Genomic DNA, 114,208 nt, shown 5'->3' on the forward strand with positions numbered 1-114,208 from the left:
TCAAAGAACTTGCAAAAAAGGATGACACTTTGAAACTGCCAGGATTTGGCACATTTAAGGTTGTAACAAGGAAAGCAAGAAATGCCAGAAACCCAAAAACAGGAGAGCTCGTAAAAGTGCCTCAGAAAAAATTACTACGATTTACACCTACTTTAGAGTTGCGCAATTTATAACACTTAAAAGAGGTAAGTGCAACCCTCCTTGGCAAGAGCTATCAAAAAAGCACAAAAAAGCACTTACCTCTTTTTTTTAAGCTTTACTACTGAGAAGTTTTCAACAAAGATATGAATGGTTACCTGCGATACTTATATAAGTAATAACAAAAAAGAAAGGAGAAATAAAATGTATAACAAGGCAATTCTACTTGGCAATCTTACAAAAAACCCTGAGACAAGACAAACTCAGTCTGGAACATTTGTTGTTGTTATGCCAATAGCCACTAATACAAAATACAAGCAAGGAGATGAAATCAAAGAAGAAACGCTTTTTATTGATGTTATTGTTTTTGGTAGTCAAGCTGAAACATGTGCACAGTATTTAAGTAAAGGCAAAACTGTATTGGTTGAAGGACGATTAAGGGAAAGAAAATGGGAATATGAAGGGCAAAAAAGAAGCAAATTTGAGATTATTGCAAACACTGTGAAGTTTGTGGGCGGCAATGGGAACCGAGAAGACAAAAAGGAAAAACATCTGTAAGCAATAATTCTTCTGCACAGAAACCGTCTTTTAATTATGATGATCTTGAATACGAACCATTTTAATGGAGGAGAAACTTATGTCTTTAAGGCTTTCTGAAAAAGAAAAGAAAAGGCGTGCTGCGATAGCAACAGAAAAGTTTGAAAAGGATGAGATTAAGAAAAAGAAATACAGTTGTATTTACTGTGGTACAAAAACTTACAATTCTAAAAAAATTTGCGCATTATGCGAAAAAGGCATAACAGCGATTTATAATGCTATCAAAAAAGAGGGCAGTAAATGATAAAGCTGTTTGTTTTATCTATTGCTATTGTTTTAGTTTTCATTGATTTGGCAAATACAGATGTTTCAGATTCAGATCACACAGACATTAACCAATGCTTTATAGATGCAGGCAATAGATATGGAGTGCATCCAAATCTTCTCTGGGCTATCGCAAAGGTAGAGTCAAGGTTCAATCCTTATGCTATTAATAAAAACGCTAACGGTTCTTATGATATAGGGATTATGCAGATTAATTCATCATGGATACCTGTATTAAAAGCATATGGCTTAACGGACCCAAGGCATCTTTGGAATCCTTGCTATAACATTCATGTAGGAGCTTGGGTTCTTAGCCAGTGCATTAAAAAATTTGGATATACATGGGACGCAGTGGGTTGTTACAATGCAAGTTCAAAAGTAAAGAGGGTTAGATACAGTCAAAAGGTGTGGAAGGAGTTGCAGCCTTATCAGTCTTATATCAAAAAAGAATAAAAAGAAAGGGGTGGATTATGTTTCAAAGTGAAGATTTTAAAAAATGTTTTCAGTGGGAAATAACAATTTTAAAAGAAGATGGGGGACAAGAAAGTTTTTTTGTTTGGGCGGACAACTGGCAGGATGCAATTGAAGAAGGAGTGCATATGCTTATACAACAAGAACAAGCAACAGGGTGCAAAATTGTTAATGTAAAAAGAAGATATAGAGATGAAATGGATTAACCATAAGGTAGCAACTTTTTCGGTTGTTTATTTTATAACACACGATGTGATTTCTTCCGTTTTTGCTATGGTAGGCAGTATTTTTCCTGATGCCATTGAGGGGCATAATTATGCAAGTGAAAGATGGAAGAGAAATCATAGAAGATTAAGCCACTGGTTTTTAGGATACTTTATTGTTGCCTCTATTTTATGGTTTATGGTGAAAGCAAAGACAGGTATTAGTATAGAGACTGTATCTTTTTCTCAGTTTCTTTCTGTTTTTAAGGTAATTAACTCTGAAACTCTGATTTATTTTATGTTTTATATTGGTTTTTTTCTTTTGTTTTGGCTGTATTTTACATATTCTTGAAGATTCGTTAAGCTCCAGTGTTCCATTGCTGCATCCGACAAAAAGAGTATTTGGGTTAGGATTAATTCCGACAGGATCATTAGTAGAGTATTTGATAAGTTTTGGTTTGGCAGCTTTCACATTTTTTTGTTGTTTTTAATAGTTTTGAGGTTACTTTTTAGTCATATTTTATATGACACTTTTTCTTACAGATAAAATTCAAGAAGCTATTGATTTTTTAAAAGCCAATGAACCTGCTGAGGGCTATACGGTAAAGTTTTCAGGTGGTAAAGACAGCATTGTTACATATGATTTGGTAAGAAAAGCAGAGGTAAAGCATCGGGTATATTACAATTTCACCACAATTGATCCACCAGAACTAACGAGGTTTATCTTGAAGTATTATCCAGAAGTAAAATGGTTGCGTCCGTTAAGAAGTTTCTTTGAGTATGTTAAAAGAGTAGGACCACCAACAAAACAAAAAAGATGGTGTTGTTCAAAGCTTAAACATAGAGTACTTAAAGGTTCAAAGCATATAGTTTTAGGAGTGCGTGCGGAAGAGTCATATAAGCGTGCAAGAAGAGAGAAAATAAATTTAAACACTGAAACAAAGACGATTGATTATTATCCGATTTTTTTCTGGACAGAGGCAGATATATGGGACTATATTGAAATGCATAAACTGCCATATCCATCTCTTTATGATGAAGGCTTTTCAAGGCTTGGCTGCGTAGTATGCCCATTTATTTGCAGAAAGGGGGTTTTAGAGTTACACAAAAAGAGATGGCATAAAATATATGTTTTATTTGAGAAAGCAGTAGCAGAGTATTATGAAAATAAAAAAGAGTGGTATATAGAGCATGGAGTGTATTCTGCAGAACAACTATTGGATGCCTGGTATAACAACAAAAAGTCAATAATTAAGAATAAAAAGAAAGATCTGGAGGTGATAATAATTGAGCTTGAAATTTATACAAATGGAAATACCAGACATTATAAAACATTTCAGAAGGTTTCGTGAGAAAGACATTAAGTTTTTCATAAAAAATAAAATAATAGAATTTCCATTAACTGAGGAAGATTTTATAAAGCTTTCTGCGATTCATAGCGTTTGGAGAAGAGAGTCTTTTATTAAACTACAACTTTCAGGGTATAAAAAAACTACAATTAAAAAAATAGTTGAACAATCAAGAGTAAATTGCAACAATAAGCTTTCCTCATGGCTTTACACAAGACTAAAGGAAGCAAAAGACGCTAACAAAAAAATACACGCAAAAACTTTAATTAGAGAAGCCATAAGAAGATTTAATTTAAATAACACATATTTTGTTAAAAAAAACATAGCCCTTGAAATTAAGAGGATAAGAATACAATTAAGAAAGCAATTTTCAAAATGTGACAAATCGGGTGCTTGTATATAGAAAATGTGACAAATCGGGTGCTTGTAATTAAACATTATTTAAAGGTAACCAATTTCATTTAGGTAAACAAGGTAATTTTTTTTACTTAGGTAAACAAGGTAGCCAATTTCATTTAGGTAAACAAGGTAACTTTTTTACTTAGGTTACTTGAGTTACTTGAGTTACTTTGGTGACATAAGTTACTTAAATAGTTTTATTTAAACTTTTAAAAAAAGGGGGGGTAGAAAAATGGAGAAAGAATCTAAAATTAAAAAAGCAAAGGTTTTAGGGATAGACATTGGTTTTGGTCATACTAAGGTTTATTCTGATGGGGTAAAGTATAAGATACCAACGCAGATTGCTTATGTGTCTGAAGATGCAAATATGGAAGTAGAAAAAGTAAATATAGCAGGCAGAGAGTATGTGTTAGGCAGAGATACGAAGTATTCTTCTTTTAGAATAGAGATTGCGACAGTTGAGGAACTGATAAGGTATGCACCTGCTTTTTTAAAGCATATTCTGGACAAGTTTGGTGGGTTTGACATTATTGTATCTGGTTTACCACCTAATTGTAAGTTTTATGCTTTAAAGTTTCAAGAAAGCCTTAAAAGCGTTGCAATGAGTTCTGAAGTAATTGTTTTACCTCAAGGACTTGGAATTCTATATGATGTAGTAAGCACAGAAAAAATAAGTGGAGATACTATGGTAATAGATGCTGGATATAATACTGTTGACTGTCTTGTGGCAGAGAGAGTTGATAATACATGGAAAAAGAAGATAGCTATAACGCTTGAAGGGTATGGAGTAATAAAAGCTGTTGAGTTTATGAGAGCAATTTTACCTGAAAGGTTTGCTATAGTGAAGAACTGGTCTGCAGCAAGATTACTTGAAGTTTTTGAAAAGGGATATATGCATTTTGAGACAGAAAAGATAGATTTAAAAAATTATAAAACTGAGGCAATTTTAAATTACTCTGAGATTTTATTTTCAAAGATAAAGCAGGAGTTAAAAGATTTTTATAAAGATGTTGAGTTTATTATTCTTGCTGGCGGTGGGGCATATTATTTAGAGAGTAAAGTTTTAGGAAGCAAAGTATATATACCCAACGAGCCAGAGTTTTCTCAAGCAAGAGGCTATTATGTTGCAGGGCAAAGATAGAAAAATAATAGTATCAATTAAAAATGAAGAAATTTACAGAGCATATTCTCTTCTTAAAGGAATTAATAGAATTGTTATAGAGACTTTATTTGGATTACTTCTTCAAAAAGTGTCTCCTGTGGAACTTCAACAGGTATATATAAAAAGTGGAGAAGATGCACTTGTAAGATTTATCAAAGAAAAACTTGAAGAGACAGAGAGGGTTAATGAAAGCTTTAAAGTTCAAAAACTTCAAAACAACAATGATATAAAAATAGATGCGTCTGGCTTTTGGGAATAATTTGGTTACTATGATATCTCTTATTATAAGAGGAGGAAAATGAATATTGTAGATTTTTTTGATGTATCAAAATATTTTGGTGGAAGCTATGTAAATTTTTTTAGTGTTCTATTTAACACTTTTTTAAATGGGTGGCTTGCAAGAGCGTTAGGATTTATTTGTCTTGGTTTTTCTTTGTGGTTCTGGATAAGAAGAGATCAACTTTTAGCAGGAATATGGTTTTATTTGTTTGCATTTCTTTTTGCTTATGGATGGATATTTGCCAGGCTTTTTGGTTTTTTTGGGGGTAAGTAATGAGCCATAAAGATTCACCAATATATGTGACAAATCAGGCAACAGAAAAAGTTACGAATCTTTTTGAAGCGATAAGCAACATTGAATATACTGCTGCAAGTGAATCGTCAGGTCAAACAATAGATTCTGAGTTTTTTACGACAAAGCAATGGGTAAAATTTGTTGAAGTAGGGATTAAAGCATCTTTAGTGTCTGGGTTATTTACTGCGCTAATGAGCCCTATTATGATGGGGGTTTTTGAGAAGATCATTCCTGTTTTTGGCAGTTATTCTACAAGCATTGTGGATGAAATATATATTTTTTTTCTATCTATAGGCTTTTCAATTGGTTATGCAATTTTTATTAGCAAAGTAGGGAAATTTTGGAGAAAAAAATATTCAATAACAAGAAGTAAAATTAAGAGTTTATTGTTTAGCTTAACAGTTGGGTCCTTCATAAAAGCGTTTCTTATTTTTTTGTTGTTTCATTATATTTATGTAAAGCTTACACCAGAAACAATTGACAAAATTGCATTTTTTTTTGATAAAGGGCAAATAATTAAAGCAATAGTGCATATTGATTCAAGCGATTCTGTAAGAACATTTTTAACTGAATTTAGAAAGGTGTTTATTCCTGCATCATATTTTGTTGTTTTTACGAGCTTTCTCTTTGTAGTTATTTCATGGAGAAGGGTAATAAAAAACATTCTTATTGAGTGGCTTTATGGCGAAGAAGAACTTGAAGACTAAAAAACAAGAAAGGGGGTAAAAAAACATGGCAGAAGACAGAACGCAAAGGATTGTGGAAAGAAAAGTAAGCCTTGCAAAAGAGGCAACTTCATGGGTAGTTCGTGCTACGACTGTTGACACAAAAGTTGCATTAAGAATTGCAAGGAATGCAGACAGGGGCATTAGAATTCTCAGGCAGGGCTTGTTATTTAGGTTTAATGCTGATGAAGTTTCGGAACTTCTACAAGAGTATTTTGAGGCAGTAAGAAGGCTAAATGACGCTGCGCAGAAAATTTGTGAAAAAGCAGGGATTCCTTATGTTCCACCGAGAGAGCTTATGCCAAAACAAGAGATGGATAAGGACACAAAAGTTGACAAAAAGATGGAACTTGCTTATGGTAGTGATGGCGATGAAGACGACATAAAAGTGTAAGACAAACTAAATGACACACAAGAGGGTAAATCCTCTTGTGTGTCAAAATTTAGCACTTGACAAACTTTTAGAAGTTTTATAACTTTAGAATATAATTTCTCACCAATAGGTGACTCTCTTTTGGAGAGGTATGGCAATCCTGCCATAAATACTACCACAAACACAAATAATCATTGTTAAATCCATTAATTTTAATTAAATCCAAAAATAAAAAAAGGGGGTGTTTTATGTATTTAACTGCAACTGCATTAAAAACCTATTTAAGTTGTCCTTACAAATTTTATTTATCGCACATTAAAAAGTTAAGGAGAAAAGTTCCGAAGGCAAGCATTGCTTTTGGAACAACAATTCATGCCAGCATTGAGAAATTTTTTATTGAAGGGATTTCACCTGAGACAACATTTAGAAACATATGGCAAGCTGAACAGGAAACAGAGTATGAGTACTCTAATGGAGACACACATACCATATTACTGAAGATGGGTGAAGAAATTCTTAAAAAATGGAAAAATCATCCTGATACTCCAAGAGAGTATATCTCTGTTGAAGAACAGAGGTATATTGAAATTGAGGGAAAGGTTCCTTTTTGGAGCACGATTGATTTTGTGGGAAAGGATATGTTACTTGACTGGAAAACTGCTAACGCAAGATATTCAGAACACAAGGTAAAGTTGGATTTGCAATTAACAGCTTATGCTTATGTTCTTGCAGAAACCGAGAAGACTCCAGAGCGTGTAGGTTTTGGAGTATTTATCAAAAAGAAAAGTCCTGAGATTCAGTATTTATTTGCAACAAGAACAGTTGAAGATTTAGAAAACTTTAAAAAAATTGTGTTAAAGGTTTGGAAAGACATTGAAGAAGAACATTTTTACAAAAATCCAGGAGTATCATGTGCGTGGTGTGATTATTTGCCTATTTGTATTGGTGAAGATGCAGATGTAGAAGAAAAGTTCATAGTAGTTTCTGATAGGTATTCTGATAAGCATATTGAAGAGTAAATTAATCTCGCCATTTAATCTTATCTCTTAAATTCAAACCAAAACCACTTCTTTTATCTTTTATTTAACTTAAAAAAAACAATTATAAGGAGGGATATTATGACAACATTAATTAGTGAGTTATTTGTTGATGATGTTTTTATTGATGGTGGAGTAATCACAGAAAACACATATGAATGTCCTAATGAATGTCCTAATGAATGTCCTAATTGTGGAATAGTAATCACAGAAAACACATATGAATGTCCTAATTGTGGAATAGTAATTAAAGTTGCGCCTAACAGAGGATACAATTCACAGAGGACAATTTTAACTGTGGTAGAGAGCCAAAATTATAATGGTAAATACACAATTTATGGTCTTTCTGATGGCTCTCTGGGTTGCAATTGTTTATCTTTCCTGTTTCAAAGAGGAGTTAAGTTAGACAGAGGAATCGTAACTTGCAAACATATTAGGTCTTACATCAATTCATCATCATTTAGGGAAGCAACATTAAAGACAAACTTTAAGAAAATAACGGAGTGGCAAAAGGTGCTGATGAAAAAACTTGGTATCACTCCTCATGAGCAACTTAGCAAGGAACAAGCATATTGGATTATTAATGATATTTTAAGCAAGATAGGTGTTAAATACAAAGATTTTGTTTCTCTTATTAAGGAAAACCCTAAGTATGAATTATTGCCTTTGTATTCATTCGGTGTAGAGCTGGAAGGGTTGGTTAAAAGTAGAACAGAGCTTAATGAAAAGCTTAAAGAGAAAGGGTTTAAGACCCTGCTTACAGGGTATAACCATGAAATGGGCAATGAGCTTTGGAAGCTTGGTGACGATGGCTCAGTAAGGAGGAATATGAGCAATGAAGAACAAAGAGAATATCAAAGCGTTGAGGTCACGAGCCCAAAACTGTTTGGTAATGAAGGATTTAATGCAATCAAAGAAGTATTATCTACGTGGAATAAGATAGGTGGTGCTGTTAATAGTTCGTGTGGCTTTCATGTTCATGTGGATGCGTGGAATTACACTCTTGATGATTTAAAAAGGCTGTTACTGGTGTGGACAAAAATTGAGCCAGTAGTTTTTTATTTTGTTGCTCCAAGTAGAAGAGAAAACCGATATTGCATTTCATTAAGAAAAAGTCAGCATTTTGTCGGGAAAGTGCTTGCAGGTTTTGCAGATTTGGGAATAAACAGAGATCAAAGATATTATGCTCTTAACCTGAGGGCATTTCAGGAGTACAAAACAGTTGAGTTTAGATTACATCATGGCACTCTGAACTCAACAAAAGTTATAAACTGGGTGATCTTTTGTTTAAAATTAATTCAAAAAGTAAAAGAAGGGTTGAAATATTCAGACTTTTCTGAAAACCCTACAGTAGAAGAAGTTCTTGATAAGTTAGGAATTACCAAAAATGCAATTCCACTGGTTGCTCAGGCAAGACAGTTCCTTTTAGAGAGATATAACCTTTTCTCAACAGATCAGGAATTTTCACTACCTCAGCTTGATGTTGATCTTATAAAGCGATACAGAAACGAGAAATTAGAGAGTATTTATTATAATCCTGAACTGGCTCTTAGCGAAAGAGATTCTGCATTACCTACAAATCATATCAACAATCTTGCATCAATTCTAAGAACCACAAATGGCATTCTGAGAAGAAAAATAATTGCATGGGAAAATATTGTTCAGGAGTCTGAAAATACTTATACTGTTACTGTTCCTTCTCCGAGAGAGTATATCTCTGTCTCTGTTGATGACTCATCTTGCTCTGAACAAAGGTATAAGTGTACGGTTAAAGATAATGGAGAGATTTGGTGCAACTGCAGAAGTTTTTTAAGAAATGGTCACAAATGTATTCATTCTATATCTCTTGCGAGAAAATTGATTATTACAAAAGAAGTTGAAAGAGAATTGTTTTCGTATTAACAAAAAGGCACACCATTTTGGTGTGCCTAATTCTTTAAAAGGAGGGTTTTATGTGTAGATTGTTTGGCTTTATAGGCAATGTTAATGAGGAAATTATAAGAATTTTAAGAGGGCTAATATTATCAGAAGAAGCCAGCAACCCTCATGGAACAGGGATTTTGGTTGCAGATAAAAGAGGATTTAAAATTCAAAAGAAAGGATTAAGAGGGTTGCATTACATTGCACAAGGTTTTGCAGATTTTTTGTGGAACGAAAAAGGGCATAAAATTATCATGGGGCATGTTAGATACAAAACTACAGGAGAGCAAAGTGACAGAAACGCTCATCCTTTTGGATCACAAGCTAACAATACATGGTATTGGCTGGCACATAATGGAGTTCTTGGTGGCAAAATGAAAGAAATTGCACAGCAGTTTGGAGCTAATAAACTCTCTGATGCCAAGGTTGATTCAGAGCTTTTTTTGAGAAGTATCACAGCTTTATTAAGGCAAGGAGTATCACTTGAAGATGCTATTGAGAAAGTAACTTATGAGGTCTCATCGGATGGAGATTTTGCCTTTACGCTTTTGTCTCCTGATGGTTTATATTTATGGAGAAATGATGCAAGACCGTTAAATTTAATTTTTTACCGAAATTCTATTTTTTATGCATCTACTTTGGAAATGTTCAAGAAAGCAAGTCATATTGCAGGTTTGAAGACAGAAAAGATTCAATATCATGAGGTTCAGGTTTTTAAATTATACAAAATTACTTTCAAAGGAAAAGAAAAGAAAGTTTGCTATGAAGTAGTTAGGGAGCTCAAAAGTAAACCAAAGAAGACAAAGAAGAAAATTTCTGGTTCGTATGCAGACTGGGTATGGGATGGAACATATTGGAGACAAATACCTAATAATAAACACAATAAACAATATTCAATCATATCAAATAATTCTAAGTACAGGCACTTGCTTGAGCTTAATGTTGAAGAACTTACAACAAGACAATTACAGTCTGTGATGGAGCGACTTACAGATTTATATTACAATGAAAGAACAATTCCTGAGGAAGACAGAATTGAGATTGAATCTAAGCTGGTTGAACTTGAGTACGAGCTAAGTTTCAGAGAAAGGTTCTTCGGCAGTGATAACAGTGATAATGAAGATAATGGGGGAGTAAAAAATGGAATTAGAGATGAAGAGCCTTTCTAAAAATGAAATGATACTTTTTTTAAAAGACAACAATTATAGTAGCACATTACCAAACAAGATTAAGTGTTTTGGTTTCTATAATAACAACAATCTTATCGGTGTTGCTGGGCTATACAAAATAGCCTGGCACACCACAGAAATAAGAAGTATCTGTGTGAAACACAATGAAAGAGGAAAGGGGGTAGGGAAGATAATAATCAGGATGTTACTAAACATTATAGATACTCCTCTTGTATCTGCAACAGTGGTTAAAGAAAATGTGGCAAGCTTAAAGGTTTTTGAATTCAATGGGTTTAACACGGTTTGCAAATTTGTAAACCGTGTTACAAAACACGAACTTTTTTTGTTAATAAGGACTATAAACTTAAATAAGGAGGAGTAAATGGGGTATATAGTAATAAAGTCAAAAAAAGACAAAAAAATAACTATTAACAACAAATTTAGTTATTTCTTTCTAATCAGTGACAGTATATACAAAAAATTACCTGTAGAACAGCTTTTTGATGTTATTGAAAAAAATGGAACAGAAACCGATATTGAGGAGATAAAAAAACTGAGTTTTGGTTTTTCAAGGAATTAAAGAATCTAAAAGCCAGAAAAACAATATTGTTTTTCTGGCTTTTTTTATTGAAATGTTACTTCTTTGTTGTCATCTGTTAGCACTTTTGCATTTTTTATGATTTCTTTAGCCACATCTTCTGAGGCACCAGCCATCTGCAGAGCTCTTATTATATCTTTCTGCATTCTTATTAATTTTTCTTGTTCTTCTTTTGTAAGTTCTTTTACCATTGTTATCACTCCTTCCTTTTTTATAAAGATAATATAAAAATAACTTAGTGAACTTCATATTGTCAAGATGACTATCAAAATTTAGCACTTGACAAACTTTTAGAAGTTTTATAACTTTAGAATATAATTTCTCACCAATAGGTGACTCTCTTTTGGAGAGGTATGGCAATCCTGCCAAAGCCAAAAAATCTTTTTAAAGGAGGTTTATATGAAGATTTTTATTTCATATCAAGAGATGTTACAAAAAAACATTAACGTGTTTGATTTCATTAAGGTTGTAGAAATGATTGGATATGATGTTAGAGTTGCAAACAATGGATTAGTGGTAGCTACCACAGTAAAGAAATTTCAAAATAAGGAAATTGTCTTTTGGGAAATGAAGAATGATATTGAAACATTGATGAATTATTTTTGATTGTTTAATAGTTAATAGGACAACCTCACTTGTGAGGTTGTCCTATATCTTTTTTCCTACCTTTTTCTATCCATTCATTTCATTCCTTTAATTTTATTCAATATTCAATATTCAAATTTCAAATAATAGCACCTTTGGTGCATAAAATAATAATTTAAAGGAGGTTTTTTATGTTTTACACATTTTATTCAAAAAACTCAGGAATGGAAATTACAACTGCGGTACAGGGAGGTGAAGGAAAAATCTTTCTAAGGTTTTTTACTTTTGGAAATGGAAATGGAAATGAACAAGGAATTTTTATGGTTGATGTAAAGGAAGCATTTAATATTATGTTGATTTGTAACACAATGGTTAAGGGAAATCTTAATCAACACAAGTTGATTCACAAAACAGACAAAAATGGACAGGAAAGAATTGCTACTTTAATATTTGAAAAGTGGCAAAGAAATGAAAAAACAGGTTTTGCGATAGTCTTTAAAAGAGAAGAGAATGGATCAGAGAAAAAAATTAATGTTCCTTTTAACAAGGCAGATTTTTTATATTTCGCAGAGTTAATGAGACACATTAGTGTTGCTTTGCCATATTCACTTGAAAAACCAAGAAGACAAACACAACATCCACCTGCACCTGTAGAGAAAAGCGAAGATATTGATTACATAGTAGAATAAGGAAATAAAAAAAGCCTGAAGCAGTGATGGGTTTAAACCTGTCACTACTTCAGGCTTTTTTTATTTCAAAAAGCACGCTTACCATTTCATCATAACTTTTAAACCCAGCCATGTGAATGCATTGCTCTGTAATTGAATAAAGCGCTGGAGCTCCAGGAATACTAAGACTGCAAAGCTTTTTTACCAAACCAGCATTTATTAGGTTCTCAAGAACTTTTTCGCTGTCTATGCCACCTCTTGCACTGTCTATTTCCTGTTTTGTGCAAGGCTGTTTTGCACAAATTATTGCAAGCACTTCAAATGCTTGTGCGCTAAGTTGTTTTTTCTTTCTATATTCATCAGGAATGTTTTTTGCATAATCAGGCTTAATAATTAGCATAGCAGAGTTTTCTGTTATAGATATATCAAGACATGTAGGGTTTAAATACTCTTTAATTTCCTGGATATGAATAAGTAATTCTTCTTTTGTAATAGAAATTTTATTTGCAATTTCATTTAAATATAATTCTTTATCTGCTGATGCAATTATTGCAAGAATAAGATTACTCAGATGAGACAACATATTTTTTTCTTTTTTCATTGCTAAAGTTTCTTACAATAATTTCTGTTATTTTGTTTTCTATTGCTTGCTCTGTTATTTCTGTGTTTTCTATGATTAACTCATCAATTGCTTTCTTTTCATAAAGCTTCCTTTCATGTTGACTCATAGATGACTTTATTGCGTTTACTATCGCATGACCTTCTTGTGTAAGTTCATACTTTTTAGATACATCATTTCTATGTAAAGTTGACTTTACTACTTTCTGCGGGACACGCTGTACATTTGAAATTGGTGTTAAATTTTCAGGTATTTTAATGTTTAAAGCATATTCATTGGCAATTCTTGAATAATACGCTCCTACAATCTTTATATATCCATCTGCAAGCATCTCTTTTAACGCAGTTTTAATAGTCGTAAGAGAACACCCAGAAAGAAAAGCAAAATCAGAATAGCTTATTCTTGCAGATGCCTTGCCTTCAAGCACTGTCTTTGAAAAAATAATATCATACAAAACACACTTTACAGTATCTTTTAGTTGTGGATAGATATAATCAGTTTTGTAAACTGAAAGCGCAATTATTTCTTTTATATCAACCATCTTAATATCTAAGAAACACACAGTAACCACTTCCACCTTTCTCCTCTGATGTCTATTAATTTTAACTATACACACATGACTACTCATAAATACTTGTTTAAGGATATTTTTTAATATAATGAACATTATATTAAAGAGTTAAAGATAATATTTGTTAAAAATAAAATTTTTTCTCCTCTATGGTAAAACATGTAGAACCTATACATATTTTTTCATTACTTAGATTGCTTAGAATGGCTTTTAAGGCGTTTTTAGGTAAAGATAAATAGTAAAATATACCCTGATGAATTTAAGTGGCTAAAAAAGGCTTTTACAAAAACCACTTGTTTTTAGTAAATCACTTACTTTTTCTACTGCTTTTTTAAGATGTTCTTGCAATGCATGCAAATATCTTGCAGTTGTTTTTATTTGACTGTGACCCATAACTTCTTTAACTTCCATAATGCTTGCACCTGCAAGAAGTGCAGTTGTTGCAAAAGTATGTCTTATCATGTTTGGAGATACCCTTTTTTGTATGCCTGCTTTTTTTGCTGCAGCACGAAGAGATTTTTTTATTGAAATAACAGGCTTATCTGTGTTAGAAAAAACCCATTGTGATTTTCTATTTTTATAAAGCTCTTTCAAAATGTTTATAGCATCTTCACAAAGAGGAATAATTCGCTCTTCACTTGTTTTTGGTTTCCAACCAGCCTTGCCTTGCACTTTTACTGTTTTGGTATAAAAATCAACATCGTTCCATGCGAGATAAGCAAGCTCAGCAGGGCGCATCCCAGTAAGAACACCAAATAAAACTCTTTTTTTTGTTAAAGCACAAGTTATATTGTCTATCAACGCCTTAACTTCAGATGGAGTTAAAAAGGCATGTTGTTTTTTTGGCTCTTTAAGCATTGGATATTTTTTTATAGAAGACCGAACAATAATTCCTTTATCAACTGCAAAATTGATAATCTTTCTTACAATAGATATGTGAATATTTACAGTTCTGTTGCTTAATCCTTGATTTTTTTTTAAACCTTGATATTCAATTAAATCTTCCGTTGTTATGTCATTTATATATTTGTTTTGAAAAAAGGGAAGTATATGTTTATTTATACTAATTCTTTCAAGTTCGTTAGTTTTTTTTGCCTTAACTTTACTGCAATAATCCAGATACATCTCAGTCACAACCTCAAATGGTACAGGTTCATCTTTAATTTCACTTGCATGAAGTTTTTTTAGTCTCCATTTGGTTTTTAATTCTTCCTCTATACGCTTTGCTTCCGATTTTGTATCTGCAGCCTTTCTATGTATCCTTACTCCACCAATCCTTATGTCAATATACCATGATTTTCCTCTCTTATAAACTGCCATGCTTATTTACACCCTAACTTATTTTTTTGCCCACATTTTTACCACATTTTGTTTTAAAATGTCAACCTGAAAAGTGTCTGGAGAGTTGATATTATTGGCGGGGTGGACGGGACTTGAACCCGCGGCCTCTTGCGTGACAGGCAAGCGTTCTAACCGGGCTGAACTACCACCCCAATTACCCACATGGGCGGAACAGGTATCGAACCTGTGACCTCAGCCTTGTAAGGGCTGCGCTCTCCCATCTGAGCTATCCGCCCACTCTCTTTAAACTACTATAATTTTTAAGAATTTGTCAAGAAAACAGAGAAACCTATTCAGAACGAGAGAGTTCTTCTTTTGCCACTCTATCAAGAATTCCATTAATAAAAGAAGTGCTTTCTTTTGTTGAGTATTTTTTTGCAATCTCTACTGCTTCATTTATTGTGACCTGATAGGGGATATCCTGACGAAACAATATTTCATAAATTGAAAATCTCAAAATATTTTTATCAATTGGAATAATTCTTTCTAAATTCCATTTTTCAGTATATTTTTGAATTGTTTTATCAATAACATCAATATGTTCAATAGTTCCTTCTATTAACTGATTTGCAAAGGTTTTTATACTATTATCCTGCTCTTCATTATTTCTTTCCCAAAACTTTTCAATTTCTTCCTGTAATAGATTGTAATCACACATTTTCTTTGTATTTTCATTCATTTCACAGGCATAAAGAAATTGTAAAACATACTCCCTTGCTTTTCTTCTCTTCATTTTTGTCTGTTTTTAAAGCTATTTCAACTGTTCCATAACTTTTGCCATCTCAATGGCTACCATGGCTGCATCCCAGCCTTTATTCCCTGATTTTGAACCAGCTCTTTCTATTGCCTGTTCAATGGTATCTGCTGTAATTATTCCAAATGAAACTGGAATACCAGTTTCTAATCCAACAAGGGCAATTCCCTTTGAGACTTCAGCTGCAATGTAATCAAAATGAGGGGTTGCGCCTCTAATTAAACTGCCAAGGCAGATGATTGCATTGAATTTGCCTGATTGAGCTAATTTTTTTGTAATTATAGGAATTTCAAAAGAACCAGGCACTCTCACAATCTCAATGTCTGTCTCGCATGCTCCGTGCCTTATCAAAGCATCAATAGCACCTTCAAGAAGTCGTGAAGTAATAAATTCATTGAATCTGCTTACAACAATTCCAAATTTTAGCCCATGAGCATCAAGTTTTCCTTCAATAATTTTCATGACTAAACCTCCTATGGATAAAATAATTCAAATCTTCTCATTCTAACATTTATTACTAAAGCAATTCCTATAAAATTAGCAACCAGAGTTGTTCCACCATAACTCATAAATGGTAAAGGAATTCCTACTACTGGCATAATTCCAAGAGTCATGCCAACATTTATAAAAAAGTATAAGACAAAAATTGAAGTAAAACCTATTGAGAGAAGTTTCCCAAAGTTATCTTTGGCAATTATAGAGGTTTTCCAGCATCTGATAAAAACAGTAAAATAAAGTGCTAAAACTATAAAGCAACCTATAAATCCCCATTCTTCTGCAAAAATGGGGAAGATAAAGTCAGTATGTCTTTCTGGAAGAAATTTTAAAGGACCCTGTGTGCCTTCAAGAAATCCTTTGCCAAATAGTCCGCCAGAGCCTACTGTAATTACTGATTGCATGATATTGTAACCAATTCCTTTCGGATCTATACTCGGATCAATAAAAGCAATTAGTCTATTTTTTTGATATTCCTTCAGTCCTTCCCACAAAATTTCCCATAAAAAGAATATTGAAATAATAAATAAAGAAAGAAGTAGTATTAACAATCTTATAGGAAGCCCTTTATAAATAATCATTATAAATGTGATTGCAAAAAGCATCACAGCTGTTCCAAGGTCAGGCTGCTTAATAATAAGCAAAAACGGTATCATTCCAAAAATAAGTAATGTCTTCAGTGTATCCTTTACTGATAGAGGAGATTGTTTGTCTTCCAGAAAGGCTGAAATGCTTATAATAAAGATTATTTTAAATATTTCTGAAGGTTGAAATGAAAAAAAGCCAAGACTTATCCATCTTTTTGCACCCATTGCTGTTTTACCAGTAAAAAGAACAATAATAAGAAGTAAAATTCCAATTATGTAAAAGATTAGCCAGAAATTTTTTAGCTTTATATAGTCAAAGGTTACAAAGGCAATCAAAGTTAATATGGCTATTGCAAGCCATATTAATTGTTTTACATAAAAAGGAGGTTGTTCTCCTTCATCAAGAGGTGGCCTTGTAGCACTATAAATTGTTAGTATTCCAAGGATACATATGAAAACAACTACAGCAAAAGTAATCCAGTCAAAATAGCTAATCAGTCTTCTATCAATTTTTAACATTCAGTTGCCTCTTTTTAAGTATGTATCCTTCAAGTATATTTCTTGCCACAGGTGCTGCCACTGCTCCTCCGCTTCCTCCATGTTCAACAATTACAGAAAAAGCCATTTCAGGATTATCTACGGGAGCAAATCCAACAAACCATGCATGATGTTCAACATTTTTATATGATACCTTCTCTTTCAACTTTTTGCTAATTACCTGAACTGTTCCTGTTTTACCACCAAACTTTATAATATAAGAACGAGCGCCTGAAGCTGTGCCTGCTGGTTCATTTACTACTCCTGATAATGCCTCTTTAATTATCTCAAGATTTTTAGGATCAAGATTCAGATTTTCTTTTTTTGGCTCATCACCTCTCATTATATAGGGAGTAACTTTGATCCCTCCATTTGCTATTATAGCCATAACTCTTGCCATCTGTAAGGGGGTGACTTTTAGAAATCCCTGCCCAATAGCAGTGTTAAAGGTATCACCTAAAAACCAGGAAGCTTTCTTTACATTTTTTTTCCATTCATCATCAGGAACTAACCCTGATTTTTCATCTGAACTAAATCCTGTAGCAGTACCCAAGCCCAACAAAGTAGCATATTTATGTATTTTTTTTATCCCAAGAATTCTACCAACTTCATAAAAATAAACATCACAGGACTCAACAAGAGCTCTTCTAAGATTAACAGGTCCATGTCCTTCTTTTTTCCAGCAACCAAATGTCCATTGTCCAAGACTTATACCGCCAGTGCAGTTTACGAGTATTTTATCCGGGGTTATGACTCCTTCCTCAAGACCAGCCAGTGCAGTAATTATCTTAAATGTTGAGCCAGGTGCATACAATCCCTGAATTGCTCTATTAAGTAAAGGATTCTTCTGATTATTTATTAATTCATTCCAGTATTGTTCTGTAACACCTTCCACAAATTTATTGGGATCAAAGGATGGAGAGCTCAGTAATGCTAATATTTCTCCAGTATCAGGTTTTATCGCAACAAAAGCCCCTGTTAGAGTTTCAAAAGATTTGTAAGCTGCATCCTGCAGTAGAGCGTCAATTGTTAAATAAATATCTTCTCCTTTTACAGGCGGTGATTCCTTTATAAGCCTTAGTTCTCTACCAAGAGCATCCACTTCTACAATTTTTTCTCCAGGGATGCCCATCAGTCTTTCATCAAATAATTTTTCCAGTCCTGTCTGCCCAACCAGAAAATAAGATGGCAGAGTTTTATATTGGGGATTATTTTTTATTTGTTGGTCTGTAATTTTACCAAGATATCCTATTAAATGAGCTGTGGCAGGGCCAAATGGATAGTGTCTTTTTATCTCTGTTTCTATTATCAGTCCGGGTATTTCTGAACGTCTTGTTTCAAGCATAGCAATTTCTTTGAATGTGAGGTCATCTTTTATTTTTATGGGTATATAAATGCTTTCAGTTTTTGTTTTAAGCTTACTTTGTAGTTCATCCGGAGGAATGTTTAAAATTTTAGATAATAAGTTTACATCCACTTTATCTGCATATTCAGGAGAAATTAAAGCAGCAAAAGAAGGGATATTTTCAACCAGAGGAATGCCGTTTCTATCATAAATAATTCCTCGTGGAGCAGGAATTTTTATTATTCTGATTCTATTTTGTTCAGCAAGTTTTTTATATTTCTCTGTGTTAAGTATCTGAAGTTGCCAGAGTCTCAACAGAATTATAATGAATACTAAGAAAATTATAACAGCAAATATGTAATCCTTTTTTTTCATGGTTTTCTCCAGCTTAAAATCAAGCCAAGGGGAATATTAATAAGCCCTCTTATAAAAAAAATTTTAAAAAGTTGTGGATTCAAATTGAAATTAAAAAAATATACCACAATCAAACTGTAAATAATCTCGTCCATTATGGTGAAAATAAAGATAACCAAGGCTTTAAAAATTTCTGTCCAGTGAAAAAACAGTTGCCTAACCAGGATTATTAAAATAACACCAGTAATTGTTTTGGATATGATTGCAGGACCAATTATTCCCTGAAACATGTCCTCTATTACTCCAACAGTTACAAAAAATAAAACAGGTAAAATTTCTGAAGGTGCAATTTTTTTTTGTTCTATCTCAGGGAAAAAGTAATGTATAACAAAAAGATAAATCAGTAAAAATGAGAAATTAAAACTTATGCTGTCAATTGTAAAAGTTTGTTCAATAAAAAAAGTGAAAAATACGAATATGCCCCATTTAATTAAATCTTTCATATCAAGCTTTTAATTATCGCGACTTCTTCAATTTTTGAATCTGACTGATATGGAATAACTTCAATATGTTGAAAGAATCCTTTTTTTCTCTCTACTTTCTTTACAACTCCCACTTTAATTCCTTCAGGAAAAATGCCATCTGTTCCAGATGTAATTAATCTGTCTCCAACCATGATATCTTCTTCTAAGGGTATATATTTGAGAATACAAAGGTTTGTCCCTGTACCGCTTACTATACCTTCTGAGCGAGTTCTTTCAACTCTGACAGCAACAGAAAAGTCAGGGTCCGTTAATAAAAGTATTTCTGCGAAGTTTGAAGATGTAAAGATGACTTTTCCTGCTAATCCATTAAGTGTTATTGCTGGCATACCTGCTTTTATACCCTGAGCACTTCCTTTATCTATCCATAGAGTCTTAAGAAATCTATTAGAACCAGCACGAATTACCTTTGCTATGGTTACAACTTCTTTCTTTTTTTCTTTTAAGTTTAAAAGTTCCTTTAATCTTTTGTTTTCCTCTATAAGTTCATAGGAAGATTTCTGTTCTAAAATCATTTGATATAGCTGCTCTTTTAATTTTCTGTTTTCTTCTTTGAAATAGAAAACTTCGGAAAATAAGTTTTTTAAATATTGTAAAGGTAATACTAAAGGAGAAAGATCAAATTTATTAAAGCGTATCAATCCCTTGGATTGGTAGCTTATAAGAAAAAAAGAGACCAAACATATACCGGTTACAATTAAAACAGTGATTTTTTTTATCATAAATTAACATTAAGAGAAACTCTTCTGAGAAGGTCAAGCTTATCAAGCATTGCACCACATCCTTTAACAACTGCTCTCAGAGGATCATCAGGAATTATTACAGGCACTCCAGTATGTTCTTTTATAAGAATATCTAACCCTCTCAATAAAGCTCCTCCACCTGCCAGAACTATTCCTTTATCTGCTATATCAGAAGCAAGTTCAGGAGGTGTATTTTCCAGGGTAACTTTTATTGTATCAAGAATAATTGTGACTGGTTCTTGTAAAGCTTCTCTTATTTCTTCTTCAGTGACGGTTATTGCTTTTGGAATTCCTGTTATTAAGTCTCTTCCTTTGATCTCCATTGATTTGTCAGAATTCATAGGATAAGCACTGCCAATGTTTATTTTTATTAGCTCAGCAGTTCTTTCTCCTATCATCAGGTTATATTTTCTTTTAATGTAAGCAATTATTGCTTCATCCATTTTATCACCACCAACTTTTACTGCCTTTGAACATACAATTCCATCAAGAGAAATCACAGCAACATCTGTAGTCCCTCCACCAATGTCAACTATCATATTACCAGAAGGTTCTCCAACAGGAAGCCCAACTCCTATTGCAGCAGCCATAGGTTCTTCTATGAGATAAACTTCTCTGGCACCTGAAGCAATTGCAGCATCTTTAACAGCTCTCTGTTCAACCTGAGTTATTCCTGAAGGCACTCCAATAATAATTCTTGGAGAGATAAAACATTTTCTATTATGAGCTTTTGTAATGAAATACTTAAGCATCTCTCCTGTTGCATCAAAATCTGCTATAACACCATCTTTAAGAGGTTTTATTGCGATGATATTGGCTGGAGTTTTACCCATCATTTCTTTTGCCTCTGTGCCAACAGCAATAACTTTTTTATTGTCTCTTCTCACTACCACAACTGATGGTTCGTCACATACAATGCCCTTACCTTTTACATAAACCAGAGTATTTGCTGTTCCAAGGTCAATTGCCAGATCATTAGAAAATTTTCCCACTAATTTTTGAAGAAGCATTTGTCCTCCCTGCATTAGATTTTAAATTATTTTAAAATATTTCAGATTTATTCTTCTATGACTGAAGTTTTAGCAAGGTAATCACCCAATCTTCTGGAATCTGGATCTCCCACAATGAGAGTAAACTCAAAGGCAAACAATGCGATACAAATTAACCAGCCCAAAATTGGTATAAGTAAAAAAAATGCTGATAAAGCTACAGGTAAATTTCTAATTATAGAGTCTCTGAAATCTGCCTTGCTCTGTCTCTCTATGTTAATAACTCTCAGTCTTAAAAATTTTTTCCCAATGCTGCAACCTTTGAATAAACCATCACTTATTAACAAATAAAAAATCCCAATAAAAAATCCTCCTTCATGAAAAAATTTCCAGAGAACTATAATGAAGAGCAAATCAATTAATTTAGCAATTCCTCTAAAGAAAATATTGCCATATTTTAGTTGATTATTAACCATTCTTATTGTTCCATTATTATTTTAAATATTCTATAATATATTAGCACTTGCCTCTTTTTAATATAAACAATTATGATAGGATACAATAAAATTTGTTGATAAAGCAAAATGGGAAAAATAGAAATTACAGAGGAGGGTAAAATGGGTAATAAAATTTTAAGAGTAAGTTGTTGGTTGAATTTTATTGTTTTTTTATTGTTTTTCTACTCTATATCATTAATTCATGCAGAAATTATTGCTAAACCAGGAACTTTTGACCATTTTCAGATTGATGCCCCAGATGTATTTAAAGCTGGGAGTGAATATAAAATATTCATTGTAGCAGTTGATGCATTTGGTAATCATGTTACTATGCCTGCTGAAAGCCTTAAAGAGTATAAATTAACTGTCACAGGTTCAGCTGTGATATCGCCTTCTCAGTTTAAGTCAAATGAAATAACTCAATCAGGCTTGGCAATTAAGTTTAAGGATGAAAAAGCAGAAGAAGTTGTGCTCTCTCTTTATGAAATTAATAGCCCTTTTCCTGTCATTGAAAAAAAGATTAAGATTCTGCCAGCAGAGATATTTGAGCTTAATATAAAAGTTCCTCCTTCAGTAAAAACTGGTAGTGATTTTGAAGTGTGGATTTCAGGAAAAGATCGTTTTGGTAATGTTGTTTGTAAGGATTTTGAACCTAAGGATTTGAACTTATTTTTTAAAGGTGATGTTTCTCCTCAGATAAAAGAAGTTCAGTATATACCTGAAAGCTGTAATGTAAAACTAAAACTTTATTCAGAAAAAATTGGAACTTTCCACATTGAAGCAGATTTGTTAAATAGAAAAATTACAGGTAAAAGTGAAAAAATTAAAGTTTTAAATGGTCCGGTAAACTCCTTTATTGTTAATGCACCTGAAACTGCTGTTGTTGATGAACCTTTTGATATAACCATATTTGCCATTGACAAATTCAATAATTTTGTTCAAGACTTTGCCACCCAGAAGGAAAAAATAATAATAGAAGCACATGGTAAAGGTTATATCTTTCCTTCTGAGTTATCATCTTATGCCTTTTCAGATGGTAAGGCAAAAATAAGTCTTCGTTATGACAGGGCTGAGGATATAAAAATAGTAGTTAAAGTTGCTAATGATAATTCAATAAGAGGAGAAAGTGGTATTGTAAAAGTTGTGCCTCCGAAAGTAAAGAGATTTGAAGTAATCTCACCTGAGACAATTATTGCAGGACAGAGATTCAAAATAAAAATTGTAGCCTATAATCATCTTGACAAAGTTATGTCCAATTACAATTTGTATGGCAGTACAGTTATATTAAAATCATCAGGTTCAGGCACTATTACTCCTGATAGAGTTCCTCCTTCAGAATTTATTAATGGAGTTGCTACTGTAGAAGTGATGTATGATAAAGCAGAAAAATTTAATATTTTTGCAACAACAGAAGAAAAAGAAGTTCCTTCCAGAGAAATTAAAATTACTGAAGAAAAGAAAGTAGAAAAACCAAAGAAAAAAATAGTTGAAAAAAAAGAAAAAGCTAAAAAAAGAATTGTCACCAAAGGTCAGGTTTTAGAACTTAAAAATATTTCTCTTGTTGAAACAAAAAACAGTTCTACATTGACTCTTTTTATTCCAAATATGGATAAATACGGTGGATATTATCCAAAAACAAAAAAAGAAGGGAAATTGATGTCAGTTTCATTAGAAGTTTACCCTGTTAAAAATAAGTTGGAAGCTCCTGTAAAAATTGAGTCAGATTTTATAAAAGAAGTTACTGTATCTGAAAAAGATAATAAAATTATACTCAATATAACCCTTAAGAAGCCTCTCAAATATCGTCTTACAAAGAAAAAAAATGAGCTCCTTGTAGAGTTCAGGAGAGCTTAATGGGTTTATTTGATAAGCTCAAGGAAAAATTAAGCAAGACAAAGCAACATATTGTTGAAAAGATAGAAGCAGTAATCCCTGTAGGAGGAAAAATAGATGAATCAACTATAGAAGAGATTGAAGAAATTCTTATTTCCTCAGATGTGGGGGTTAAAGCAACGGAAGAGATAGCAGGTATATTGAGAAAAAAAGTTAAAGAAGGCAATATTAGAGATTTTTCTGATGTCAAAATAATTCTTAAAGAAGAGCTTGTAAATTTACTTAAAAACAATAATAAATTAGATTTGAAAAGCATTCCATCAGTTATTCTTGTTGTAGGAGTAAATGGAGTTGGGAAAACCACTACAATAGGAAAGCTCGGTTATAAATTTGTTCAGGAAGGTAAAACTGTTGTTTTTGCAGCTGCAGATACCTTTAGAGCTGCAGCCATAGAACAGCTTGAAATATGGGCAAAAAGGGTAGGAGCAGATATTATCAAACATAAAAGTGGCGCTGATCCGGCTGCTGTTGTTTTTGATGCAGTGGAGCATGCTAAGGCAAAAAAGAAAGATATAGTAATTATAGATACAGCAGGAAGAGTTCATACCAAGCAGCCATTAATGGAAGAGTTAAAGAAAATAAATAGAGTTATGAAAAAATCTATTCCAGAAGCTCCTCATGAAACTTTGCTTATTTTAGATGCCACCACTGGACAGAATGCTGTAAGACAGGCAGCTTTATTTAATGATGCTGTTGGATTAACAGGTGTTGTAGTTACAAAACTGGACGGAACAGCAAAGGGAGGAGTTATTTTTGCCATAAAAAAAGAAATAGGTATACCCATTAAGCTTATAGGTTTAGGCGAAGGAGTTGACGAGTTAAAAGAGTTTAATCCTAAAGATTTTGTAGATGCTTTATTTGATTAAATTGCGGGGAGAGGATTTGAACCTCTGACCTTCGGGTTATGAGCCCGACGAGCTACCAGACTGCTCCACCCCGCGATAAGTTTAATATACCCTAAGGAAATAGGATTTGTCAAATGCAGATTGTAATTGCTTCAAGAAACAAAAAAAAGATAGAAGAATTAAAAAGGATTCTTGAAGGACTTAGCATTGAAATACTTTCTGTCAATAATTTTCCCCACATTGAAGAAGTTGTGGAAGATGGTTTAACTTTTCAAGAAAATGCATTGAAAAAGGCAAGATATGTATGTAAGCAAATAGGAATGCCTGCTTTAGCTGATGATTCAGGTCTGGAAGTTGATGCATTAGGAGGTGCTCCAGGTGTAAGGTCAGCAAGATATGCAGGAGATAATGCCAGTGATGAGGATAATATAAAAAAACTTTTGAAAGAGTTAGAAGGAGTGCCCTTAGAGAAGAGAAGTGCAAGATTTGTATGTTGTATTGCATTGGTTTTTCCTGATGGCAGAGAATATTTATTCTGGGGCTATGTGAAAGGTAAAATAACAGAAACTCCAAAGGGAAGCTATGGTTTTGGATACGATCCTGTATTCATACCTGAGGGATTTTCAATAACTTTTGCTCAGATGCCACCAGATGAAAAGGATAGAATAAGTCATCGCAAAAAAGCACTTGACAAATTAAAAGAATTTTTGATAAATTTGCCGACAAATTTATAAGTAAAACTTATTACAAAATTATAAAATTTAAGTTGCTTTTTAAGCAATAATAGGTTAAATTATAAACCAAAAGTTAATTTTAACACCAAAAGGAGGAAAAGGTGAGATTAGTATTCTTAGGTGCTCCAGGAGCAGGAAAAGGAACTCAAGCAAAAAGATTGGTAGAAAAATATGGTATTCCTCAGATCTCCACAGGTGATCTCCTAAGAGCAGCAGTTGCAGCAGGAACTCCGCTTGGAAAAGAAGCAAAGTCATACATGGACAGGGGAGAACTTGTTCCTGACAGTGTAGTTCTCGGAATGGTAAAGGAAAGACTGTCTCAGGATGATTGTAAAAAAGGTTTTATTCTTGATGGTTTCCCAAGAAATGTTGCTCAGGCTGAGGCTCTTGATAAAATGCTTTTTGAGATGAATATGCCTTTAGACCTTGCACTTAATCTTGATGTTCCTTTTGAGGACCTGATGAAAAGACTTACAGGAAGAAGAACCTGTAAAGTCTGTGGTCAGATGTACAATATTTATTATTCTCCTTCAAAAGTAGAAGGTAAATGTGACAAATGTGGGGGTGAGCTTTTCCAGAGGGATGATGATAAGGAAGAAACAATAAGAAAAAGACTTGAAGTTTACAGGGCTCAAACAGAACCATTGATTGATTATTACTCAAAGAAAGGAATTCTTAAAAGCGTTTCAGGCACAGGTAGCATAGATGAGATATTTAACAGTATCTGTGCAATCTTAGAAAAAATCAAATAAGGAGGAAAAGGTATGCCAGATGTAAGAATTAAAACACTGCCACCGCCACATGGTGGGAAACTTGTTGAAAGGGTTGTTCGTGACCCTCAGATGGCAAGAAAATTAATGGAAAAATGTTCTGCTGTTTATGACATTAAACCAACCCTTTTTAAGGGTAATCCTGTAAGAAATGTTTACAGAGAAATCATGTCAGTATGTTATGGATTTTTTAGCCCTGTTGAAGGATCAATGACAAAGGCTGAGCTTGAGAGTGTTCTTGAAAAAAGAAGGCTTTTAAGTGGCTGGGTTTTCCCTTATCCAATTCTCTTTGACATCTCAGAAGAAGATTTTAAAAAGCTTAATGTAGGAGCAGGTGATTGGCTTCTTTTGAGACTTAAGGGTGAGCCTTTCGCAATTCTTGAGATTGAAGAAGTATATGAGATCGTGCCAGGTGATGTGGCAGTAAGAACCTTTGGAACACCAGAGAAAAACCCTGAGGTTGTTAAGGTTCCTTTTGATCAGAAACATACAGGATATAACATTTACTGCTCCTTGAATCCAATTATTCTTGCAGGAAAATATACAATTATTAACGAACCAAAAATCAGACCACCTTTTGACAGATTCTGGTATCCACCAAAAAGATCAAGAGAAGAATTTGAGAAAAGAGGATGGACTACTGTTATAGCACATCAGACAAGAAATGTTCCTCATACTGGGCATGAAGCATTAATGAAAAATGCAGCATATATAGGTGATATAGAGCCTTCTCATGGCATTGTTGTTAATGCTATAGTTGGTGCAAAAAGAATAGGAGACTTCCCTGATGAAGCAATAGTTGAAGGACATGAAATGCTTCATCTTGCAGGCTACATAAAGCCTGAGCGTCATCTTGTAACATTTACACTCTGGGATATGAGATATGGAAACCCAATTGAATCACTTATTCATGCAGTAATCAGACAGAACATGGGAATTTCTTTCCACATGTTTGGAAGAGACCATGCAGCACTTGGTGAATACTATGACATTTATGCAACTCAAATACTATGGTCAAAGGGAATTCCAAGCTTTGGCTTTGATGCTCCACCTTATGCAGTGGAAGGTGGATTCTATATAAGGCCTCAGAACATCGCAGAGTTCTGGTATTGTCCAAAATGCCTTGAGTTTGCCTATTCTGGTAATTGTAATCATAAAGGTATATATTCAAGATACTCTGGAAGCTTTATCAGAGGACTTATAAACGAAGGTGTAACACCACCGCCTCAGATTTATAGGCCTGAAGTTTACAAAGTTGTTGTAAAATGGTGGAAGGAATTCGGATATCCATTTAACAATGAGAAGTATCTGAAAGAAAGAGAGGAGAGATTAGAGGTTGATCTCCCTCACATGGAACTTCCAGCTCACTTAAAAAAATAAAGGAGGTGAATAATGGCTAAGTATTTTGGCGTAATAATTGATGAAAAAAGATTGGCAGCTATAAAGGGAACGCCCTTAGAGGAAAAAGTTGAGCCAATTTTTGGTGGAGCATTGAAAAGGCTTGTAATTGAGGTTTCTGATGAACTTGGTCAAAAAGTTATTGATCAGTTCTCCAAAGCAAGATTTGATGCAAGAGGCTTTATTGAGGAAACTCCTGCTGCATTTAAAAGGCTTGTTTTCAAAAAGATTGTAGAGAAAAAATCCTTAGGTCCAGAGGTAATAGAGGCTGCTGTTGCTGAGATTCCTTCAATTAAAGAGGAAATTGCAAAGGAAGACAGAGAGCTTCCAGTTCCTGATATTGATATAAGTGAGGTGCTGGAATTACAAAAGAATCCAGTGCAAAAACCAGCATAATAAAAAACAAAAAAGGAGGTTAAGCTATGCCAAGTTTTGTAATTCAGGAAAAGTGTGATGGCTGCAAAGCACAGGACAAAACTGCATGTCAGTACATCTGTCCAAATGACCTTATGACACTGGACAGAGAAAAGATGAAGGCTTACAACCAAGAGCCTGATCAGTGCTGGGAGTGCTATAACTGTGTAAAAATCTGCCCTCAGCAGGCAATTGAGGTAAGAGGCTATGCAGATTTCTGTCCTCTCGGTGCAAGCGTTATTCCTATGAGAGGTCAGGATGCAATTATGTGGACAATTAAATTCAGAAATGGCTCCATTAAGAGATTCAAATTCCCTATCAGACTTACACCTGAAGGTTATTGGAATGCAGACAACATTTATGCAGGATTACCTGAACCTGATTATTCAAAGATTAAACAGCCTGGCTACTTTAATTATGAAGCCAGAAAAGAGTAAAAAATAAAGTAAAGGAGGGATAACATGGAAAAAGAGACTTGCACATTTTCATACTGTCAGAGACCTGATGTTGTAGAGGTAGATACTGATTTTCTAATCATCGGTGGTGGAATGGCTGCATGTGGTGCTGCATTTGAGGGTTGCAGATGGGCAACACCAAAAGGAATTAAGGTAACACTTGTTGACAAAGCAGCAATGGATCGTTCTGGTGCAGTTGCAATGGGTCTCAGCGCCATTAACACCTACATTGGCGAAAACAAGGTTGTTGACTATGTAAAATATGTCCGTGCTGACCTGATGGGAATTATCAGGGAAGACCTTGTTTATGACCTTGGAAGGCATGTTGATGATAGTGTTCATATGTTTGAGGAGTGGGGTCTTCCAATATGGAAAAAGAGCGATGATGGTTGGTCATTAGATGGATTCCAGGCAAGAGATCAGGGCAAACCAAAGCTCAAAGATGGTGGAGTACCATGCCGTTCTGGTAAATGGCAGATCATGATCAATGGAGAATCTTATAAAGTAATAGTTGCAGAAGCTGCAAAGGCTGCTCTGGAGTTCAATAGAAAGGCAACTGGACAGGCTCAGAATATCTATGAGAGAGTATTTATAGTGAAACTTCTTAAGGATGCAAAAGAGCCCAACAGAGTAGCAGGTGCAATAGGCTTTAGCGTAAGAGAAAATAAGATATATCTCTTTAAAGCAAAGGCTATTCTTGCAGCCTGTGGTGGTGCGGTTAATGTCTTTAGACCAAGATCAACCAGAGAAGGAATGGGTAGAGCATGGTATCCAGTATGGAACTCTGGTTCCGGGTATTACCTTGGTATTACTGTTGGTGCTGAGTTGACAATGATGGAAAATAGATTCGTTCCTGCAAGATTTAAGGATGGATATGGTCCTGTTGGTGCATGGTTCCTCTTCTTTAAAGCAAAAGCAAGTGATTCTCTTGGAAATGATTACTGCGCTAAGGATACTCCAGAATTTCAGGATGCTGTAAAGAAATATGGAAAATGGGCTGAGGCTTTAGGAACTGCCATAAGAAACCATCTGATGATGCAGGCTATGAAGCAGGGTAGAGGACCAATTCTTATGAATACACACACTGCAATGCAGGAACTTGCAAAGCAGATGGATGCAAAGAGACTCAAACACCTTGAGGCTGAAGCATGGGAAGACTTCCTTGACATGTGTATTGGTCAGGCAGGTTTGTGGGCAGCCTATAATGTAGAGCCTGATAAGGTTCCATCTGAGATTATGCCAACAGAGCCTTATCTCCTTGGTTCTCATGCAGGTTGCGCAGGCTTCTGGGTAAGCGGACCTGGTGATATTCCTGGTACACCTGCAGAGTGGTTCTGGGGTTATAACAGAATGAGCACAGTTAATGGACTCTTCATGGCTGGTGATATTGTTGGTGCCTCAGGACATAAGTTCTCCTCAGGCTCACATGCAGAGGGAAGAATTGCTGCAAAAGCAGCAATTGCCTTCATACTTGATAATTCAGGATATACACCAACAATAGCAGAAGATCCGAATGCTCTGGCAGCAGAGCTGTATCTGCCATTTGAGCTTTATGAGAAATATAAGACCTATTCAACAGATCCAAAAGTTAATCCATACTATATCAAACCTGATATGTATCAGGCAAGACTTCAGAAGATTGCTGACGAGTACTTTGGTGGAGTTGGAACATGGTATATGACATCAAAGACAATGATTGAAGAGGGTCTCAATAAACTTCAGGTTCTTAAGGAAGATGCATCAAGATTGGCAGCTTCTAATCTTCATGAGCTTCTCCGTTGCTGGGAAAATGTACACAGAACACTCTCACTTGAAGCTCATGCAAGACACATCCTCTTCAGAGAAGAATCCAGATATCCTGGATACTACTATAGAGGAGACTTTGACTTTGTTGATGACAACAACTGGCGTGCCTTTGTCAACTCAGTTTATGATCCAGCAACCGATACATTTACACTTAAGAAAGTCCCATACGTCCAGATATTCCCAGACTAATACAGAGTTAGGTTCGGGAGGGGTAATTCCCCTCCCTTTAATTTTTAAACATTGAAAAGAGATGATTATAAAATTCGTAATGCAGACAAAACTGTATTACGAATTTTTGTGTTTAAGAATTTATTTAAAGGAGGCTACCGATGAGTGCTGAAACAAACCGCATCTTGGTAATTGGTGGAGGATTCAGTGGTTTAACTGCTGGCATAGAAGCAGCTGAGACAGGAGCAGAAGTTATAATAGTTGAAAGAAATCCCTATCTTGGCGGAAGAGTTGCCCAGTTGAATAAATACTTTCCAAAAATCTGCCCACCAATGTGTGGTCTTGAGATCAATTTTAGGCGTATAAAAGTTAATCCCTTAGTTACATTCTATACTATGGCAGAGGTTACATCCATTACTGGTGGACCTGGAGATTATACAGTAACAATCAAATTGAATCCCCGTTATGTTAATGAAAACTGTACAGCCTGCAATGCCTGTGCAGAAGCTTGTCCTCAGGAAAGAGATAGTGATTTCAATTTTGGTTTGAACAAGACTAAAGCTATTTATCTGCCATTTGAACAGGCTTTCCCTTTAAGATATGTTGTTGATAGAAATAGCTGCCCGAAGGATTGTCCTGCTCCATGTGTGGATGCCTGTAAATACAACGCAATAGACCTTAATATGCAACCTCAAACTGTAGAGTGTAGAGTTAACTCAATAGTTGTTGCAACAGGCTGGAAGCCTTATGATGCAACAAAGATAGACAATCTCGGATTTGGCAAGGTTAAAAATGTAATAACAAATATGATGCTTGAAAGACTTGCCTCTAAAAATGGTCCAACTCAAGGGCAGATTCTCAGACCTTCAGATGGGAAACCTGTGCAGAGCGTTGCCTTTGTTCAGTGTGCAGGAAGTAGAGATGAAAATCATCTTCCTTTCTGCTCATACATCTGCTGTCTTGCATCATTGAAGCATACTCTCTATATTAAAGAGCAGAATCCTGATGCTGAGGTTACAATCTTTTACATTGATATAAGAACTCCAGGCAGATATGAGAAATTTTTCAATCAAGTTAAAGAACAAACAGGAGTTAATCTTGTTAAAGGTAAGGTTGCCGAAGTCCAGCAGGATAAGGATTCAGATGATGTTGTGGTGACTGCAGAAGATATGCTCAGTGGAGAAAAAATAAGAAAAAAAGTAGATATGGTAGTTCTTGCCACAGGAATGCAGCCAGAGGGCTTTGAAATAAAAGTACCAGGGCTCAAGTACGCAATAGATGGATTTGTTATTGATGCAGATGGAATCTACGCTACGGGGTGTGCAAAAGCTCCAATGGATGTAGCAGGTTGTGGAAAGGATGCCACAGCTGCAGCCCTTAAGGCAATTCAGACTGGAGTAAGGAGGTAATTTATGGAAAAGAAAATAGGACTATATATCTGCAAAGGCTGTGGTATAGGTGAAGCAGTTGATGTTGAAAAAATTCAAAATATAGCAAAAAATGCATTAAGAGTTCCAGTGGTAGCAGTCAGTGATGTTTTATGTAGCAGTGAAGGAGTTGAATTAATTAAAAAGGACATTGCTGAGCAGGGAGTAAACAGCATAGTTATAGGAGGATGCTCACCAAGAGTTAAAACCTATGAATTTAGTTTTCCGGGTTGTTTTGTTGAGAGAGTTCCGGTAAGGGAGCTTGCTGTATGGACCATTGAAGATAATGCTGAGAAACAGCTTGCAGCAGAAGACTACATTAAAATGGGAGTTATAAAGGCTCAAAAAGGTGAAATACCTGAACCCTATATTATTGAAATCAGTAAATCAATTTTGGTGGTGGGTGGTGGAATTTCAGGTATGACAGCTGCACTGGAAGCAGCTCGTGCAGGATATGATGTTGTTATCGTTGAGAAAGAGCCAGAGCTTGGAGGTTTTGCAAGAAAACTTTACAAAAGAGTGCCAACAGATGATTTCACAAAAGGGGTTCTTGGAGACGTTAATCTTGAACCACTTATAAGCTCAGTTACATCAAATCCAAAAATAAAGGTTTATACATCGTCAAAAATTGAGAGAATTGATGGACAACCAGGTGATTTTGATGTAACCATTGCTACTGGAGAAGCTACTCAAACAATTAAAATCGGTGCAATAATTCAAGCAACGGGATGGAAACCCTATGATGCTAAAAAACTTGCCAAGAAATATGGATATGGCAAATTCAAGGATGTGGTGACTAATTTTGAGTTTGAAGAAATTGCAAGAGTTAATAATGGAGTAATCAAGAGACCTTCTGATCACAAAGTTGTTAACTCTGTTCTTTTTGTTCAGTGTGCAGGACAGAGAGATCCTGAGCATATTCCCTACTGTTCAGGAATGTGCTGTGCTACAACACTTAAACAGGCAAGATATGTTACAGATGGTAATCCTGATGCCATAGCAATGGTTATTTACAAAGATATTCGCACGCCAGGAAAGCTTGAATATTATTACAAAGAAGCTCAGAACACACCTGGAGTTATGCTTGCAAAGGGAGAAGTTACAGAAATTAGAGAAGAATGGGATAAATTAATTGTTACTGTGAAAGACTCTTTACTTGGGACGGAAGCTCAGATAGAAACAGAGATGGTAGTTTTAGCTACTGGTATGGTTCCAACAACAAAAGAACCACAGGAATATCTTATTGGTCTTGCAGAGGCTGCTGCAAAAGGTGATGAAGCAAAGGCAAAATATATTGAGACAACCAAAAAACCAGAATTTATACTGAATCTTGGATATCGTCAGGGACCTGAACTTCCTTTCCTTGAAGGAGGATTCGGTTTTGTTGATTCTAACTTTATATGTTTCCAGTATGAAACCCGTAGAACAGGAATTTACGCAGTTGGTCCAGTTCGCCAGCCTATGAATATGGCTGAAGCTCAGGAAGACGCAAGAGGTGCAGCATTAAAAGCAATTCAATGCATTGAACATGTTGCAAAAGGAATGGCTGTTCATCCAAGAGCATGGGATACTTCTTATCCTGAACCAAATCTTTCAAAATGCACAGCATGCAAACGCTGCACAGAAGAATGCCCCTTTGGTGCAATTGATGAGGATGAAAAAGGTATTCCATTTTATAAACCAAACAGATGTCGCAGATGTGGAACCTGTATGGGTGCCTGTCCAGAAAGAATAGTTTCATTCAAGGACTACAGCGTAGATATGATAGGTTCAATGCTGAAGAATGTTTCTGTACCAAGTGAAGATGAAAGACCTCGTATTATTGTGCTCTGCTGTGAAAATGATGCATTTCCTGCAACAGAAACAGCAGCACTTCACAGACTTAAACTTGATCCTGCATTAAGATTTATTCAATTGAGATGCCTTGGTTCTATGAACCTTGTCTGGATTGCTGATGCTCTTTCAAGAGGTGTTGATGGAATGCTACTGCTTGGATGCAAATTTGGTGAAAACTATCAATGTCATTTTGCAAAAGGCAGTGAGCTTGCTAAATACAGACTTGGTAAGGTTCAGGAGACCCTTGATAGACTTCAACTTGAATCAGATAGAGTGCAGATGTATGAGGTAGCAATTGATGAGTACTGGAGAATTCCTGATATAGTTAATGAATTTATGGAAAAAATTAGACAAATCGGTCCTAATCCATTTAAGGGCTTCTAAGGAGGAAAGAGATGGAGAAACCTGTAAAACCAGATTTACAGTTTGCAAAAGAGATTATAAAGGCTGGTGGAGAATCTTTAAAAAAGTGTTATCAGTGCTCCACATGCACTGTTGTATGTCAGCTCTCACCTGATAAAGCACCTTTTCCAAGAAAAGAAATGCTTTATGCTCAGTGGGGCATTAAGGAAAAACTTTTCCAGAATCCTGATATATGGCTATGTCACCATTGTGGTGATTGCACAGCCTACTGCCCAAGAGGAGCAAAACCTGGTGAGGTTTTAGGTGCTGTAAGAAAACTTATGATACAGCATTATTCACCACCTAAATTCCTTGCCAAATGGGTAGCAGATCCCAGGTATATCTTGCTTATCTTTCTTATTCCACTGCTTTTCTTCCTTGGTGAGATGGCTGTTTTGGGTTACTTCACTGGAGTAGAGATTCCAAGAGGCGAAAATGGAGAGATCTCTTATGTGGCATTTTTACCTGCTGTTCCATGGATTGATGTTCCATTTATGGCGCTGGCAGCTTTTGCAATAATTTGCTTTTATAATGGAGTTAAGCGATACTGGCTTGATCTTGCACAAGGAACAGAGATTAAACGTAAGGATATATATGGATGCATATGGGAAACCATTAAAGATATACTCCTGCATAAGAAATTCCAGCTTTGCGGAGTGAATAAAGGAAGGTATACAGCTCATATTCTTGTTCTTTATGCCTTTATTGGACTTGCCATAACAACTAGTATAGCTGCTTTTTATGAATGGGTACTGAGATGGGAGTCTCCTTATCCTCAAACAAACATTGTGAAAATTATCGGAAATATAAGTGGAATAGCTCTTATTATCGGAATATTCCTTGTTATTGTAAACAGAAGTAAGAATGCAGCAAAACAGGGACTTGGAAGTTACTTTGACTGGCTACTTATTACAATAATTGCTGGAGTAGGAGTTACAGGATTCCTTGCTGAATTGTTAAGACTTGCTGAAGTAGAAACACTTGGATACGCCTCGTACATTGCTCATCTTGTATTTGTATTTGTTCTTTTTGCATATGCTCCTCATTCAAAGATGGCACATATGGTTTACAGAGCAACTGCAATGGTTTTTGCAAAAGCCTCATTGAGAGAAGAGCCTGTCAGGCAGGAAGAAGCAGCATAAAGGAGTCCCAAAAAAATTGTAGATTTTTTGGGGACCCCTACAGGGGCGGCTTAAACCGCCCCTTAATTTTTAATTTTCAAAACAGAGTTCTTTTTCAGTAACAGGTCCAAGAAGAGTTATTGAAAAATCTTTTTCTTCTAAAATTGATGCCATATCCCTCACTTCATTAAAAGAGACTGCTTCAATTTGTTTTATCTGCTCCTGAATAGTATAATGCTGTCCAAGATATAGCTCTTCAGAGGCTAAATTATGCATTACTGAGCTCGGAGACTCCTGAGAAAAAATGATTTGTGATATTGTTTGAGTCTTTGCCCTTTCAAATTCTTCTTTTTTTAAGTTTTCAGGAATTTTTTTAAATATTTTAAAGATTGTTTCCACTATTATGTTTATTTTTTTAGGTTCACAGGCAGTATAAACTCCAAATAAACCAGTATCATGATAGAAAGAAGTGAAAGAATAAATGTTATAAACCCATCCTCTTTTTTCTCTTATTTCCTGAAATAATCTTGAACTAACACTTCCACCAATAATACAGTTAAGCAGAATTAAAGAATACCTCTGGGGACTTTTGAATGGAAAGGTCTCAGTCCCCATGCATAAATGTATTTCATTTAAGTCTTTTTCATGGATTTTAAGAGATGGAGAAAAAATGGAATTTCCATCTATCACTGATTTCTTAGATGTCCTGGGTTTGATGTTTTTCTCAAGAGTTTCAATTAATTTTTTTTCATCAAAACTTCCTGCACAGCTTATAATAGAGTTTCCATAACACTCATTATAGCGTTCAATGATGTCTTTTCTGGTTATTGCCAATACTGCTTCCTCTCTGCCAAGAATTGGTTGCCCTAAACCACCCAAAAAGGAGTTTTCCATAAAAAGATCATGAATAAGCTCATCTGGTGTATCATTTATTGTTCTAAGTTCATCAAGAATAACAGAACGTTCTTTTTCTATTTCTTCCTCAGGGAAAAGAGGATTTGAATAAATATCTCCAATTAGTTCTATGGCTTGCGACATGTAAGTATCAAGAACTTTTATATAAATTGAAGTAAACTCTCTTGAGGTAAAAGCATTTATGTCTCCTCCAAGAGTATCAATCTCAAGAGATATTTTGTGAGCATTTCTCTTTGGAGTTCCCTGAAAAAAGAGATGTTCTATAAAATGGGATAATCCATTTTTTGAATAAGGTTCATGCCTTGAACCATGCTTTATCCAGATTCCAAGAACAAAAGATCTATAGCCATTCATTTTATTCATTAATACAGGGATATTGGAGGACAGATAAGTTTTTTTAATCATTGAGATTAATTTTTTGCGATGCTTCTACCTTCAATTTCTTTTAAAGCTTCCTTTCTGCTCAGGCGAACTCTTCCAAGGTCGTCAATTTCAATTACTTTGACAGGAATCTGATCTCCTACTTTTAATACTTCAGATACCTTATGAATTCTTTTATCAGCAATCTGAGATATATGCAGTAATCCTTCAACTCCTGGCATTATTTCAACAAAAGCTCCAAAGTCTGCTATTCTTGTTACTTTACCCATGTAAATTCTTCCCAGTTCTGCCTCCTGTGTAATTCCTCTGATGATTTCTATGGCTCGTAGAGCTGAAGCTTCTCGGGAAGATGCAATTTTAATAATTCCTTCTTTATCTTCAATATCTATTTTTACACCTGTTTCTTCTATAATGCCCTTAATTACCCTTCCTCCTGTGCCTATGATGTCTCTTATTTTTTCAGGTTTAACCTGTATTTTATATATTCTTGGAGCATATGGGGAAAGCTCCTTGGGCTCATTGATGGTTTCATACATTTTTTTGAGTATAAATAATCTTGCCTGTTTTGCCTGTTTTAAGGCTTTTTTAAATATTTCATAATCTATGCCTGGAATTTTTACATCCATCTGAAAGGCTGTTATACCTTTTTCAGTTCCTGCTACTTTGAAATCCATATCACCATAATGGTCTTCCATTCCGAGAATGTCAGTAAGTATTATAACTTTATCATCCTCTTTAATGAGTCCCATGGCAACTCCTGCTACATGAGCTTTTATTGGAACCCCAGCATCCATCAAAGAAAGACTTGCTCCGCACACTGTTGCCATTGATGATGAGCCATTTGATTCAAGAATATCTGATACAACTCTTATGGTATATGGAAATTCATCCCTGGAAGGAATTACATGCTGTAAGGCTCTTTCTGCAAGATAACCATGTCCGATTTCTCTTCTACCAGGTGCTCGCAGAGGCTTAACTTCTCCAACGCTGAATGGTAAAAAGTTATAATGAAGCATGAATGTTTTAAATACTTCACCTTCAAGAGAATCAACCTTTTGTTCGTCTTCTGAAGTACCAAGAGTTGTTGCCACAAGTGCCTGTGTTTCTCCTCTTGTAAATAAAGCAGAGCCATGAACTCTTGGTAGTATTCCAACCATACATGTAATAGGCCTTATTTCATCTGGCTTTCTACCATCTACTCTCAATCCTTTTTTAACAATTGTTTGACGCATAATCTTTTTCACTACTTTATCAAAGGTTTTGCTAATTTGTAGAGTTTCTATCTCTTCTGTAGTTAAATTTTGAATGCATTCATTAAGTAGTTCCTCAACTGCCTGCTGTCTTTCAAGTTTTTTTTGAAGAAACAAGGCTTTTTCAATTTTTCCTGAAATGATATTTAAAATAGCTTCTTTGAGATTTTCCTCTTCTTTAATAATAAATTCTCTTTTTGGTTTTCCTGTTAAAAGAGCAAATTTTTTCTGCAAAGCTATTATTTCTTTAATATGCGTGTGAGCAAACTTTAAAGCTTCCAATAGAGTTTCTTCAGAGCATTCTTGAGCTTCACCTTCAACCATGGTAACAGCTTCCTCTGTGCCTGCAACTACAAGATTAAGACAGCTTTTTTCAGATTCTTCATTGTCAGGATTTAAAATGAAATCATCTCCAATTAGCCCAACTCTCACTGCTCCAACAGGCCCATTAAATGGGATATCAGAGATAGTAAGGCTTGCTGAAATTCCGATTATACTCAAAATATCGGCAATGTTTTCATCTCCATAGGAAAGGACAGAAGCAATTCCCTGAGTTTCATAATTAAATCCTTCAGGGAAAAGGGGTCTTATTGGTCTATCAATTAAACGGGAAACAAGAATTTCTCTGTCTGTTGGCTTACCCTCTCTTTTAAAAAAGCCTCCTGGAATTTTGCCTGCAGAGTAAGCTTTTTCCTGATAATCAATTGTAAGCGGGATAAAATCCAGCCCTTCTTTGGGAGTTTTTTCAGTAACTACAGTGCATAATACATATGTATCACCATATTTTACTAAAACAGAACCATTTGTTTGTTTTGCAAAGATCCCTGTTTCAAGAATAAGTTTTTTACCTTTAATTTCAATTTCTACTTCCACATTCTACCTCATCTTTAATTTATTTTCTGATGTTAAGCCTTTCAATGAGCTTGCTATATCTTTCTCTATCAATTTTTTTGAGATAATTTAAAAGTTTTCTTCTTTGGGCTACCAGTTTAATAAGTCCTCTTCTTGAATGATGATCTTTCTTGTGAATTTTAAAATGCTCGGTTAAATAGTTAATTCTTTCAGTCATTAAGGCAATCTGCACCTCTGGTGAGCCTGTATCAGTTGGATGCATTTTAAAACTTTCAATAATCTCTTTTTTTCTTTCTGGAGAGATTCCCATAGTTTCACCACCTTTCTTAAAAGGATTAACTTTAAAAGTTAACATAAAATTAAAGATTTAGTAAAGTTTCAGGCTTCGGGGCACCCCAAAAACTCTACGAGTTTTTGGAAACACATTCGGTACTGACTGAAATAAGCTTAAAATGAGCTTCTAAGTTCTTAAGAAGATTTAATCTATTTTGATGACAGCTCAGTATAATTACTTGATTTGATGCTGCAATATCCTGTATTAAATATTTCATCCCTTTTACAAATCTTTCATCATCAGAGTGTGCAAACGGTTCATCCAGTATCAAAGGAATTTTTATATTGTTACTTAAAGCCTGAGCAAGAATAAGTCTCACAGTAAGGTATATCTGTTCCACCATTCCTCCGCTTAGTTTAGTTTCAATTTCTTTTTCAGATAAACTATATTCAATTTCTGGCAGTTTTATATTAAAGGAAAGGTCTTTATTGAAAGAGATTTTTACTTTTCTCCCTGTTATTTTACTTAGAAGCTCTGAAGCTGATATGTTTAGTCTTTCAGCCCAGACTTCATGATGTTTTTTTGTGATTTTTTCAATTACTTCAAATGATTTTTGTAAGGCTTTTTTAAATTTTTCCAGAGTTACCAGGTATTTTGTCTTAGTCTCTATCTTTTCATCTAATTCTTCAATTTCTTTTCTGTATTGAATAATTTTTTCGTAATCCCTTTGAAGTTGATGAATTTTGTCTTTTAAATCCTCTTTAGCTTTGAGAAACTCATCTTTTTTTTGTTCATATTTTTCAATATCTTCATAGTTTATTTCCTCATCAATAAAAATTCTGGATTTATAAAAGTTTATTTCTTCATTGGAAAGAAGATTTTTCTTGAATTCCTCAATCTTTTTAGTATTTTCTATAAATTCTTTAATTTCTCTTCTGTGCATATCAATTTTTTTAAAAATACTGAAGAATTCCTGCATGTCCTTTATAGAAAATTTAGAGATAAGCTGCTGTATATGCTCAGAAAGGTTGTTTTTTCGCAGTTGTAACTCCTTTATTTCGTTGTTTAATTTTTTGTTTTCATTGTAAAGTTTAAGTTTATAAAAAAGCACAGGAATACAAAAGATAACTCCAGAGTAAAATATTTTGTTTATGAATCCTGCTATAACGCTTAATAAGGCTATTATAATGAGCAGTAAATATATTTTTTTTGATAAATTTTTTATCTCCCTTTGCCTTTGCTCTTTTGAGTTTAAACTCTGTAGCAATGTCTGTATTTCATTTTCATAACTAATTATAAATTGTTGCTCCTCAGAGTTTAGATTTTCAAAACACTCTAAAAAATCAACGAATTTTTCAAATTCCTTTAATTCCTGATTTCTTTTTTCAAGTTTTTCAATCTCTTCCCTGTAAAAATTATCTCTAAGGATTTTCCATTTAGCATAATTACTGTCAATCTTTATTAGTTTATTATTGATTTTTTCCAATTCATGCATTGTTTGGGCATATTTTTCAATAATTTCCGCTTGCCTTTCTATCAAACTTTTTAAATATGACTTTTTTTCTTCGTATTCATAGATTTCTTTTTTCCATTTTTCTATTGCTGTATCCAGCTTGCCCTTTGTAGTAAAAGGAAACAGTACTCCAGCATGAATGCTTTCATGGAGTGCTTCTTTTATTTTCGCTAAGGCTACAGATGCTGAAGCATCCTGAAAACCTGTATCAATAGCCTTTTCTAAAAAAGATGTAATTGAATAAAGCTCCTTAGTATTTATTCCTGCCTTTTGAGTTAAAAAACAAGTATTGATAAAAATTTCCCGTGAAAGATTGAAAATAATCTCTCCTGGTGATTTTTTTATAATTCTTCCTTTATTTTTAGTTTCAAATTTGACAGGATTTCCATTTTTTAATACTCTGTATCCATTGGGAGTTCTAATAACCTGATAGAAATCGTTCTCTGATTCAATCTCTATTGTAATTTTTCCGTTGTTTAAAGGATGAGCGCTTCTTAGAGGATATAGAGCTTCAAGTATAGAGTTTGCAAGAAGAGATTTGCCAGCTTCGTTTCTGTCCACAATCAAACAGCAGGGATGTTCAAAGATAAATTCTTTGTTTCTGTATATCCCTACATTTTCTATGAGTATTTTTTTTATCTTAATCATAAAATTTTGGTGTTATTTGTTTACCAGCAAAAGCATCAAGTCCATATATTAAAGCATCTTCAAGAATTTGTTTTTCTTCATCATCTGCCAGTTCTCTCATTTTTAGCATTTCATTAATAAAGATACCAATTGTCGTTTCTGGTGAAATTTTCTTTAATTTTTCAATATCAAATTTTGTAAACTCAGAACTATCAAATAAAATTTTATATTCAGAAAAAAGCTCTTTTAAATAGGTTATATTTAGATCTCCCATGCCTTTGATTTTCAAAATAAAAAGGGTATCCTGAGGAGCATCACTCGCTGTGATTTCGGCGGATATGATATTTTTAATTTTTTCAATATTTTGAGATGCTGAAATCTCAATTTTTTTGATTGAAAAATCACTTAACCCTACAAATTCTGTTTCAATTTTTGTTTTATTGTTTTCCTTGATAATTTCAACAATAAGTCCGCCTCTTTTACCATACTCATAAAGTGAGGCTGGCACCATACTGCCTGAATATGCTGCTTTTATTCCTGATTCATCAGATATTTCTGAGTAATTATGATAGTGTCCTAAAGCAATGTAATCAAAACCTGATTTTAAAATATCGCTGTCTTCAAAGGGATGCCAGATTTCTTTGCCTTCAGGATTAAAGTTAACTCTTGATGCGTGAATAACTGCTATATTAATCTTTGCTGGATTAATACTTATTGATTTATCAAAAGCTCTTGTCTGTCTGTTAAGACAGGGCTTGCCATAAATATTAACATTATCAAAGGGGAAAAATGAGAATTCAGGTTTTTTAAATATTTTTACATTTTCCTGCCATGCTTTAAATCTGAGAATATTAAGAATTCTCTCATCATATGGACAGTCAGGTGCTAATAAAAAGTCATGATTTCCTGGTGAAATAATAATAGGCTTTGGATAAATTAATTCAAAGACTTCATTTAAAAACTCTATGTCTTCCCTGTAAATTTTATTGTTTTCAAAAAAATCTCCTGCCACTATCATAGCATCAAGATTTTGATCTTTGATGATTTTAAATGCTTTTAACAGTGCTTGCTTGCAGTATTTAAGTCTGTCTATTTCCTTGATTTTTAAGCCTAAATGAAGGTCTGAAATATGCAAAAAATTAAATTTCATATTTTTATTATAAAAAATACTTGACATTATATGAAAAATTTGGTATTGTTTACATCAAATCCTTAATTTATCAATAAAAAGAGGAGGTATGAACTATGACAAAGGCAGAATTGGTAAGCAAAATTGCAGCAAAGGCAGAGCTTACAAAGGCAGAGGCAGCAAAGGCACTGGATGCCACAATTGATGCTATTAAGGAAGCTCTTAAAAAGGGTGACAAGGTTACATTAGTAGGATTTGGCAGCTTTTATGTTTCAAAGAGAAAAGCAAGAAAGGGAAGAAATCCAAGAACAGGACAGGAAATTAAGATTCCTGCAACAAAAGTTCCTAAATTTACAGCAGGAAAATCCCTGAAAGAAGCAGTGAAGTAATCTCTGGAAATTTTATTTTAGGGGAGAGATTTTCTCTCCCCTAAATATTTTTAAAAGTGAAGGACTGGTCTGAATTTCTTTTAAAACAGATTTTTAGGGGGAAAATTCCTGCAAAGCAGCAACTTAAAAATTTGATTCTAAAAGCTTCTGAACTTTTTACTTTTTCAGATTTTAAAAGATCCATAGATTACATGAAATATGAGGATTTTTTAAAAGGTTATCTTGCGTATTTTGTTCCCGTTAATTTATCAAAAGCATATAGCATTCTTAAGGAACTTTTCAGACATTCTTCAATTTCCCATAAAAAAGATCTAAAAATAGTTGACATAGGGTGTGGTCCCTCTCCAGCAGTTCTGCCAGTTTTTAAGCTATTTAAGGAGCGAATGATTTCAACAAGCTATATCAGATATGAAGGTGTTGAGTTTGAAGAGCAGGCTATAAATTTTGCAAGAGAAATGATTGAAAGCTTTAAACCTTATAATTTGTCTGTAAATTATGGATTTTTAAAAGCTAATGCATCTGATGTAAAAACTTATATTGAATTGAAAGAATTAAAACCTGACATAATGATTTTTTCAAACTCTCTGGGAGAAATATTTGATAAACAGGGAATAAACCAGGAAGATTTCATAAAGTTCATAAAGTATTTCATTTATCGTAATGAAAATTTTACTCTCATTATTATTGAACCTGCAACTAAAAGAAGTTCAACAAGGCTTCATAAACTCAGAGACAGCCTGATTGAGGAGCTTAAACTTTATCCTTACAGTCCATGTGTAAATAACTTTCCCTGTTCTGCTCTTAGAGCAGACAACTGGTGTTATGAAGAAAGAAGATGGATTCCTCCAGAGTATCTCTCATTTTTAAGCGCTATGGGATTACAGGTGAACTATCTTAAATTTAGCTATGTAATTTTAAGAAAAGACCGCATAAACATAAAAGATACCTTTCCAGAACATGAGATGGTTATAAAAAATACTTCTCATCTTTTAAATGAAAAAGGAAAAAGCAGACTATGGGGATGCTTGGATGGAAGACTTGTTGATATTGAGAGATTGAAAAGAGACTACATAGAAGATGATTGCTGGCTTAAAATTAAAAAAGGCTGCTATTTTTCTGCTTCAGAGTTTATTGAAGTCTCAGAAAAAAAGCTTCGCATTCCAAAAAATTCTAAAATAAAAATTCTTTACTGCCCTGAAGTTGTCTCTTTTATTTCCTTATAAGCAAGACGAGCAATTGCTCCTGCCGTATGAACTTTAAGTTCCTTCTTAGTTTCACCTGAATCCTCCTCTAATTCTTTAATCTTCTTTAAAGCTATTTCAGGGTCTGCACGAAGTATCATTCTTACTGTACTTTTTGTAATTCCCACTCGGCTGGCTATTTCTTCTTCGGTTTTAAAAAATTTTTCTTTAAGCACAATTGCATAAGAAGCTCTTGCTAAAGCAGGAAGCCATGTAAGGCTTCTGTATTCAGCAAGTTTTCTAATTCCTCCAAGAAGCTCAATTGTTTTGAAAAAAACCTTTTGTGTAATCTCCTCTACACGAGAAGACTCATCTTTTTGAGGTGTAACTTCAATAACCATTTTTTACCTCCCAATAGCTTCAAGGATTTTTACAAGTCCTGTTTCTGTTATTTCAAGAAAATGAGTTTTTGTATCATGACCTGAGAGTCTGCAACCATCAATTCTGAAAAGTCTCACAATATCTCCGATTTCTTTTTTATAAAGTTTCACTTTGTATGCAGAATCAATAAGTTCTTTAGCTAAAACCATTGTTCCATCAACAATGTGTCCCACAGCATATCCTCCTGCAGCTTCTGCAGTGAGTTCTTCATGTCCGCTTCTTTTTTGTGATACAAGAAGTGCTGTTTGGTACCATTTTTTTAGAAAATTGAAAATCTGTCTTACCACAACTCTTGCAAGCATTTCTTTGTTTTCAAAGAGTCCTGTAACAGAATCAATTACTGTAAATTTAACTTTATAGTTTTGAATTACATAGGCAAGTGTGGAAAGGAGTTCAGGAATATTATCTCTTAAGCTTCCATAGGAAGCAGCATCAATCAAAATTATGTTGTCCTCAAGTTTCTCAAAATTATATCCCATTGCCTGCGCTCTGAGTCTAAGCCCTGCAACAAGAAAATTGGCAGGAGCCTCAACAGTTATAAAGGCTACTTTATATCCCTTTCTTGCCTGTTCTACAGCAAACTGTTCAACCATTAATGATTTTCCTGTATCTGAAACTCCTGTTATATTAAAAACAGAATAGGCTGGAATCCCTCCAAGAGGCTGATTAATAAGCTTGCCATCTTTTGAAGCAACTATATAAAAAAGTTCATCAAGCCCTTCAATTCCTGTTGAGACTCCTTCTATTTCTGGAGCTTTTTCCATTGCCTGTCTGGCAGTAAATATAGCCTTCTTAACAGGCTCTGGATATTCTTTTTGTTCTTTCAATGTTTCTGTAGTTTCAGTCTCCTTTTTCATCTTATGCTTTCAGATTTTGAATCAACTCCTCCACACCAATAGCAGGCATTGTCATAAGTTGAACCGTACCTCTTGAGCCAAGCTCAACAGACATTTTCATTACAGTTATGTTATCTGGGGCTTCAACAATATTTACAAAATCATAAGGACCAAGAACAGCATACTGTGCAACTATCTTGACTCCCATCTTCTCAATTTCTTTGTTTACTTCAAGAATTCTTTCAGGTTTTTCTTTTAAAGTCTCTCTTCCTTCATCTGTAAGTGTGCTTAAAATTACATAGTATGGCATAATACACCTCCGTTATTTTTTTTCAATTATACCAATTTTTTTGCAAATTTTTTTATAATTAAACTATGGATTATATGGTGGTTTTGATAACCGCACCCAATGAAGAGGAAGCAGTAAAAATAGCAAAAACTCTTGTTGAAGAAAAACTTGCAGGTTGCATAAATATCATTAAAGATATTCGTTCAATTTATTCCTGGCAGGGCAAAATTGAAGATGAGCCAGAAGTTTTAATGATAGTTAAAACACGCTCTGAACTTTTTGAAGAGCTTGAAAAAAGAGTAAAATCACTTCATTCCTATTCTGTGCCTGAGATTATAGGATTAAAGATAAAAAAAGGCTCTGAAAGCTATCTAAGCTGGCTTAGTGAGGTTACAAAATGAAAGAAGAAGTTTATACTTCTTTGATCTGTAAAAAATTCTGCAACTACTATAAACCAGGCAAAGAAATTGAATTATGCGGAGGATACTTTTATCTTAAGCAATACATTACATCACATGAGTTAGATGAAATTATTGAGATATTTCATTTAAATAATGAGGCAGTGCCAGTCCAGAGTTTATCTTTTATATGTGATAAATGCGATTTCAGAGAAGATGGATGTGATTTCTTTGTTAATAAAAGCCAGACACCCTGTGGAGGATATCTAATAATCAGCAGACTTCTTGATTATTTGAATTCCTAACAGAGGAGGAGGTTATGTCAAAAAGACTTGTTGACAGAGAACTGAGAAAAAGAAGGCTTCGCAGAGAAAAACTAAGAAAACTCAGAGAAAAATTTAAAGAAGCAAAAAATGAAGAAGAAAAGAAACTGATTCTTACAAAAGTATCAAAAATTGCTCCATCTCTAAAAATTGAACAGTTTATAGCATCTGTTAAGTAGTTTTTCTTACTCTCACTGTATTGGCATGTGCTTGCAGTCCTTCAAGGCTTGCAAGCACATCAACATATGAAGCGAGTTTATTGAATCCTTTTTTTCCAAGCTTTATAATAGAACTTCTTTTTAAAAAATCATAAACTCCTAAGGGTGAGAAAAATCTTGCTGTTCCAGATGTTGGAAGAGTATGATTTGGTCCTGCCACATAGTCTCCAATGGGTTCAGGAGTCCATTGTCCTAAGAATATTGCTCCAGCATTTTTTAAAAAAGGGAGCAGTTTTTCAGGATTTTCTGTCATAACCTCAAGATGTTCTGGCGCAATTTCATTGGCAACATCACATGCTTCATCCAGAGAATTAACAACTATGATCGCTCCAAAGTTTTTAAGAGATTTTTTAGCTACCTTTGCCTTTGGTAAAGATTTAAGCTGTGAAGCTATTTCATTTTTTACTGCCTCTGAAAGTTTTTCCGAATTTGTAATAAGAATACTGCATGCCATCTCATCGTGTTCAGCCTGACTGAGCATATCAGAAGCTACAAAGGCTGGGATTGCTGAGCTGTCAGCAATAATGAGAATTTCACTTGGTCCTGCAATCATGTCTATGTCCACTTCACCGAAAACAAGCTTTTTAGCTGTTGCCACATATATGTTTCCAGGTCCTACAACTTTATCCACTTTTTTGATTGTCTGAGTTCCATAAGCCATAGCTCCTATTGCCTGTGCTCCACCAATTCTGTATACTTCCTTTATTCCAAGAAGATGCAAAGCAGCACATACAGTGGGATTTAACTCTCCATAAGGCGTGGGAACACATACTGTAATTTCTCTAACTCCTGCAACTTGAGCAGGAATAATATTCATAAGAACTGTTGATGGATATGAAGCTTTACCTCCTGGTACATATGCTCCAACTCTTTCAATAGGTCTTATTAGCTGACCAAGAATGATATCTTCCTCTTCATACTGCCAGGAGTTTTCAAGTTGATGTTCATGAAATTTACGAATTCTTTCTGAAGCAAATCTCAAAGCATCAATTACTTCCTTTGAGACTTCTTTTGCCTTTTTTTTGATTTCATCAGGTTCAATTTTAAGGGGAAGGCTGTGTTTGTCAAATAACTTTGTATATTTAATTAAAGCCTTATCTCCTTTTTCCCTAACTTCATTGAGGATTTTTTTGACATTTTCTTCAATTTCAGGCTCAGATGTTGATCTTTTACGGAGTTTTTTAATAAATCTTTGAAGCTCACTTTTATCTTTAATGGTAAGCATAAAATAACCTTCATCCAACTGCGAAAACTTTTTTAGTAGCTGTATGTTTAACAAGAGCCTCATAGACATCTTCTGCTGTTACAATGTTTCCACCAGGTCTACCATATAAATAAACTTCAGCCATGCCATTCACAGAAAGTTTTACATCTTCAACCATCTGTCCTGCATTAAACTCAACAACAATGAATCTTTCAATTTCCTGGGCAAGCTGTCTTATTGGTTCTTCAGGAAATGGAAAGAGTGTAACAGGTCTTAAAAGTCCAATTTTAACTCCTTGTCCTCTTAACTTTCTTATTGCTGAAATTGAGATTCTTGCGGCAGAGCCGAATGCCACAACCACAACCTCTGCATCATCAATAAAGTAAGTCTCATATCTTACTTCCTTTTCTTTCCACTGCTTATATTTTTCCTGTAGCTTCCAGTTGTGTTTTTCAAGCTCTCCTTCACCCATAAAAAGAGTTCTTATAAAACGGGAGGGTCTTCCTTTTGCTCCAGTTAAAGCCCATGAAGATTTATCAAAACTTTTTATTTCTGGAACTCTCTGGATAACAGGCTCCATCATCTGGGCAATTACTCCGTCTCCAAGAATCATTACAGGATTTCTCCATTCATCAGCTTTTTCAAAGGCAAGTATTGTATAATCCCACAGCTCCTGAACACTAAAGGGAGCATATACAATTAAACGATAATCTCCATGTCCACCACCTTTTACAGCCTGAAAGTAGTCAGCCTGACTTCCAGATATATTTCCAAGCCCTGGACCCCCTCGCATCATATTTACAATTACTGCTGGCAACTCAGCACCTGCAAGATATGATATTGCTTCCTGTTTAAGACTTATTCCAGGAGAACTTGATGATGTCATTACTCTAACTCCGCACGCACTGGCACCATAAATCATGTTTATTGCAGCGATCTCGCTTTCTGCCTGAATAAATACTCCTCCTGCTTCTGGTAGTCTTTTTGATAAATATTCAGGGATTTCATTTTGAGGAGTTATTGGGTATCCTGCATAAAATTTTAATCCTGCTCTTATTGCAGCCTCTGCAACAGCTTCATTTCCTTTCATTAAAATTTTATTCATCCTTTACTCCTTTTTTAAGGTTTATTTATGGATATAGGGCACCCCAAAAACTCTACGAGTTTTTGGGGACCCCACATAGTTTAACTATATCATCTCAAGAATTTGCTGTCAATATTTTTTGAACTTTATGCTATAATTTAGAAATTTTCCACAGGGAGGTTAAAATGAAAGCAATAATGAAAGCATTTAGAAAAGCTGTTGCTTTAGATAGCGCGGTTCATAGATACTTAAAGGTAAAAATGCCTGAAAATTACTCATTTATGGAGAATGTTGAAGTTGTGCCGCTTACTTACTCGGAAATTTTATCTGCCACAATGTATTATCCAGTTATGTTTGGAGTGCAGGATAAAGTTGTTTTCCCCTTTGCTGTTATAGGAATTAATGGTAAAAATGTATTTTTAAAAAACAATGGAACATGGAAGATTGACACTGTACCAAATATTTGCAAACATTATCCATTTGGAGTTCTCAAAGAAGTAGAGGACTACACAATTATTTTTGATGAAGTTTATTCCTCTGATGATGGAGAAAGAGTTTTTGATGATGAAGGCAATGAGACAGAATTTTTTTCAGAAATAAAACAGGGACTTACAGAGCTTGCAAGGGATTTTCATGATGCAGAGGAATGTTCAAAAGAGCTATTTGAGGGAGGATTATTGAAAACATTGAATCTTGATATTGATACAAAACTTGGTAAAATGCAGTTTCGCAATATTTTAATAGCAAATGTTGAATATCTATCCAGACTTCAGCCTGAAAAGCTTTACAGCCTTAATTCAAAGGGTTACCTTTTAATTCTCCATGCTCATTATCTGAGTCTCAGAAATTTCAAGCTTTTTGATATATTTGCAGAGCTTTGAGAGTAAAAAATCTGGATTGAGACATCTTCTATCTTCACATGTACTGGGGAAACAGGCTTTGCAGCCTTCATAATGAATAATTTTATAACTTTCACCAATGGGATGCCAAATTTCAGGGTTTGTGGGACCAAATATAACAATTGAAGGAATGCCAAGATAACTGCTTAAGTGGCTAACTCCGCTATCAAGCCCTATGTATAAATTTGCTTTAATAAGAGTTTTTGCAATTTCCAGAGGCTCTTCTATGTAAATTGAGTTTTTAAATATCTTTATTAATTCTACTTCAGCAGGTCCAAGAAGATAAAGGATTTCAAAACCATAATCTTTTAGAATTTGCTCAAGCTTGAAGAAAAAGCTCAAATCAGGATTTTTCTTTTTCGAGCCACTTCCAGGATGCACAATGCAGAGCTTTGAATCTTGAACTTTGAACTTTAAACCTTGAACCTTGAATAGCCCACAGGGCTTCTTTGAACCTTGAATAACCGAAGGCTGAAGGGCTAATGGAAGAGTTTTAGAAAACTTTTCATTTTGCAGTCCAAGTTCTTTCAAGTAGTATTCCACAATCCAGATTTGCTCCTCAGGAACTGGATTAATATAGATTGAACTATCACTGCTTAACAGGTCCCCAAAAAGTCGTGTGCCTTTTGGGGTACCCCACGGATCCCCAAAAACTCTATGACTTTTTGGGGTGCCACAGATTTCTCTGTTTTGCGAAAAAATTATCTTCAGGGCGAACTCTTCTTTTGGCTTATAAAATGTCGCCTTCTTACAAAAGCCTGTTTTTTCAGCAATTCTGAAATACTCAGGATTTCCCCATACAGTCACCTCATATCCTTTTTTTGTAAGAATTTCAAGAACTGGATAAATAAGGAGGCTGTCTCCCAATCCTCCCATGCGATAAACAAGAGCTTTCATGATATAATTTTAAATCATGTCTAAAATAAGAATAAATCGTAGTGAATCAGAGAGCAATAAAGACAGTCTTTTGCAGCTTTTACAGAAACAGGGTATATATATTCCTGCATCCTGCGGAGGTAAAGGCATTTGTGGAAGATGTAAAATTAAAGTTTTAGAAGGCAGTATCAGTTCTAACTCCTTTTTAGGTATATCAGAAGCTGATAAGACTGAGGGATTTGTTCTTGCATGCCAGAGTTTTCCTCAAAGCGATATCTTAATTGAATTGCCTGCTCAGTTAATCACAGTTTCTGAAAGAATAGCCCTTGCCAAAGCAGAACTTATTGAAAATATTTTTAAAACTCAGCCATCTCTGTTGAGTCCCCTTGTTAGGAAACTTCATTTAAAAATAGAGCCGCAGGAATCTTTGGCAGATTTTGAAAATTTAAAAATTGCAGCTCGTAGAAGTTTATCAATATCAAGAAAACTTGCTTCTCAGCTTCCAGATTTTTTAAGAGAAAACCAGTGGAATATAACTTTAGCATTATTAGAAGATGAAATTATTGGTTTTCATTCAGAAAGACTCTATGGAATAGCCATTGATATTGGAACTACAACTGTGGCAATGGCTCTGATTGCGCTTGAGCAAGGTAAAATTATGGATGTAGTCAGCTGTTACAACTCCCAGATTAATTACGGAGATGATGTAATTACAAGAATTGTTTACGCAGAGGAAAATCCTCATGGACTTAATGTTTTAAGAAAATGTATTGTTGACGATATTAATGCTCTTATAAATACAGTTTCAGTAAGAAGCAGGGAAGGCAAAATCTCCTGTGTTATTTTATCTGGTAACACTACAATGTGTCATCTTTTCTGGGGAATTAATCCATCATATATAAGACAGGAGCCTTACACTCCTGTTTTCAGTCACTATCCAGTATGGAGAGCGTCTGAAGCAAAGCTTTTACTGGATGATCAAATACCTGTTTACACTATTCCATCTGTTGCTGGTTATGTTGGAGGAGACATTGTCGCAGGAGTTCTTGCCTCTGGGCTTTACAAAAATGAAGAACTCTCATTATTCATTGATATAGGAACAAACGGTGAAATTGTTATTGGAAACAAAGAGTTTCTTGTTACTGCATCAACCTCTGCAGGTCCATGCTTTGAAGGAAGTGGAATAAGCTGTGGAATGCGGGCAACTGAAGGAGCTGTGGAGTCTTTTAAGTATTATAGAGAAAGTGATAGTTTTGAGATTAAAGTTATAGGTAATGTAAAACCACAGGGAATATGCGGAAGCGGAATGATAGACATTCTCGCTGAGCTTTTCAGTAATGGAGTTATTGACCAGAAAGGTAAGCTTCTTGTTGAAAAATCTCAGCATATATTCTCAGAACAGTTGCCCTGCAATGATTCAAATGCCCTGCAGGTGATTCAAAGTTCAAAATTCAAAGTTCAAAGTTCAAAGTTCAAGGATGGGGAAGCAAAATTTATTATTTCATCGGACTGTTACATAACTCAATCAGACATTGACAACATTATAAGAGCAAAGGCTGCTATTTATGCTGGAATTTCAACCCTTCTGCAGGAGTTAGGAATAAATGAAAAAGAACTGAAAAAGGTATATATTGCAGGAGGATTTGGAGAGTTTCTTGATGTAAAAAAAGCTATAAAAATAGGGATGTTGCCCAATCTTGCAGAAGAAAGATTTATTTTTTTAGGTAACACATCCTTAACAGGTGCTGTTTTATGTCTTCTAAGCAAACATCTGTGGAAGGAGGCGAATGAAATTGCTCAAAAAATGACATACATTGACCTTTCCCGCTCTAAAAAATTCATGGATGAATATGTTTCTGCACTCTTTTTACCCCATACTGATTGGGAAAGATTTAAAGAGTTAAGTTAAAATAAAGCCTGGAGGATAAGATGAAAGTTTTTAACACTCTTACTGAAAGAGTTGAAGAATTTGAGCCTCTTAATGACAGAAAGGTGGGTATTTATGCCTGTGGAGTTACTGTTTATGACCTCTGTCACATTGGTCATGCAAGAAGTGCTGTTGTTTTTGATGTAATTGTGAGATATCTGAGATACAAAGGTTATGATGTAAAGTTCGTAAGAAATTTTACTGACATTGATGACAAAATCATAAACAGAGCTAATAAAGAAGGCGTAAGCTGGAAAGAAATTGCAGAAAAATATACTGAAGAATACTATAAAGATATGGATCGCTTAGGAATATCAAGGGCAGATATTGAACCAAAGGCAACAGAACATATAAAAGAGATGATAGAAATAATTCAAAATTTAATTGAAAAGGGATATGCTTATGCAGTAGATGAAGGTGATTCAAAGAGCGTTTATTTTTCCGTTGAAAAAATTCCTTCTTACGGGAAGCTTTCAAAGAAAAAGATTGATGAGCTTATGAGTGGTGCCAGAGTCCTGGTTGATGAAAGAAAAAAGAGCCCTCTTGATTTTGCTTTATGGAAGGCATCAAAACCTGGAGAACCTTGGTGGGAATCACCGTGGGGAAAAGGTAGACCTGGCTGGCATATTGAATGCTCTGCCATGTCAATAAAATATCTCGGTGAAACCTTTGATATTCATGGAGGTGGTGCGGATTTAATATTTCCTCACCATGAAAATGAAATTGCCCAGTCAGAGGCATTCACAGGAAAAACATTTGCAAAATACTGGATTCACAATGGCTTTGTAACGATAAACAAAGAAAAGATGTCAAAATCACTTGGAAATGTTCTCAATATCAGAGATTTGCTTGAAATTTATGATGCTGAAGCTTTAAGGCTTTTTCTTCTCTCAAGTCATTACCGAAGTCCCATAGAGTTTTCCCATGAATATGTTAAAGAGGCTGAAGCAACCCTTGATAGAGTTTACAGCACAATAATGAGAATTGAAGATTTTGAAAAAGTTGATGGAAAAGATAAGGGTAGTTTAGATTTAAGCAAAATCAGTTCAGAACTTCAAAATCTTAAACCAGAGTTTGAAAAAGCAATGGATGAGGACTTCAATACAGCAAAAGCTTTAGGCATAATATTTGAATTTATTAAAGAACTCAATCGCTTTATGGATAAGAAACCATCAAGTAAAGAAGAAGTAGAGTTGCTTTTTAATTCAAAAAAAACCATTAGAGAACTTGGCAGCATCTTAAATTTATTTCAAAGGGAGCCAATTAAGTGGTACAGAGACTTGCTTAAAATTAAAAGAATAGAAGTTTCAGAAGAAGAAATTAATAGACTGATTGAGGAGAGAACTCTGGCAAGAAAAAACAAGGATTGGCAAAAGGCTGACAGTATCAGGCAGGAACTTCTCTCAAAAGGAATTATTCTTGAAGATAAACCTGACAGAACAGCATGGAAAGTAAAAATTTGATTATCTATGGTGTAAATCCTGTTCGTGAAGCTTTTAAAATACCAGAAGCACTGATGGAAATTTATATATCAAAAAACAGAACTTCCAAGCTTAAGGAAATAGTTGAACTTGCTGAGAAAAACTCAATTCCTGTTAGATTGGTAGATGAAAGCTTTATTGAAAAAAATGCACAGGGAGTTCACCAGGGAATCCTTGCCAGAGTTAAACCGAAAAGAACAATCCCCCTTGAGGAAGCTCTTAGAATACCTTCACAAAAACAGGAACCTGCCTTTTTCTTGATTCTTGATTTGATTGAAGATCCTCAAAATTTTGGAAGTATCTCAAGAGTTGCCGATGCAGCAGGAATTCATGCAATAATTTATCAGGAAAGACGCTCTGCAGGATTGGTTCCATCTGCATGGAAAGCATCAGCTGGAGCTCTCTGGCATGTCAATCTTGTAGAAATCAACAACATTAAGTATGCAATAAAGGCTTTAAAAGAACATAATATCAAAATCTACGGTGCTGAGGCAAAAGCAGAAAAGCTTTACTGCAGAAGTGATTTTACCCAGCCAATGGCTTTAGTGATTGGTTCTGAAGGAAAAGGAATAAGGCAGACAGTTCTTTCTTTATGTGATGAAATCGTCAAAATTCCAATGAAAGGTAAAGTAAACTCGTTAAATGTTTCTGTTGCAGTGAGTGTGTTTGCTTTTGAAGTTTTAAGGCAAAGAGAAATTTTATGAAAAAAACAGTGGAAATACCAATCAAGGGAATGACATGTGCTGCCTGTGCTCAGGCTGTAAGTAGAGCATTAAGCAGAGTTGAGGGAGTCATCAGCGCAGAGGTAAATCTTCTTACTGAAAAAGCAAAGATTGAAGTAACTGAAGGGGTTGATATTCACAGATTAATCAGCATTGTAAGAGCAACAGGATATGACATAGGACAGAATAGTCTTTATTTACAGGTAACAGAGCTTGACAGTGATACTGCAAGACTGATTGAAGAAAAACTATCTCAGATTGAAGGAATACTGGATATAAAAACAGATGTGGTAAATAAAAATGCTGTTTTATCATACATTCCTACAATCACTGATGAGGGAAAGATTTTATCCATTATAAAATCTCTTGGTATAAAGGCAAAAAAATATGCTGATACCGTATCTGCTTTTGAAGAAAAGAAGAAGGAGTTTGAAAAACTAAAAAGAGATCTCATTATAAGCGTTATCTTTACATTGCCTGTTTTTCTTGGAAGTATGTTTCATATAACTTTTTTAAGGGAAGGCTTTGTTCAGCTTATTCTTACCACTGCTGTTCAATTCATTACTGGATGGAGATTTCACAGACTTGCATTCACTGCTCTCAGACATGGCACAACAAACATGAACAGCCTTGTAAGTCTTGGAACAAATGCTGCCTATTTTTATAGCGTTGCAATGCTACTTTTCGGGCATGAAGGTAAGCATCTTTACTTTGAAACCTCTGCTGTAATAATAACTCTTATAATTTTTGGAAGAACCCTTGAAGAAAGAGCAAAAACAAAAACATCTGATGCCATTCAAAAACTAATTCAGATGCAACCAAAGACTGCACTGGTATTAAGGGATGGCAAAGAAATGGAGATACCAATTGATGAAGTAAAGATCGGTGATCTGGTAGTGGTTAGACAATCAGAAAAAATTCCTGTTGATGGCGTTATCATGGAAGGTTCATGTTCCATAGATGAATCAATGATAACTGGAGAACCCATACCAGTGGATAAAAATATTGGCGATAAAGTAATAGGTGGCACAATAGTTCTTTCAGGTGTAATAAAAGTTGAAGCAAAAGCAGTGGGAAAAGAGTCTTTGCTCAGTCAGATAATTAAACTCATACAGGAAGCACAGACAGGAAAACCTCCTATTCAGAGGCTTGCAGATAAAATCTCAGCAATATTTGTCCCTGCTGTTTTATCAGTGGCAATCATAACTTTTGCATTGTGGATGATTTTTGGCAAAGATACATCAATGGCTTTAAGTAATGCTATTGCTGTGCTTATAATTGCCTGTCCCTGCGCATTGGGACTTGCAACACCAACTGCAATTATGGTTGCCACAGGTATGGTGGCATCAATGGGAATACTTCTGAGAAATGTTGAGAAACTTGAAGAGGTAAACAAGATGCAGATTCTATTTACAGATAAAACAGGCACACTCACTCAGGGAAAACCGGAAGTGAAACACGCTCAGTATTTTGAAATGTCAAAAGAAGAAGTCTTAAGAGTTGTTGGCAGTGCTGAAAAATACTCTGAACATCCTCTTGCCAGAGCAATTTTAAGGCATTGCATGAGAGAAGGAGTTAACTTAGATGAACCAGTAGAGTTTCAGGTAATTGCAGGCGGAGGAGTGAGGGCAAAAGTAAGGGATTCAAAGGGTATTGAAAGAAATATTTTAATTGGAAGCGGTAAATTGATAGAAAAAAACAAAATCCCTTTACCAGAAACCAGTCCAGATACATCAACAACAGTTTATGCCTCAGTGGATGGCAAAGTTAACGCAGTTTTTTATATCACTGATCCCATAAGAGAAGAAACTCCTGAAACAATAAAGGAACTTAAAAAAATGGGCATTGAAATAGTTATTCTTACAGGAGACAATCCCCTTACAGCCCGAGCTATTGCTGAAAAGCTGGAAATAGACCATTACTTCGCAGGCTTGCTTCCTGATGAAAAGGCAAAAATTGTAAGGAAATACAGAGTTGAAGAAAGAAAAATCGTTGGAATGATAGGAGATGGAATAAATGATGCTCCAGCTCTTGCTGAGGCAAATATAGGTATTGCAATGGGAGGAGGAACAGATATAGCAATACATACAGCAGATGTAACACTTATGAGAGGCGGATTAAAAAGCGTGCCATCTTTAATAAAATTGAGTAAACTCACTCTTAAAACAATTAAGGAAAACCTTTTCTGGGCATTTATTTACAATGTAATTGGTATTCCCGTAGCAGCAGGAGTTTTATATTTATTTGGTGGACCACTTCTTAATCCAATGCTTGCATCTCTTGCAATGTCCTTAAGTTCAGTCTCAGTGGTAAGTAATTCGCTTAGATTGAGGATGAGAAAGGTTTAAAATATCATTGACGATATCTTAAATTTTGCTGTAAAATTTAAAATAATGAGCGAAAAAAGCTGTATAATCGTTGTCTAACCAATCTGCTTCCTGACAAAGCTTCGGGTAAAAGGATTGTTTTAATTACAGGTGCAAGACAAACAGGAAAAACCACTCTTGCAAAAATAAAATATCCAGAACTCAGATACATAAATCTTGATCTCTTTGAAAATAGAGAAGCGCTGAGGGAGATATCAGCTTTAAACTGGCACAGAGATATTGGTGAGGCTGTTATAGACGAAGCGCAAAAAGAAGCATCCATATTTGAAAAGATTAAGTATGCTTATGATGAGGGTAAAATTTCCTTTCAGGTTTTGCTTGGCTCAAGCCAGATAACAATTAAAAAAATAAGAGAAACCCTTGAAAGTTTTAGATTCAATACCTTCGGTTTTATTTGAGGAGGAGGCTCTAAGGCTCAAAGACATTGAGGATTATATACTTAAATGGGGAGGTATGCCTGCTTTAATTCATATTGAAAGAGAAAAAGAGAAGAAAAAGTGGCTGAAAGATTATCAATATACCTATCTTGAAAGAGACCTTTCAGATCTTGCAAGGCTTGAATATCTCGAGCCTTTCAGAAAATTTCAGGTGCCTTCATGGAGGCTTTTTATTTGATGGTTTGAGTCCTTGTTCTTCCTGAAATTGCCGATAAAGTTAATAAAACATTGCAATATTTAAGACATCAATAAAAATTGACTTTGGTGTAACAATTGTGTTACAAAAAATTGTTAAATTGCATGACCTGCCAAATATTGATGAGAAAAATAATATGCAATAGAAAAAACGCCTTAGAGTTGATCCTCATCAATATGGGAAGCCTTTAAGAAAAACTTTAAAAGTAGGAGGAAACCGTGCAGGAAGTTATTAAAGCTGTCATTCTTGGAGTTATTCAGGGAGTTACTGAGTTTTTACCAGTAAGCAGCACTGCTCATCTTGTGATTACACCATGGATTTTTGGATGGTCCGGAGAATTGAACTCTTTAAGCTTTGACATTGCTGTTCATGTGGGCACTTTAATCTCACTTCTTCTCTGCTTCTGGAAAGACTGGATAGATATATTTTTCAGGGATAGAAAAATGCTTTTCTATCTCATAATTGGAACAATTCCTGCTGGACTGGCAGGTGTTGCTTTCCATGATTTGATAGAGAGTTCTTTGAGAAATCCTTTAATCATTGTTTTTACCCTTGTAGCTGTAGGATTTTTAATGCTTTACGCAGAAAAGACAGGAAAAAGGCAGAAAGACTCTGTAACATTTTATGATGCATTGGTTATTGGTGGAGCTCAAGCAATAGCTTTGATTCCTGGAGTTTCCCGTTCTGGAATAACAATCACCGCAGGTTTATTCAGAGGCTTAAAGAGAGATTATGCTGCAAAGTTTTCCTTTTTGTTATCCACTCCTGCAATTGCAGGTGCTGCATTTCTTGATTTTCATAAATCATTAAAGTTAAATTACTCTCATGACTATTCACTTTTTCTTACAGGACTAATTTCAGCAGCAATTACAGGCATTGTGGCAATCAAGTTTCTTCTTAATTTTCTTAAAAAGTATCCTCTCAATCTCTTTATTTATTACAGATGGGTTTTAGCAGGAGTGATTTTTCTGTTATATTTTCTTAGAAGCTGATGCATGTAAAACCGATATATAGAAAATCTAAAAAAATTACTTCATTGGGCAAAACTGAAACAGATAAAGCATTCTCTCACAGTTTAGGAGCTTCAGACATACTTAAAGGAGTTTTATTAATAGCTTCTGCAGTTTATGTTTCTGTAAGCCTTATTAGTTACAATTTTCTTGATCCCTCTTTATTAACCTATACAAAATCAGCTCCTTCAAACTATGGAGGAGTGGTGGGTTCTTATTTTTCGGATTTTTTGCTCACTATATTTGGAGCTGGAGGTTTTTTAATTCCTCCTTTGCTTGCTTTGTTTGGAATAAGAAGGTTTATGGGAAAACCATTTGCCATGAATAAAATACCCTGTTTTCTGATTCTTCTTTTTTCATTATCTGTTATGCTTGAACCTGGAAGAAAATTCATTGAAATTTATAAAAAAATTCCTGAGGGATTTTCATGGATAGCTTTTCACGGAAGCGAAAGATTTTTATCACTTACAGGAACTTATATTCTCTGGATTTCTGTTTTCGTAGCCTCAGTTATTTTAATTAAACCAAAGATAATAATAAGAAAAAAGCCAGAAACTACTGAAGAATCTACTGCTCAGAGGGAAATGAAACTGCTCACTGTATCCAAACCAGAAGAACCAGTAAAAACTTCTCTTAAAATTTCAAAAATCAGAGAAATAGATGAAAGACAAAAAATAGAGGCAGAGCAAAAAGGCTTTTTAATTCCACCAATCTCTTTACTTAAGATTGAAAAAGCAGAGGAAACTATTTCAAAGGATGAAATAATAGTATCTGCACAGAGCATTGAGGCAAGATTTGCAGAGTTTGGCATTCATGGAACAATAAAAGAAGTTCATCCAGGTCCTGTTGTAACAATGTATGAGTTTGAACCAGCAAGTGGAATAAAACTCAGTAAAATCATAACGCTTAGCGATGAACTCGCTCTTTCACTTAAAGCTCAGAGTATAAGAATATATCCAATTCCAGGAAGGTCAGCAATAGGCATTGAAGTTCCTAATAAAAAAAGGCAGATTGTAAGGCTTGGTGAGATTATTGCTTCAGAAAAGTTTCAACAGTCTTCATCTTATCTTACCCTTGCTCTTGGAAAAGATATATATGGAAATCCTGTTATAACTGACCTTGCAAAGATGCCTCATCTTCTTGTTGCAGGAGCAACTGGTTCTGGTAAAAGTGTATGCCTGAATACAATGATTTTAAGCCTTCTAATGAAGGCAACCCCTCATGATGTAAGGCTTCTGCTCATTGACCCAAAACTTCTTGAACTTTCCACTTATGAAAACATTCCTCATTTGTTCTCACCTGTTATCACAGACCCCAAAGAAGCATCAGAGGCATTAAAGAAGGTTATTGTTGAAATGGAGCGTAGATACAAACTTTTTGCGTCTCATGGTTACCGTAACATAGAAAGCTTTAACCAGTCAGTGCCAGTTGATGAAAAACTTCCTTACATTGTTGTATTCATTGATGAGTTTGCAGACCTTATGTTTACAGCACCCTCAGAGGTTGAACAGGCTGTGATCCGCATTGCTCAGATGGCAAGAGCCTCAGGGATTCATCTTGTTGTGGCAACTCAGAGACCAAGTGTTGATGTAATAACAGGCATAATAAAAGCAAACTTTCCTGCAAGAATTGCCTTTCAGGTTACATCAAGGGTGGATTCCAGAACAATACTGGATACACAAGGTGCAGAGAAGCTTCTTGGAATGGGTGATATGCTTTTTATGGTTTCAGGTGTGAAGATAGTTAGGGTTCACGGTGCCTATGTAAGTGAGGAGGAAGTAAAATCAGTGGCAGAATATCTTCGTAGTCAGGGGACTCCTGATTACTCCCTTTTTGAATCAATTCAAATTCCTCATGATAAAAAGGAAAATAGTAAAACAAATGGAACACAAAAGGATGAGCTTTATGAGGAAGTTATTGAATACGCTCGTCAGGTTGGAGAAATCTCAATTTCTCTTATTCAGAGAAAATTTAAAATAGGCTATAACAGGGCAGCAAGAATAATGGATTTACTTGAAGAAGACGGACTTGTGGGTCCACCTCAGGGTGCTGGTAAACCGAGAAAATTTTTAGATAATTTTTAGCTTGCATTTTTCATAGAGTCTGTGCTATTATAAAAATCGTCTGGTGGCTATACCGGAGGGGAAACACCCGTTCCCATTCCGAACACGGAAGTTAAGCCCTCCAGGGCCGATGATACTATGACCGCGAGGTCATGGGAAAGTAGGTCGCTGCCAGGCATTTTTATTTATACAGAATTTATTCATTAAAATCCCTCTTCTAAATCCCTGTTAAAACAACATGTAAAAATTTTTCTTTACTTTTTACGATAGAGCATGTTATAAAAGAGTTAGCTTTGCATTTTGCAAGCCTTTAGTACCTGCCATTGGTGGGGAGATTAAAAGGAGGTTTTAAGAAGTATGGCTTTTGAAGGACGTGTTAAGTGGTTTAATGAGTCAAAGGGATTCGGGTTCATTCAGCAGGACGGTGGTGGAGATGTCTTTGTCCATTACACCTCAATTAAGGGTGATGGATTTAAGACCCTGAAACAGGGCGACAGAGTGAAATTTGATGTTGTTGAAGGAGATCGTGGACCTAAAGCAGTTAATGTAGAAAAAATCTGACAACCTAGGGGACCCCTACACGGGGTCCCTTCCATACACTTTTCCTATGTCTCTTCCAGAATGGGTTAAAACCCAACTTAAAGGAATCAAAAAAACGCAGAATTTTTTAAAAAATCGTAAGCTTAACACTGTCTGTGAGACATTGAGGTGTCCAAACAGAAGTATTTGTTATAAAGACTCAATTGTTACTTTTATGATTCTCGGTAATGTTTGCACAAGAGGATGTAAATTCTGTAATGCAGAGAAAGGAATTCCTGAAAAAATTGATCCGGAAGAGCCTTTCAGAGTTTCTCAGGCAGTTAAAGAACTGGGAATAAAATATGTTGTTATAACATCACCAACAAGAGATGACCTAAAAGATGGTGGAGCAGATCATTTTGCAGTAACTGTGGAAGAAGTTAAAAAAAACAATCCTGAAGTATTGGTAGAAGTTCTTGTTCCAGATTTTCAGGGTAATATAAATTCCATAAAAAAAGTTTTAAATTCTGATATTGTAGTTTTTGCTCATAATATTGAAACAGTGCCATCTCTTTATGGTAGCGTGAGATCTGGTAATTACAATCTTTCATTAAAAATTCTGGAGTTGGTAAAAACGCTAAATTCACGGATAATTACAAAATCAGGATTTATGGTTGGAGTTGGTGAAAGCATGAAGGAAGTCTTTCAGACAATAAAGGATTTAAAAAATGCTGGTTGTGATATCATTACAGTGGGACAGTATCTTCAGCCTTCAAAAAAAGCTCTACCTGTAGTAGAATATAAAAAAATGGAACTATTTGATGAAATTGCTGATTTTGCTTTAAAAGAAGGTATAAAAGTTGTTTTAAGTGCTCCATTGATAAGAAGCTCTACAAGAGCTTATGAAGCTTATAAAGCAATAAAGGAGGGTAGATATGGAAAACTTTGAATTTTTTAATCCAACAAGAATAGTGTTTGGCAGAGCAACTGAGAATAAAATTGGTGAAATTCTTAAGAAAGACAGAATTAAAAAGGTTCTCTTTGTTTATGGTAAGAACTCAATTAAAAAAATCGGGCTTTATGAAAGAGTTGTCAGGGCATTGAAGGAAAACGGAATTGAATTCATTGAACACAGTGGAGTAAAGCCAAATCCTGTGCTCAGTCATACAAGAGAGGGAATTGAGAAAGCTAAAGCAGAAAAAGTAGATGCCATAGTTGCAGTTGGTGGAGGTTCTGTTATTGACGAAGGTAAAACAATTGCAGTAGGTGCTAAAAACAAAAAGGATGTATGGAGATTTTTTAAAAGGCAGGATGAGATAAAAGGAGCACTGCCTGTTTACACGATTTTGACTCTTGCTGCAACAGGAACTGAAATGAATGAAAATGCTGTAATCACCAATGAAGAAACCAGAGAGAAACTCTCAATCTCCTCAAGGTATATATATCCCAGGGTTTCAATTCTCAATCCTGAATTAACTTTCAGTGTTTCTGCCACGTATCAGGCTTATGCAGCAGTAGATGCTATTGCCCATGTAATAGAGTACTATTTCAGCGGTTCTTACTGCCCGATGATTCAAAATAGATTTATTGAAGGATTAATTAAAACAGTAATGGATACTACAGAGAACATTCTTAAAGAACCTGACAATTACAATGCCCGTGCAGAGTTTATGTGGGCTGCAACTCTTGCTTTAAATGGTCTTGCAAAGTTAGGTATAAAAGAAGGAAGCTTTCCAAATCATATGATTGCTCATGCATTGGGCGGTATTTATGACCTTGCCCATGGTGCCTGCCTTAGCATTGTTATTCCAGCATGGATGAAATGGTACAAAGATAAAAATCCTGCTCAGTTTGAGAGATTTGCCAGAGAGATATTTAATAGAGAAACTACTGATGAAGGAATTTCAGAGCTTAAAGCTTGGTTTAAAAAAATTGGTGCACCGATTAGCTTAAAGGATGCAGGAATAGAGGAGTCTGATATTTCAAAAATTGTTGATAATGCTTACAACATTGCTCAAGTATGGCAGATGGAGGATGTTTACACAAAAGAAACATTGACAGAAATAATAAAAAATGCAAATTATTAAATAAAAACGGAGGGATAAAATGTTTGATTTTCCAAGAATTAAAAGACTGCCTCCTTATGTATTTGCAGTTGTAAATCAGTTAAAAACTGAGTTAAGAAGGAAAGGTGAAGATATTATAGACCTCGGAATGGGAAATCCTGATTTACCAACTCCTAAGCATATTGTTGAAAAACTCTGTGAAGCAGCAAAACTTCCGAAGAATCACAGATATTCAGCATCAAGAGGCATAACACAACTTAGATGTGCTATATCAGAGTGGTATAAAAGAAGATTTGATGTTGATATAGATCCTGAGACAGAAGCAGTTGTTACAATTGGCTCAAAAGAGGGCTTGAGCCATCTACTTTTAGCAGCAGTTCAACCGGGTGATGTGGTGCTTACTCCTTCTCCTGCCTATCCAATTCATCCTTATGGAGCAATTATTGCAGGTGGAGATGTCAGAACTTTTAACATTTGCCCATGTATGGATTTTTTTGAAGAGCTTGAAAGAGCTTATAAAAATTCCTGGCCAAGACCAAAGATTTTGATAATTAATTTTCCTCACAATCCAACAACAGCAGTAGTGGAAGATCTTAACTTTTTCAGAAAGGTTGTTGATTTTGCTAAAGAAAACAACATTATGGTTATACACGATTTTGCCTATGCAGATCTGGTTTTTGATGATTATAAAGCTCCAAGCTTTCTTCAGGTTCCTGGCGCAAAGGATGTGGGAGTAGAGTTTTTCTCAATGACTAAAAGTTACTCAATGGCTGGATGGAGAGTTGGTTTTTGTGTGGGCAATAAAGAGATTGTTGGAGCACTTACAAAGATAAAGAGCTATCTTGATTATGGAATGTTTCAGCCAATTCAGATTGCTTCAATTGTGGCATTAAGGGGACCTCAGGACTGCGTTGAAGAAATAAGAAAGACCTATGAGAGAAGAAGAAATGTTCTCATCAGAGGATTAAATCAGGCAGGCTGGAAAGTTGAACCTCCAAAGGCAACAATGTTCGTATGGGCTGAGATTCCAGAGCCTTTTAAAAAGATGGGTTCATTAGAGTTTGCCAAGTTTTTAATAAATGAGGCAAAGGTTGCAGTATCTCCAGGTATAGGTTTTGGTGAAGGAGGAGAAGGTTTTGTCCGATTTGCTCTTGTTGAGAATGAACACAGAATAAGACAGGCATGCAAGGGGATTAAAAGAGCATTAAATCTTATACCTCAGATAAAGAAAATTAGAAAAGTTGGATAAGGAGGCAGAATGAAGCAGGTTAAAGTTGGCATTATTGGTTTTGGCACTGTTGGCACAGGAACGGTAAAGATACTTCTTAATCAAAGAGATTTAATTAAAAAAAGGACAGGTATAGATCTGGTTTTAAAAAAAGTTGCTGACAGGGATATTGAAACACCAAGAGAGATATCTTTGCCAAGAGAGCTTTTAACTACAGATGCAGGAGAAATCATAAAAGACCCTGAAATTGATATAGTTGTTGAAGTTGTAGGTGGCACTACTGTAGCAAAAGAATTCATTATGGAAGCTTTAAAAAATGGAAAAAATGTTGTGACAGCAAATAAGGCTTTATTAGCAGAATATGGGAATGAAATATTCAGAGAAGCCTTGCAGAGAGGATTAAAAATTGGTTTTGAAGCCTCTGTTGGAGGAGGGATTCCAATTATAAAGATAATGAAAGAAGGACTTGTGGCAAACAAGATGCTTGCTATTTATGGAATAATTAATGGAACAACTAATTTTATTCTTTCAAAGATGACTGATGAAGGAATTGATTTTCAGGATGCTTTAAGAGAGGCACAAACTCTCGGGTTTGCTGAAGCAGATCCCACTCTTGATATTGAAGGAATTGACTCTGCTCATAAAATAACAATACTTGCTTCATTAGCCTATGGAATTCCATTTAGCTTTGATAGGGTATACTGTGAAGGTATTACAAAGATAACTACACAGGATATAGCCTTTGCAAGAGAATTCGGATATAAAATCAAACTTCTTGCAATAGCGAAAATTCTTGATGGAGAAATTGAGCTTAGGGTTCATCCCACAATGGTCCCAGAGCATTATCTGATTTCTAAGGTTGATGGTGTTTTTAATGCTATTTACGTGGAAGGAGACAGTGTTGGGGCAACTCTTTACTATGGAAGAGGTGCAGGAAGCATGCCAACTGGAAGTGCTGTTGTGGCAGATATTGTGGATATAGCAAAAGGTGTTAATACAATGCCTCTTGATTTTTCAGAAAAATACAGTATTAAACCAATGGAAGAAATAGAGAGCATGTATTATTTTAGGTTTACTGCACTGGATCGTCCGGGAGTTCTTTCAAAGATTTCAGGAGTTTTTGGAGAACACAACATAAGTATTGCTTCAGTAATTCAGAAAGGAAGATCAAAGGCAGGTGCTGTTCCTCTTGTAATTTTGACACATAAGGCAAAGGAAAAAAATGTTCTTCAAGCACTGGAAAAGATTGATAAATTGCCAGTTGTTTCTGACAAGAGTGTATTCATTAGAGTTGAGGGAGAAGAAGCTTAGTGGATTTCACTCTTGAGCTAAGCACTGGTAAATTAAAGAATAAGGAGATAAATTTATTGAGATATGATCGCCAGATTATACTGCCTCCTATTGGTATTGAAGGGCAAAGAAAACTTAAAGAATCAAAGGTTTTGATAATCGGTGCAGGTGGACTTGGAAGTGTAGTAGCTTACTGGCTTGCATGCTCTGGCACTGGTTATATTGGAGTTATTGATCCTGACATAGTGCAGCTAAGCAATCTTCAGCGTCAGATTCTTCACAATGAAGAACATATTGACATGCCAAAGGTGATCTCAGCAGTGATAACTCTTAAAAAAATTAACAGTGAGATTGAGATACTTCCTTATCCAGATGAGATTAACAAAGAGAATGCACTGGATTATATAAAATTTTATGATGTTGTTGTTGCCTGTCCTGATAATTTTGAAACAAGAAAAATTCTTAATGATGCCTGTTTTAAGATAAACAAACCCCTTGTAATAGGAGCAGTATCAGAATTTGAAGGACAGGTTTTTGATATATTGCCTCCTTATGGACCATGCTATAGGTGTATTTTTGAAGAAGCAGAGGACGAACAAAACCAAAGAGGAATTTTAGCTCCAGTAGCAGGAGTGATTGGTTCAATTCAGGCTGCAGAAGCAATAAAAATCTTAATTGGTTTTGGAGAGCCTTTACATGGCAGGATGATTATTTACAATGCAATGAGTGGAGTCTTCAGAGAGACTAAATTTTCAAAAAATCCATCCTGTAAAATCTGCAAATGAAAATCAAAAAAGAAATCTTCTGTGAAATGATACAGCACTGTAAGTCTTGTTTTCCCTATGAAGCCTGCGGAATTCTTGCAGGAAAAAATAATCTTGTAACAGAAATTTATAAAATAAAAAATATAGAGGCTTCCTCTTTAAGCTACTTTATGGAACCAAAAGAGCAACTAAAGGCAATAAAGGATATGAAAAATAAAGGAGTTGAAATGATTGCCATATTCCACAGTCATCCCTGTAGTTTTGCCTATCCATCAACTAAGGACATAGAGCTGTCTTTTTATGATGTTTACCATGTGATAATTGCTCTTAATCCTGATGGAGAGAATCTTATATTTGAAGCAAAATGTTTTAAGATAAAAGATGGGAAAGTTTATGAGGAAGAATTAGTTATTGAGCAATGAAAACAAAAATAGTTTATGCTGTCTTTATTTTCTTTCTTTTTCTAATTGGTGCATTTGCAGGCTATATATACTGGATTTTTTCAGATCTGCCTGATGTAAAAGCCTTAGAAGGCTATAGACCATTTGAGGCATCAGTTGTATATTCTTCAGATGGTCATGTTCTGACAGAATTTTTTTATGAGAGAAGAAAATTCGTTCCCTATTATGAAATCCCTGACCTTATAAAAAAAGCCTTTGTTGCTGCAGAAGATGTGAGATTTTACAAGCATCCCGGAGTTGATGTTATTGGTATAATACGTGCTCTTTACAGAGACATTAAAGCAGGCAGTATAGTTGAAGGTGGAAGCACAATCACACAGCAGCTTGCAAAGATGCTATTTTTAAAACCTGAAAAGAGTTTAGCGAGAAAGATAAAAGAAGCAATTCTTTCAATCCAGATTGAAAAAAAATACACAAAGGATGAAATACTTGGACTCTACTTAAATCAAGCTTATTTTGGAAATAGAGCATACGGAATAGCTGCAGCAGCAGAGGCTTATTTTGGAAAGTCTTATAAAGATTTAAATATTGCTGAGATTGCATTACTTGCCTCTTTACCAAAGGCTCCTTCAGCCTTTAATCCTTTCAGAAAGCCTGACTTAGCACTAAAAAGAAGAAACATTGTTTTACAGAAAATGCTTGAAGAAGGATTTATCTCTAAAGAGCAATACAATGAAGCAGTGAAAGAACCTCTTCCAGAACATCCTCACTGGAGGCGATTTGAAGCTCCCTATTTTGTTGAAACTTTAAGACAGGAGCTTGAGTTAAGGTATGGAGAGAGACTTTATAAAGATGGATTAAGAATTTATTCAACCATTGATTATGTTCTCCAGAAAAAGGCAGAAGAAACTGTAAAAAAAGGATTAACAGAGATTCATAAAAGAGTAAAGCCTCCTGTACAGGCAGCATTAATTGCCCTTGAGCTAAAAACAGGTTACGTAAGAGCTCTGGTAGGAGGAAATGATTTCTGGGAAACCCAGTACAACAGAGTATTTTCTGTGCGACAGCCTGGAAGTGCTTTTAAACCCTTTGTTTATGCTGTTGCACTAATGGAAGGCTGGAGTCCTGATGACACAATTCTTGATGCTCCAGTGAGTTTTCCAGGAGCAGTTCAAGGGAAAAACTGGAGCCCAAGAAACTACAATAACGAATATCATGGTGAAGTTCCACTTCGCAAAGCAATTGCCCTTTCCTTAAACTCAGCTACTGTTAGATTAGCCTCACAGATAGGAATTAAAAAAGTTGTTGAGTTTGCTAAGGAGTGTGGTTTAACCACAAAAATTCATCCCTATCTATCAACTGCGCTTGGTGCCTCTGATGTTAAACCCATAGAGCTTACAGCAGCCTACTCAGTTTTTGCCACCGGCAAAAAAATAAAACCCATTTTTTATGAAAAAATCACTGACCATAATGGTGTTACAATTGAAGAAAACAAACCAGAGATGGAGACAATACTGCCAGAGGAAATTGTTGAGCAGATGAGAGAGTTATTAAGAGAAGTTGTTCTTTCAGGAACTGCTCAGAGAGCAAATGAGCTTGGAAGAGAAGTTTATGGAAAAACCGGAACAACAAATGATTTTTCCGATGCATGGTTTGTTGGATTTGATGATAACTTACTGGTTGGTGTATGGGTAGGAAGGGATAATCACAAACCAATTGGACCAAAGGAAGCAGGTGCAAGAGCAGCTCTTCCCATATGGATAGATTTTATGAAAGAAACAGGGCAAATGTTAAAATAAAAAGTGGGTAAAATAATAGCAATAGCAAATCAGAAAGGCGGAGTTGGAAAGACTACTACAGCTTTAAATCTGGGTGCCTGTCTTAGTATTGAGGGCAAAAAAGTTCTTTTAGTTGATTCAGACCCTCAGGGAAATCTTACTACAGGGGTAGGAATAGAAAGACAGAAACTTAATTTAAGCCTTTATGACTTATACATTAATTCAAATCCTGCAGAGAGGGCAAAACTAAGCACAGCCTTTGAAAATCTCTGGATAATTCCATCAACAATAGACCTTGTGGGAGTTGAAGTAGAGCTTGTTCAGAAACCTGACAGAGAGTTTATCTTAAAAAATGCTTTAATTTCAATCACTTCAGATTTTGACTACATTTTTATTGATGCACCTCCATCCCTGGGATTATTAACACTTAACTGCCTTGTTGCAGCTAATTCACTTTTAATTCCAGTCCAATGTGAGTATTATGCTCTTGAAGGACTTGGATTACTTATGAGGACAGTGGAACTTGTAAAAGCCAAACTAAATCCAGGGCTTGAAATTGAAGGCATTTTACTTACCATGTTTGATGTTAGAAATACTCTTTCAAGACAGGTTGCTGAAGAGGTAAGACGCTTTTTTGGTAAAAAAGTTTATAATACAATAATACCAAGAAATGTGACGCTGGCAGAGGCTCCAAGTCATGGAAAGCCTGCTGTTTTTTATGATATAAAATCAAAAGGTTCACAGAGTTATTTAAGTTTTGCTATGGAGTTTTTAAATGAAGAAAGCACTCGGTAAAGGACTAGATGCTTTAATTCCAAAAAAAGAAGAAACACTTCTTGAAATTGAGATAGAGCGAATAATACCAGGTGAGTCTCAACCAAGAACAGATTTTAATGAAGAAGCTTTAAAAGAGCTTGCCCAATCTATCAAAGAAAAAGGAATTATTCAGCCAATAGTTGTATCCCGTGTTGGTGATGGAAGTTTCAGAATAATTGCTGGAGAGAGAAGATGGAGAGCAGCAAAGCTTGCAGGGCTTGAAAAAATTCCAGCAGTTATAAAAGATGTTTCTACTTTGGAAGCCATAGAAATTGCTTTGATTGAAAATATTCAGAGAGAAGACCTTGATCCTGTTGAAACAGCTTCTGCTTTTGAAAGGCTTCTTAAAGAGTTCAATATCACACAGGAGGAGCTTTCAAAAAGAGTTGGGAAAGACAGAGCTACAATTGCAAACTATTTAAGAATTCTTAAACTTCCTGATGAAGTAAGACAGTATCTTAAAAACGGAACAATAACAATGGGACATGCAAAGGCAATTCTGTCAGTTGAAGACCCTCAAAAACAGATAGAGCTTGCGAATATGATTATAAAAAAGTCATTGTCTGTAAGACAAACTGAGGAGCTTGTAAAAAAAATAGATAAACAAAAACCTCCTAAGAAGATTCTTCCAGAAATAGCAGACCTTGAGAACAAACTTACTTCAGAACTTGGCTATAAAGTTAAAATTTTACATAAAGGCAAAAAAGGTAAACTACAAATATTTTACAACTCCCTTGATGAGCTTGATGGTATTCTTGAGCGGATATTTAGAAAATCTTTCCTGGATTCATAAATCCTTTAGGATCAAAAGCTCTTTTTATAGCCTGCATCAGCTCAATCTGTTTTTTTTCTAACTGAATATTCATATAGGGCTTTTTTGTTATCCCAATTCCATGCTCTCCTGAAATAGCTCCACCAATACTCACTGTGAATTCAAAAATTTTTTTAACAATTTCAAAGCCCTGTTTTTTTTCCTCTTCATTATCCCTTTCCGTAAGAATGTTTACATGAATATTGCCATCTCCAGCATGTCCAAAGGAGATAATGGGAATATCTGATTCATTTGAAAGCTGATTTAACTTTACAAATGTTTTTGAAAGACAGTCTAATGGAACAGCAATATCAATGTTTATCTTTTCTTTATCCTTCATCTTCAAAATACATGGTGAAATGCTTCTGCGAGCTTTCCATAAATTTTCCCTTGAGTAGTAATCTGTGGCAATCTTAGCCTGTCCATTGAGTTTTCGTACAATGTCAACAATTTTTTCACCCTGCCTTTTAATAGAAGTTATCTCTCCATCAAGCTCAACAAGAAGCATTGCTTCTACATTTGTGGGGAGTCCGAGTTCATAATTTTTTTCAATTAAACTTAAACAAGAGCTATCAAGAAACTCAAGGGTTCTTGGAATAATTCCTGAACCAATGATTTTTGGCACAGCTTCTCCAGCAGACTCTACTGAGTCAAAACTTATAAGAAGGGTGATTACTTCTTCTGGTTGGGGTAAGACCCTGACAGTCACCTTTGAAATTATTCCAAGTGTTCCCTCTGATCCAATGAAAAGTTCTTTTAATTCATATCCTGTAACTCTCTTGAAAGTTTTTCCACCTAAGGTAAGAACAGCTCCAGTTGAAAGAACAACCTCAAGAGCTAAACAGTAGTTTCTTGTAACTCCATATTTTATTGCTCTTGGTCCACCAGCATTTGTTGCCACATTTCCTCCAATAGTGCAGTAATCAAGGGATGCAGGATCTGGTGGATAAAAAAGTCCATAAATCATAAGTTCTTTCTGAAGCTCTCCGTTTATAACTCCTGGCTCAGCAGTGGCAGTAAAATTTTTTGGATTTATTTCCAGAACTTCTCTCATTCTTTCAAGGCTGATTACAATAGTTCTTGAATTAACAGGAATAGCACCTCCTGCCATGCCTGTTCCAGCACCTCTTGGCAGTATTTTTAATCCTCTATTTGTTGCCCATTTTACAACTTTTACAATTTCTTCAGTGCTTTTTGTCCATGCCACAAACTCTGGAATTACTCCCTTTGCATAGGAAGCATCATAGCTATAGCATATAAGGTCTTCTTTTTCATCTGATATTTCAATTCCTTCAAGCAATTTTAAATCTTTCATGCATATACCTCTGCATCTTTTAATTCTATGGAAATTACTGTTGATACACCTTCCTCCTGCATTGTAACACCATATATGTAATCGGCAATTTCCATCATGAGCTTATTGTGCGTTATGATGAGAAATTGTGTGTCCCTGCTTAAATCTTTTATCAGTTTTCTCAGTCTAAGCGTATTTACATCATCAAGCGGAGCGTCCACTTCATCAAGTATGCATACAGGAGATGGACGAATACTCAAACAGGCAAAGATGAATGCTAAGGCAGTAAGTGTTTTCTCCCCTCCTGAAAGGAGATTTATGTTTCCTGTTTTTTTACCAGGGGGTTGAACCTGCATTTCTATTTCTGACTCAAGAATATTGTTTTCGTCAGTGAGAATAATTTCAGCTTTTCCTCCTTCAAAAACTTCATTGAAAATGCTGTTAAATCTGTCTTTTAAAAGATTGAATGTTTCTCTTAATTTCTTTCTTGTGAGAGAGTTAATTCGCTTTATTGCTTCCTGTAACTCTTCTATAGATGTTATAATATCCTGTTTCTGAGTAATTAAAAAGTTATATCTTTCCTTAACATCTTCATATTCCTTCAAGATTTCAATATCAACAGGTCCAACTTCTTTCAACTGATTTTTAAGCTGATTTATGCGTGTTTTAAATGTCTCCGTTTCTTGTGCTGGTTCTATGTTTTCTTTAATTATGTCAACGCCATAAATGTTGTAAATCTCATTCCATAGATTTTCAAGCTTCAATTTTTTCTCTCCTTCAATGGTTTTTTTCTCTCCGATTTCTGCTGTGATGTTTTGTAATTTTTCATTTATGCTCTGATAATTTTTTTCCAGCTCTGTTAAAGAGTTTTTTTCATTCTGAAGCTCTGTATTAAGATTTTCTCTTTGTTCTTTCAGATTGAGAGTATGAAGAGCGAGTATTTCAATTTTTTTAAATATCTCTGCTTTTTCCTTTTCAATCTGAGATATTCTTATCAGGCTCTGTTTAATATCTTCTTCATTTTTCTGCTTTTTCAATGAAGTTTTTTTAATCTCTTCATTTAGTCTGTTTATTTCCTGTTTTTTATTATTATATCTTTCCTTTAATGTGGAAAGCATGATTTTTTTATTAGAAAGCTCTTCTTTCCTGCTTTCATTTTTAAGGGATATCTCCCTTTGCTTAATTTTCAATTCATCAATCTTTGTTTCTAAATCTTCAATTTCAAAACTTAGTTGCTCAATTTCAGATTGGGTTTTTTCAATAAGCTTTGTATTATGAAATATCTCATTTTGCAGAGCTTTTTCTTCATTTTCCATGTATTTTGCTCTTTGCTTTGTCTGTTCCATTTCCCTGTTAAGAGTTTTATATTTTTCTTCAGCTTTGAAAATTTCCTTTTGTATTTGAGAAATCTGGAGTTTTTTGCTTTCAATTTCTCTTTTAAGCTCCTGTTTTGTAGCTTGTATTTTTTCAATTTCCTGTTGTAAATATTCAATTTCCTTTGATATTTCAGCCTTTTCTCTGTTCAAATCTTCAAGCATTCTTTTCTTTTTAAGAAGATTTAATGTTTTGCCCGTTTTTATAAATCCATCAGGATAAATCACTTCACCTTCTCTGGTCACAAAGCAGTAATGAGGGAATTCTTTCCTTATTTCCATTGCTTCTTTAAGATTTTCTACAATATAAACATTTTCAAAAATATTTTCGTGAATTCCAGGTTCTTTTATTTTTATGAAGTTTTTAATTTTTTTGTTATTCTCAGGTTCTTTATCGTTATTCTGAGTGAAATGCAAAGTTTCTTCACTTTTTAAGAAAAACCATCCCCTATGTTTAGAATCTTTAATTGTTTCAATGTCTTCTACTACTGATGCTTTAAGCTTTTCTTCCAGGACAGTTTCAATTAATTCTTCCACTTCTCTTGCTACATCAATGCATTCAAAGAAGAGTTTGTAGTTTTTGTCCTCCTGCCATATTTCTGATGAAATGGCTTCAATTTTTCCATTTATTACTGCTTCTCTTTTCTTTTTTTCAATTATTAGCTGAGTTTTTGTTTCCAGCTGGTTTTCTATTTGAGAAAGTTGATTTTGAATAATGTTGTTTTCATTATGTTCTGATTCCAGATTTTCTCTTAATTTTTTGATATTTTCCTGCATTTTTTGAATTTCTGTTTCCATCTGATTTATCTTTTGCATTATTTCTTTTTTTCGGATATAAAGGGAGTTTAATCTGTTTTGAGCATTTTCACAGGATTTTTTTAATGATTGATGATGGTTTTTCTTATTTGCCAGTTCAGTGGTAAGATTAAAAAGGATTTTTCTTCTTTTTTCAAGCTCTTTTTCAATTTCATTTATTTCTTTGTAGAACTTCATCGCTTCCTGTTCTTTTTCAAGGATTTCTTTTTGAAGATTGGCAATATTTTCCTCAATTTCTTCATATTCAGTAGAAGTAACTTTTAAATCATTCAGATATTTTTCTATCTCCAGTTTTAAAGCAGAGTTTTCTTCATTAAGTTTGTTTATTAATTCTTTCTTATTTCTTTCTTCCTGAAATATGAGTGTTTGTTGAGTTTCTGCTTTTGTCTTTTCTATTTCCTTTTGCCTTAGCTCTTTTTCCCTTTCCTGTATTATAGTTTCAATATGGGAGATTTTATTTTTTTGTGCCTTAATTCTCTCTATGATTTTTCCATTTTCTTCTTTTAATTCTGCCTGTTTATTTTCAAGAATTTGAATATCTTCTTGAAGTCTTTTAATTTTGTCAAGAAGAATAAGAGTTTCAGCTTTAGAGAGTTTTAATTCAAGATTTTTTAATTCTTCCATGATTTTTTTGTACTTTTCAGCTTTTTTAGCCTGCTTTTCAAGTAAAGAGTACTGTTTTTTTAGCTCACTGATAATGTCTTCAATTCTTTGCAGATTTTCCAGAGCTGATTGAAGCTTTCCTTCTGATTCATTTTTTTTCAGTTTGTACAATGAAATTCCAGCACATTCTTCCATGAGAGCTTTTCTATGTGAAGGTTTTGATAAAATCTCATTAATTTTAATCTGATCAATTATTGAGTAAGTTCTTATATCAACTCCCTGTGAAAGGAGTATTTCTTTTATGTCTTTAAGTCTTGCCTGTTTACCATTGATGATGAAGTAGGATTCTCCTGTTTTGTAAAATCTTCTCTTTATTTCAATTAATTCTGTCTCAGGTTCTCCTCCATTTTCTGGTTCTCTCAGAGACTTTAATAGAATTGTTACTTCAGCAATACCCTTTTCCTTTTTTGATTGAGAGCCCTGGAATATGACTTCTTCCATTTTTTCACCGCGAAGAATCCTGGGATTATGCTCGCCAAGTACCCATCTGAAGGCATCAACAATATTGCTCTTTCCTGCTCCATTTGGTCCAACAAAGCAGGTTATTCCTTCATTAAGCTCTATGCTGGTTTTTTCAGGGAAAGATTTAAATCCGTTAAGTTCAATCCTTTTTATCCGCATTAAAATATTTTAGCTTATTTTTTATTTAAAAGCTTTAATGTGGACATAAAATTTTTTTATTTGACGAAAAAAATACAACTGTTTTACTGTTGATAGACACTATTTTTTATGGTATAATTTAAAAAATCTTAAAGCAGGAGGAAACTATGACAAAGAAGTATGACACACCTTTATTGGATGAGCTTGAAAAAGGTCCTTTCCCGAGCTTTGTTACGGAAATCAAAAAGGCAGCTGCCAAGAATCCAATGGCTGCTGATGAGCTTGGTCAGTTAGAAAAAAGCCTGAGAGACAAGGTAACTTACTGGAAGCATGGTGGAATCGTTGGTGTAAGAGGATACGGAGGAGGTGTTATTGGAAGGTACTCCCAGTTAGCTGATGAGTTTCCTGGTGTTGCCCACTTCCACACAGTACGTATAAACCAGCCAACAGGACTTTTTTACACTTCGGAAACTATTAAATTTATCTGCGATCTCTGGGACAAATATGGAAGTGGATTAACAAACTTTCATGGTTCAACAGGTGATATGGTATTGCTTGGTACAACAACAGATAATCTTGAGCCAATTGCAACAATATTGAGTCTGAACGGTTTTGATCTTGGTGGTTCAGGCTCTGCACTGAGAACACCAAGCTGCTGTGTTGGTCCAGCAAGATGTGAATGGTCAATGATTGATACACTTGATATTACCTATGATTTAACTCAAGAGTTCCAGGATGAACTTCATAGACCTCAGTTCCCATATAAGTTCAAGATTAAAACAGTGGGATGTCCTGTTGATTGCAATGCTTCAATAGCTCGTGCAGACCTTTCAATAATCGGAACATGGAAAGGAAGTATAGCAATTGATCAGGATGCAGTCAAGGATTATGTGAAGAAGGGTATGAATATCCAGGAAGAAATTGTAAATATGTGCCCTGGAAAGTGTATAAGCTGGGATGGTAATACACTTACAATAAACAATGCAGATTGTTTACGTTGTATGCACTGCATTACAAGGATGCCACATGCATTAAAACCAACAGGAGAAAAAGGAGCAACCCTTCTCATAGGTGCAAAAGCACCATTTGTTATTGGTGCAACTCTTTCTTGGGTAATTGTTCCATTTATGGAAATGAAGCCACCTTATGAGGAACTAAAGGATCTTATCAGAAAGATGTGGGATTGGTGGAATGAATATGGAAAGAACAGAGAAAGAATTGGAGAATTGATACTCCGTCGTGGAATGAGAGAGTTCCTTGAAGTTTGCGGGCTTGAACCAACACCTGAAATGGTTAAAGAGCCAAGAAATGATCCATTCTGGTTCTGGACTGAAGAAGATCTTCAGAAGAAACCATGGGAAGAATATTTAAAATAACAATAAAAAAAGGAGGTAAGAATTATGCCTTATGTAATTCCTGATGTAGTAGATGTAAAGCAAAGGAAAACAGATATAGGACCACCTCATTACAAAAACTTTTTACCACCAGTAATCCAGAAAAACTATGGAGACTGGAAAACCCATGAAATATTAAGCCCTGGTTTAATGGTCCATATAGCTAATTCTGGTGATAAAATCTGGACAGTAAGAGTAGCATCCCCAAGACTTCTGAGCACTGATACACTGAGAGAAATCGCAGAGATCGCAGAGAAATACTGTGATGGTTATTTAAGATTTACTACAAGAAACAATATAGAGTTTTTGGTATCCGATGAAAGCAAAGTAAAGCCATTAATGGATGAGCTTGCAGCAAAGAAATTTATGATTGGTGGAATCGGCTCAAGAGTAAGTAATATTGTGCATACACAGGGATGGATTCACTGCCATTCAGCAGCTGTTGATGCCTCTTCTTTAGTTAAAGTAATAATGGATGAATTTGCTGATTACTTTACTACAAAAGAAACTCCTAATAAAGTTAGATTTGCTGTTGCCTGCTGTACTAATATGTGTGGTGCAGTTCATTGTTCAGATATAGCTTATGTTGGAATTCACAGAAAGCTTCCAAGAATTGACCATGAAAACTTCAAAAATCTCTGTGAGCTTCCAACAACAATGGCTGCATGTCCAACAGCAGCAATAACACCGGATCCAGCAAAGAAATCAGTAAAAATCAATCCAGAAAAGTGCATGTACTGTGGAAACTGTTTCTCAGTCTGTCCAGCACTTCCTATTGCAGATCCAGAGAATGATGGTGTTGCAATAGTGGTTGGTGGAAAGGTTGGTAACTTGAGAAAGCCACCAATGTTCTCAAAGCTTGCCGTTGCCTATCTACCAAATAATCCACCAAGATGGCCTGAAGTAGTAAAGGCGACAAGGAAGATTTTTGATGCCTATATTGCTGGCGCAAAGAAGCATGAGAGAGTGGGTGAATGGATTGAAAGAATTGGCTGGGAGAAATTCTTCGCAGTTACCGGCTTACCATTCACATTCCAGCATATTGACGACTGGACATATGCATTCAAGACATTCAGAACTGCAACTCAGTTTAAGTGGGTTAAATAATGAAGAAAGGAGGGCAGATATATGCCCTCCTTTTAATATCTCTGAAAGGAGTGTGATTTTAAATGGATAAAGAGGAACTCAAAAAAGCAATCTATCAACTAATTGAACAATCAGCAGGAAAGAAGAAATACAAACAAGCAGACGTAATAAAACATTTCAGACAACAGGGTATTCCTGATGCTGAGACAAAGGCAGCAATAAGAGAGCTTATTGATGCAGGAGATTTGATTTACACTTACTTTGGTGGAAGCTACATAGAACTTGGAGAAAAACGAAAAGGCGCTTGATAAAAAAACAATATTTTAAAAGGAGGGCATCCCCCTCCTTTTAAATTTTCATGATCATGCCTTATTTTCTGGTATAATTTCTTTATGAATTCTTTAAATGTCATCGCTTTTAATATTGTTAAAAAATTCACAGAAAAACAAAAAACCTTTTCAATTGCTGAATCCTGCACAGGAGGTCTAATTGCATCCTCAATAACAGACATTCCAGGGGCAAGTAAAGTTTTTGTTGCAGGCTTTGTAGTTTATGCAACAGAGATGAAAAAGAGAATTTTAAAAATTTCTGATGAAACTTTTAAATACGGAGTTATTTCCAGAGAAATGGCAGAGGCAATGGCAAAAGCAGTCAGGTCAATTACTCACTCAGACTATTCAATTGCTACAACAGGAAATCTTGGTCCTGATACAATGGAAGGTAAGCCAAAGGGATTAATCTATATTGCTGTTTCAACACCAGAAAGGGTTTATGTTAAGGAACTCAATCTTACAGGTGATAGACTCTCAAATAAAATAAAGGCAACAGAAGAAGCATTAAAATTTTTATCAGAGGTTATGTAATGAGAGAGATTCCAGAGGATGTAAAAATGCAGATAGAAAGGCTTGTTAAGGAGATAAACTATCATAACTACCGTTACTATGTTCTTGATAGTCCTGTTATATCAGATGAAGAGTATGACCAGATGCTAAGAAGGCTTAAGGAGCTTGAAGAAAAATGGGGATATATTCTACCTGACTCACCCACTCAGAGAGTAGGGGCAGCACCGTCTGAAAAGTTTGAAAAACTTAAACACCGTGAACCTATGCTTTCACTTGATAATGCCTTTTCAATTGAGGAGTTAAGAGAGTTTGATTCAAGAGTAAAAAGGCTTCTTGGAAGCAATGAGCCTGTTGAATACACAGTAGAGCCAAAATATGATGGACTGGCAGTAGAGCTTTCCTATAAAAATGGATTTTTATATAAAGCATCAACCAGGGGAGATGGCTATGTTGGTGAGGATATAACACAGAACATTAAGACAATAAAGTCAATTCCACTTAAAATTGAAGGAGTGCAGTGTCCAGAAGAGATTGATATTCGTGGCGAAGTTTATATGAACATTGATGAATTTGAGAGAATAAATAGAGAAAGGGAGGAAAAAGGAGAGCCAGTTTTTGCCAATCCAAGAAACGCAGCTTCTGGTTCAGTGCGGCAACTGGATCCCTCAATCACAGCGAGTAGAAGACTTCATATGGCATGTTATGGTGTAGGATACTATGAAGGTATAGAATTTAAAACTCAGGCTGAGTTTATTGAATGGCTAAAAAAAGCAAGATTTCCTGTTCCTGCCTATGTAAAGGTAGCAAAAGGAATTGATGAAGTCATAGAGGCAATCAAAGAAATTGAGCAGTTGAGAGCAACATATCCTTTTGAAACAGACGGAGCTGTTGTTAAGGTTAATAGTTTTGAACTTCAAAGACGGCTTGGTGCAAAAACCCGTGAACCAAGATGGGCAATTGCTTATAAATATCCTGCTCATCAGGGAATTACAAAACTGAAAGATATTATTGCAAGTGTTGGAAGGACTGGTGTTATAACACCAGTTGCAATCCTTGAACCTGTTAGAATTGGTGGAGTTACAGTTTCAAGATCAACACTTCATAACTGGGATGAAGTAAAAAGAAAGGATATAAGAATCGGAGATTATGTAATTGTGGAAAGGGCTGGAGAAGTAATTCCTCATATAATTGGTGTTGTTGTTGATAGAAGAACAGGTAAGGAGCACCTACCTCAGATTCCTGAGCACTGTCCAGTATGTGGTTCAAAAACTGTGAGAGAACCAGGGGAAGTTGCTTTAAAATGCATTAACTTTAACTGTCCTGCGCAGGTAGAAGAACGGATCAAACATTTTGCCTCCCGTAGAGCAATGAATATAGAAGGCTTGGGAGATAAAACAGTTGAGCTTCTTCATGATAGAGGTTTTATAAAAAGTTTTGTTGATTTATATAAACTCAGACAGGAAGACATTAAAAGACTTCCAGGTTTTGCAGAGCTTTCATCAAAAAAGCTTATTGAGGCAGTTGAACGGAGCAAAAAGACAACTCTGGCAAGATTTCTTTATGCGCTTGGAATAAGTCAGGTTGGTGAGTATGCAGCTAAACTTCTTGCCCAGAATTTTAAAAGACTTGAAGACATTTATTCTGTTAAAATGGAACAACTCATTGAGATTCCTCAGATAGGAGAAAAAACAGCAAGAGCAATTGAACAGTTTTTCAATAATGAAGAAAATCTTAAAGCAATAGAAGAACTTAAAAGGTTAGGCTTAACCATAGAAAATCCAGATTATCAGGAAAAAGAAAAACCATTACCACTTAAAGGACTTACCTTTGTTATCACAGGCAGTCTTCCAAAGCCAAGATATGAAGTTCAGGATATGATTGAAAAAGCAGGAGGGAAAGTCTCATCTTCTGTATCAAAAAATACTGACTATGTTGTGGTAGGTGAAGAGCCAGGAAGTAAACTTGCGAAAGCAAAGCAGTTAGGAGTAAAAACTATATCTTATGAAGAATTGCTGAAGATGCTCAGGTGATTTATTTTGCAGCTAAGCCAAATATTGCTATGAGAATGCTTATAAAGGTAAATCCTATCCCCATAAACCACTGCATAAATGTTAATCTCTTTTCCATAGCATCAAATCTTGCATTCATCTCTCTCTGCAATGCTTCAAATCTTTTTTCCGTGGCATCAAATCTTGCATTCATCTCTCTCTGCAATGCTTCAAATCTTTTTTCCGTGGCATCAAATCTTGCATTTTCTATTTCCTTAAGAGCTTTTAGCTCTTCTTCAACCCTGATGACTCTTTCAATAATAGAGAGTTCCTTTGCTCTTTGCTCGTTTTGACGAACAAAATCAGCTATTAACTCTTTTACAAGAGCTTCTACTTGCTGTTTTGATAGAAATTCTGTCTCTAACTCAGGCATAAAAAATTATAACTTATTTTCCTTTTTAACTGGAATAGCTTCTTCAATTAATAGAATTGGAATATCTTCTTTTACTGGATAGTAGACAGAACAGTTTTTACAAACGAGCCTTTCTTTATCCTCTTCATAAACAAGATCACCCTTACATTTTGGACAGACTATTATTTCAAGTAATTCTTTATCAATAGCCATCCAGTAACCTCCTTAATCTTTTCAGAGTTTTTTCCTTTCCAACAATTTCCAGAACTTCATATATTCCAGGGCTTACAGTATTGCCTGTTATGGCTACTCTAACAGGCTGTGCAACCTGACCAAGTTTCAATCCTTTTTCGTTAACAATATCCATAAATATTTTTTCTATTTTATCCTGTGTAAAATCTTGTAGTTGAGTAAGTTTTTCCATAACTTCTTTAAGTATTGGAATGGTTTCAGAATTTATGTATTTTTCTTTTGCTTTTAGATCAATTTCAACATACTCAAGGAAATAGTATCTCATTGCATGGGCAAGTTCTTTAAGGGTTCTGCATCTTTCTTTAAGGGATCTTATAGCTTTGCATACCCATTTTAAATCAACGGTTTCATCTTGTTTTATATAGCCTTCTTTAATTAAAAACGGCTTAACAAGTTCAAAAAGTTTTTCTTCTGAAGTTAATTTTATGTATTCACTGTTTAACCAGAGAAGTTTTTCTGAATCAAAAACAGCATTTGCCTTTCCCACCTGCTCTAAATTAAAATAGTTTATCAATTCCTCCTTTGTAAAAATTTCCTGATCTCCATGAGACCATCCAAGACGGGCAAGAAAGTTTACAACTGCATCTGCAAGATATCCTTCATCTCTGTAAGCAAGTACACTTGTTGCACCATGTCTCTTGCTTAAACGAGACCTGTCTTTCCCGAGAATCATGGGGATATGGGCAAACTCTGGTGGATTCATTCCAAGGGCATTATAAATATGAATCTGCTTGGGCGTGTTATTAAGATGATCCTCTCCTCTTATTACATGAGTTATTCTCATTTCATAGTCATCAACAACAACGCAGAAGTTGTATGTTGGAGTTCCATCACTTCTAAGTATTACAAGGTCTTCAAGTTCGCTGTTTTTGAATATAACAGGACCTTTTACAAGATCCTTAACTACTGTTTCACCTTCAAGAGGCATTTTAAACCTTATTGCAAAGGGTTTATCAAAAACCTCTTTTAGGTCTCTACAGCGTCGGTCATATCTTGGTGGTTTTCCCTCTTTCATTGCCTTCTGTCTTCTTTCTTCCAACTCCTCTGGAGTGCAGTAGCAACGATAGGCTTTTCTCTCTTCAAGAAGTTTATGGGCATAAGCTCTGTAAATTTCCATTCTATCAGTCTGTCTGAAAGGACCTTCATCCCAATTGAGTCCCAACCATTTCAATGCTTCTATAATTGATTCAATATACTCTTCTGTAGAACGAGATCTGTCTGTGTCCTCAATTCTTAAAATAAATTTTCCATTATGATGCCTTGCAAAAAGCCAGTTAAAAAGAGCGGTTCTTGCTCCTCCAATATGTAAATGTCCAGTAGGACTTGGTGCAAATCTGACTCTTACCACTGTTCCTCCTTTATTAAAGCTGATCAATAAATTAGTATACACTTTAGCATGATTTTTATGCTATGCTATAGTAGCATTATGCCAACAAAACCTTTAACAGAAAGAATACCGCTTGGTGCTTTTCTTCTGAGAAAAGGTAAAATTTCTGAGAAACAGCTAATTGATGCTCAGGCACTTCAAAAAATTGAAGGTATAAAAATCGGTGCTGCGCTGGTAAAGTTAGGGTATATAACAGAAGATGAGCTTGTGCAGTCTATGAGCGAACTCTATGGATTTCCAGTATTTAAAATGGATTCTCATAAAGTTGATCCTTTGGTAGTTAAACTTCTTCCAGAAGATGTAATAAAAAAGTATAAGATGTTGCCAATTTATAGAGAAGGAAATATTGTAAAGGTTCTTACAACTGATCCTGCCAATGAAATAGCACTGGAACAACTGAAGTTTTTTTTAAGTGGATTTAGAATAATTTTTTACATAGGAAAAGATTCAGATTTTAAAACTCTGATAGATCAATTTTTTGGAGAAGAAGAATCAGATATTTATGCTTCCCAGAATATTCATGAACTTGTTGAAATAGTTGCTCAGGAGCCTTCTTTAGTAGAGACTCAGGAGGAAATTCGTCCGGAAGCAGAAGGACCTTTAGTAAGAGTTGTTAATCAGATAATTTTGAATGCAATTTCAAAAAGAGCAAGTGATATTCACATAGAGCCTTTTGAAGACAACATATATGTAAGATACAGAATAGATGGTGTACTTCATGATGTTTTAACTTTACCAGCAAAATTAAAAAGTAATCTTATTACAAGAATAAAAATTATGTCAAATCTGGATATATCCGAAAAAAGGCTTCCACAGGATGGAAGAATAAAGATGAAAATCAGCAAAAGAGAGGTTGATTTCAGGGTTTCAACACTTCCATCAATATTCGGAGAAAAGATTGTTTTAAGAATTCTTGAAAAAGGCTCTCTTCAGCTTGACCTTACCCGTCTTGGCTTTGAAGAAGAATCTCTTGAATTTTTTCTTGAGGCTCTCAGAAAGCCCTATGGAATGATACTTGTCACAGGTCCTACAGGTTCTGGAAAAACCACTACACTATATTCAGCTTTAATGAAGCTAAACAGACCAGAGGTAAATATTATGACTGTTGAGGATCCTGTTGAATACACTCTTCCAAGGATCACACAGGTTCAGGTTCAGGAAGAAATAGGAAGGACATTTGCTCAGGTATTGAGGTCTTTTTTAAGACAGGATCCTGATATAATCATGGTTGGTGAGATAAGAGATTTTGAAACTGCAGAGATTGCTGTAAAAGCAGCTTTGACAGGACATCTTGTTCTGAGCACACTTCATACAAACGATGCACCAAGTACAATTACAAGATTAGTCAACATGGGGATAGAGCCTTTTTTAATTTCCTCTTCAGTGATTTTAATTGTAGCCCAGAGGCTTGTAAGAAAACTATGTGAGAACTGTAAAAAAGAACAGAAGTACTCAAAAGATGCTTTATTGAAACTTGGATTTCCTAAGGACAGGCTTGATGGACTAAAAATATATGAAGCAAAGGGATGTAATGAGTGCAATAAAACAGGATATCGTGGAAGAATAGCAGTCTATGAGGTGATGCCTATAAGAGAAGAGATTAGAGAATTGATTCTTACAGGTGCTTCTGCCAGTGAAATTAAGAAGGAAGCTATGAAACTGGGTATGCTTACTTTGAGACAATCGGGAATAAGAAAAATAATGGCAGGAACAACGAGCATAGAGGAAGTTTTAAGAGTTACTGTGGAGGATTGATGGACAAGCTTGAGGTTTTACTTAAAGCTGCTTCAAAGATAACAAGAGAGAAGAGACTGAATAATCTTATTGAGATTCTTTCTAATCTTGCCAAAGATATAATTGAAGTTGACCGTTGCAGCCTCTTTATCATAGATGAACCAAAAAAGGAGCTTTATACCATATTTGCCCATGGAGTAAAGGAAATCAGAATTCCATTGAGTTCAGGGATTGCAGGGCATGTGGTAAAAACAGGCAAAACTTATGTGACAGAGAATGCTTACAAAAGCAAATTTTTTAATCCAGAGATTGACAGAGTCTCAGGATACACAACAAGAAACATTCTTGCTGTTCCAGTTTTTGATTCCAAGGGTAAGGTAATCGGTGTATATCAGGCAATAAACAAATCAGGAAAATTCAACAATACAGATATTAAGCTAATGAGGCTTATTGCAGAGTTTGCTGCAGCAGCAATAGAGACCAGGATGCTATACGAAAAAATAAAAGAACTGCATAAAAAAGCTCTTATAAAACTTTCAAAAGCAGCAGAATACAAAGACCCTGAGACTCCTCACCACTTTTTAAGAGTAGGAGTTATTTCCGGTTTAATTGCAGAAAAAATTGGAATAGATGAGGAAAAATGTGAATTACTAATATTAGCCTCCACAATGCATGACATCGGGAAAATTGGAATTCCAGACAGAATTCTTCAAAAATCTGGCAGGCTTGAGCCTGATGAGTGGGAAATAATGAAAAAACATCCAATAATTGGATATGAACTTCTTTATGATGAAGAAAGTGAACTACTTCAAATGGCAGCAATAATAGCTCTTGAACACCATGAAAGATGGGACGGGAAGGGTTATCCCTTTGGTAAAAAGGGAAAAGAAATATCTTTATGGGCAAGAATCGTAAGTGTTGTTGACAACTTTGATACCCTTACAACAGATAAAGGTGATAGAGAATCATGGAGCATTGATAAGGCAGTTAATTATATGGAAGTTATGAAAGGAAAAGCCTTTGATCCAGAGATTGTTGATGTTTTCTTTAAAAATATTGAGAAAATAATTGAAATAAAAGAAAAATATAAGGATTAATGAAAAAAGAAATTTTTTCAGAACATCTAAAGACACTTCTTGAGTTTTCAGCCATAATTAATTCATCCCTTGAGATTGAAGAAATAAGAAAAAGAGCCTGTGAAGCAATAATGAGTCTTGTTAATTGTGATGCAGCAAGTCTTTTGCTTTTTGATAGAGAATCGGAAGAGCTTTATTTTGATGTTGCTCTGGGAGAAAAGGCACACAAAGTAAAAACAATAAGACTTAAACTGGGACAGGGTATTGCTGGATGGGTTGCTGAGAAAAAACAGGCAGTCATTATAAATGATGTTCAGAATGATCCAAGATTTTTCAAAGGAGGCGATGAAAAATCAGGATTCATTACAAAAACAATGCTCTGTTTACCTGTAATGATTAAAGACAGGCTTTTGGGAGTGATTCAGGCAATAAATAAAAGAGACGGGTTTTTCAATGAGTATGATATGGAGTTACTCAATGCACTAAGCAGTCAGGTTGCAGTGGCAATAGAAAATGCAAGACTTTATGAAGAGCTTAAACAGACCTTTTATGAGATTGTTTTTGCCCTTGCAGATACAATTGAAAAAAGAGATCCCTATACAGCAGGTCATACAAAAAGGGTTATGGATTATTCTGTTGCAACAGGAGTTGAGATGGGACTTGGTAAAGAAGAGCTTGAAAAACTTAAACTTGCAGCAATACTTCATGATATAGGCAAGATTGGTATAAGAGACGCGATTTTACTTAAGACTGAAAGATTAACAGATGAAGAGTATAGAATAATTCAGAATCATGTAATTTATGGAGCAGAAATACTTCAACATGTAAAACAGCTTAAAGATATTATTCCAGGAGTAAAATATCATCATGAAAAATTTGATGGTAGAGGATATCCTGAAGGACTTAAACAACAGGAGATTCCCCTAATTGCAAGAATTATTGCAGTGGCTGATGCATTTGATGCAATGACAACAGACAGACCATACAGAAAAGGGTTAAGTGTGGAAACTGCAATAGAAGAATTGAAAAATAAGGCTAAAACTCAATTTGATCCAGCTGTAGTTGAAGCATTTTTGAAAGCACTAAATAAAGTGAGGTGAGCTTTGAGAATAAAAGTACTTGGAGCTTCTGGCTCAGATCTGCCAGGCTATCATCTTTCATCTTTTCTTTTAAACAATAAAATACTTTTTGATGCAGGAGGAATTACAGGTTCTTTAAATTTCAAAAGCCAGCAGAAAATAGAACATATATTCATAACCCATGCTCATCTTGATCATATAAGAGACATTCCCTTTCTGGCTGATAATTTAATCGTAAGTGGTAGTGCAAAAAGCATAAAAATTTATTCCATAAAAGAAGTTCTTGATGACATAAAAAAACATCTGCTCAATCACAGACTATGGCCAGATTTCACAGTTATTCCAAATGTTCAGAACTCCATTTTAAGACTTAATATAATCAAAGAAGAAAGCCCAATTTTAATAGATGGATATAAAATAACTGCTTACAGAATGAGTCATACAGTGCCATCAGTTGGCTATCTTGTTGAAAAAGATGGTAAAGCTTTTTTTTATACAGGAGATACAGGACCTGCAAAGACTTCGTGGAAAAAGCTTTCAGATAAAAAATTAAATGCATTAATCATTGAAGTTTCTTTTCCAGATAAAATGAAAGAGCTTGCAATAAAAACAGGGCATTTAACTGCAGAGCTTGTTTTTGAAGATTTAAAGATTTTCCATCATAAACCTGAAAGAATTTTCATAACCCATATAAAACCCTTTTACAGAAAGCAGATTGAAGAAGAACTAAAAAAGTGCTCTGATTACAAAATAAAGATTCTTCAAGGAGGAGAAATAATAAAGATTTAATGAAGATTAAAAATAAAGAACTCATAGCAACTTTATTTATTGCTGTCGTTTTTCTGCTTCTTTTTTATATAAAACCCCAACCACTTGAAGTCATTGATATGAAAATATATGATTTATTTTTCCATGTTCGTGGCAAAGAAAATCCTCCGAAAAGCATAGTTATTGCTGCAATAGATGAGGCTTCCCTTGAAAAAATGGGAAGATGGCCCTGGAGTAGAGATAAAATAGCAAAGCTCATAGATAAAATCTCAGAGTATGAAGCTACAGTTATTGCTATAGACATCATATTCAGTGAGTCTGAAAAAAATGATCCTGTCCTGGCTGAAAGCATATCCAGAGCAGGTAATGTCATTTTACCTGTTGTTTTCTTTTTTGATGTAGAAGATGTACCGAAAGAAACTGAAATAACCCCAGAGGCACCCCAAAAACTCGTAGAGTTTTTGGGGACCCGTTCAGCTTTTTCTATTTTAAATCCTGAAAGATTTTTCAGATATCAGCCTGTTTCATCAAAAAGTGTTCTTGTTCCTGAAAGTATTCTTGCCCGTCAAGCAGCAGGATTTGGGCATATAAACATGTTTCCTGATCCTGACGGCACAATAAGATGGGAAGTTTTATTTATTAACTACTATGGATATATGATACCAGCCCTTGCTCTTAAAACAGCAGCAATGTATCTTGGTATTCCACAGGAAAAGCAGCTAATTGATGCAACAAAGGGAGTTTATCTGGGCAAAAGATATATACCTACTGATCCATGGGGAAGAATTTTGATCCCTTACTATGGAGGCAATGGAACTTTTAGACATATCTCAATTGTTGACATACTTGAAAACAAAGTTAAAAAAGAGGACCTTGAAGGAAGGATTGTTCTCATTGGTGCCACTGCTGTTGGAATATATGATTTAAGGGTGACTCCAATGAGTTCAGCTTTGCCCGGGGTGGAAAAACATGCAAATGTAATTGCTTCACTTATAGAGGGCAAAAGCATTCTTCCTGTTTCCAGTTATGTTGTTATTTTATTGATTTTAGTTTCACTATTTTCAGCAATATTTCTCTATCAAAGACTAAAAGCAGGATACTGTTTGATTGTTTTACTAAGTTTGCTGTCTGGAGTTTTTATTGTATCTTTTTATTTATTTACTAAAAATACGTGGCTTTCTGTTATCTATGTTTCAGGAAGTTTATTTGCTCATTTTCTTACAACAATTACAATGAGGTATGCATATTCAGAAAAAGAAGCGAGAAGAATAAAAAAGATATTCTCAAGCTATGTGACAGAAAAAGTTGTCAATGAACTTATTAAAAATCCATCAATGGCAAAACTTGGTGGAGAAAGAAGAGAAGTTACTGTATTGTTCTCTGACATCAGAGGATTTACAACTTTATCTGAAAAACTTCCTCCTGAAAAGGTTGTTGAACTGCTTAATGAATATTTTGCTCATATGGCTGAGATTATTTTTAAATGGGAGGGCACACTTGATAAGTTCATGGGTGATGCTATAATGGTTTTCTGGGGAGCACCATTGCCACAGAATGATCATGAGGAAAGAGCACTGCAGTGTGCCATAGAAATGATAAAAAAATTACAGAGTTTATGTAAAAAATGGGATGAAAAAGGAAAACCTCAATTAAAAATCGGCATTGGAATAAATACTGGAGAAGTTCTGGTTGGCAACATTGGCGCAGAAGGTAAAAAGATGGACTATACTGTAATTGGTGATAGTGTAAATCTGGCATCCAGGCTTGAAGGTTTAAATAAGGAGTTTAACTCTGAAATAATCATATCTGAATTTACATTTAAAAAATTGAAGGAAAAAATTGCTGCTGGTTTTTTTGGTACAGTTGATGTAGAAGAACTGGGAGAGATTTCAGTAAAGGGAAAAGAAAAACTTGTTAAAATTTATAAAGTTTCTGTTAAGTAGTCAAGATCTTCTCTACATATAAAAAAGGGTGAGGAGCACCTCACGGGTCCCCAAAAACTCTACGAGTTTTTGGGGTGCCCTCACCCTTAAGAATTATTTTCTTCCTATGACCAATTCCTCTACTACAGATGGATCTGCAAGAGTTGAGGTATCTCCAAGCTCTTCAATAGCACCAGAAGCTATTTTTCTTAAAATTCTTCTCATTATCTTACCACTTCTTGTTTTTGGAAGTCCTCCTGCAAACTGGATTTTATCTGGTGTAGCTATAGGACCTATCATCTGTCTAATATGAGAAATCAATAATTTTTCCAGATCCTTTGAAGGCTCATATCCTTCTTTTAAAACCACATAAACATAAATACCTTCACCTTTTATCTCATGAGGAAAACCAACGACTGCTGCCTCTGCAACTGCGGGATGGGCAACTAAGGCAGACTCAACTTCAGCAGTTCCAATTCTATGTCCAGAGACATTTATAACATCATCAATTCTTCCCATGAGCCAATAATCTCCATCTTCATCTACTCTTGCACCATCTCCTGTAAAGTATTTCCCAGGGAAGCGAGAGAAATAAACTTCTTTTATTCTTTTGTTTTCAGGGTCTCCCCATGTGCCTCTCAGCATTCCTGGCCATGGTTTTTCAATTACAAGATATCCACCTTCATTAACTCCTGCAGGAGAACCGTCTTCTTTGAGCACTCTTGGAACAACTCCAAAGAAAGGTCTTGTTGCAGAACCTGGTTTGAGTGTCATTGCTCCTGGCAAAGGTGTAATCATAAATCCACCTGTCTCTGTCTGCCACCATGTATCAACTATTGGACAGCGCTCTTTACCAACATGTTTGTAATACCAAATCCATGCCTCAGGATTAATTGGCTCACCAACTGTACCAAGAATTCTTAAACTTGAAAGGTCATATTTGTAGGGCCATTGCTCTCCCTCTCTCATTAAAGCCCTGATCGCTGTAGGTGCTGTATAAAATATATTAACTCTGTGTTTTTCTACTATTTCCCAGAATCTTCCTGGATTTGGATAAGTTGGTACTCCTTCAAACATGAGTGATGTAGCTCCTGCACTCAGTGGACCGTAAACTATATAGCTGTGTCCTGTTACCCAGCCAATATCTGCTGTGCAGAAAAATGTTTCTTCAGGTTTATAGTCAAATACCCATTTAAATGTCACATTTACATAAACCATGTATCCGCCTGTTGTATGAAGCACTCCCTTTGGTTTTCCTGTTGAACCTGATGTGTAAAGTATAAAGAGCGGGTCTTCAGCATCCATTACTTCTGGTTCACAATAATTAGTTATTTCAGGATCATTAATGAGGTCATGCCACCAGAAGTCTCTGTTGGGATCCATATCAACAAAATTGGGTGTTCTCTTCACAACAACTACTTTTTCTATTGATGGAGTTCCTTCCAGAGCCTGATCAGCATTTGCCTTAAGAGGCACAATTCTTCCTCCTCTTAATCCCTGATTCGCAGTAATAAGAAGTTTTGCTCCGCAGTCATTTATTCTGTCTCTCAGGGATTGTGCTGAAAATCCGGCAAATACAACGCTATGAATTGCTCCAATTCTTGCACAGGCAAGCATTGTAATTGGAAGCTCAGGTATCATGGGAAGATAAACAGCCACTCTATCACCCTTTCTCACTCCCAATTTTTTCAAAACATTGGCAAATCTATTGACTTCTCTGTAAAGTTGCCAGTAAGTATAAGTTTTAACTTCACCATCATCAGCTTCCCAGATGATCGCTGCTTTGTTTCTCAAAGAATCAAGATTACGATCAAGGCAGTTATAAGAAGCATTGAGTTTTCCATTTATAAACCACTTAATATATGGCTTATCAAAGTCATAATCTAATACTTTGTCCCATTTTTTATACCATGTAATATTCTGCTCTGCAATTTCAGCCCAGAATCCCTCAGGATCTTCCAATGACCTCTTATACATTGCCTCATATTCGGCCATGCTTTTAATATAGGCTTTTTCTGAAATCTCCTTGGGTGGAGGGAAAGCCCTCTGTTCTTTTAGTAGTACATCAATTCCCTGTGTCATATCTTTACCTCCTTTTTTTCTATCAATTTTAACATTTATTCTGCTCCAACTCCAATATAAGATCTTATTTTTTCAGATTCAAACTTTGCTTCAGCTTCTTTTTCCTGTGTTAAAAGTGATACTATAATCCCCATAGCAAAAGAAGCAAAGAAAGAAACTATTCCAGGATTTTTCAATGGAAATATTGCCTGAGGATTTTTCAAAATATCCACCCATACAGTGGGACTCAGAATAATCAAAACTACACTCAAAACCAGGCCTGTATAAATGCTCCATACAGCTCCCTGAGTTGTAAACTTTCTCCAGAAAATAGACATAAGCAATGCTGGAAAGTTTGCAGAAGCAGCAACTGCAAATGCTAAACCTACCATGAAGGCTACATTCTGTCCTTTAAAAACTATACCAAGAACTATTGCAAGGATACCAAGACAGAGGGTTGCAATTTTAGCTGCTTTTACTTCCTGTTTTTCATCTGCCTTTCCTCTTCTAATAACTCCAACATAGATGTCATGGGATACTGCTGAAGCTCCAGCTAAGGTTAAACCTGCAACCACTGCAAGAATTGTTGCAAAGGCAACAGCAGCTAAAAATCCAAGAAATATTTCACCGCCAAGCGCTTCTGCTAAAAGTGGAGCTGCCATATTACCACCCTTGTCAATTTTCTTTATGATTTCCTGTCCTACCAAGGCTGCAGCTCCAAAACCGATTGTAAATGTAAGAATATAGAAATAACCAATAAATCCTGTTGCGTAGAATACTGACTTTCTTGCTTCCTTGGCATCTGGAACAGTGTAAAATCTCATAAGTATGTGGGGAAGCCCTGCAGTTCCAAACATTAAGGCAATTCCAAGAGATATAGCATCAAGAGGATTTGTTATCAAACCACCAGGTTGAACAAATTTTTCACCATACTGTGTAGTAACAGTTGAAAAGAGGTCCACATAGTTGAAGCCAAACTTATAAAGGGTTAGTAAAACCAGTAAAGTTGCACCGCCAAGAAGCAGGCATGCTTTTATAATCTGAACCCAGGTGGTTGCAAGCATTCCACCAAAAAGAACATAGGCTATCATCAGGCATCCTACAATTATTATAGCAACTTCATAAGGCAGTCCGAACATAAGTTTTATTAATGAACCTGCTCCAACCATCTGTGCAATAAGATAGAATAGCACAGTTATTAAAGCTCCTGTGGCTGCTGCTGTTCTGATTGGTCTTTGTTTAAGCCTGTAAGCCACAACATCTGCAAAAGTGTATTTGCCAAGATTTCTTAATGGTTCGGCAATGAGAAACATAACAATAGGCCATCCAACAAGCCAGCCTACTGCATAAATTAAGCCATCGTATCCTTTAAGAGAAACCAATCCAGCAATTCCTAAAAAGGATGCTGCAGACATATAATCACCAGCCAGAGCAAGCCCATTCTGTAGTCCTGTAATGCTTCTTCCAGCAGCATAAAACTCTGTTGTCGTTCTTGTTCTTTTAGCTGCCCAGTAGGTAATATAAAGAGTTATTAATACAAACAAAAGAAAGAAAAATATACCGGTTAAAGTTGGCTGTCCTAAAACTGTTTGCATTATACACCTCCTATTTTTTCTTTAATCTCCGTTACTTTTTGGTCATACTTCTTGTTTGACCATGCCACATAAATTCCTGTAAAAATCCATGAGACAATTATCACACCTATACCAATCGGAATTCCTACAGTAACAGGTCCGTAGATTTTCTGACTGAGAAATTCTTTGTTGTAAGCTATAAGCAGAATAAAGCCAAAGTAAACCACCAGTTCAGCCAGAGTAAGCATTAGGGAAATGGCATTCTTACTTCTTACAAGACTTTTGAATTCAGAAGAACTTAAAATTTTTTCCTTCATCTTAAAACCTCCTTCTTAAAATTGAAATGTCTGTTTTTTTTCAACTCCCATATATCCGGATATATTGGGATTCCCTATGTCCATAAGTTCCTGGGTAGTATAAATCTTGATATCTCCAAGTAATGGTATTAGCTTTTGAAAAACCTGAGCAGTGATAAAAGCATCAGCCAGTGCATCATGCAACTCTTTTGGTTCAATTCCAAGTGATAAAGCTACATCTTTTAATGAATTATTATTTATAAAGTTTTCGGGTAATAACCCTTTGTGAATAAGCCATCTATAAATAACAAATGTATCTATTGCCATTGGTTCATAGGTCTGCCTAAGATATCTGTGAATTGCTTTTTTAAGAAATGCTATATCAATTGATACACAATGCCCTACAATTACTGAATTCTTTACAAAAGAAAGATACTCTCTTAGCACTGGAGTTATTTCAGGACATGCTTCCAGTTCTGCTGGTGTAATCTCGTGAACCATTATGCTGTCTTTTTTTACAAACTTGTCTGGTTTTATTGTTCTGTAAAATATTTCACCCATTCTTATTGATTTACCTTTCATTTTTATGCCTCCGATAGCAATAATCGTGTCCCTTAATTCGTTTAGTCCTGTAAGTTCAGTATCCACAACCGCAAACTCTGTTTCAGCAATTGATATTCCTTTATATTCAGGAATTTTTTTCTTTTTTCTAAATATTGAAAGCATTTCAAATAATCATAAGCTTATATCTTTCAATCAAAATATCCTGTAACTTTGATATAAGATGAAATGTATCCTTAAGCAATTTCTTTTCAAGATTGCTGAGAGTCTCTGGATCTATAAAGTTATCTGGCATTATTCCCTGAATTACCTGTTCATACTGATGTTTTATTCTTAAAAGCATGAGAAACTCAAAGGCATAAATAATTTCTTCTGCATAATCTTTAACTACGCCATGCTTATTTTTAAGTGCTTCAATTCTCTCCAGGGTAGAGGTCTCTCTTATTCCTTTTTCAAGACTGAAAAGTCTCACAATATCCACAATTGGAGCAATTCCTTTTATTTTTATGTTAAGTTTGTCTTTATGTTCTCCGCTTTTTTCAACTACAAATGTTTTGAAAAATCCCAGAGGAGGCTTATTTTTTACAGCAAGATTTGCAAGATAACCTAAAAAGATTTTCTGATCTTTAACAGTGTTTAAAAGATAATCTCTCAGAGATTCTTCAAGAGAAAATTCTCCATAAATAGCTCTGAAATCAAAAAATATATTAGAAAGAGTTATTGATTCACCCTTTGGTGTATATATCCATTGAGAAAAGTATTTTTTCCATATTTTAAGAGGCTGACACCATTTTGGATTACTTGCCATAATATCTCCTGGACAGGCTGGAAAACCACATTTAAGAAGGCTATCTTTAATATAATGTGCAAATTCAAGAAAATACTTTCTTATTGATTCTTCTTGTCCTTCTGGAGGATCTGAATAAATTAAAGCATTGTCCTGATCAGTTTTAAATGTCTGCTCCTTTCTGCCTTCAGAACCAAAAACTATCCAGCAATAAGGCACGGGTGGAGGACCGAATTCTCTTTCAGCAAACTGCGCTATTTTTCTAACTATTCTATCATTTATTTCAGTGATAATCCTGGTAATATTACTTGCTTTTGCACCCTGCTGAAGTAAATTACCTACAAGATTGGTTATCTGTTTTGACGTACTAATAATTCCTTCAATACTCTGTTGCATTTCAATATCTCTTACAATTGTTACTGGAGAAAAACCCTGAAGCATCATAATGTCATGATTTGTAATTATTCCGCCAATCTGTCCATTTTTGATTACAAGAAGATGATGGATATTGTATTTAAGCATTCTTACAATTGCTTCAAAACAGTAGTCCTTTGCATCTACGTTAATTATTGGAAAGCTCATTATATTTTTCACAGGTTCATTAACATCTCTTGCAGCTGCAACTACCTTTCTTCTAAGGTCTTTATCTGTTATTATTCCTACTGGAATTCCTTCGGAATTCATTATAACAAGAGAGCTTATTCCATTCTCACACATTATTCTTGCAGCTTCTCTCAAAGGAGTATGCTCAGGCACAGAAATTACATTTTTTGATGCTATTTCTTCTACAGTGGTGGTGAAAAGGATTTTATCAACTGTAGCTGTAAGGGTTTTCTTTGAAGTTTCTTCAGCATATTTTTTATCAAGATATATGTTCATGAAGGATTTTAAATAAAAATCTCTTACCTCAGGATATTTATTCATAAGATTAAGGATTGTATTTTTTGGAATTAAATAACAGATTGTGTCCTCTATTGCAACAACATTCGCACGGGATTTATCTCCACTTATTAAAGATACAAATCAGAAAGAATTACCCTCACTTCTGAAATCAATTGTTATTTCTTCTGTATCAACTTTTCTGTAAACTTTTATCCCGCCTTTTTTTATAATATAAAGGAATTCACTTGGCGAACCATCCTGAATGAGTATATGAGTTCCTTTAGGATAATACTCCATTGAAGTTTTAACAGCTATGGAATTTAGCACTTCTGTATCTAAAAACTCAAAAGGTGGTACAGTTTTTAGAAACTCTATTGTGTCTTCTATTATTTTCACCATACTTTAATGTTTAGCAAAAGAAATGCCAGATAAAAAAATACTAAAATTCAATGAGTTATAAAAGGATGCGATTTTTAGTGTTACGAAAAGTAAAATGCTGATGTGTAGAAAAGTTACAACTTTAAGAAAAATATCTTAAATTGTATTTATCAAAAAGAAGCTTTTGAAATTCTTCAATCTTCTTAAAGGAATCCTTTAAAACTCCTCTTTCAGTTTTTGAAAGGCTGTGGGGAGCAATGTAGTTGTCTGGAGTTTTCCCTTCTCTTATTTTCTTAGCCTGCGATTTTAACCTGAGGCTCATTAAAAATCTATAGGATTCTTCTAAGTCTCTTGAAAATTCTTCTGTGAAGACTCCTTTAGTTTTTAATCTTCTTATTCTTTCAAAGGTATTGGTCTCATTTACTTCGTTATCAAGAGCTAAAACTCTTATCCCTTGGACTATTGGAAAAATTCCATATTTTTTTATATCAATTTCCCCTTTATGTTTTCCTGATTTTTCAACTAAAAAAGTTTTAAAAAAACTCAATGGAGGCTTGAACCTTACTGCTTCAGAGGCAAGAAAAGGAAGGAATGTTTTACTTATCTTTATTTTTTTCTTTATATAATCTCTTAATTCTTCCACAAGGGATTCAGAACCTGCAATACTTCTGAAATCAAAAAATATACTGATATTAAGAACATTTTCTGGTTTGGGATTTTCAATCCACTGGTTTATCTCTTTAAACCATTCTTCTTTGCTTTTTCTCCAGTAAGAATTATTTAGCATGACATTTCCAGGACAGGGTGGGAAGCCTATTTCAAGAAGTAGTTCAATATAAGTTTGGGAGAATTTTTCAAAATACTCTTCTTTTTTATTTTCATAAATTAAAGCATTGTCCTGATCAGTTTTGAGACTTTGTTCTTTTCTTCCTTCTGAGCCAATAACTATAACACTGTATGAAGCAGGTGCTGTGCCAAGAAGATTTTCTGTAATCTGTGCTGCTTTTCTCATAAAATGATCATTTAATTCTGCAATATACTTGCCAACATACTCTGGATCCATTCCACTTAAAACACCTTCAATAATGCTGTCCTGTATAAGTGAGTAAATATAGGCAAGCTCTTCCGCTGATTTTGCTTTATTAATCTCTTTTATGAGGAAAATTATATTCTTACTTTCATATGATATAACTGTTCTGTCATCAAGAACGCCTGAAATAGTGTCACCATTCTTTATTACAAGTTTTCTTATTCCATGCTTTGCCATTGTAAGAAGAGCATTAAAAAGTGGCTCTGATGAAGATACCTCTATTACAGGAAAAGTTGCTATATCTTTTGCTTTTATCTCCTGAGGATTTAAATCTTTTGCAAGAACTTTTTTTATTATATCTCTTTCTGTAATAATACCAACTGTATTGTCAGTTTTAACAAGACAGAAAGTTGAGTCTTTATCTGCCATTAATTTTATTACCTCTTGAAGCATTGTTTCTGAGTCAATAATCACAGGCTCTTTTAGTTTTATGTCCTTCACTCTGACATCAATAAGTCTTTCCATTTGAAAAGAAGTTTTTGTTTGAGGAACTCTGTGAACTCTTTTTGCAAGTTCCTTTGTAAAAAATTTTGCAAATTCATCGTATTTGGTCAAAAGATTAAGAAAAATATCTTTTGGCAGTTCTAATACAACTGTTCTGTCCTCTATAACTCTTGCTGTGGTAACAGGAGGAAGTTCTCCAAGTAGAGAAACATAACCAAAAATATCTCCTTCTTTCAGGTGATATACAAGTTGATTGTTTTTTTCAAGAAAAACTTCACCTTTGTGGATTATATAAAGAAATTTCAATATTTGATTGCCTTCTTTAAAAATTATATCTCCCTTCTGATATTCTCTTTTTAATAAAAATCTGGATAAATTTTTTATTTCTTCATCAGGAAGTTTGTTGAAGGGATAGGTATTTCTTAAAAATTGAATAAGTTCTGCCATAACATTAGTGATATTTTAAAATAAATGAAATTCCTTTGTAAATTTTTCAATTGAAATGCTTCAAGTCTATTTCTAAAAATTAGTATAATATAAAAAAATTTTCAGGAGGTGCATTATGGGATTTGAAAAATTTGTAGAAGCAGTGGAAATTAAAAATGGGAAAATTACAGTAAAAAATAAAGAATCAATTAAAAATTTAATGGATGAACTCATATTTGATGCAGTTTTTGAAGAAGTAGATGATTTAAGAACAAAAAAACTTTCAATAATTAAAGAAATCGCAAAAGAAATGGGAGCAATACCAGCTTCAATTCAGGGATTATATGAGGAAATGGGAAGAGAATTTCCGGGATTTACAGTTCCTGCAATTAACATCAGAGGATTAACATATGATGTAGCAAGAGCAATCTTTAGAAAGGCAAAGGAGAAAAATGTTGGTGCTTTGATATTTGAGATTGCTCGTTCTGAAATAGGTTATACAAAACAGAGACCTCTTGAATACTCAGCCTGTGTTTTAGCTGCTGCTGTAAGAGAAGGCTTTATAGGTCCTGTTTTCCTTCAGGGAGATCACTTCCAGATAGTAAAAAGGCATTTTGAAAAAGACCCTGAAGCTGAAGTTAATTATGTAAAAGGCTTAATAAAAGAGGCAGTTGAAGCAGAGTTTTACAATATAGACATTGACACTTCCACTCTGGTTGACTTAAGCAAAGATTCAGTGTATGAACAACAAAGGCCAAACTTTGAATATACTGCTCAGCTTGCAGAATATGTCCGCAGTCTTCAACCTGAAGGTATTATTATATCAATAGGCGGAGAAATTGGTGAAATTGGCGGTAAAAATAGCACACCTGAAGAAGCAAGAGCTTATCTTGACGGATTTAAGGATGTTTACAAAGGAAACAAAGGACTAAGCAAACTGAGTGTGCAAACTGGAACAAAACATGGTGGAGTAGTGCTTCCTGATGGAAGCATTGCACAGGTAAAGATTGATTTTGAAACTTTAAGAGTTCTTTCCGAACTTGTAAGAAAAGAGTATGGACTAAGCGGATGTGTTCAGCATGGTGCAAGTACACTTCCAGAGGAGGCATTTGATAAATTCCCTGAAACAGGAACTTCAGAAATACATCTTGCAACAGGATTTCAGAATATAATCTATGATAGCAAAGCTTTGCCAGATGATTTCAGGAAAATGATTTATGAATTTCTTAAAAAACAGTTTGCCTCTGAATGGAAGGAGGGACAGACAGAGGAACAGTTTATTTATAGCACGCGTAAAAAAGGATTCGGTCCCTTTAAAAAAGAGTGGTGGAGCCTGCCAAAAGAGGTTAAAGAACCCATTATGAAAGAGCTTGAAGACAGATTTGAATTATTATTTAGCAAGCTAAAGGTTTTCAACACGAAAGATATTGTTAACAGGACTGTAAAAGTTGTCAAACTGCCTGTAAAGATATAGGAGGCATTTTATGGAAACAGTTGGAATTATTGTAGGTGGAGGACCTGCTCCTGGAATAAATGGAACAATAAGTGCTGCAACAATTGAAGCAGTAAATCAGGGTAAAAAAGTTGTGGGAATAAAAGGCGGATTTAAACCTCTTTTTGATGGTGATCTTTCCTGTGCTGTGCCTCTTACTGTTGATGATGTATCAAGAATACATACAAAGGGTGGCTCAATACTGAGGACATCCCGTGAACATGCAGAAAGAGTTAAAGAAAGATTTCCCATTTTAATGAAAACATTGAAAGCTCTTGGAATAAAATATCTTATTACAATTGGTGGAGATGGAACTCTTTTTATGGCAAACTGGATAGAAAGAGAAGCAAGGGGAGAGATAAATGTAGTTCATGTTCCAAAAACAATAGACAATGACCTTCCTCTTCCAGGAGGTGCTTCCACATTTGGATATGAGACAGCAAGGCACTGGGGAGTAGAGATTGTAAAAAACATTATGGAAGATGCAAGGGTTACAGCAAGATGGTATTTTCTCACAATAATGGGAAGATACACAGGACATCTTGCTCTGGGAGTGGGTAAAGCAGCAGGAGCAACACTTACAATAATTCCTGAAGAGTTTTTAGAGGAAAAAATTTCTTTCAAGAAAGTGGCTGATATTCTCACTGGAGCAATAATTAAAAGATTGAGCATGGGAAGAGACCACGGAGTTGCAATTCTTGCAGAAGGTTTATCTGAAAAATTTGATCCTGAAGAACTAAGTGAGTACGAACAGCTTGAGAAAGATGAAACAGGAAGAGTAAGACTCAGTGAGATTCAGCTTGGAAGAATTATGAAAAACTTTGTTAAAAAATCTCTTGAAGAGATGGGGATTAAGCTAACAATTGTTGATAAAAACATAGGTTATGAACTGAGATCAGCAGATCCTATTCCATATGACATAGAATACACAAGAAATCTTGGATATGGTGCGGTTCGCTATTTACTGAGAGGTGGCACAGGAGCTATGATAACCTTTGAAGAAGGACATCTAAGACCCATTCCCTTTGTTGAGCTTATGGATTATAAAACAGGTAAAGTTAAAATAAGAAAGGTTGATATTACATCAGAAAACTATGAAGTTGGAAGAAAATATATGATAAGGCTTGAAAAGGAAGACTTTGAAGGAGAGCGTCTCAAAGCCCTTGCCAGTGTGGTAAAAATGACAGAAGAGGAATTCAGGGGAAGATTTTATCATGTCACTTCATAAAAGGCAGATAAAGAACAAAAAAGAATTTATCCCGCTTGATTGGGAAAGAGCAGAAAAAATAAGAGAAGTTCTTCATTATCTTTATGAGATCAACAAGCTTGTTCCAATCATTGTAGAAGGCAAAAAGGATAAGAAAGCTTTAAGAGACATTGGCTTTGATGGTGAAATAATAACACTGCACAGTGGAAAATCCATATATGAGTTTACTGAAACCATAGCTCAAAAATTTGAAAAGATTGTTTTACTTATTGATTGGGATGAAAAAGGCGAAGAACTTTACTCCAAAGTAGGTGAGAATCTTCAGGGCATGTGGGAAGATTTTGCCTCTATCCGTGAAGTTTTAAAATTGCTATGTCAGAAAGAGATTACAGAAATAGAAGAAATTCCTTCACTTTTTAAGAGAATTGCAGGACATAGCCTTGATGTAAGACAGTGGGAAGAGTAGAGCTTGGTAAAGAAGGAGAGAGACTGGCAGTTGAGTATCTTTTAGCAAGAGGATATAAAATCCTTGAAAGAAATTTTCGCACCCAATTTGGCGAGATAGATATAATAGCAAAGCAGGGCAAATATATTGTTATCATAGAAGTTAAAAGAAGAATCTCGGAGAATTTTGGGAATCCTGAGATGGCAGTGAACTACAGGAAGCAGGAAAGGCTTAAAAAGTTGGCACTTTTTTATCTAAATAAACTGGGCAAAGAATATCCTGTAAGATTTGATGTTATAGCCATAAAAGACAATAAGATTGAGCATATAGAAAATGCTTTTTACTGAAATGTATTGATTTTTTTATTCTGAGTTTGATATTTTTAAACATGCCTGTATTAAGTTTACCAAAATCAGTAAGAGAACGACTCGGAGAAGATGCAGCAGAGGCATTTATTGAATTTTTAAAAGAGTTTGAAAAGGAAATAAAAGATGATCTTGCTACAAGGAAAGATATAAAAGAAGTGGAAGCAAGAATTAGGGAACTGGAAGCAAGAATTAGGGAAGTGGAAGCAAGAATCAAAGAAGTTGAGGCAAATATAGAAGTAAAGCTTGTTCAATTCAAGATAGAAATAATTAAATGGGTAGCAGGATTTTTAATTGCTCAAACTGCCATTCTTACAGGGATTTTTGCAGGCCTAATCAAGTTATTTTTCTGAAAATCAGTTTCACTGTTTTATTGCATAAAAAAGCTTCATTGATACAAATCCAAAAATTAAAGGTGTAATCCAGGGTGAAACAAAAGGTGGTAAAATTTTTGAATACCCTATAAACATAAAAAGCGAATATATAAGCCAGTAAACTATTGTTATAAGCAAACCTATTCCTACAGTTATTATTCCACTGCTTCCTCCTCTGGTTTTTGAAAAAAGAAAACTAAATTTTTCATGAGCACCAAGAGGTAAAGAAATACCAAGCACCATCATGAAAAATATTACAAAGTTGTACGAGAGTCTTCCACTAATATCAGTATCAATTTTGGTATTGCTCAGTCCTACCTTTTTAAGTTCTTTCCTTTTCTGAATAAGTTCTGATATTCCGAATTCCTCAATTTTTTTAATATCTTTAAATGTAGCAACAGATATTTTTAAATTAATCGGATAGTCTATTGTTTCAGATTTTTCAACTTTGCCTGACAGAAAATCATAAATCAGAGCATTTTTAAAAATCCAGTAGTTTTCCATTATTTCTGCCTCCTGAGCATCTATTCTTTTAGTTAAGATATTGTTTTTTATAATAAATGCTCTTACATTCTTTGCCTTTTTTTGCCCTGCTACATATTCTCCAATTTTTATAACAGTTCCATCTTTAGCTCTAAAAAAAATATCCTTTTGTGCAGAACTTTTTCCTTTCATGGTTAATTCTTCAACCATGATATTTAATTTTTTTGTGAATTCTGGTTGAATAAACTCTCCAAATATAAAGCCAAAAATAGCAATAACAATACCTAAAATTAAAAAAGGTTTTAAAATAGCTCTTAATCTTCCGCCAGAAACAGAAAGAATTAAGAACTCCCTGCTTCTTACGCCAATTGAAAATATAAAGAGAGAGGTTACAAGTGTAATAAAAGGTATAAGATAAAAAACATAACGAGGTATGCTATATAGACCGTATTGAATAAAAAAAGTAGCTGAAGGTTTATAGGGCATAAAATCATCTATTTTTTCAATAAGCCCAACAATTGATAGAACAACAGAGATTGAAAAAAGCAGAATTAAAAAAGTTTTTAAAAACTCTTTTATGTAGCTTTTACATACAATATTCATCTTTTAATCCTGAAATAAATAGCAAAAGCTAAAAATCCCATAACTAAAACAGGCATAAGAGAACCAATTTCTGGTGAGGTTTTCCCAGCCTTTGCAACATTTGCTCCATATATCATGAAAATATAATAAACTGCAAATATGGCAAGTCCTACTGTAATTCCTCCAATTCTACCACTTTTGCCGACAATAAGACATAGTGAAGGAGCTAAAAATACACTTATAATACATAAAATGGGTAAAGCCAATCTCTTGTAAAGTTCTAATTTATAATCTATGTTTTTTGACTTTTCAGTAACAATTTTGGAAATGAGCTCAATTAATGAAAGTTCACTGATTTTTTTTGCTATTGGGTCTATATTTGGAGAAAGCTTGAATATATACTCTTTAAAGATTACCTCATTTAAAGAAGAGCCTTTGTTAAAATAGGCTTTTCCCTCTAACAGGCTTAAATTTATGTTGTCTTTTTCCTTTTTAATCAGTCCTTCCTTTGCAATCACTATCTTTGTTTCATTTTTTCTCTCATCAAAAATTATCACTTCTTTTAAATGTAAATTGTCAGGCTTTTCCTTCACAAAAATTGTTATATCCTTAAATCCTTGATTAAAGACTCCTTCCTCCAATCCAAGAGGTGCTCTTTCTGCAAGAATACTTAAAATTTTTTCTCTTACAAGACTGACTCCTGATGGTGCAAGATAGAAGCTCATCAGAGTAGTAATAAAAAATGCTGCTATTCCGATGTATATAGCTGGTTTGAATGTCTTTTTATAGGGCATTCCGCTTACCATGTAGATTGTCATTTCATTATCTGCCTGAGTTCTTCCATAAGTAAGCAAAACACCAAGAAGCAAAGCCATAGGGATTGTGAAAATAAGCAACTGAGGCTGTAAAAGAATTATAAGTAGAACAAGATTTGGCAAATCTATTCCAACAGAGGCAAAGATTTTACTCAGTTTAAACAGTTTTTCAATGATTAAAATAGCATTCAAAAAGGCTATTGAAAGAACAATATTCTGAATAAGCTCTCTGGTTAAAGCTCTATAAATAACTTTCATTAAAAAATGCCTTTTTTAAGAATATCATGAATATGAATTAAGCCTTTAAGTGTGCCATCACTGGCAGGGACAACAAGGCTTGTTATAGAATATTTCTGCATTGTTGAAAGAGCTACTGCTGCGAGCTCTTCTTCATTTATAGTTTTTGGATTTCTGGTCATAATCTCAGAAGCCTTTAATTCAAATAGCTCTTTACCGTATTTCTGAACACCTCTTCGCACATCGCCATCAGTTATAATTCCAAGAATTTTTCTATGTTCATCAACTATTACAACAACGCCAAGTCTTTTTGATGATATCTCCAGAACAGCATCAAGCATTACAGTATCAGGATAAGCAACTGGAAGTTCTTCTGCTGTGTGCATTAAATCTTTAACTTTTGTTAGCATCTTCCTTCCAAGAGAGCCTCCAGGATGAAATACTGCAAAATCCTCTTTTTTAAATCCATTTCGCATTATTAACGCAACTGCAAGAGCATCTCCCATTGCCAGTGTTACTGTTGTTGATGCAGTGGGAATAAAACCGAATGGACAGGCTTCCTCTTTTACTGAGACATCCAGTGTCACATCAGCCTGTCTGGCAAGGGTTGATTGAGGATTTCCTGTAAGAGCAATAATTTTCACATTGAAATATTTAAGATAGGGAATAAGCCTTAAGAGTTCCTCTGTTTCACCACTGTTTGATATAGCAATAACAATATCATCTTCTGTAACCATGCCAAGATCACCGTGGCTTGCTTCAGCAGGATGCATGAAAAATGAAGGAGTTCCAGTGGAAGCAAGAGTGGCTGCTATTTTTCTTCCAACAAGCCCTGACTTGCCCATTCCTGTTACAACAACCCTTCCCTTTGAGTTGTGAATTATCTCAACAGCTTTGAGAAAATCTTCGTTAATTCTGTCCTTTAAATCTTCTAATGATTTTGCTTCAATGGAAAGAACATTCTTTGCTATCTCTATCAAATCTGTCATAAATTTTATTTTAAGTGAGTTGCCAGATTAAATTCAAATAATCAGGATTTATTCAAAATTAAGAACAGATCACCCTCTACAAGATCATCCATAATTTGATACTCAACTGTTAATGCCTTCACAATTTTTTCAAGCTCTTTTATGCTGAAGCAGGTTACATATATATCTTTAAGTTTTGTTTTTTCATTGAGGCATGTAAAAATGAGTCGCTCGGTTGTATGCTGGAAAAGAATTTTTAAACATCTTTGCATAACCTCCTTTACATTCTGCACTGCAAGATTAAATACACCAATTGCAATGGTTAAATCAAAAACCTCTGGTAATGGTTCATTTTCAATATCCATAACATGAAACTCAGCTTCAGGATAGCTTTTTCTTGCGAACTCTATAAGCGATGGATTTATATCTATGCCTACATATCGGCATTTGACTCCCCTTTCCCTTAAAAAGCCGTAAAAATCTCCTTTCCCACAGCCAAAATCAAGCAGTCTTTTGCCCTCAGGCTCAATTAGTTTAAGAACTGTTTCATATCGCAGTAACTGACCTGTACGTGTCCATCCTACTGATTCAGGAGAGTTTTTAAAATGAAGCAGTCTTTTCGTAAAAAAATCAATTACATATTCCTTTGCAAGCTCATCCATTCTGTTATGTTATACTAAAAAATGAAGATTATTCCAGCAATTGATCTCAAAGATGGAAAATGCGTGAGACTTCGTCAGGGCAAGTTTGATGAAGTAACAGTCTATTATGACAACCCAGAGGAAGCAGCATTAAGATGGCAGGATGAAGGAGCAGAAGTTCTTCATGTTGTTGACCTTGATGGAGCAAAAGAAGGTAGAATCAGTAATCTCAATACAATAAAAAAAATCAGAGAAGTTTTTCATGGTGAAATAGAGGTTGGTGGAGGAATAAGAAAAATAAAGGACATAGAACTGCTTTTAAGCACAGGAATTGACAGAGTAATTCTTGGAACAGTGGCAGCAGAGAATCCTGATTTTGTTAAAGATGTATGCAAACGATTTCCTCAGAAAATTATTGCAGGCATTGATGCAAAGGATGGGTATGTGGCAGTAAAGGGCTGGGTTGAAATTACAAAAATAAAAACTATTGAGCTTGCTTTGAGGATGCAGGATTCAGGAGTATGGGGAATAATTTATACTGACATATCAAGAGATGGAATGCTTACAGGTCCAAATATTGAGGCAATAAAAGCAGTTGTTGAGGCTCTCAACATTGCTGTAATTGCTTCAGGTGGAGTTTCATCAATGGAGGATATAAAAAAGCTTTCAGAGATAGAAAAACTCTGGGGAGTTATAACAGGCAAAGCAATCTATTCAGGTGCAATAAATTTAAAAGAGGCAATTGAGCTGGTAAATGCGATTAAGTGAAGAGATTTTAAAAGTCATTAAAACTCTTGCCATAAAGTATTTTGGAGAAAACTGCGAGGTTCGTATTTTTGGTTCAAGAACTGATGATACTCAGAAAGGCGGAGATATAGATATATACATAAGCACTGAGATGAAAGATGGAATAATTGAGGCAAAGGCTTCATTTCTCGCTGAACTTAAAATAAAGATTGGAGAACAAAAAATAGACATTATTGTTGAAAATATTAGTAAACCTGAAAAAAATTCAATCTATGAAATAGCAAGAACATGTGGTATAAAAATATAAACAAAAAAAGATTATGCTCTCTTATTTCCATATGTGAAACTCATTCTAAAAGGCTTAAGGCATCGTTAAGCTTTTTGAAAGAATTACTACCTCTTTCAGTAGATAAATACAAAGCACTCACAGAGCATGAGCTTGCATATATAGATCAGATGTCATATCGTTATGGAAAACTTCAGGAGACAATGGGAAAGTTACTGAGAACCCTGTTAATCACTCTTGAAGAAGATGTTAAGTCATCACCATTTATAGATGTTTTAAATACAGCGGAAAAAACAGGCATAATAGATAGTGCTCAGGAGTGGATAATGTTAAGAGAATTAAGAAACATACTGACTCATGAATACAGCGAGAAAGTAGATGATATTATTGAAGGTATAAACAAGCTTTATGAAATTTCCCATAGACTTTTAAAGATTTATGAAGAACTCTTAAATTATATAAATAATAAAAAAGTTCTGGAGTAAGTTATGCTTGCTAAAAGAATTATACCCTGTCTTGATGTGAAAGATGGAAGAGTTGTAAAGGGAGTGAACTTTCTCAATCTTAGAGACGCAGGAGATCCTGTGGAGAATGCCCTTTACTACGATGAAGAAGAGGCTGATGAGCTTGTATTTCTTGATGTAACAGCATCCCATGAAAAAAGAAAGATCATAATTGATGTTGTTGAAAGAACTGCTTCAGTTGTATTTATGCCTCTTACTGTTGGAGGAGGTATAAAAACCATTGATGATATAAGAGACCTTTTAAATGCAGGAGCTGATAAAGTTTCCATTAATACAACTGCTGTACATGACCCATACTTTATTCAGAAGGCATCAACACGCTTTGGCTCACAATGCATTGTGATTGCAATAGATGCAAAAAGAGTTGATAAAACATTTAATCCAAAAGCTTATCCACCAGAACAATGGTTTGATGATCCTGAACTTAAGGATGTGCTTTATAATGAAAACTCAAGGTTTGTTCTCTCCACTCATGGCGGAAGACTTATGCGTCCAATTGATGCTATTTTATGGGCAAAAAAAATGGAGGAATTCGGTGCTGGTGAGATTTTGCTTACAAGCATGGACAGAGATGGAACCCGTGAAGGCTATGACATAGAGCTTACAAGGGCAATTGCAGAGGCTGTTACAATACCAGTTATTGCCTCAGGAGGTGCAGGCACCTTAGAACATCTTTATGAAGCCTTTGCCTTTGGCAAAGCAGATGCAGCACTTGCTGCATCAATATTTCATTTCAGAGAGTATTCAATAAGAGAGACAAAGGAGTATTTAAAGGAGAAAGGAATTCCTGTGAGAATTAGTTGATTTTTTTCTAAACATTTTTTATACTTTTTTGATGCTAAAACAAATCTTTATAAATCTCCTTTTAGCATTACTCCTGATATTTATTCCCTTTTTGGCTTCTGCAGAGGACCTTCAAAAAGGAGTTGAGCAATACAGGCAGGAAAACTATGAAGAAGCTCTTGAGATATTAAGAGAAGTTTATAAAACAAAACCATCAACAATGGTAGCCTTTTATCTTGGACTCACATACAAGCAGACAGGAGATTACAGAAATGCAAAAGAATATCTTTATAAAGCCCTTACAGGTATACCAAGGATAAATGATGCCTATGTTGAGATTGCTGAGGTTTTATATTTTCTTGGAGAGCTTAAAGAGGCAATGCATTGGCTTAATGAGGCTGAAAAAGAGTTTGTTATGCCTTCAAAGGTAATGTTTCTCAAAGGAGTTATTCTTTCAAAGATGGGAAGGTTTGATGAAGCAAGAAAATCTTTTGAAAGAGCAAAATCAATTGATCCATCACTCACTCAGGCATCAGATTTACAGATAGCACTCACATATGCTTCTGAAAGAAAGATAAAAGAGGCAATTAAAAGCCTTGAAACTCTGATAAAGATTGAACCAAAAACAGATATAGCAGAGTTTGCATCTGATTATCTTACAGCTTTAAAAACAGCATTCAAGGAGTGGAGCATTACATTGAGCATGGCATATCAGTATGATGACAATGTTGTATCAAAACCAACAACTATAATTGGAGTTTCAGCAGTTGATGAGATTTCAGGGAAAAAAGACTCTGCAATAGTAAATACCTTGAGGCTTAGTTACAGACCTCTCACTGAAGGTGCATTATTTTTTACAGGAGACTTCAATATCTACACCAAAAACTACTTTTCCTCATACAAGTACGATACAACTTTAAGCACATTTACATTAACTCCTGGATTAAACATTAAAAATGGATTTATAACACTTCCTTTAAGTTACTCCCATATGTGGCTTAATGAAAGAGAGTATATGTCAGTTTTTTCAATTACTCCAACCCTGAGCATTCAGATTTTCCCAGGACATATAGCACAGATTTTTGCTGGATATGGTAAAAGGGAGATGCTTAAATACATAACAGGTTTTGATCCTGATGAAGACAGAGATGGAAGTCAGTATAGCATTGGAGCTGGATATTTTTATCCATTTAAGGAAAAGGGAGTTTTATATGCAAGATATGACTATACAGTGGATGATACTCAGGGAAAAAACTGGGACAGTAACTCTCACAGGGTATCTGCTGGTATAATTTATCCTTTTATTGAAAAACTGAGCATTCAGATTGCAGGAGACTGCACTTGGCAGAACTACAGAAACATAAATACATATTCAGGAAGAGGAGTTAGAGGATTTCCTGAGACAGCAGAGAAAAGAAAAGACAGAATTTATTCATTAACATCTGGAGTTATCTTTGACATTTCAAAGGCAGTGAGAGCAAACATTAACTACTACCACTTAAGAGCTGACTCAAACTTCCCTATTTATGATTATAAGAGAAACATTTATACATTTGAGTTAAGCTTTAGCTTTTAAGGAGGTTTAAAATGTGTAATATAAAAAAGCTGTTATTTATGGCAAAGCGAGGAATTTCTTTTTTCTTTTATTCATTCGTTGTATGCTTTTTATTTATTTCTGCAGCCTCAGCAGAAGAAGTCGGGAAAATAACAGCAATTCAGGGTAAGGTTGACATACTAAGGGCTGGCAAGCTTCCAGCAGTCTCTGCAAGAATAAATGATTCAGTTCATCTAAATGACGTAATAAGGACAAAGACAGACTCAAGAGCAGAGATAACATTCAGGGATGGAACTGTTGTAAAAATTGCACCCCGTAGCAGGATTGACATAAGTGAGTATTTTACAGATGGAGAAACTCTCAGGGTTACACTGAATGTTCCAAGAGGAAAAGTAGGAGCTGCTGTAGCAGAAAAAACTGTTGAAAAGATAAAGGCTTCATCAAAGGCAAACAGATTTGAGATAAAAACACCAATAGCAGTTGCAGGAGTAAGGGGAACAAACTACATAGTTGCACACTATCCCACATATTCAACAGTAACAGTTATTACAGGAAGGGTATATACTTATAATACTCAGTTTCCAGAAAGGATTGTTGAGGTTGGAGCTGGTCAGAGCACAATAATAAAAGAAGGAGCACCTCCATCACCTCCAAGAACACTTACTCCTCAAGAGATACAGAGAGAGCAAAGAGATATTACCCATCTTAGAGAAGGAGGTGAAGAAAGAAGAGCTGAGATAGTAATTGCTGGAGGAACAATTGAGCAGCCTCCATCACCTACTTTAAACACGATACCTGAAATCACTTCAATAACTGAAACAATTAAAGAGACAACGCCACCAATTACAGAGGAAACACAGATTATACAGCCTTTAAATGTTAATTTTACACTTCAGAGCATTGAAGCACCAAGCCTTGCTGAATGGAGAGTAACTTACAAAGTAGAGGCAAATAATCCAGTGGTTGTTCAGTATAGAACTAAAACCTTGTCAGAATGGAGTGAGTGGACAAATGTAAACATAAATGCTCAAAATAATGTTGATTTTTCAATCAATGTTTATGGCTTATATCAGATTAATATTAAAGTAAAAGACATTTATGGAAATATTAAGGAATGGACTTCTGGGGCGATTTCGCCACGGTCATTTCTCTTTTCAGGAAATATCGTCACTGATACCACAGCGAACAGTCAAATAAATGGAAGTGTTGCAGGAGCAGTTGGATTTAATAAAGGAGTTGCTAAGCTCAGTATTTTAAATCCTGTTTCATTTAATTCTGGATTTAGTGCAGGAGGAGGTAACTCATATGGATACTGGATTTTAAGAGGATCTGCATCTTCCTCCTATTTCAGGCTTCTTACACCAGATTATCTTTTTACAGGAAGTGGTTCTTCTTCAATCGTTCTTGAATCTGGAGGCATACGCTCATTAACCACTGCTCCATGGATAGAGGTAAAGCCACTTAATTTATCTGCTAATATTACAGGATATATTCATCATTATGATGGCAGTAAAATAGATGAACTCTCAGGAGCTCCTGTGTCCACAATATTTATTGGAAGAACAGGACAATTAACTTTACCATCAAGCATAGATGAATCAATTACATATACTACTGAAAATTACGCAGTTGGTTATGTTCCCTCTGTTAATACTTATGATCCAACAATGTTATGGGGTAATTTTCAGGCAAACTCTACAAGCATTCTAAAGCTTAAAGGTTATGCTGGAGGTTCATGGGAGCAGGACTATGCTATTTATGGACTATACATAGGCTCTGATAACTCTGCAGGAATTATTAAAGCTTCTCCTGGAAGCTACCAATTTTATGATGAAGATCTCTATATTTTTGATGCTGAACCATATCTTACATTAAAACAGAAAACAACAGGTTATTCAACAATGAATACATGGACTAACTATATTCAGGGTTTTTATCAAGGATTTTTTAAAAGAGGAAGCGAATATTCAAAAATATCAAGGCAGGATATAAATAATACATCTTATGGTGCTATTAGTTCAGCCACACTTTCTCTTAAAAAGGGAACACAGATTGAACCATGGGGAGTTTTTGGAATAGAGCTTGGTGGAAGTCATAGCGCTACATCACCAACAGGATTTGTCCTTGAGTTTGGTGGTGATTCATGGGATAATAGAGATGCATCTGATACAACTCCTGATTACTGGGTTGGCTCTATTTCTGGAACTGTATCAGATAATAAAATGTCAGGAGAATTCACTGGAAAATTTATGACACCAACCCATTATGGCACAATGGAAGGTAAATTGTTTGGTGAATTAGGTTCAAATAAATGGGTTGGAGTTGTGCTCGGCAGTTATGAACCAGTTATGGAGCTTTCTCATTTAAGTAATATTGTATCAGATGCAAACACAAGTAAAGTTTACAAACAAAATTTTTCACCAACATCCGCAAGAATTAATGCATATCTTGGTGGAGACAGCTTCTGGATGCAGGATTCAGGAACTCTGTATTCAGTGGGAAAAATAATTGATAATTATAATGAAGTAGATTTTAGCACTGGCTATTTATGGTATGCACCAATTAGCTGGTCATTAGGCTCAAACAGGTATTCTGGCTATATTGGTGGAAGATTTGCAAAAAGAACATCAGCAGAGTCGTTATATAATCTATCTGCCTATGTGGCAGGAATATACAATGATTCAACAAACAAAGGAGTTTTCATAGGAGATCTCTCAACAGATGGAATGGGAAATGTCCTTATCCTTGAAAAAAGATTTTTCCTTGAAGGTGAAAACACAGTAAAGGCAGTGACTATTAACACAGGTTCAATTCCTTATCCGACTTCACCAGCAATTATATTAAATTTAAGTATTGATACAAATTCCTATGGAATAGGAATCCAGAATCAGGATGGCAGGATAATCATGGATACAAACACAAATGAATACACTTTTGGAGCAGGCATAATTGGAATGGGTGGGAGTTATACCAGTACTCCTACAGCACCATTTGAGATAACATATACTGGAAATTTTGAAGGAGGATTTCAGGGATCATTTGGTGCCTTACTTAAAGTAGATACATGGGGAGAGGGAAGCAATCTTCAGAATGTAATTCATGGTAAAACCTATGGATACTTTGCAGATGTAGCAGGAACACCATTTTTAACAGGTATATTCGTAGGTGAAACAGCAGGAACATTTGATCCAACAAACTATTACTGGCAGACAATTACAACTGGAGTAGCTCTTGAAGCACAGAAATTTTTAAACATGGCATGCCCTAATGGAATATGTAATACATCAGGAAGTGGATTTACAGAAGAGCAGGAAAAGCTTAGAAAACTTGGCATTCCTGTTGTTGAGGTTGGAAAAGCAAGTTTCAGTGGTTCAGGAAATAATCTTACAGTAAACATGAATGATGTTGTATTCTTTTCAACTCAAAGAGGGGAGAAACCTCTGCTATGGTCAACTGCAACTGTAAATGGAACCTATTCTGCAGATCCAACGCTTAATCAGTCTATAACTCTTAATGCTACAAGTGGAGCTTCAGGTTCTGTTAACTTCACTCCCACATACTGGTCAAATGGAGCATGGGCAGCAAAAGTGGCTAATGATACTGCCTATCCTATACAGCTTTCAGGTGGCTCATACTCTGGTTCTATAAACATGCAGGGTGCTGCTACAGGAAGTTACGGAAGTGGTAACTTTTCAGGAAGAGCATCGGGAATTGTAAATTCGGGAACAGCATCGGGAATGTAAAATAGACTAACTAATATATTGTCTTGCTGCCTGAATTTTTTTTAGTTCCTCAGTTAGATCTCTTTTCTTTTCCTCAGAAACTGTCTTAAGATAAGCTAAAATCTTGCTAACTGCCTGCAGCTCTTCAAAAGACAGAGTTTTTATCTCCTCTAAGTTGATCTCTTGAATAATTGAAAGAGCTTTTTCAAAAGAGTTCTCTCTGAGAGAGATCTGAGCTTTAATCAAAAGCTCTCTTATCTTAGATGGCTGCTGCACGGAGTTTTTCTCCTTCATATTGTGTTTCCTTTAACTGCTTTTTCACATCTTCCCATGCTGACTTTAGATTATTTAAAATTTCTATGCATTTTGAAATTGTCTCAACATCGTTAAAAAGATTTGCCCTTACAAGCTCACCTGCTATAGTTGTATAAATTATGCTCAGATTTTCAGCAATCTGCCCACCACGCTGCCTGTCAAGAATCTCATTGAGATAATAGATTATATCAGTGGCTCTACTCAATTCAATAGCCTTTTTTCTGACAAGCTCAGGATCATCAACTCCTTTGATTATTGAATCCTTTGCAATATTAAGAGAGACAATTGCTCTTTCATAAAGCATTGTTATAAGCTCAAGAGCATCTGCGCCCATAACTCTGCTCTGCAAATAGGCATCTACATAGTTCATTTACTACCTCCCTTTGTCATTTCTGAAAGTGTTGTTATGAAGTCCTGAAGTTTTGTATTTATTTGATTCATCTGGGATATAAATGATTCAAGCTTGGCATACTCCTTACGAAGTCTTTCCTCATATTTGGCAAGATACTCCTGCATGCTTGATATTTTATCATTAATTGAATTAATCTGTGATTCTTCCATGTTTTCATATGTTTTTATGGTAGAAGCCCATCCATTAACTGCATTAGTGAATGAGTTTTTAATTGTGTTCATAATGTTTTTTAATTTATCAGGGTTTGATGATTGTAAAGATTGCACTGCATCACTGTTTATTGAAATGGTTCCATCTTTATCAGAGTAATTGATTAAACCCGCAGTAATAAGAGGATCAAGAAGTCTTGAAAATCCTGTTTTAATTGTTATGATTGTACTATCACCCTGAAACTGAGCACCCTTAGCAGTCATTGTATTTACAAGAGATATAACTGAGTTGTAGTAATTTGCAAAGCTATTGAGAGTGCTGCTTACCTGGGAGTAGTCTTTGCTGACTGTTAATGTGGCAGAACCTGTTTTTTTCACTGTAACATTAAGCCCTGTAAGCAGTCCAGTAAATGTATTTGTGGCGCTTGTTACAGAAGTTGTTGAGTTTCCTATGTTTATTGATGCATTCTGTGCGTTCTGAATTGGACTATCAAGGCTACCAAGCTCTGAAGGCAGCCCAGCTTCCTCAATAACATAGGAAGAAGTTGTTGTATTTGTTTCTTTTGTTGAGTTTGCAGGATTTGTCTCTGTTAAAAGAAGTCTGTAGTCTGTTCCTGTATAGTAAACTGAGGCTTTGATATTGTTTTGAGCTGAATTTATACTGTTTACAAGATCCTGAAGTGTTTGCCCTGCAGAGTAGTTTATGTTGTATGTTACATAGTTTGAGTTGTCAGTCCAGTATTTAAGTGTTAATGTGCCTGATGAGGAGAATGTGCTGGATAAAGAGCTTAAACCAAGTGTAGTAGCTCTTATTTCTGTTTGAGCAAGCTTATTAACAGTTATATTCATTGTAAGGTCTGGAGTATCCTTTGTTGCAGTTGCTTCCAGAACTGTTGTATCTGAAGAAGTTGCTTTCTTTGTAGAAAAAATGCTGTCTATGTTAAGATTACCTAAAAAATTCCCTATATCATTGAGAGCACCATAAAGATTTGTAAGGCTTGATGCCTTTGCTTGAAGCAATGCTTTTTTCTGAGTAAGCTCTGTAATAGGCTGTTGCTTTATCTGCATGAG

At 34.9% G+C, this 114,208-nt stretch carries 118 protein-coding genes, 3 tRNA genes and 1 rRNA gene (1 of these 122 cut by a window edge); 77 read left to right on the forward strand and 45 right to left on the reverse strand.

Annotated elements, in window-relative coordinates:
• Positions 1-29: 29 nt before the first annotated feature.
• The 18 genes from ACYQ3X_RS00005 to ACYQ3X_RS00090 all read left to right on the forward strand — a co-directional run bounded on the left by ACYQ3X_RS00005 (position 30) and on the right by ACYQ3X_RS00090 (position 10,961).
• Positions 30-173 carry an HU family DNA-binding protein gene (locus ACYQ3X_RS00005; protein WP_460181673.1) on the forward strand — a complete coding sequence of 48 codons (144 nt, stop codon included), beginning with the start codon at positions 30-32 and terminating at the stop codon, positions 171-173.
• A gap of 169 nt (positions 174-342) precedes the next feature.
• Complete coding sequence (locus tag ACYQ3X_RS00010) at positions 343-696, forward strand: single-stranded DNA-binding protein (RefSeq protein WP_460179793.1); 354 nt, start codon at positions 343-345, stop codon at positions 694-696.
• Positions 697-775: 79 nt separating this feature from the next.
• Positions 776-979, forward strand: a complete 204-nt coding sequence (locus ACYQ3X_RS00015; protein WP_460179794.1) for a hypothetical protein — start codon at positions 776-778, stop codon at positions 977-979.
• Positions 976-1,452 (forward strand): lytic transglycosylase domain-containing protein, encoded by a 477-nt coding sequence (locus tag ACYQ3X_RS00020; protein WP_460179795.1) that lies wholly within the window; start codon positions 976-978, stop codon positions 1,450-1,452. Before ACYQ3X_RS00015 ends, ACYQ3X_RS00020 begins: the two co-directional genes overlap by 4 nt.
• A 17-nt stretch (positions 1,453-1,469) precedes the next feature.
• On the forward strand, positions 1,470-1,676 hold the full coding sequence (locus ACYQ3X_RS00025) for a hypothetical protein (protein WP_460179796.1): 207 nt from the start codon (positions 1,470-1,472) through the stop codon (positions 1,674-1,676).
• Positions 1,663-2,025, forward strand: a complete 363-nt coding sequence (locus ACYQ3X_RS00030) for a hypothetical protein (RefSeq protein WP_460179797.1) — start codon at positions 1,663-1,665, stop codon at positions 2,023-2,025. The genes ACYQ3X_RS00025 and ACYQ3X_RS00030 overlap by 14 nt, the downstream gene beginning before the upstream one ends.
• Before the next feature lie 172 nt (positions 2,026-2,197).
• Positions 2,198-3,025 (forward strand): phosphoadenosine phosphosulfate reductase family protein, encoded by an 828-nt coding sequence (locus ACYQ3X_RS00035; protein ID WP_460179798.1) that lies wholly within the window; start codon positions 2,198-2,200, stop codon positions 3,023-3,025.
• Complete coding sequence (locus tag ACYQ3X_RS00040) at positions 2,982-3,425, forward strand: hypothetical protein (RefSeq protein ID WP_460179799.1); 444 nt, start codon at positions 2,982-2,984, stop codon at positions 3,423-3,425. The genes ACYQ3X_RS00035 and ACYQ3X_RS00040 overlap by 44 nt, the downstream gene beginning before the upstream one ends.
• Before the next feature lie 228 nt (positions 3,426-3,653).
• On the forward strand, positions 3,654-4,562 hold the full coding sequence (locus ACYQ3X_RS00045; protein ID WP_460179800.1) for a ParM/StbA family protein: 909 nt from the start codon (positions 3,654-3,656) through the stop codon (positions 4,560-4,562).
• Complete coding sequence (locus ACYQ3X_RS00050; RefSeq protein ID WP_460179801.1) at positions 4,543-4,842, forward strand: hypothetical protein; 300 nt, start codon at positions 4,543-4,545, stop codon at positions 4,840-4,842. Before ACYQ3X_RS00045 ends, ACYQ3X_RS00050 begins: the two co-directional genes overlap by 20 nt.
• Before the next feature lie 39 nt (positions 4,843-4,881).
• Positions 4,882-5,136, forward strand: coding sequence for a hypothetical protein (locus tag ACYQ3X_RS00055; protein WP_460179802.1), 255 nt, complete (start codon positions 4,882-4,884; stop codon positions 5,134-5,136).
• Positions 5,136-5,864, forward strand: a complete 729-nt coding sequence (locus ACYQ3X_RS00060) for a hypothetical protein (protein ID WP_460179803.1) — start codon at positions 5,136-5,138, stop codon at positions 5,862-5,864. Before ACYQ3X_RS00055 ends, ACYQ3X_RS00060 begins: the two co-directional genes overlap by 1 nt.
• A 25-nt stretch (positions 5,865-5,889) precedes the next feature.
• Positions 5,890-6,276: an SGNH/GDSL hydrolase family protein gene (locus ACYQ3X_RS00065; protein ID WP_460179804.1), complete on the forward strand. Its 387-nt coding sequence runs from the start codon at positions 5,890-5,892 to the stop codon at positions 6,274-6,276.
• 227 nt (positions 6,277-6,503) lie between these two features.
• Positions 6,504-7,274, forward strand: a complete 771-nt coding sequence (locus tag ACYQ3X_RS00070) for a RecB family exonuclease (protein ID WP_460179805.1) — start codon at positions 6,504-6,506, stop codon at positions 7,272-7,274.
• Between the two features lie 99 nt (positions 7,275-7,373).
• A complete protein-coding gene (locus tag ACYQ3X_RS00075) occupies positions 7,374-9,194 on the forward strand; it encodes an amidoligase family protein (protein WP_460179806.1) in 1,821 nt (606 codons plus the stop codon).
• Positions 9,195-9,244: 50 nt separating this feature from the next.
• Positions 9,245-10,381, forward strand: coding sequence for a class II glutamine amidotransferase (locus tag ACYQ3X_RS00080; RefSeq protein ID WP_460179807.1), 1,137 nt, complete (start codon positions 9,245-9,247; stop codon positions 10,379-10,381).
• Positions 10,353-10,763, forward strand: coding sequence for a GNAT family N-acetyltransferase (locus ACYQ3X_RS00085; RefSeq protein ID WP_460179808.1), 411 nt, complete (start codon positions 10,353-10,355; stop codon positions 10,761-10,763). Before ACYQ3X_RS00080 ends, ACYQ3X_RS00085 begins: the two co-directional genes overlap by 29 nt.
• Positions 10,764-10,961: a hypothetical protein gene (locus tag ACYQ3X_RS00090; protein ID WP_460179809.1), complete on the forward strand. Its 198-nt coding sequence runs from the start codon at positions 10,764-10,766 to the stop codon at positions 10,959-10,961.
• A gap of 44 nt (positions 10,962-11,005) precedes the next feature.
• Here ACYQ3X_RS00090 and ACYQ3X_RS00095 read toward each other — a convergent pair whose 3' ends face one another.
• Positions 11,006-11,170 carry a hypothetical protein gene (locus tag ACYQ3X_RS00095; protein WP_460179810.1) on the reverse strand — a complete coding sequence of 55 codons (165 nt, stop codon included), beginning with the start codon at positions 11,168-11,170 and terminating at the stop codon, positions 11,006-11,008.
• 208 nt (positions 11,171-11,378) lie between these two features.
• Here ACYQ3X_RS00095 and ACYQ3X_RS00100 point away from each other — a divergent pair, with 208 nt between their 5' ends.
• Positions 11,379-11,585: a hypothetical protein gene (locus ACYQ3X_RS00100; protein WP_460179811.1), complete on the forward strand. Its 207-nt coding sequence runs from the start codon at positions 11,379-11,381 to the stop codon at positions 11,583-11,585.
• 170 nt (positions 11,586-11,755) lie between these two features.
• Entirely contained in the window at positions 11,756-12,253 is a 498-nt protein-coding gene (locus ACYQ3X_RS00105; protein WP_460179812.1) for a hypothetical protein, read from the forward strand.
• Between the two features lie 49 nt (positions 12,254-12,302).
• On the opposite strand, the gene ACYQ3X_RS00110 is transcribed toward ACYQ3X_RS00105, so the two are convergent.
• The 13 genes from ACYQ3X_RS00110 to ACYQ3X_RS00170 all read right to left on the reverse strand — a co-directional run bounded on the left by ACYQ3X_RS00110 (position 12,303) and on the right by ACYQ3X_RS00170 (position 21,585).
• Positions 12,303-12,833: an SMC-Scp complex subunit ScpB gene (locus ACYQ3X_RS00110; RefSeq protein ID WP_460179813.1), complete on the reverse strand. Its 531-nt coding sequence runs from the start codon at positions 12,831-12,833 to the stop codon at positions 12,303-12,305.
• Complete coding sequence (locus tag ACYQ3X_RS00115; protein WP_460179814.1) at positions 12,796-13,428, reverse strand: hypothetical protein; 633 nt, start codon at positions 13,426-13,428, stop codon at positions 12,796-12,798. Before ACYQ3X_RS00115 ends, ACYQ3X_RS00110 begins: the two co-directional genes overlap by 38 nt.
• Before the next feature lie 261 nt (positions 13,429-13,689).
• Positions 13,690-14,742, reverse strand: a complete 1,053-nt coding sequence (locus ACYQ3X_RS00120; RefSeq protein WP_460179815.1) for a tyrosine-type recombinase/integrase — start codon at positions 14,740-14,742, stop codon at positions 13,690-13,692.
• Positions 14,743-14,837: 95 nt separating this feature from the next.
• Positions 14,838-14,915, reverse strand: a tRNA-Asp gene (locus ACYQ3X_RS00125).
• A gap of 11 nt (positions 14,916-14,926) precedes the next feature.
• Positions 14,927-14,999, reverse strand: a tRNA-Val gene (locus ACYQ3X_RS00130).
• A 53-nt stretch (positions 15,000-15,052) separates the two neighbouring features.
• On the reverse strand, positions 15,053-15,496 hold the full coding sequence (nusB, locus tag ACYQ3X_RS00135; RefSeq protein ID WP_460179816.1) for a transcription antitermination factor NusB: 444 nt from the start codon (positions 15,494-15,496) through the stop codon (positions 15,053-15,055).
• Positions 15,497-15,514: 18 nt separating this feature from the next.
• On the reverse strand, positions 15,515-15,979 hold the full coding sequence (gene ribH, locus ACYQ3X_RS00140) for a 6,7-dimethyl-8-ribityllumazine synthase (protein WP_460179817.1): 465 nt from the start codon (positions 15,977-15,979) through the stop codon (positions 15,515-15,517).
• Positions 15,980-15,990: 11 nt separating this feature from the next.
• Positions 15,991-17,118, reverse strand: a complete 1,128-nt coding sequence (gene rodA / locus ACYQ3X_RS00145) for a rod shape-determining protein RodA (RefSeq protein ID WP_460179818.1) — start codon at positions 17,116-17,118, stop codon at positions 15,991-15,993.
• Complete coding sequence (mrdA, locus tag ACYQ3X_RS00150) at positions 17,105-18,856, reverse strand: penicillin-binding protein 2 (RefSeq protein WP_460179819.1); 1,752 nt, start codon at positions 18,854-18,856, stop codon at positions 17,105-17,107. Before mrdA ends, rodA begins: the two co-directional genes overlap by 14 nt.
• On the reverse strand, positions 18,853-19,338 hold the full coding sequence (locus tag ACYQ3X_RS00155; protein WP_460179820.1) for a hypothetical protein: 486 nt from the start codon (positions 19,336-19,338) through the stop codon (positions 18,853-18,855). The genes mrdA and ACYQ3X_RS00155 overlap by 4 nt, the downstream gene beginning before the upstream one ends.
• Positions 19,335-20,099, reverse strand: coding sequence for a rod shape-determining protein MreC (mreC, locus tag ACYQ3X_RS00160; RefSeq protein WP_460179821.1), 765 nt, complete (start codon positions 20,097-20,099; stop codon positions 19,335-19,337). Before mreC ends, ACYQ3X_RS00155 begins: the two co-directional genes overlap by 4 nt.
• Complete coding sequence (locus ACYQ3X_RS00165; protein ID WP_460179822.1) at positions 20,096-21,130, reverse strand: rod shape-determining protein; 1,035 nt, start codon at positions 21,128-21,130, stop codon at positions 20,096-20,098. The genes mreC and ACYQ3X_RS00165 overlap by 4 nt, the downstream gene beginning before the upstream one ends.
• Before the next feature lie 47 nt (positions 21,131-21,177).
• Positions 21,178-21,585 (reverse strand): RDD family protein, encoded by a 408-nt coding sequence (locus tag ACYQ3X_RS00170; protein ID WP_460179823.1) that lies wholly within the window; start codon positions 21,583-21,585, stop codon positions 21,178-21,180.
• A 141-nt stretch (positions 21,586-21,726) separates the two neighbouring features.
• Between ACYQ3X_RS00170 and ACYQ3X_RS00175 the strand changes: the two genes are divergently transcribed.
• A complete protein-coding gene (locus ACYQ3X_RS00175; protein ID WP_460179824.1) occupies positions 21,727-23,460 on the forward strand; it encodes a hypothetical protein in 1,734 nt (577 codons plus the stop codon).
• Positions 23,460-24,365 carry a signal recognition particle-docking protein FtsY gene (ftsY, locus tag ACYQ3X_RS00180; RefSeq protein WP_460179825.1) on the forward strand — a complete coding sequence of 302 codons (906 nt, stop codon included), beginning with the start codon at positions 23,460-23,462 and terminating at the stop codon, positions 24,363-24,365. Before ACYQ3X_RS00175 ends, ftsY begins: the two co-directional genes overlap by 1 nt.
• Position 24,366: 1 nt before the next feature.
• Here the strand turns inward: ftsY and ACYQ3X_RS00185 are convergent.
• Positions 24,367-24,440: transfer RNA gene (locus ACYQ3X_RS00185), tRNA-Met, on the reverse strand.
• A 38-nt stretch (positions 24,441-24,478) separates the two neighbouring features.
• Between ACYQ3X_RS00185 and ACYQ3X_RS00190 the strand changes: the two genes are divergently transcribed.
• The 9 genes from ACYQ3X_RS00190 (at position 24,479) to qmoC (ending at position 34,896) form a co-directional block, all read left to right on the forward strand.
• The gene (locus ACYQ3X_RS00190; RefSeq protein ID WP_460179826.1) at positions 24,479-25,078 is read left to right on the forward strand and encodes an XTP/dITP diphosphatase; all 600 of its coding nucleotides are present in this window, start codon (positions 24,479-24,481) and stop codon (positions 25,076-25,078) included.
• A gap of 101 nt (positions 25,079-25,179) precedes the next feature.
• A complete protein-coding gene (locus ACYQ3X_RS00195) occupies positions 25,180-25,830 on the forward strand; it encodes an adenylate kinase (protein WP_460179827.1) in 651 nt (216 codons plus the stop codon).
• Between the two features lie 12 nt (positions 25,831-25,842).
• Positions 25,843-27,228 (forward strand): sulfate adenylyltransferase, encoded by a 1,386-nt coding sequence (gene sat / locus ACYQ3X_RS00200; protein WP_460179828.1) that lies wholly within the window; start codon positions 25,843-25,845, stop codon positions 27,226-27,228.
• A 12-nt stretch (positions 27,229-27,240) separates the two neighbouring features.
• Positions 27,241-27,642, forward strand: a complete 402-nt coding sequence (locus ACYQ3X_RS00205) for a DUF6955 family protein (RefSeq protein WP_460179829.1) — start codon at positions 27,241-27,243, stop codon at positions 27,640-27,642.
• A 26-nt stretch (positions 27,643-27,668) separates the two neighbouring features.
• Positions 27,669-28,097 (forward strand): adenylyl-sulfate reductase subunit beta, encoded by a 429-nt coding sequence (aprB, locus tag ACYQ3X_RS00210; RefSeq protein ID WP_460179830.1) that lies wholly within the window; start codon positions 27,669-27,671, stop codon positions 28,095-28,097.
• 24 nt (positions 28,098-28,121) lie between these two features.
• Positions 28,122-30,110, forward strand: coding sequence for an adenylyl-sulfate reductase subunit alpha (aprA, locus tag ACYQ3X_RS00215; RefSeq protein WP_460179831.1), 1,989 nt, complete (start codon positions 28,122-28,124; stop codon positions 30,108-30,110).
• A gap of 140 nt (positions 30,111-30,250) precedes the next feature.
• Complete coding sequence (locus tag ACYQ3X_RS00220) at positions 30,251-31,498, forward strand: FAD-dependent oxidoreductase (protein ID WP_460179832.1); 1,248 nt, start codon at positions 30,251-30,253, stop codon at positions 31,496-31,498.
• A 3-nt stretch (positions 31,499-31,501) separates the two neighbouring features.
• Positions 31,502-33,736, forward strand: coding sequence for an FAD-dependent oxidoreductase (locus ACYQ3X_RS00225; protein ID WP_460179833.1), 2,235 nt, complete (start codon positions 31,502-31,504; stop codon positions 33,734-33,736).
• Positions 33,737-33,747: 11 nt separating this feature from the next.
• Complete coding sequence (qmoC, locus tag ACYQ3X_RS00230) at positions 33,748-34,896, forward strand: quinone-interacting membrane-bound oxidoreductase complex subunit QmoC (protein ID WP_460179834.1); 1,149 nt, start codon at positions 33,748-33,750, stop codon at positions 34,894-34,896.
• A gap of 69 nt (positions 34,897-34,965) precedes the next feature.
• Here qmoC and ACYQ3X_RS00235 read toward each other — a convergent pair whose 3' ends face one another.
• From ACYQ3X_RS00235 to ACYQ3X_RS00255, 5 genes are all read right to left on the reverse strand, one after another.
• Positions 34,966-36,144, reverse strand: a complete 1,179-nt coding sequence (locus ACYQ3X_RS00235; protein WP_460179835.1) for a M16 family metallopeptidase — start codon at positions 36,142-36,144, stop codon at positions 34,966-34,968.
• A 56-nt stretch (positions 36,145-36,200) separates the two neighbouring features.
• Entirely contained in the window at positions 36,201-38,294 is a 2,094-nt protein-coding gene (gene pnp, locus ACYQ3X_RS00240; RefSeq protein ID WP_460179836.1) for a polyribonucleotide nucleotidyltransferase, read from the reverse strand.
• A 19-nt stretch (positions 38,295-38,313) separates the two neighbouring features.
• On the reverse strand, positions 38,314-38,583 hold the full coding sequence (rpsO, locus tag ACYQ3X_RS00245; RefSeq protein WP_460179837.1) for a 30S ribosomal protein S15: 270 nt from the start codon (positions 38,581-38,583) through the stop codon (positions 38,314-38,316).
• 94 nt (positions 38,584-38,677) lie between these two features.
• Positions 38,678-40,708: an AAA family ATPase gene (locus tag ACYQ3X_RS00250; RefSeq protein WP_460179838.1), complete on the reverse strand. Its 2,031-nt coding sequence runs from the start codon at positions 40,706-40,708 to the stop codon at positions 38,678-38,680.
• Positions 40,701-41,837, reverse strand: coding sequence for a metallophosphoesterase family protein (locus tag ACYQ3X_RS00255; RefSeq protein ID WP_460179839.1), 1,137 nt, complete (start codon positions 41,835-41,837; stop codon positions 40,701-40,703). Before ACYQ3X_RS00255 ends, ACYQ3X_RS00250 begins: the two co-directional genes overlap by 8 nt.
• A 95-nt stretch (positions 41,838-41,932) precedes the next feature.
• Here ACYQ3X_RS00255 and ACYQ3X_RS00260 point away from each other — a divergent pair, with 95 nt between their 5' ends.
• Both ACYQ3X_RS00260 and ACYQ3X_RS00265 read left to right on the forward strand, forming a co-directional pair.
• Entirely contained in the window at positions 41,933-42,205 is a 273-nt protein-coding gene (locus ACYQ3X_RS00260; protein WP_460179840.1) for an HU family DNA-binding protein, read from the forward strand.
• A 56-nt stretch (positions 42,206-42,261) separates the two neighbouring features.
• Complete coding sequence (locus ACYQ3X_RS00265) at positions 42,262-43,428, forward strand: small ribosomal subunit Rsm22 family protein (protein WP_460179841.1); 1,167 nt, start codon at positions 42,262-42,264, stop codon at positions 43,426-43,428.
• On the opposite strand, the gene ACYQ3X_RS00270 is transcribed toward ACYQ3X_RS00265, so the two are convergent.
• Genes ACYQ3X_RS00270 through ACYQ3X_RS00280 form a run of 3 tightly spaced genes read right to left on the reverse strand, consistent with a single transcriptional unit; the run spans position 43,392 to position 44,973 of the window.
• Positions 43,392-43,787, reverse strand: a complete 396-nt coding sequence (locus ACYQ3X_RS00270) for a hypothetical protein (RefSeq protein ID WP_460179842.1) — start codon at positions 43,785-43,787, stop codon at positions 43,392-43,394. The two genes, ACYQ3X_RS00265 and ACYQ3X_RS00270, sit on opposite strands and share 37 nt — an antisense overlap.
• Before the next feature lie 3 nt (positions 43,788-43,790).
• Positions 43,791-44,684 (reverse strand): KaiC domain-containing protein, encoded by an 894-nt coding sequence (locus ACYQ3X_RS00275; protein WP_460179843.1) that lies wholly within the window; start codon positions 44,682-44,684, stop codon positions 43,791-43,793.
• Position 44,685: 1 nt separating this feature from the next.
• Positions 44,686-44,973: a GYD domain-containing protein gene (locus ACYQ3X_RS00280; RefSeq protein WP_460179844.1), complete on the reverse strand. Its 288-nt coding sequence runs from the start codon at positions 44,971-44,973 to the stop codon at positions 44,686-44,688.
• A 65-nt stretch (positions 44,974-45,038) separates the two neighbouring features.
• Between ACYQ3X_RS00280 and cutA the strand changes: the two genes are divergently transcribed.
• From cutA to ACYQ3X_RS00295, 3 genes are read left to right on the forward strand one after another with little or no spacing between them, the layout of a single operon-like run.
• Positions 45,039-45,353 carry a divalent-cation tolerance protein CutA gene (gene cutA / locus ACYQ3X_RS00285; RefSeq protein WP_460179845.1) on the forward strand — a complete coding sequence of 105 codons (315 nt, stop codon included), beginning with the start codon at positions 45,039-45,041 and terminating at the stop codon, positions 45,351-45,353.
• Positions 45,350-45,655, forward strand: coding sequence for a hypothetical protein (locus ACYQ3X_RS00290; protein ID WP_460179846.1), 306 nt, complete (start codon positions 45,350-45,352; stop codon positions 45,653-45,655). The genes cutA and ACYQ3X_RS00290 overlap by 4 nt, the downstream gene beginning before the upstream one ends.
• A 14-nt stretch (positions 45,656-45,669) precedes the next feature.
• The gene (locus ACYQ3X_RS00295) at positions 45,670-45,852 is read left to right on the forward strand and encodes a DUF6800 family protein (RefSeq protein ID WP_460179847.1); all 183 of its coding nucleotides are present in this window, start codon (positions 45,670-45,672) and stop codon (positions 45,850-45,852) included.
• On the opposite strand, the gene hisD is transcribed toward ACYQ3X_RS00295, so the two are convergent.
• Positions 45,845-47,116 carry a histidinol dehydrogenase gene (gene hisD / locus ACYQ3X_RS00300; RefSeq protein ID WP_460179848.1) on the reverse strand — a complete coding sequence of 424 codons (1,272 nt, stop codon included), beginning with the start codon at positions 47,114-47,116 and terminating at the stop codon, positions 45,845-45,847. The genes ACYQ3X_RS00295 and hisD overlap by 8 nt on opposite strands.
• Before the next feature lie 10 nt (positions 47,117-47,126).
• A complete protein-coding gene (locus ACYQ3X_RS00305; RefSeq protein WP_460179849.1) occupies positions 47,127-48,200 on the reverse strand; it encodes a 3-methyl-2-oxobutanoate dehydrogenase subunit VorB in 1,074 nt (357 codons plus the stop codon).
• A gap of 164 nt (positions 48,201-48,364) precedes the next feature.
• Between ACYQ3X_RS00305 and ACYQ3X_RS00310 the strand changes: the two genes are divergently transcribed.
• Positions 48,365-49,060 carry a SapC family protein gene (locus tag ACYQ3X_RS00310; protein WP_460179850.1) on the forward strand — a complete coding sequence of 232 codons (696 nt, stop codon included), beginning with the start codon at positions 48,365-48,367 and terminating at the stop codon, positions 49,058-49,060.
• Here ACYQ3X_RS00310 and ACYQ3X_RS00315 read toward each other — a convergent pair.
• Positions 48,992-49,975 (reverse strand): glycosyltransferase family 9 protein, encoded by a 984-nt coding sequence (locus tag ACYQ3X_RS00315; RefSeq protein ID WP_460179851.1) that lies wholly within the window; start codon positions 49,973-49,975, stop codon positions 48,992-48,994. The two genes, ACYQ3X_RS00310 and ACYQ3X_RS00315, sit on opposite strands and share 69 nt — an antisense overlap.
• A gap of 16 nt (positions 49,976-49,991) precedes the next feature.
• On the opposite strand from ACYQ3X_RS00315, the gene ACYQ3X_RS00320 reads away from it, so the two are divergent.
• The 19 genes from ACYQ3X_RS00320 to ACYQ3X_RS00410 all read left to right on the forward strand — a co-directional run bounded on the left by ACYQ3X_RS00320 (position 49,992) and on the right by ACYQ3X_RS00410 (position 69,832).
• Positions 49,992-51,863 carry an ASKHA domain-containing protein gene (locus ACYQ3X_RS00320; RefSeq protein WP_460179852.1) on the forward strand — a complete coding sequence of 624 codons (1,872 nt, stop codon included), beginning with the start codon at positions 49,992-49,994 and terminating at the stop codon, positions 51,861-51,863.
• 20 nt (positions 51,864-51,883) lie between these two features.
• The gene (cysS, locus tag ACYQ3X_RS00325) at positions 51,884-53,344 is read left to right on the forward strand and encodes a cysteine--tRNA ligase (RefSeq protein WP_460179853.1); all 1,461 of its coding nucleotides are present in this window, start codon (positions 51,884-51,886) and stop codon (positions 53,342-53,344) included.
• Positions 53,326-54,066 (forward strand): 23S rRNA (guanosine(2251)-2'-O)-methyltransferase RlmB, encoded by a 741-nt coding sequence (gene rlmB / locus ACYQ3X_RS00330; RefSeq protein ID WP_460179854.1) that lies wholly within the window; start codon positions 53,326-53,328, stop codon positions 54,064-54,066. The genes cysS and rlmB overlap by 19 nt, the downstream gene beginning before the upstream one ends.
• Entirely contained in the window at positions 54,063-56,432 is a 2,370-nt protein-coding gene (locus ACYQ3X_RS00335; RefSeq protein ID WP_460179855.1) for a heavy metal translocating P-type ATPase, read from the forward strand. Before rlmB ends, ACYQ3X_RS00335 begins: the two co-directional genes overlap by 4 nt.
• A gap of 164 nt (positions 56,433-56,596) precedes the next feature.
• Complete coding sequence (locus ACYQ3X_RS00340) at positions 56,597-56,869, forward strand: AAA family ATPase (RefSeq protein WP_460181674.1); 273 nt, start codon at positions 56,597-56,599, stop codon at positions 56,867-56,869.
• Positions 56,832-57,086, forward strand: coding sequence for a hypothetical protein (locus ACYQ3X_RS00345; RefSeq protein WP_460179856.1), 255 nt, complete (start codon positions 56,832-56,834; stop codon positions 57,084-57,086). The genes ACYQ3X_RS00340 and ACYQ3X_RS00345 overlap by 38 nt, the downstream gene beginning before the upstream one ends.
• 236 nt (positions 57,087-57,322) lie before the next feature.
• Positions 57,323-58,096 (forward strand): undecaprenyl-diphosphate phosphatase, encoded by a 774-nt coding sequence (locus ACYQ3X_RS00350; RefSeq protein WP_460179857.1) that lies wholly within the window; start codon positions 57,323-57,325, stop codon positions 58,094-58,096.
• Positions 58,096-60,198: a DNA translocase FtsK gene (locus tag ACYQ3X_RS00355; protein WP_460179858.1), complete on the forward strand. Its 2,103-nt coding sequence runs from the start codon at positions 58,096-58,098 to the stop codon at positions 60,196-60,198. Before ACYQ3X_RS00350 ends, ACYQ3X_RS00355 begins: the two co-directional genes overlap by 1 nt.
• Before the next feature lie 39 nt (positions 60,199-60,237).
• Positions 60,238-60,354: ribosomal RNA gene (gene rrf, locus ACYQ3X_RS00360) — 5S ribosomal RNA — on the forward strand.
• Between the two features lie 180 nt (positions 60,355-60,534).
• Complete coding sequence (locus ACYQ3X_RS00365) at positions 60,535-60,738, forward strand: cold-shock protein (RefSeq protein ID WP_460179859.1); 204 nt, start codon at positions 60,535-60,537, stop codon at positions 60,736-60,738.
• 46 nt (positions 60,739-60,784) lie between these two features.
• Positions 60,785-61,645, forward strand: coding sequence for a lipoyl synthase (lipA, locus tag ACYQ3X_RS00370; RefSeq protein ID WP_460179860.1), 861 nt, complete (start codon positions 60,785-60,787; stop codon positions 61,643-61,645).
• On the forward strand, positions 61,632-62,783 hold the full coding sequence (locus tag ACYQ3X_RS00375) for an iron-containing alcohol dehydrogenase (RefSeq protein ID WP_460179861.1): 1,152 nt from the start codon (positions 61,632-61,634) through the stop codon (positions 62,781-62,783). The genes lipA and ACYQ3X_RS00375 overlap by 14 nt, the downstream gene beginning before the upstream one ends.
• A gap of 19 nt (positions 62,784-62,802) precedes the next feature.
• Complete coding sequence (gene alaC, locus ACYQ3X_RS00380) at positions 62,803-64,011, forward strand: alanine transaminase (RefSeq protein ID WP_460179862.1); 1,209 nt, start codon at positions 62,803-62,805, stop codon at positions 64,009-64,011.
• 9 nt (positions 64,012-64,020) lie between these two features.
• Positions 64,021-65,301, forward strand: coding sequence for a homoserine dehydrogenase (locus ACYQ3X_RS00385; RefSeq protein WP_460179863.1), 1,281 nt, complete (start codon positions 64,021-64,023; stop codon positions 65,299-65,301).
• On the forward strand, positions 65,301-66,065 hold the full coding sequence (locus ACYQ3X_RS00390) for a HesA/MoeB/ThiF family protein (RefSeq protein ID WP_460179864.1): 765 nt from the start codon (positions 65,301-65,303) through the stop codon (positions 66,063-66,065). Before ACYQ3X_RS00385 ends, ACYQ3X_RS00390 begins: the two co-directional genes overlap by 1 nt.
• On the forward strand, positions 66,062-66,466 hold the full coding sequence (locus ACYQ3X_RS00395) for a M67 family metallopeptidase (protein WP_460179865.1): 405 nt from the start codon (positions 66,062-66,064) through the stop codon (positions 66,464-66,466). The genes ACYQ3X_RS00390 and ACYQ3X_RS00395 overlap by 4 nt, the downstream gene beginning before the upstream one ends.
• Positions 66,463-68,244, forward strand: a complete 1,782-nt coding sequence (locus tag ACYQ3X_RS00400) for a penicillin-binding protein 1A (protein ID WP_460179866.1) — start codon at positions 66,463-66,465, stop codon at positions 68,242-68,244. The genes ACYQ3X_RS00395 and ACYQ3X_RS00400 overlap by 4 nt, the downstream gene beginning before the upstream one ends.
• A gap of 3 nt (positions 68,245-68,247) precedes the next feature.
• Positions 68,248-69,018 (forward strand): ParA family protein, encoded by a 771-nt coding sequence (locus ACYQ3X_RS00405; RefSeq protein ID WP_460179867.1) that lies wholly within the window; start codon positions 68,248-68,250, stop codon positions 69,016-69,018.
• Entirely contained in the window at positions 68,999-69,832 is an 834-nt protein-coding gene (locus ACYQ3X_RS00410) for a ParB/RepB/Spo0J family partition protein (protein WP_460179868.1), read from the forward strand. Before ACYQ3X_RS00405 ends, ACYQ3X_RS00410 begins: the two co-directional genes overlap by 20 nt.
• Here the strand turns inward: ACYQ3X_RS00410 and ACYQ3X_RS00415 are convergent.
• Positions 69,807-71,165, reverse strand: coding sequence for an FAD-binding oxidoreductase (locus ACYQ3X_RS00415; protein ID WP_460179869.1), 1,359 nt, complete (start codon positions 71,163-71,165; stop codon positions 69,807-69,809). The two genes, ACYQ3X_RS00410 and ACYQ3X_RS00415, sit on opposite strands and share 26 nt — an antisense overlap.
• On the reverse strand, positions 71,162-74,617 hold the full coding sequence (smc, locus tag ACYQ3X_RS00420) for a chromosome segregation protein SMC (protein WP_460179870.1): 3,456 nt from the start codon (positions 74,615-74,617) through the stop codon (positions 71,162-71,164). Before smc ends, ACYQ3X_RS00415 begins: the two co-directional genes overlap by 4 nt.
• 146 nt (positions 74,618-74,763) lie before the next feature.
• Here smc and dsrA point away from each other — a divergent pair, with 146 nt between their 5' ends.
• The 5 genes from dsrA to ligA all read left to right on the forward strand — a co-directional run bounded on the left by dsrA (position 74,764) and on the right by ligA (position 79,948).
• Positions 74,764-75,972: a dissimilatory-type sulfite reductase subunit alpha gene (dsrA, locus tag ACYQ3X_RS00425; RefSeq protein ID WP_460179871.1), complete on the forward strand. Its 1,209-nt coding sequence runs from the start codon at positions 74,764-74,766 to the stop codon at positions 75,970-75,972.
• A 24-nt stretch (positions 75,973-75,996) separates the two neighbouring features.
• The gene (dsrB, locus tag ACYQ3X_RS00430) at positions 75,997-77,097 is read left to right on the forward strand and encodes a dissimilatory-type sulfite reductase subunit beta (protein WP_460179872.1); all 1,101 of its coding nucleotides are present in this window, start codon (positions 75,997-75,999) and stop codon (positions 77,095-77,097) included.
• Positions 77,098-77,159: 62 nt separating this feature from the next.
• Positions 77,160-77,384, forward strand: coding sequence for a hypothetical protein (locus tag ACYQ3X_RS00435; protein WP_059175930.1), 225 nt, complete (start codon positions 77,160-77,162; stop codon positions 77,382-77,384).
• Positions 77,385-77,468: 84 nt separating this feature from the next.
• A complete protein-coding gene (locus ACYQ3X_RS00440; protein ID WP_460179873.1) occupies positions 77,469-77,939 on the forward strand; it encodes a CinA family protein in 471 nt (156 codons plus the stop codon).
• Positions 77,939-79,948, forward strand: a complete 2,010-nt coding sequence (gene ligA, locus ACYQ3X_RS00445; protein WP_460179874.1) for an NAD-dependent DNA ligase LigA — start codon at positions 77,939-77,941, stop codon at positions 79,946-79,948. Before ACYQ3X_RS00440 ends, ligA begins: the two co-directional genes overlap by 1 nt.
• 1 nt (position 79,949) lies before the next feature.
• On the opposite strand, the gene ACYQ3X_RS00450 is transcribed toward ligA, so the two are convergent.
• The 3 genes from ACYQ3X_RS00450 to gltX are packed head-to-tail and all read right to left on the reverse strand — an operon-like array spanning position 79,950 to position 81,918.
• Positions 79,950-80,339 carry a hypothetical protein gene (locus ACYQ3X_RS00450; RefSeq protein WP_460179875.1) on the reverse strand — a complete coding sequence of 130 codons (390 nt, stop codon included), beginning with the start codon at positions 80,337-80,339 and terminating at the stop codon, positions 79,950-79,952.
• A gap of 6 nt (positions 80,340-80,345) precedes the next feature.
• A complete protein-coding gene (locus ACYQ3X_RS00455; RefSeq protein ID WP_460179876.1) occupies positions 80,346-80,531 on the reverse strand; it encodes a Trm112 family protein in 186 nt (61 codons plus the stop codon).
• A complete protein-coding gene (gltX, locus tag ACYQ3X_RS00460; protein WP_460179877.1) occupies positions 80,521-81,918 on the reverse strand; it encodes a glutamate--tRNA ligase in 1,398 nt (465 codons plus the stop codon). The genes ACYQ3X_RS00455 and gltX overlap by 11 nt, the downstream gene beginning before the upstream one ends.
• A 57-nt stretch (positions 81,919-81,975) precedes the next feature.
• On the opposite strand from gltX, the gene pilB reads away from it, so the two are divergent.
• Genes pilB through ACYQ3X_RS00485 form a run of 5 tightly spaced genes read left to right on the forward strand, consistent with a single transcriptional unit; the run spans position 81,976 to position 88,557 of the window.
• Positions 81,976-83,712, forward strand: a complete 1,737-nt coding sequence (pilB, locus tag ACYQ3X_RS00465; protein ID WP_460179878.1) for a type IV-A pilus assembly ATPase PilB — start codon at positions 81,976-81,978, stop codon at positions 83,710-83,712.
• Complete coding sequence (locus ACYQ3X_RS00470; RefSeq protein ID WP_460179879.1) at positions 83,712-84,788, forward strand: HD domain-containing phosphohydrolase; 1,077 nt, start codon at positions 83,712-83,714, stop codon at positions 84,786-84,788. Before pilB ends, ACYQ3X_RS00470 begins: the two co-directional genes overlap by 1 nt.
• Positions 84,788-85,867: an HD domain-containing phosphohydrolase gene (locus ACYQ3X_RS00475; protein WP_460179880.1), complete on the forward strand. Its 1,080-nt coding sequence runs from the start codon at positions 84,788-84,790 to the stop codon at positions 85,865-85,867. The genes ACYQ3X_RS00470 and ACYQ3X_RS00475 overlap by 1 nt, the downstream gene beginning before the upstream one ends.
• Positions 85,868-85,870: 3 nt before the next feature.
• The gene (locus ACYQ3X_RS00480; RefSeq protein ID WP_460179881.1) at positions 85,871-86,635 is read left to right on the forward strand and encodes a 3',5'-cyclic-nucleotide phosphodiesterase; all 765 of its coding nucleotides are present in this window, start codon (positions 85,871-85,873) and stop codon (positions 86,633-86,635) included.
• Positions 86,635-88,557: a CHASE2 domain-containing protein gene (locus tag ACYQ3X_RS00485; protein ID WP_460179882.1), complete on the forward strand. Its 1,923-nt coding sequence runs from the start codon at positions 86,635-86,637 to the stop codon at positions 88,555-88,557. Before ACYQ3X_RS00480 ends, ACYQ3X_RS00485 begins: the two co-directional genes overlap by 1 nt.
• A gap of 93 nt (positions 88,558-88,650) precedes the next feature.
• Here the strand turns inward: ACYQ3X_RS00485 and acs are convergent, their stop codons facing one another.
• The 7 genes from acs to ACYQ3X_RS00520 all read right to left on the reverse strand — a co-directional run bounded on the left by acs (position 88,651) and on the right by ACYQ3X_RS00520 (position 97,056).
• Complete coding sequence (acs, locus tag ACYQ3X_RS00490; RefSeq protein WP_460179883.1) at positions 88,651-90,618, reverse strand: acetate--CoA ligase; 1,968 nt, start codon at positions 90,616-90,618, stop codon at positions 88,651-88,653.
• Positions 90,619-90,653: 35 nt separating this feature from the next.
• Positions 90,654-92,192, reverse strand: coding sequence for a cation/acetate symporter ActP (actP, locus tag ACYQ3X_RS00495; RefSeq protein ID WP_460179884.1), 1,539 nt, complete (start codon positions 92,190-92,192; stop codon positions 90,654-90,656).
• A complete protein-coding gene (locus ACYQ3X_RS00500; RefSeq protein ID WP_460179885.1) occupies positions 92,192-92,488 on the reverse strand; it encodes a DUF485 domain-containing protein in 297 nt (98 codons plus the stop codon). Before ACYQ3X_RS00500 ends, actP begins: the two co-directional genes overlap by 1 nt.
• A 15-nt stretch (positions 92,489-92,503) precedes the next feature.
• The gene (locus ACYQ3X_RS00505; RefSeq protein WP_460179886.1) at positions 92,504-93,193 is read right to left on the reverse strand and encodes a 3'-5' exonuclease; all 690 of its coding nucleotides are present in this window, start codon (positions 93,191-93,193) and stop codon (positions 92,504-92,506) included.
• A 1-nt stretch (position 93,194) separates the two neighbouring features.
• On the reverse strand, positions 93,195-94,739 hold the full coding sequence (locus tag ACYQ3X_RS00510; RefSeq protein WP_460179887.1) for a DUF294 nucleotidyltransferase-like domain-containing protein: 1,545 nt from the start codon (positions 94,737-94,739) through the stop codon (positions 93,195-93,197).
• Between the two features lie 99 nt (positions 94,740-94,838).
• A complete protein-coding gene (locus ACYQ3X_RS00515) occupies positions 94,839-95,096 on the reverse strand; it encodes a hypothetical protein (RefSeq protein ID WP_460179888.1) in 258 nt (85 codons plus the stop codon).
• Positions 95,097-95,217: 121 nt separating this feature from the next.
• Complete coding sequence (locus ACYQ3X_RS00520) at positions 95,218-97,056, reverse strand: putative nucleotidyltransferase substrate binding domain-containing protein (protein WP_460179889.1); 1,839 nt, start codon at positions 97,054-97,056, stop codon at positions 95,218-95,220.
• Between the two features lie 115 nt (positions 97,057-97,171).
• On the opposite strand from ACYQ3X_RS00520, the gene ACYQ3X_RS00525 reads away from it, so the two are divergent.
• Genes ACYQ3X_RS00525 through ACYQ3X_RS00545 form a run of 5 tightly spaced genes read left to right on the forward strand, consistent with a single transcriptional unit; the run spans position 97,172 to position 100,897 of the window.
• Positions 97,172-98,509, forward strand: coding sequence for a class II fructose-bisphosphate aldolase (locus ACYQ3X_RS00525; protein WP_460179890.1), 1,338 nt, complete (start codon positions 97,172-97,174; stop codon positions 98,507-98,509).
• A gap of 10 nt (positions 98,510-98,519) precedes the next feature.
• Positions 98,520-99,755, forward strand: a complete 1,236-nt coding sequence (gene pfp / locus ACYQ3X_RS00530) for a diphosphate--fructose-6-phosphate 1-phosphotransferase (RefSeq protein ID WP_460179891.1) — start codon at positions 98,520-98,522, stop codon at positions 99,753-99,755.
• On the forward strand, positions 99,742-100,200 hold the full coding sequence (locus ACYQ3X_RS00535) for a toprim domain-containing protein (protein ID WP_460179892.1): 459 nt from the start codon (positions 99,742-99,744) through the stop codon (positions 100,198-100,200). The genes pfp and ACYQ3X_RS00535 overlap by 14 nt, the downstream gene beginning before the upstream one ends.
• Positions 100,188-100,526 carry a YraN family protein gene (locus ACYQ3X_RS00540; protein ID WP_460179893.1) on the forward strand — a complete coding sequence of 113 codons (339 nt, stop codon included), beginning with the start codon at positions 100,188-100,190 and terminating at the stop codon, positions 100,524-100,526. Before ACYQ3X_RS00535 ends, ACYQ3X_RS00540 begins: the two co-directional genes overlap by 13 nt.
• Positions 100,527-100,567: 41 nt before the next feature.
• A complete protein-coding gene (locus tag ACYQ3X_RS00545) occupies positions 100,568-100,897 on the forward strand; it encodes an LA_3696 family protein (protein ID WP_460179894.1) in 330 nt (109 codons plus the stop codon).
• Positions 100,898-100,906: 9 nt separating this feature from the next.
• Here the strand turns inward: ACYQ3X_RS00545 and ACYQ3X_RS00550 are convergent, their stop codons facing one another.
• From ACYQ3X_RS00550 to ACYQ3X_RS00565, 4 genes are read right to left on the reverse strand one after another with little or no spacing between them, the layout of a single operon-like run.
• Entirely contained in the window at positions 100,907-102,004 is a 1,098-nt protein-coding gene (locus ACYQ3X_RS00550; protein WP_460179895.1) for an LptF/LptG family permease, read from the reverse strand.
• Positions 102,001-103,056 (reverse strand): LptF/LptG family permease, encoded by a 1,056-nt coding sequence (locus ACYQ3X_RS00555; protein WP_460179896.1) that lies wholly within the window; start codon positions 103,054-103,056, stop codon positions 102,001-102,003. The genes ACYQ3X_RS00550 and ACYQ3X_RS00555 overlap by 4 nt, the downstream gene beginning before the upstream one ends.
• On the reverse strand, positions 103,056-104,024 hold the full coding sequence (locus ACYQ3X_RS00560) for a KpsF/GutQ family sugar-phosphate isomerase (RefSeq protein WP_460179897.1): 969 nt from the start codon (positions 104,022-104,024) through the stop codon (positions 103,056-103,058). Before ACYQ3X_RS00560 ends, ACYQ3X_RS00555 begins: the two co-directional genes overlap by 1 nt.
• Before the next feature lie 41 nt (positions 104,025-104,065).
• Positions 104,066-104,665, reverse strand: coding sequence for a class I SAM-dependent methyltransferase (locus ACYQ3X_RS00565; RefSeq protein ID WP_460179898.1), 600 nt, complete (start codon positions 104,663-104,665; stop codon positions 104,066-104,068).
• A gap of 21 nt (positions 104,666-104,686) precedes the next feature.
• Between ACYQ3X_RS00565 and hisA the strand changes: the two genes are divergently transcribed.
• The 6 genes from hisA to ACYQ3X_RS00595 all read left to right on the forward strand — a co-directional run bounded on the left by hisA (position 104,687) and on the right by ACYQ3X_RS00595 (position 112,282).
• Positions 104,687-105,412: a 1-(5-phosphoribosyl)-5-[(5-phosphoribosylamino)methylideneamino]imidazole-4-carboxamide isomerase gene (gene hisA / locus ACYQ3X_RS00570; protein ID WP_460179899.1), complete on the forward strand. Its 726-nt coding sequence runs from the start codon at positions 104,687-104,689 to the stop codon at positions 105,410-105,412.
• Positions 105,399-105,698: a nucleotidyltransferase domain-containing protein gene (locus ACYQ3X_RS00575; RefSeq protein ID WP_460179900.1), complete on the forward strand. Its 300-nt coding sequence runs from the start codon at positions 105,399-105,401 to the stop codon at positions 105,696-105,698. The genes hisA and ACYQ3X_RS00575 overlap by 14 nt, the downstream gene beginning before the upstream one ends.
• Complete coding sequence (locus tag ACYQ3X_RS00580) at positions 105,680-106,162, forward strand: hypothetical protein (RefSeq protein WP_460179901.1); 483 nt, start codon at positions 105,680-105,682, stop codon at positions 106,160-106,162. Before ACYQ3X_RS00575 ends, ACYQ3X_RS00580 begins: the two co-directional genes overlap by 19 nt.
• 3 nt (positions 106,163-106,165) lie before the next feature.
• Positions 106,166-107,005 (forward strand): imidazole glycerol phosphate synthase subunit HisF, encoded by an 840-nt coding sequence (hisF, locus tag ACYQ3X_RS00585; protein WP_460179902.1) that lies wholly within the window; start codon positions 106,166-106,168, stop codon positions 107,003-107,005.
• Positions 107,006-107,096: 91 nt separating this feature from the next.
• On the forward strand, positions 107,097-108,560 hold the full coding sequence (locus tag ACYQ3X_RS00590) for a surface lipoprotein assembly modifier (protein WP_460179903.1): 1,464 nt from the start codon (positions 107,097-107,099) through the stop codon (positions 108,558-108,560).
• 11 nt (positions 108,561-108,571) lie between these two features.
• Complete coding sequence (locus ACYQ3X_RS00595) at positions 108,572-112,282, forward strand: FecR family protein (RefSeq protein WP_460179904.1); 3,711 nt, start codon at positions 108,572-108,574, stop codon at positions 112,280-112,282.
• Between the two features lie 6 nt (positions 112,283-112,288).
• Here the strand turns inward: ACYQ3X_RS00595 and ACYQ3X_RS00600 are convergent, their stop codons facing one another.
• The 3 genes in view from ACYQ3X_RS00600 to fliD are tightly spaced (each overlapping or abutting the next) and all read right to left on the reverse strand, a layout consistent with a single transcriptional unit that may run on beyond the window.
• Positions 112,289-112,537: a hypothetical protein gene (locus ACYQ3X_RS00600; protein WP_460179905.1), complete on the reverse strand. Its 249-nt coding sequence runs from the start codon at positions 112,535-112,537 to the stop codon at positions 112,289-112,291.
• Positions 112,521-112,946 (reverse strand): flagellar export chaperone FliS, encoded by a 426-nt coding sequence (gene fliS / locus ACYQ3X_RS00605; protein ID WP_460179906.1) that lies wholly within the window; start codon positions 112,944-112,946, stop codon positions 112,521-112,523. The genes ACYQ3X_RS00600 and fliS overlap by 17 nt, the downstream gene beginning before the upstream one ends.
• Positions 112,943-114,208, reverse strand: partial view of a flagellar filament capping protein FliD gene (fliD, locus tag ACYQ3X_RS00610; RefSeq protein ID WP_460179907.1) — the 3' portion only. The gene runs 63 nt beyond the window's last position; the window shows 1,266 of its 1,329 coding nt (coding positions 64-1,329); its start codon lies off the right edge, out of view — the gene reads right to left on this strand; it ends in the stop codon at positions 112,943-112,945. Before fliD ends, fliS begins: the two co-directional genes overlap by 4 nt.

This window comes from Thermodesulfovibrio sp. TK110 (genome assembly GCF_054658355.1).

Excerpts from the sequence above, each read along its gene's own strand:
- ACYQ3X_RS00010 (WP_460179793.1), top strand. The coding sequence starts at position 343 with ATGTATAACAAGGCAATTCTACTTGGCAATCTTACAAAAAACCCTGAG.
- ACYQ3X_RS00015 (WP_460179794.1), top strand. The coding sequence starts at position 776 with ATGTCTTTAAGGCTTTCTGAAAAAGAAAAGAAAAGGCGTGCTGCGATA.
- ACYQ3X_RS00020 (WP_460179795.1), top strand. The coding sequence starts at position 976 with ATGATAAAGCTGTTTGTTTTATCTATTGCTATTGTTTTAGTTTTCATT.
- ACYQ3X_RS00025 (WP_460179796.1), top strand. The coding sequence starts at position 1,470 with ATGTTTCAAAGTGAAGATTTTAAAAAATGTTTTCAGTGGGAAATAACA.
- ACYQ3X_RS00030 (WP_460179797.1), top strand. The coding sequence starts at position 1,663 with ATGAAATGGATTAACCATAAGGTAGCAACTTTTTCGGTTGTTTATTTT.
- ACYQ3X_RS00035 (WP_460179798.1), top strand. The coding sequence starts at position 2,198 with ATGACACTTTTTCTTACAGATAAAATTCAAGAAGCTATTGATTTTTTA.
- ACYQ3X_RS00040 (WP_460179799.1), top strand. The coding sequence starts at position 2,982 with ATGGAAATACCAGACATTATAAAACATTTCAGAAGGTTTCGTGAGAAA.
- ACYQ3X_RS00045 (WP_460179800.1), top strand. The coding sequence starts at position 3,654 with ATGGAGAAAGAATCTAAAATTAAAAAAGCAAAGGTTTTAGGGATAGAC.
- ACYQ3X_RS00050 (WP_460179801.1), top strand. The coding sequence starts at position 4,543 with ATGTTGCAGGGCAAAGATAGAAAAATAATAGTATCAATTAAAAATGAA.
- ACYQ3X_RS00055 (WP_460179802.1), top strand. The coding sequence starts at position 4,882 with ATGAATATTGTAGATTTTTTTGATGTATCAAAATATTTTGGTGGAAGC.
- ACYQ3X_RS00060 (WP_460179803.1), top strand. The coding sequence starts at position 5,136 with ATGAGCCATAAAGATTCACCAATATATGTGACAAATCAGGCAACAGAA.
- ACYQ3X_RS00065 (WP_460179804.1), top strand. The coding sequence starts at position 5,890 with ATGGCAGAAGACAGAACGCAAAGGATTGTGGAAAGAAAAGTAAGCCTT.
- ACYQ3X_RS00070 (WP_460179805.1), top strand. The coding sequence starts at position 6,504 with ATGTATTTAACTGCAACTGCATTAAAAACCTATTTAAGTTGTCCTTAC.
- ACYQ3X_RS00075 (WP_460179806.1), top strand. The coding sequence starts at position 7,374 with ATGACAACATTAATTAGTGAGTTATTTGTTGATGATGTTTTTATTGAT.
- ACYQ3X_RS00080 (WP_460179807.1), top strand. The coding sequence starts at position 9,245 with ATGTGTAGATTGTTTGGCTTTATAGGCAATGTTAATGAGGAAATTATA.
- ACYQ3X_RS00085 (WP_460179808.1), top strand. The coding sequence starts at position 10,353 with ATGGAATTAGAGATGAAGAGCCTTTCTAAAAATGAAATGATACTTTTT.
- ACYQ3X_RS00090 (WP_460179809.1), top strand. The coding sequence starts at position 10,764 with ATGGGGTATATAGTAATAAAGTCAAAAAAAGACAAAAAAATAACTATT.
- ACYQ3X_RS00095 (WP_460179810.1), bottom strand. The coding sequence starts at position 11,170 with ATGGTAAAAGAACTTACAAAAGAAGAACAAGAAAAATTAATAAGAATG.
- ACYQ3X_RS00100 (WP_460179811.1), top strand. The coding sequence starts at position 11,379 with ATGAAGATTTTTATTTCATATCAAGAGATGTTACAAAAAAACATTAAC.
- ACYQ3X_RS00105 (WP_460179812.1), top strand. The coding sequence starts at position 11,756 with ATGTTTTACACATTTTATTCAAAAAACTCAGGAATGGAAATTACAACT.
- ACYQ3X_RS00110 (WP_460179813.1), bottom strand. The coding sequence starts at position 12,833 with ATGAAAAAAGAAAAAAATATGTTGTCTCATCTGAGTAATCTTATTCTT.
- ACYQ3X_RS00120 (WP_460179815.1), bottom strand. The coding sequence starts at position 14,742 with ATGGCAGTTTATAAGAGAGGAAAATCATGGTATATTGACATAAGGATT.
- nusB (WP_460179816.1), bottom strand. The coding sequence starts at position 15,496 with ATGAAGAGAAGAAAAGCAAGGGAGTATGTTTTACAATTTCTTTATGCC.
- ribH (WP_460179817.1), bottom strand. The coding sequence starts at position 15,979 with ATGAAAATTATTGAAGGAAAACTTGATGCTCATGGGCTAAAATTTGGA.
- rodA (WP_460179818.1), bottom strand. The coding sequence starts at position 17,118 with ATGTTAAAAATTGATAGAAGACTGATTAGCTATTTTGACTGGATTACT.
- mrdA (WP_460179819.1), bottom strand. The coding sequence starts at position 18,856 with ATGAAAAAAAAGGATTACATATTTGCTGTTATAATTTTCTTAGTATTC.
- ACYQ3X_RS00155 (WP_460179820.1), bottom strand. The coding sequence starts at position 19,338 with ATGAAAGATTTAATTAAATGGGGCATATTCGTATTTTTCACTTTTTTT.
- mreC (WP_460179821.1), bottom strand. The coding sequence starts at position 20,099 with ATGATAAAAAAAATCACTGTTTTAATTGTAACCGGTATATGTTTGGTC.
- ACYQ3X_RS00165 (WP_460179822.1), bottom strand. The coding sequence starts at position 21,130 with ATGCTTCTTCAAAAATTAGTGGGAAAATTTTCTAATGATCTGGCAATT.
- ACYQ3X_RS00170 (WP_460179823.1), bottom strand. The coding sequence starts at position 21,585 with ATGGTTAATAATCAACTAAAATATGGCAATATTTTCTTTAGAGGAATT.
- ACYQ3X_RS00175 (WP_460179824.1), top strand. The coding sequence starts at position 21,727 with ATGGGTAATAAAATTTTAAGAGTAAGTTGTTGGTTGAATTTTATTGTT.
- ftsY (WP_460179825.1), top strand. The coding sequence starts at position 23,460 with ATGGGTTTATTTGATAAGCTCAAGGAAAAATTAAGCAAGACAAAGCAA.
- ACYQ3X_RS00190 (WP_460179826.1), top strand. The coding sequence starts at position 24,479 with ATGCAGATTGTAATTGCTTCAAGAAACAAAAAAAAGATAGAAGAATTA.
- sat (WP_460179828.1), top strand. The coding sequence starts at position 25,843 with ATGCCAGATGTAAGAATTAAAACACTGCCACCGCCACATGGTGGGAAA.
- ACYQ3X_RS00205 (WP_460179829.1), top strand. The coding sequence starts at position 27,241 with ATGGCTAAGTATTTTGGCGTAATAATTGATGAAAAAAGATTGGCAGCT.
- aprB (WP_460179830.1), top strand. The coding sequence starts at position 27,669 with ATGCCAAGTTTTGTAATTCAGGAAAAGTGTGATGGCTGCAAAGCACAG.
- aprA (WP_460179831.1), top strand. The coding sequence starts at position 28,122 with ATGGAAAAAGAGACTTGCACATTTTCATACTGTCAGAGACCTGATGTT.
- ACYQ3X_RS00220 (WP_460179832.1), top strand. The coding sequence starts at position 30,251 with ATGAGTGCTGAAACAAACCGCATCTTGGTAATTGGTGGAGGATTCAGT.
- ACYQ3X_RS00225 (WP_460179833.1), top strand. The coding sequence starts at position 31,502 with ATGGAAAAGAAAATAGGACTATATATCTGCAAAGGCTGTGGTATAGGT.
- qmoC (WP_460179834.1), top strand. The coding sequence starts at position 33,748 with ATGGAGAAACCTGTAAAACCAGATTTACAGTTTGCAAAAGAGATTATA.
- ACYQ3X_RS00235 (WP_460179835.1), bottom strand. The coding sequence starts at position 36,144 with ATGAATGGCTATAGATCTTTTGTTCTTGGAATCTGGATAAAGCATGGT.
- rpsO (WP_460179837.1), bottom strand. The coding sequence starts at position 38,583 with ATGGGAATCTCTCCAGAAAGAAAAAAAGAGATTATTGAAAGTTTTAAA.
- ACYQ3X_RS00250 (WP_460179838.1), bottom strand. The coding sequence starts at position 40,708 with ATGATTAAGATAAAAAAAATACTCATAGAAAATGTAGGGATATACAGA.
- ACYQ3X_RS00255 (WP_460179839.1), bottom strand. The coding sequence starts at position 41,837 with ATGAAATTTAATTTTTTGCATATTTCAGACCTTCATTTAGGCTTAAAA.
- ACYQ3X_RS00260 (WP_460179840.1), top strand. The coding sequence starts at position 41,933 with ATGACAAAGGCAGAATTGGTAAGCAAAATTGCAGCAAAGGCAGAGCTT.
- ACYQ3X_RS00270 (WP_460179842.1), bottom strand. The coding sequence starts at position 43,787 with ATGGTTATTGAAGTTACACCTCAAAAAGATGAGTCTTCTCGTGTAGAG.
- ACYQ3X_RS00275 (WP_460179843.1), bottom strand. The coding sequence starts at position 44,684 with ATGAAAAAGGAGACTGAAACTACAGAAACATTGAAAGAACAAAAAGAA.
- ACYQ3X_RS00280 (WP_460179844.1), bottom strand. The coding sequence starts at position 44,973 with ATGCCATACTATGTAATTTTAAGCACACTTACAGATGAAGGAAGAGAG.
- cutA (WP_460179845.1), top strand. The coding sequence starts at position 45,039 with ATGGATTATATGGTGGTTTTGATAACCGCACCCAATGAAGAGGAAGCA.
- ACYQ3X_RS00290 (WP_460179846.1), top strand. The coding sequence starts at position 45,350 with ATGAAAGAAGAAGTTTATACTTCTTTGATCTGTAAAAAATTCTGCAAC.
- ACYQ3X_RS00295 (WP_460179847.1), top strand. The coding sequence starts at position 45,670 with ATGTCAAAAAGACTTGTTGACAGAGAACTGAGAAAAAGAAGGCTTCGC.
- hisD (WP_460179848.1), bottom strand. The coding sequence starts at position 47,116 with ATGCTTACCATTAAAGATAAAAGTGAGCTTCAAAGATTTATTAAAAAA.
- ACYQ3X_RS00305 (WP_460179849.1), bottom strand. The coding sequence starts at position 48,200 with ATGAATAAAATTTTAATGAAAGGAAATGAAGCTGTTGCAGAGGCTGCA.
- ACYQ3X_RS00310 (WP_460179850.1), top strand. The coding sequence starts at position 48,365 with ATGAAAGCAATAATGAAAGCATTTAGAAAAGCTGTTGCTTTAGATAGC.
- ACYQ3X_RS00315 (WP_460179851.1), bottom strand. The coding sequence starts at position 49,975 with ATGAAAGCTCTTGTTTATCGCATGGGAGGATTGGGAGACAGCCTCCTT.
- ACYQ3X_RS00320 (WP_460179852.1), top strand. The coding sequence starts at position 49,992 with ATGTCTAAAATAAGAATAAATCGTAGTGAATCAGAGAGCAATAAAGAC.
- cysS (WP_460179853.1), top strand. The coding sequence starts at position 51,884 with ATGAAAGTTTTTAACACTCTTACTGAAAGAGTTGAAGAATTTGAGCCT.
- rlmB (WP_460179854.1), top strand. The coding sequence starts at position 53,326 with ATGGAAAGTAAAAATTTGATTATCTATGGTGTAAATCCTGTTCGTGAA.
- ACYQ3X_RS00335 (WP_460179855.1), top strand. The coding sequence starts at position 54,063 with ATGAAAAAAACAGTGGAAATACCAATCAAGGGAATGACATGTGCTGCC.
- ACYQ3X_RS00355 (WP_460179858.1), top strand. The coding sequence starts at position 58,096 with ATGCATGTAAAACCGATATATAGAAAATCTAAAAAAATTACTTCATTG.
- ACYQ3X_RS00365 (WP_460179859.1), top strand. The coding sequence starts at position 60,535 with ATGGCTTTTGAAGGACGTGTTAAGTGGTTTAATGAGTCAAAGGGATTC.
- lipA (WP_460179860.1), top strand. The coding sequence starts at position 60,785 with ATGTCTCTTCCAGAATGGGTTAAAACCCAACTTAAAGGAATCAAAAAA.
- ACYQ3X_RS00375 (WP_460179861.1), top strand. The coding sequence starts at position 61,632 with ATGGAAAACTTTGAATTTTTTAATCCAACAAGAATAGTGTTTGGCAGA.
- alaC (WP_460179862.1), top strand. The coding sequence starts at position 62,803 with ATGTTTGATTTTCCAAGAATTAAAAGACTGCCTCCTTATGTATTTGCA.
- ACYQ3X_RS00385 (WP_460179863.1), top strand. The coding sequence starts at position 64,021 with ATGAAGCAGGTTAAAGTTGGCATTATTGGTTTTGGCACTGTTGGCACA.
- ACYQ3X_RS00395 (WP_460179865.1), top strand. The coding sequence starts at position 66,062 with ATGAAAATCAAAAAAGAAATCTTCTGTGAAATGATACAGCACTGTAAG.
- ACYQ3X_RS00400 (WP_460179866.1), top strand. The coding sequence starts at position 66,463 with ATGAAAACAAAAATAGTTTATGCTGTCTTTATTTTCTTTCTTTTTCTA.
- ACYQ3X_RS00410 (WP_460179868.1), top strand. The coding sequence starts at position 68,999 with ATGAAGAAAGCACTCGGTAAAGGACTAGATGCTTTAATTCCAAAAAAA.
- ACYQ3X_RS00415 (WP_460179869.1), bottom strand. The coding sequence starts at position 71,165 with ATGAAAGATTTAAAATTGCTTGAAGGAATTGAAATATCAGATGAAAAA.
- smc (WP_460179870.1), bottom strand. The coding sequence starts at position 74,617 with ATGCGGATAAAAAGGATTGAACTTAACGGATTTAAATCTTTCCCTGAA.
- dsrA (WP_460179871.1), top strand. The coding sequence starts at position 74,764 with ATGACAAAGAAGTATGACACACCTTTATTGGATGAGCTTGAAAAAGGT.
- dsrB (WP_460179872.1), top strand. The coding sequence starts at position 75,997 with ATGCCTTATGTAATTCCTGATGTAGTAGATGTAAAGCAAAGGAAAACA.
- ACYQ3X_RS00435 (WP_059175930.1), top strand. The coding sequence starts at position 77,160 with ATGGATAAAGAGGAACTCAAAAAAGCAATCTATCAACTAATTGAACAA.
- ACYQ3X_RS00440 (WP_460179873.1), top strand. The coding sequence starts at position 77,469 with ATGAATTCTTTAAATGTCATCGCTTTTAATATTGTTAAAAAATTCACA.
- ligA (WP_460179874.1), top strand. The coding sequence starts at position 77,939 with ATGAGAGAGATTCCAGAGGATGTAAAAATGCAGATAGAAAGGCTTGTT.
- ACYQ3X_RS00450 (WP_460179875.1), bottom strand. The coding sequence starts at position 80,339 with ATGCCTGAGTTAGAGACAGAATTTCTATCAAAACAGCAAGTAGAAGCT.
- ACYQ3X_RS00455 (WP_460179876.1), bottom strand. The coding sequence starts at position 80,531 with ATGGCTATTGATAAAGAATTACTTGAAATAATAGTCTGTCCAAAATGT.
- pilB (WP_460179878.1), top strand. The coding sequence starts at position 81,976 with ATGCTATGCTATAGTAGCATTATGCCAACAAAACCTTTAACAGAAAGA.
- ACYQ3X_RS00470 (WP_460179879.1), top strand. The coding sequence starts at position 83,712 with ATGGACAAGCTTGAGGTTTTACTTAAAGCTGCTTCAAAGATAACAAGA.
- ACYQ3X_RS00475 (WP_460179880.1), top strand. The coding sequence starts at position 84,788 with ATGAAAAAAGAAATTTTTTCAGAACATCTAAAGACACTTCTTGAGTTT.
- ACYQ3X_RS00485 (WP_460179882.1), top strand. The coding sequence starts at position 86,635 with ATGAAGATTAAAAATAAAGAACTCATAGCAACTTTATTTATTGCTGTC.
- acs (WP_460179883.1), bottom strand. The coding sequence starts at position 90,618 with ATGACACAGGGAATTGATGTACTACTAAAAGAACAGAGGGCTTTCCCT.
- actP (WP_460179884.1), bottom strand. The coding sequence starts at position 92,192 with ATGCAAACAGTTTTAGGACAGCCAACTTTAACCGGTATATTTTTCTTT.
- ACYQ3X_RS00500 (WP_460179885.1), bottom strand. The coding sequence starts at position 92,488 with ATGAAGGAAAAAATTTTAAGTTCTTCTGAATTCAAAAGTCTTGTAAGA.
- ACYQ3X_RS00505 (WP_460179886.1), bottom strand. The coding sequence starts at position 93,193 with ATGCTTTCAATATTTAGAAAAAAGAAAAAAATTCCTGAATATAAAGGA.
- ACYQ3X_RS00510 (WP_460179887.1), bottom strand. The coding sequence starts at position 94,739 with ATGAATAAATATCCTGAGGTAAGAGATTTTTATTTAAAATCCTTCATG.
- ACYQ3X_RS00515 (WP_460179888.1), bottom strand. The coding sequence starts at position 95,096 with ATGGTGAAAATAATAGAAGACACAATAGAGTTTCTAAAAACTGTACCA.
- ACYQ3X_RS00520 (WP_460179889.1), bottom strand. The coding sequence starts at position 97,056 with ATGGCAGAACTTATTCAATTTTTAAGAAATACCTATCCCTTCAACAAA.
- ACYQ3X_RS00525 (WP_460179890.1), top strand. The coding sequence starts at position 97,172 with ATGGGATTTGAAAAATTTGTAGAAGCAGTGGAAATTAAAAATGGGAAA.
- pfp (WP_460179891.1), top strand. The coding sequence starts at position 98,520 with ATGGAAACAGTTGGAATTATTGTAGGTGGAGGACCTGCTCCTGGAATA.
- ACYQ3X_RS00535 (WP_460179892.1), top strand. The coding sequence starts at position 99,742 with ATGTCACTTCATAAAAGGCAGATAAAGAACAAAAAAGAATTTATCCCG.
- ACYQ3X_RS00545 (WP_460179894.1), top strand. The coding sequence starts at position 100,568 with ATGCCTGTATTAAGTTTACCAAAATCAGTAAGAGAACGACTCGGAGAA.
- ACYQ3X_RS00550 (WP_460179895.1), bottom strand. The coding sequence starts at position 102,004 with ATGAATATTGTATGTAAAAGCTACATAAAAGAGTTTTTAAAAACTTTT.
- ACYQ3X_RS00555 (WP_460179896.1), bottom strand. The coding sequence starts at position 103,056 with ATGAAAGTTATTTATAGAGCTTTAACCAGAGAGCTTATTCAGAATATT.
- ACYQ3X_RS00560 (WP_460179897.1), bottom strand. The coding sequence starts at position 104,024 with ATGACAGATTTGATAGAGATAGCAAAGAATGTTCTTTCCATTGAAGCA.
- ACYQ3X_RS00565 (WP_460179898.1), bottom strand. The coding sequence starts at position 104,665 with ATGGATGAGCTTGCAAAGGAATATGTAATTGATTTTTTTACGAAAAGA.
- hisA (WP_460179899.1), top strand. The coding sequence starts at position 104,687 with ATGAAGATTATTCCAGCAATTGATCTCAAAGATGGAAAATGCGTGAGA.
- ACYQ3X_RS00575 (WP_460179900.1), top strand. The coding sequence starts at position 105,399 with ATGCGATTAAGTGAAGAGATTTTAAAAGTCATTAAAACTCTTGCCATA.
- ACYQ3X_RS00580 (WP_460179901.1), top strand. The coding sequence starts at position 105,680 with ATGTGGTATAAAAATATAAACAAAAAAAGATTATGCTCTCTTATTTCC.
- hisF (WP_460179902.1), top strand. The coding sequence starts at position 106,166 with ATGCTTGCTAAAAGAATTATACCCTGTCTTGATGTGAAAGATGGAAGA.
- ACYQ3X_RS00595 (WP_460179904.1), top strand. The coding sequence starts at position 108,572 with ATGTGTAATATAAAAAAGCTGTTATTTATGGCAAAGCGAGGAATTTCT.
- fliS (WP_460179906.1), bottom strand. The coding sequence starts at position 112,946 with ATGAACTATGTAGATGCCTATTTGCAGAGCAGAGTTATGGGCGCAGAT.